This is a genomic window from Polymorphobacter sp. PAMC 29334 (genome assembly GCF_019431245.1).
In the GTDB taxonomy this organism is placed as follows: domain Bacteria; phylum Pseudomonadota; class Alphaproteobacteria; order Sphingomonadales; family Sphingomonadaceae; genus Polymorphobacter_B; species Polymorphobacter_B megasporae.
The window spans coordinates 2797114-2910530 of sequence record NZ_CP080243.1 but is presented as its reverse complement, the minus strand read 5'-3'; the positions used below and the strand labels follow the sequence as shown (position 1 = coordinate 2910530).

109 protein-coding genes, 3 tRNA genes and 1 pseudogene (2 of these 113 only partly in view) are annotated in these 113417 nt (G+C 66.9%); 66 read left to right on the top strand and 47 right to left on the bottom strand.

Translation table 11 applies throughout. The features are described 5' to 3' along the window. The 3 genes from KZX46_RS17545 to gor form a co-directional block, all read left to right on the top strand. Positions 1-742: the final stretch of a transferrin receptor-like dimerization domain-containing protein gene (locus KZX46_RS17545; RefSeq protein ID WP_226896029.1), read on the top strand. The gene continues 1499 nt to the left of window position 1, outside the view; 742 of the gene's 2241 nt are visible here — the last part of the coding sequence; the start codon falls outside the window, past its left edge; the stop codon is at positions 740-742. 8 nt (positions 743-750) lie between these two features. Next, entirely contained in the window at positions 751-1098 is a 348-nt protein-coding gene (locus KZX46_RS17540; RefSeq protein WP_219775044.1) for a tRNA-binding protein, read from the top strand. Between the two features lie 199 nt (positions 1099-1297). Further along, complete coding sequence (gor, locus tag KZX46_RS17535) at positions 1298-2641, top strand: glutathione-disulfide reductase (RefSeq protein ID WP_219775043.1); 1344 nt, start codon at positions 1298-1300, stop codon at positions 2639-2641. A 799-nt stretch (positions 2642-3440) separates the two neighbouring features. On the opposite strand, the gene KZX46_RS17530 is transcribed toward gor, so the two are convergent. Then, on the bottom strand, positions 3441-4448 hold the full coding sequence (locus tag KZX46_RS17530) for an NAD(P)H-quinone oxidoreductase (protein WP_219775042.1): 1008 nt from the start codon (positions 4446-4448) through the stop codon (positions 3441-3443). A gap of 44 nt (positions 4449-4492) precedes the next feature. Between KZX46_RS17530 and KZX46_RS17525 the strand changes: the two genes are divergently transcribed. Then, positions 4493-4687 (top strand): DUF1192 domain-containing protein, encoded by a 195-nt coding sequence (locus tag KZX46_RS17525; RefSeq protein WP_219775041.1) that lies wholly within the window; start codon positions 4493-4495, stop codon positions 4685-4687. On the opposite strand, the gene KZX46_RS17520 is transcribed toward KZX46_RS17525, so the two are convergent. Together KZX46_RS17520 and KZX46_RS17515 are read right to left on the bottom strand one after the other, a co-directional pair. Next, on the bottom strand, positions 4684-4890 hold the full coding sequence (locus KZX46_RS17520; protein WP_219775040.1) for a hypothetical protein: 207 nt from the start codon (positions 4888-4890) through the stop codon (positions 4684-4686). The genes KZX46_RS17525 and KZX46_RS17520 overlap by 4 nt on opposite strands. Beyond that, positions 4887-5288, bottom strand: coding sequence for a hypothetical protein (locus tag KZX46_RS17515; RefSeq protein ID WP_219775039.1), 402 nt, complete (start codon positions 5286-5288; stop codon positions 4887-4889). Before KZX46_RS17515 ends, KZX46_RS17520 begins: the two co-directional genes overlap by 4 nt. 95 nt (positions 5289-5383) lie before the next feature. Between KZX46_RS17515 and KZX46_RS17510 the strand changes: the two genes are divergently transcribed. The 6 genes from KZX46_RS17510 to KZX46_RS17485 all read left to right on the top strand — a co-directional run bounded on the left by KZX46_RS17510 (position 5384) and on the right by KZX46_RS17485 (position 11070). Further along, complete coding sequence (locus KZX46_RS17510) at positions 5384-6484, top strand: acyl-CoA dehydrogenase family protein (protein ID WP_219775038.1); 1101 nt, start codon at positions 5384-5386, stop codon at positions 6482-6484. 12 nt (positions 6485-6496) lie between these two features. Beyond that, positions 6497-7717 (top strand): acyl-CoA dehydrogenase family protein, encoded by a 1221-nt coding sequence (locus tag KZX46_RS17505; RefSeq protein WP_219775037.1) that lies wholly within the window; start codon positions 6497-6499, stop codon positions 7715-7717. Between the two features lie 546 nt (positions 7718-8263). Next, complete coding sequence (locus KZX46_RS17500; protein ID WP_219775036.1) at positions 8264-8404, top strand: hypothetical protein; 141 nt, start codon at positions 8264-8266, stop codon at positions 8402-8404. A 202-nt stretch (positions 8405-8606) separates the two neighbouring features. After that, a complete protein-coding gene (locus tag KZX46_RS17495; RefSeq protein WP_219775035.1) occupies positions 8607-9227 on the top strand; it encodes a PEPxxWA-CTERM sorting domain-containing protein in 621 nt (206 codons plus the stop codon). 176 nt (positions 9228-9403) lie between these two features. Beyond that, on the top strand, positions 9404-10567 hold the full coding sequence (locus KZX46_RS17490) for an isovaleryl-CoA dehydrogenase (RefSeq protein ID WP_219775034.1): 1164 nt from the start codon (positions 9404-9406) through the stop codon (positions 10565-10567). Then, the gene (locus KZX46_RS17485) at positions 10564-11070 is read left to right on the top strand and encodes a molybdenum cofactor guanylyltransferase (RefSeq protein ID WP_219775033.1); all 507 of its coding nucleotides are present in this window, start codon (positions 10564-10566) and stop codon (positions 11068-11070) included. The genes KZX46_RS17490 and KZX46_RS17485 overlap by 4 nt, the downstream gene beginning before the upstream one ends. A gap of 144 nt (positions 11071-11214) precedes the next feature. Here the strand turns inward: KZX46_RS17485 and KZX46_RS17480 are convergent, their stop codons facing one another. From KZX46_RS17480 to KZX46_RS17455, 6 genes are all read right to left on the bottom strand, one after another. Then, positions 11215-11832: a hypothetical protein gene (locus tag KZX46_RS17480; RefSeq protein WP_219775032.1), complete on the bottom strand. Its 618-nt coding sequence runs from the start codon at positions 11830-11832 to the stop codon at positions 11215-11217. Positions 11833-11844: 12 nt separating this feature from the next. Further along, positions 11845-13650: a DUF885 family protein gene (locus KZX46_RS17475; RefSeq protein ID WP_219775031.1), complete on the bottom strand. Its 1806-nt coding sequence runs from the start codon at positions 13648-13650 to the stop codon at positions 11845-11847. Positions 13651-13754: 104 nt separating this feature from the next. Next, positions 13755-15284, bottom strand: a complete 1530-nt coding sequence (locus KZX46_RS17470) for a hypothetical protein (RefSeq protein WP_219775030.1) — start codon at positions 15282-15284, stop codon at positions 13755-13757. 35 nt (positions 15285-15319) lie between these two features. After that, complete coding sequence (locus tag KZX46_RS23330; protein WP_216708048.1) at positions 15320-15988, bottom strand: phosphatase PAP2 family protein; 669 nt, start codon at positions 15986-15988, stop codon at positions 15320-15322. A 422-nt stretch (positions 15989-16410) separates the two neighbouring features. Next, a tRNA-Glu gene (locus KZX46_RS17460) sits at positions 16411-16485 on the bottom strand. 65 nt (positions 16486-16550) lie between these two features. Then, positions 16551-17927: a class II 3-deoxy-7-phosphoheptulonate synthase gene (locus tag KZX46_RS17455; protein ID WP_219775029.1), complete on the bottom strand. Its 1377-nt coding sequence runs from the start codon at positions 17925-17927 to the stop codon at positions 16551-16553. 349 nt (positions 17928-18276) lie between these two features. Between KZX46_RS17455 and KZX46_RS17450 the strand changes: the two genes are divergently transcribed. From KZX46_RS17450 to KZX46_RS17440, 3 genes are all read left to right on the top strand, one after another. Then, a complete protein-coding gene (locus KZX46_RS17450) occupies positions 18277-20559 on the top strand; it encodes a TonB-dependent siderophore receptor (protein WP_219775028.1) in 2283 nt (760 codons plus the stop codon). Positions 20560-20672: 113 nt separating this feature from the next. Then, positions 20673-21356, top strand: coding sequence for a Fe2+-dependent dioxygenase (locus KZX46_RS17445; protein ID WP_219775027.1), 684 nt, complete (start codon positions 20673-20675; stop codon positions 21354-21356). Positions 21357-21664: 308 nt separating this feature from the next. Continuing rightward, the gene (locus tag KZX46_RS17440) at positions 21665-22717 is read left to right on the top strand and encodes a nitronate monooxygenase family protein (protein WP_219775026.1); all 1053 of its coding nucleotides are present in this window, start codon (positions 21665-21667) and stop codon (positions 22715-22717) included. A 65-nt stretch (positions 22718-22782) separates the two neighbouring features. Here KZX46_RS17440 and kynU read toward each other — a convergent pair whose 3' ends face one another. Next, positions 22783-24000: a kynureninase gene (gene kynU / locus KZX46_RS17435; protein WP_219775025.1), complete on the bottom strand. Its 1218-nt coding sequence runs from the start codon at positions 23998-24000 to the stop codon at positions 22783-22785. A 117-nt stretch (positions 24001-24117) separates the two neighbouring features. Here kynU and KZX46_RS17430 point away from each other — a divergent pair, with 117 nt between their 5' ends. The 6 genes from KZX46_RS17430 to queA all read left to right on the top strand — a co-directional run bounded on the left by KZX46_RS17430 (position 24118) and on the right by queA (position 28331). Further along, positions 24118-24807: a DUF1013 domain-containing protein gene (locus tag KZX46_RS17430; RefSeq protein ID WP_226896028.1), complete on the top strand. Its 690-nt coding sequence runs from the start codon at positions 24118-24120 to the stop codon at positions 24805-24807. A 90-nt stretch (positions 24808-24897) separates the two neighbouring features. After that, positions 24898-25125, top strand: a complete 228-nt coding sequence (locus KZX46_RS17425) for an exodeoxyribonuclease VII small subunit (protein ID WP_370647470.1) — start codon at positions 24898-24900, stop codon at positions 25123-25125. A gap of 7 nt (positions 25126-25132) precedes the next feature. Further along, positions 25133-26029: a polyprenyl synthetase family protein gene (locus KZX46_RS17420; RefSeq protein ID WP_216708186.1), complete on the top strand. Its 897-nt coding sequence runs from the start codon at positions 25133-25135 to the stop codon at positions 26027-26029. Between the two features lie 3 nt (positions 26030-26032). Continuing rightward, positions 26033-26530 (top strand): pantetheine-phosphate adenylyltransferase, encoded by a 498-nt coding sequence (coaD, locus tag KZX46_RS17415; RefSeq protein WP_219775024.1) that lies wholly within the window; start codon positions 26033-26035, stop codon positions 26528-26530. A 65-nt stretch (positions 26531-26595) separates the two neighbouring features. Continuing rightward, positions 26596-27294, top strand: coding sequence for a peptidylprolyl isomerase (locus tag KZX46_RS17410; RefSeq protein ID WP_226896027.1), 699 nt, complete (start codon positions 26596-26598; stop codon positions 27292-27294). Positions 27295-27308: 14 nt separating this feature from the next. Next, entirely contained in the window at positions 27309-28331 is a 1023-nt protein-coding gene (gene queA, locus KZX46_RS17405; protein WP_219775022.1) for a tRNA preQ1(34) S-adenosylmethionine ribosyltransferase-isomerase QueA, read from the top strand. A gap of 163 nt (positions 28332-28494) precedes the next feature. Here queA and KZX46_RS17400 read toward each other — a convergent pair whose 3' ends face one another. From KZX46_RS17400 to KZX46_RS17375, 6 genes are all read right to left on the bottom strand, one after another. Then, positions 28495-28974 carry a DUF4142 domain-containing protein gene (locus KZX46_RS17400; RefSeq protein WP_219775021.1) on the bottom strand — a complete coding sequence of 160 codons (480 nt, stop codon included), beginning with the start codon at positions 28972-28974 and terminating at the stop codon, positions 28495-28497. 104 nt (positions 28975-29078) lie between these two features. Continuing rightward, on the bottom strand, positions 29079-30431 hold the full coding sequence (locus KZX46_RS17395; protein WP_219775020.1) for a DUF2254 domain-containing protein: 1353 nt from the start codon (positions 30429-30431) through the stop codon (positions 29079-29081). A gap of 67 nt (positions 30432-30498) precedes the next feature. After that, complete coding sequence (locus KZX46_RS17390; protein ID WP_219775019.1) at positions 30499-32784, bottom strand: ATP-dependent helicase; 2286 nt, start codon at positions 32782-32784, stop codon at positions 30499-30501. A 94-nt stretch (positions 32785-32878) separates the two neighbouring features. Beyond that, on the bottom strand, positions 32879-33187 hold the full coding sequence (locus KZX46_RS17385) for a hypothetical protein (protein ID WP_219775018.1): 309 nt from the start codon (positions 33185-33187) through the stop codon (positions 32879-32881). Between the two features lie 57 nt (positions 33188-33244). Further along, positions 33245-33787, bottom strand: coding sequence for a 16S rRNA (guanine(966)-N(2))-methyltransferase RsmD (rsmD, locus tag KZX46_RS17380; RefSeq protein ID WP_219775017.1), 543 nt, complete (start codon positions 33785-33787; stop codon positions 33245-33247). Beyond that, the gene (locus KZX46_RS17375; protein WP_226896026.1) at positions 33784-34848 is read right to left on the bottom strand and encodes a pseudouridine synthase; all 1065 of its coding nucleotides are present in this window, start codon (positions 34846-34848) and stop codon (positions 33784-33786) included. The genes rsmD and KZX46_RS17375 overlap by 4 nt, the downstream gene beginning before the upstream one ends. Before the next feature lie 174 nt (positions 34849-35022). Here KZX46_RS17375 and KZX46_RS17370 point away from each other — a divergent pair. The 4 genes from KZX46_RS17370 (at position 35023) to KZX46_RS17355 (ending at position 40439) form a co-directional block, all read left to right on the top strand. Next, positions 35023-35107: transfer RNA gene (locus tag KZX46_RS17370), tRNA-Leu, on the top strand. Between the two features lie 181 nt (positions 35108-35288). Continuing rightward, on the top strand, positions 35289-36878 hold the full coding sequence (locus KZX46_RS17365; protein ID WP_304610422.1) for an FAD-dependent oxidoreductase: 1590 nt from the start codon (positions 35289-35291) through the stop codon (positions 36876-36878). A 302-nt stretch (positions 36879-37180) separates the two neighbouring features. Continuing rightward, on the top strand, positions 37181-39856 hold the full coding sequence (locus KZX46_RS17360; protein WP_226896025.1) for a TonB-dependent siderophore receptor: 2676 nt from the start codon (positions 37181-37183) through the stop codon (positions 39854-39856). A 76-nt stretch (positions 39857-39932) separates the two neighbouring features. Beyond that, positions 39933-40439 (top strand): RidA family protein, encoded by a 507-nt coding sequence (locus KZX46_RS17355; protein ID WP_216708032.1) that lies wholly within the window; start codon positions 39933-39935, stop codon positions 40437-40439. A gap of 4 nt (positions 40440-40443) precedes the next feature. Here the strand turns inward: KZX46_RS17355 and KZX46_RS17350 are convergent, their stop codons facing one another. Beyond that, complete coding sequence (locus KZX46_RS17350; protein WP_226896024.1) at positions 40444-41169, bottom strand: uracil-DNA glycosylase; 726 nt, start codon at positions 41167-41169, stop codon at positions 40444-40446. On the opposite strand from KZX46_RS17350, the gene folK reads away from it, so the two are divergent. Then, positions 41168-41683, top strand: coding sequence for a 2-amino-4-hydroxy-6-hydroxymethyldihydropteridine diphosphokinase (gene folK, locus KZX46_RS17345; protein WP_219775016.1), 516 nt, complete (start codon positions 41168-41170; stop codon positions 41681-41683). The genes KZX46_RS17350 and folK overlap by 2 nt on opposite strands. After that, positions 41674-41749: transfer RNA gene (locus tag KZX46_RS17340), tRNA-Lys, on the top strand. The genes folK and KZX46_RS17340 overlap by 10 nt, the downstream gene beginning before the upstream one ends. Before the next feature lie 154 nt (positions 41750-41903). On the opposite strand, the gene KZX46_RS17335 is transcribed toward KZX46_RS17340, so the two are convergent. Beyond that, positions 41904-42494, bottom strand: coding sequence for a Dps family protein (locus KZX46_RS17335; RefSeq protein WP_226896023.1), 591 nt, complete (start codon positions 42492-42494; stop codon positions 41904-41906). Positions 42495-42615: 121 nt separating this feature from the next. On the opposite strand from KZX46_RS17335, the gene KZX46_RS17330 reads away from it, so the two are divergent. Then, positions 42616-43131, top strand: coding sequence for a 2'-5' RNA ligase family protein (locus tag KZX46_RS17330; protein ID WP_219775015.1), 516 nt, complete (start codon positions 42616-42618; stop codon positions 43129-43131). 16 nt (positions 43132-43147) lie between these two features. On the opposite strand, the gene KZX46_RS17325 is transcribed toward KZX46_RS17330, so the two are convergent. After that, a complete protein-coding gene (locus KZX46_RS17325) occupies positions 43148-43327 on the bottom strand; it encodes a hypothetical protein (protein WP_216708181.1) in 180 nt (59 codons plus the stop codon). 70 nt (positions 43328-43397) lie between these two features. Between KZX46_RS17325 and KZX46_RS17320 the strand changes: the two genes are divergently transcribed. From KZX46_RS17320 to recN, 4 genes are all read left to right on the top strand, one after another. Continuing rightward, on the top strand, positions 43398-43724 hold the full coding sequence (locus tag KZX46_RS17320) for a DUF3297 family protein (RefSeq protein ID WP_370647469.1): 327 nt from the start codon (positions 43398-43400) through the stop codon (positions 43722-43724). A gap of 22 nt (positions 43725-43746) precedes the next feature. Further along, positions 43747-44697 carry an alpha/beta fold hydrolase gene (locus KZX46_RS17315; RefSeq protein ID WP_219775014.1) on the top strand — a complete coding sequence of 317 codons (951 nt, stop codon included), beginning with the start codon at positions 43747-43749 and terminating at the stop codon, positions 44695-44697. A 10-nt stretch (positions 44698-44707) separates the two neighbouring features. Next, the gene (locus tag KZX46_RS17310) at positions 44708-45484 is read left to right on the top strand and encodes an outer membrane protein assembly factor BamD (RefSeq protein WP_216708026.1); all 777 of its coding nucleotides are present in this window, start codon (positions 44708-44710) and stop codon (positions 45482-45484) included. A gap of 99 nt (positions 45485-45583) precedes the next feature. Beyond that, positions 45584-47236 carry a DNA repair protein RecN gene (gene recN / locus KZX46_RS17305; protein WP_219775013.1) on the top strand — a complete coding sequence of 551 codons (1653 nt, stop codon included), beginning with the start codon at positions 45584-45586 and terminating at the stop codon, positions 47234-47236. A 9-nt stretch (positions 47237-47245) separates the two neighbouring features. Here the strand turns inward: recN and KZX46_RS17300 are convergent, their stop codons facing one another. Further along, positions 47246-48124: an AraC family transcriptional regulator gene (locus KZX46_RS17300; RefSeq protein ID WP_219775012.1), complete on the bottom strand. Its 879-nt coding sequence runs from the start codon at positions 48122-48124 to the stop codon at positions 47246-47248. Positions 48125-48221: 97 nt separating this feature from the next. Between KZX46_RS17300 and ligA the strand changes: the two genes are divergently transcribed. Then, positions 48222-50324 (top strand): NAD-dependent DNA ligase LigA, encoded by a 2103-nt coding sequence (gene ligA, locus KZX46_RS17295; protein WP_370647558.1) that lies wholly within the window; start codon positions 48222-48224, stop codon positions 50322-50324. An 87-nt stretch (positions 50325-50411) separates the two neighbouring features. Here the strand turns inward: ligA and KZX46_RS17290 are convergent, their stop codons facing one another. Next, a complete protein-coding gene (locus tag KZX46_RS17290; protein ID WP_219775010.1) occupies positions 50412-51332 on the bottom strand; it encodes a 50S ribosomal protein L11 methyltransferase in 921 nt (306 codons plus the stop codon). A 162-nt stretch (positions 51333-51494) separates the two neighbouring features. Then, a complete protein-coding gene (locus tag KZX46_RS17285; RefSeq protein WP_219775009.1) occupies positions 51495-52244 on the bottom strand; it encodes an SDR family NAD(P)-dependent oxidoreductase in 750 nt (249 codons plus the stop codon). Positions 52245-52371: 127 nt separating this feature from the next. Here KZX46_RS17285 and KZX46_RS17280 point away from each other — a divergent pair, with 127 nt between their 5' ends. From KZX46_RS17280 to sdhA, 7 genes are all read left to right on the top strand, one after another. Beyond that, positions 52372-52566 (top strand): hypothetical protein, encoded by a 195-nt coding sequence (locus KZX46_RS17280; protein WP_219775008.1) that lies wholly within the window; start codon positions 52372-52374, stop codon positions 52564-52566. Positions 52567-52759: 193 nt separating this feature from the next. Further along, positions 52760-53962: an acyl-CoA dehydrogenase family protein gene (locus tag KZX46_RS17275; RefSeq protein ID WP_219775007.1), complete on the top strand. Its 1203-nt coding sequence runs from the start codon at positions 52760-52762 to the stop codon at positions 53960-53962. Beyond that, positions 53959-54927 carry a phosphotransferase family protein gene (locus tag KZX46_RS17270; RefSeq protein WP_219775006.1) on the top strand — a complete coding sequence of 323 codons (969 nt, stop codon included), beginning with the start codon at positions 53959-53961 and terminating at the stop codon, positions 54925-54927. The genes KZX46_RS17275 and KZX46_RS17270 overlap by 4 nt, the downstream gene beginning before the upstream one ends. Next, entirely contained in the window at positions 54927-55412 is a 486-nt protein-coding gene (locus KZX46_RS17265) for a DUF6285 domain-containing protein (protein WP_219775005.1), read from the top strand. Before KZX46_RS17270 ends, KZX46_RS17265 begins: the two co-directional genes overlap by 1 nt. 62 nt (positions 55413-55474) lie before the next feature. After that, on the top strand, positions 55475-55894 hold the full coding sequence (gene sdhC, locus KZX46_RS17260; protein ID WP_216708017.1) for a succinate dehydrogenase, cytochrome b556 subunit: 420 nt from the start codon (positions 55475-55477) through the stop codon (positions 55892-55894). Between the two features lie 2 nt (positions 55895-55896). Next, the gene (gene sdhD, locus KZX46_RS17255; protein WP_219775004.1) at positions 55897-56277 is read left to right on the top strand and encodes a succinate dehydrogenase, hydrophobic membrane anchor protein; all 381 of its coding nucleotides are present in this window, start codon (positions 55897-55899) and stop codon (positions 56275-56277) included. A 3-nt stretch (positions 56278-56280) separates the two neighbouring features. Next, entirely contained in the window at positions 56281-58068 is a 1788-nt protein-coding gene (gene sdhA, locus KZX46_RS17250) for a succinate dehydrogenase flavoprotein subunit (RefSeq protein WP_219775003.1), read from the top strand. Between the two features lie 18 nt (positions 58069-58086). Here sdhA and KZX46_RS17245 read toward each other — a convergent pair whose 3' ends face one another. From KZX46_RS17245 to KZX46_RS23000, 3 genes are all read right to left on the bottom strand, one after another. Next, positions 58087-58830, bottom strand: a complete 744-nt coding sequence (locus tag KZX46_RS17245; protein ID WP_219775002.1) for an SDR family NAD(P)-dependent oxidoreductase — start codon at positions 58828-58830, stop codon at positions 58087-58089. Positions 58831-58945: 115 nt separating this feature from the next. Next, the gene (brnA, locus tag KZX46_RS23525) at positions 58946-59125 is read right to left on the bottom strand and encodes a type II toxin-antitoxin system BrnA family antitoxin (protein ID WP_369426592.1); all 180 of its coding nucleotides are present in this window, start codon (positions 59123-59125) and stop codon (positions 58946-58948) included. 34 nt (positions 59126-59159) lie between these two features. Further along, positions 59160-59393: a BrnT family toxin gene (locus KZX46_RS23000; protein ID WP_255615056.1), complete on the bottom strand. Its 234-nt coding sequence runs from the start codon at positions 59391-59393 to the stop codon at positions 59160-59162. 137 nt (positions 59394-59530) lie between these two features. Between KZX46_RS23000 and KZX46_RS17235 the strand changes: the two genes are divergently transcribed. The 11 genes from KZX46_RS17235 (at position 59531) to odhB (ending at position 72776) form a co-directional block, all read left to right on the top strand. Next, positions 59531-60316, top strand: coding sequence for a succinate dehydrogenase iron-sulfur subunit (locus KZX46_RS17235; RefSeq protein ID WP_219775000.1), 786 nt, complete (start codon positions 59531-59533; stop codon positions 60314-60316). 7 nt (positions 60317-60323) lie between these two features. Further along, the gene (locus tag KZX46_RS17230; RefSeq protein WP_219774999.1) at positions 60324-61070 is read left to right on the top strand and encodes a hypothetical protein; all 747 of its coding nucleotides are present in this window, start codon (positions 60324-60326) and stop codon (positions 61068-61070) included. A 54-nt stretch (positions 61071-61124) separates the two neighbouring features. Continuing rightward, the gene (locus KZX46_RS17225; RefSeq protein ID WP_216708011.1) at positions 61125-61580 is read left to right on the top strand and encodes a PaaI family thioesterase; all 456 of its coding nucleotides are present in this window, start codon (positions 61125-61127) and stop codon (positions 61578-61580) included. Next, entirely contained in the window at positions 61577-62704 is a 1128-nt protein-coding gene (gene zapE, locus KZX46_RS17220) for a cell division protein ZapE (RefSeq protein WP_226896021.1), read from the top strand. Before KZX46_RS17225 ends, zapE begins: the two co-directional genes overlap by 4 nt. A 34-nt stretch (positions 62705-62738) precedes the next feature. Next, positions 62739-63170 (top strand): lipocalin-like domain-containing protein, encoded by a 432-nt coding sequence (locus tag KZX46_RS17215; protein ID WP_219774998.1) that lies wholly within the window; start codon positions 62739-62741, stop codon positions 63168-63170. A gap of 54 nt (positions 63171-63224) precedes the next feature. Then, positions 63225-64187, top strand: coding sequence for a malate dehydrogenase (gene mdh / locus KZX46_RS17210; protein ID WP_219774997.1), 963 nt, complete (start codon positions 63225-63227; stop codon positions 64185-64187). 294 nt (positions 64188-64481) lie between these two features. Continuing rightward, the gene (locus tag KZX46_RS17205; RefSeq protein ID WP_219774996.1) at positions 64482-66305 is read left to right on the top strand and encodes a bifunctional diguanylate cyclase/phosphodiesterase; all 1824 of its coding nucleotides are present in this window, start codon (positions 64482-64484) and stop codon (positions 66303-66305) included. A gap of 74 nt (positions 66306-66379) precedes the next feature. Continuing rightward, on the top strand, positions 66380-67579 hold the full coding sequence (gene sucC / locus KZX46_RS17200) for an ADP-forming succinate--CoA ligase subunit beta (RefSeq protein ID WP_216708007.1): 1200 nt from the start codon (positions 66380-66382) through the stop codon (positions 67577-67579). 3 nt (positions 67580-67582) lie between these two features. Beyond that, entirely contained in the window at positions 67583-68458 is an 876-nt protein-coding gene (gene sucD, locus KZX46_RS17195; protein WP_216708006.1) for a succinate--CoA ligase subunit alpha, read from the top strand. An 80-nt stretch (positions 68459-68538) separates the two neighbouring features. Then, complete coding sequence (locus tag KZX46_RS17190; protein WP_219774995.1) at positions 68539-71391, top strand: 2-oxoglutarate dehydrogenase E1 component; 2853 nt, start codon at positions 68539-68541, stop codon at positions 71389-71391. 50 nt (positions 71392-71441) lie between these two features. After that, positions 71442-72776 (top strand): 2-oxoglutarate dehydrogenase complex dihydrolipoyllysine-residue succinyltransferase, encoded by a 1335-nt coding sequence (odhB, locus tag KZX46_RS17185; protein WP_219774994.1) that lies wholly within the window; start codon positions 71442-71444, stop codon positions 72774-72776. On the opposite strand, the gene KZX46_RS17180 is transcribed toward odhB, so the two are convergent. Further along, on the bottom strand, positions 72730-73713 hold the full coding sequence (locus KZX46_RS17180) for a mechanosensitive ion channel family protein (RefSeq protein ID WP_219774993.1): 984 nt from the start codon (positions 73711-73713) through the stop codon (positions 72730-72732). The genes odhB and KZX46_RS17180 overlap by 47 nt on opposite strands. A 101-nt stretch (positions 73714-73814) precedes the next feature. Here KZX46_RS17180 and lpdA point away from each other — a divergent pair, with 101 nt between their 5' ends. Continuing rightward, the gene (lpdA, locus tag KZX46_RS17175; RefSeq protein WP_219774992.1) at positions 73815-75209 is read left to right on the top strand and encodes a dihydrolipoyl dehydrogenase; all 1395 of its coding nucleotides are present in this window, start codon (positions 73815-73817) and stop codon (positions 75207-75209) included. Between the two features lie 9 nt (positions 75210-75218). Here the strand turns inward: lpdA and KZX46_RS17170 are convergent, their stop codons facing one another. Next, entirely contained in the window at positions 75219-76418 is a 1200-nt protein-coding gene (locus KZX46_RS17170) for a cation:proton antiporter (protein ID WP_226896020.1), read from the bottom strand. A 471-nt stretch (positions 76419-76889) separates the two neighbouring features. Here KZX46_RS17170 and KZX46_RS17165 point away from each other — a divergent pair, with 471 nt between their 5' ends. Continuing rightward, positions 76890-77516: a trimeric intracellular cation channel family protein gene (locus tag KZX46_RS17165; RefSeq protein ID WP_219774991.1), complete on the top strand. Its 627-nt coding sequence runs from the start codon at positions 76890-76892 to the stop codon at positions 77514-77516. Positions 77517-77693: 177 nt separating this feature from the next. Here the strand turns inward: KZX46_RS17165 and KZX46_RS17160 are convergent, their stop codons facing one another. Then, on the bottom strand, positions 77694-78977 hold the full coding sequence (locus tag KZX46_RS17160; protein ID WP_219774990.1) for a c-type cytochrome: 1284 nt from the start codon (positions 78975-78977) through the stop codon (positions 77694-77696). 100 nt (positions 78978-79077) lie between these two features. On the opposite strand from KZX46_RS17160, the gene fliD reads away from it, so the two are divergent. Together fliD and KZX46_RS17150 are read left to right on the top strand one after the other, a co-directional pair. Then, positions 79078-80535, top strand: a complete 1458-nt coding sequence (fliD, locus tag KZX46_RS17155; RefSeq protein WP_219774989.1) for a flagellar filament capping protein FliD — start codon at positions 79078-79080, stop codon at positions 80533-80535. A gap of 10 nt (positions 80536-80545) precedes the next feature. Next, positions 80546-80986, top strand: a complete 441-nt coding sequence (locus KZX46_RS17150) for a flagellar protein FliS (RefSeq protein ID WP_219774988.1) — start codon at positions 80546-80548, stop codon at positions 80984-80986. A gap of 2 nt (positions 80987-80988) precedes the next feature. Here KZX46_RS17150 and KZX46_RS22995 read toward each other — a convergent pair whose 3' ends face one another. Both KZX46_RS22995 and KZX46_RS23520 read right to left on the bottom strand, forming a co-directional pair. Then, complete coding sequence (locus tag KZX46_RS22995) at positions 80989-81336, bottom strand: helix-turn-helix domain-containing protein (protein ID WP_226896019.1); 348 nt, start codon at positions 81334-81336, stop codon at positions 80989-80991. A gap of 170 nt (positions 81337-81506) precedes the next feature. After that, a pseudogene (locus KZX46_RS23520) lies at positions 81507-82001 on the bottom strand (sigma-54 factor interaction domain-containing protein); the annotation flags it as partial. A gap of 208 nt (positions 82002-82209) precedes the next feature. Here KZX46_RS23520 and KZX46_RS17140 point away from each other — a divergent pair. Continuing rightward, on the top strand, positions 82210-83043 hold the full coding sequence (locus KZX46_RS17140; protein ID WP_219774986.1) for a MarR family winged helix-turn-helix transcriptional regulator: 834 nt from the start codon (positions 82210-82212) through the stop codon (positions 83041-83043). On the opposite strand, the gene KZX46_RS17135 is transcribed toward KZX46_RS17140, so the two are convergent. Next, positions 82958-83962 (bottom strand): alpha/beta fold hydrolase, encoded by a 1005-nt coding sequence (locus tag KZX46_RS17135; protein WP_370647467.1) that lies wholly within the window; start codon positions 83960-83962, stop codon positions 82958-82960. The genes KZX46_RS17140 and KZX46_RS17135 overlap by 86 nt on opposite strands. A gap of 26 nt (positions 83963-83988) precedes the next feature. Further along, positions 83989-85374, bottom strand: coding sequence for a cytochrome P450 (locus KZX46_RS17130; RefSeq protein WP_219774985.1), 1386 nt, complete (start codon positions 85372-85374; stop codon positions 83989-83991). Positions 85375-85764: 390 nt separating this feature from the next. Between KZX46_RS17130 and KZX46_RS17125 the strand changes: the two genes are divergently transcribed. Continuing rightward, complete coding sequence (locus tag KZX46_RS17125; protein WP_219774984.1) at positions 85765-87657, top strand: CocE/NonD family hydrolase; 1893 nt, start codon at positions 85765-85767, stop codon at positions 87655-87657. A gap of 83 nt (positions 87658-87740) precedes the next feature. On the opposite strand, the gene KZX46_RS17120 is transcribed toward KZX46_RS17125, so the two are convergent. The 5 genes from KZX46_RS17120 to KZX46_RS17100 form a co-directional block, all read right to left on the bottom strand. Then, on the bottom strand, positions 87741-88535 hold the full coding sequence (locus tag KZX46_RS17120; protein ID WP_219774983.1) for a PhzF family phenazine biosynthesis protein: 795 nt from the start codon (positions 88533-88535) through the stop codon (positions 87741-87743). Positions 88536-88538: 3 nt separating this feature from the next. Continuing rightward, positions 88539-89468 (bottom strand): cation diffusion facilitator family transporter, encoded by a 930-nt coding sequence (locus KZX46_RS17115; protein ID WP_219774982.1) that lies wholly within the window; start codon positions 89466-89468, stop codon positions 88539-88541. Next, entirely contained in the window at positions 89465-90043 is a 579-nt protein-coding gene (gene pdxH, locus KZX46_RS17110; protein WP_219774981.1) for a pyridoxamine 5'-phosphate oxidase, read from the bottom strand. Before pdxH ends, KZX46_RS17115 begins: the two co-directional genes overlap by 4 nt. Positions 90044-90096: 53 nt before the next feature. Further along, positions 90097-90933, bottom strand: coding sequence for a glycine zipper 2TM domain-containing protein (locus tag KZX46_RS17105; protein ID WP_219774980.1), 837 nt, complete (start codon positions 90931-90933; stop codon positions 90097-90099). A 159-nt stretch (positions 90934-91092) separates the two neighbouring features. After that, positions 91093-91734, bottom strand: a complete 642-nt coding sequence (locus KZX46_RS17100) for a PEPxxWA-CTERM sorting domain-containing protein (RefSeq protein ID WP_226896017.1) — start codon at positions 91732-91734, stop codon at positions 91093-91095. 340 nt (positions 91735-92074) lie between these two features. On the opposite strand from KZX46_RS17100, the gene KZX46_RS17095 reads away from it, so the two are divergent. From KZX46_RS17095 to KZX46_RS17075, 5 genes are all read left to right on the top strand, one after another. After that, positions 92075-93022 carry a DnaJ C-terminal domain-containing protein gene (locus tag KZX46_RS17095; RefSeq protein WP_219774979.1) on the top strand — a complete coding sequence of 316 codons (948 nt, stop codon included), beginning with the start codon at positions 92075-92077 and terminating at the stop codon, positions 93020-93022. A gap of 13 nt (positions 93023-93035) precedes the next feature. Continuing rightward, positions 93036-93950 carry a YihY/virulence factor BrkB family protein gene (locus KZX46_RS17090; RefSeq protein WP_219774978.1) on the top strand — a complete coding sequence of 305 codons (915 nt, stop codon included), beginning with the start codon at positions 93036-93038 and terminating at the stop codon, positions 93948-93950. Between the two features lie 12 nt (positions 93951-93962). Next, entirely contained in the window at positions 93963-94766 is an 804-nt protein-coding gene (gene fabI, locus KZX46_RS17085) for an enoyl-ACP reductase FabI (protein ID WP_219774977.1), read from the top strand. 81 nt (positions 94767-94847) lie between these two features. Further along, entirely contained in the window at positions 94848-95921 is a 1074-nt protein-coding gene (gene aroC / locus KZX46_RS17080; protein ID WP_219774976.1) for a chorismate synthase, read from the top strand. A gap of 52 nt (positions 95922-95973) precedes the next feature. Continuing rightward, positions 95974-96237 carry an NINE protein gene (locus KZX46_RS17075; RefSeq protein ID WP_219774975.1) on the top strand — a complete coding sequence of 88 codons (264 nt, stop codon included), beginning with the start codon at positions 95974-95976 and terminating at the stop codon, positions 96235-96237. On the opposite strand, the gene KZX46_RS17070 is transcribed toward KZX46_RS17075, so the two are convergent. The 5 genes from KZX46_RS17070 to KZX46_RS17050 all read right to left on the bottom strand — a co-directional run bounded on the left by KZX46_RS17070 (position 96234) and on the right by KZX46_RS17050 (position 102244). After that, positions 96234-97523, bottom strand: coding sequence for an adenylosuccinate synthase (locus tag KZX46_RS17070; protein WP_219774974.1), 1290 nt, complete (start codon positions 97521-97523; stop codon positions 96234-96236). The two genes, KZX46_RS17075 and KZX46_RS17070, sit on opposite strands and share 4 nt — an antisense overlap. Further along, on the bottom strand, positions 97516-98070 hold the full coding sequence (locus KZX46_RS17065; protein ID WP_219774973.1) for an NADPH-dependent FMN reductase: 555 nt from the start codon (positions 98068-98070) through the stop codon (positions 97516-97518). The genes KZX46_RS17070 and KZX46_RS17065 overlap by 8 nt, the downstream gene beginning before the upstream one ends. Further along, positions 98067-99203: an ATP phosphoribosyltransferase regulatory subunit gene (locus KZX46_RS17060; protein ID WP_219774972.1), complete on the bottom strand. Its 1137-nt coding sequence runs from the start codon at positions 99201-99203 to the stop codon at positions 98067-98069. The genes KZX46_RS17065 and KZX46_RS17060 overlap by 4 nt, the downstream gene beginning before the upstream one ends. 210 nt (positions 99204-99413) lie before the next feature. Then, positions 99414-100994 carry a phosphoglycerate dehydrogenase gene (gene serA, locus KZX46_RS17055; protein WP_219774971.1) on the bottom strand — a complete coding sequence of 527 codons (1581 nt, stop codon included), beginning with the start codon at positions 100992-100994 and terminating at the stop codon, positions 99414-99416. Between the two features lie 110 nt (positions 100995-101104). Then, a complete protein-coding gene (locus KZX46_RS17050; RefSeq protein ID WP_219774970.1) occupies positions 101105-102244 on the bottom strand; it encodes a phosphoserine transaminase in 1140 nt (379 codons plus the stop codon). 175 nt (positions 102245-102419) lie between these two features. Here KZX46_RS17050 and KZX46_RS17045 point away from each other — a divergent pair, with 175 nt between their 5' ends. Together KZX46_RS17045 and KZX46_RS17040 are read left to right on the top strand one after the other, a co-directional pair. Then, positions 102420-102914: a hypothetical protein gene (locus tag KZX46_RS17045; RefSeq protein WP_219774969.1), complete on the top strand. Its 495-nt coding sequence runs from the start codon at positions 102420-102422 to the stop codon at positions 102912-102914. Between the two features lie 78 nt (positions 102915-102992). After that, positions 102993-103850 (top strand): TIGR00730 family Rossman fold protein, encoded by an 858-nt coding sequence (locus KZX46_RS17040; protein ID WP_219774968.1) that lies wholly within the window; start codon positions 102993-102995, stop codon positions 103848-103850. A gap of 29 nt (positions 103851-103879) precedes the next feature. On the opposite strand, the gene KZX46_RS17035 is transcribed toward KZX46_RS17040, so the two are convergent. Next, positions 103880-104620 carry a cytochrome c family protein gene (locus KZX46_RS17035; RefSeq protein WP_226896016.1) on the bottom strand — a complete coding sequence of 247 codons (741 nt, stop codon included), beginning with the start codon at positions 104618-104620 and terminating at the stop codon, positions 103880-103882. 158 nt (positions 104621-104778) lie between these two features. On the opposite strand from KZX46_RS17035, the gene KZX46_RS17030 reads away from it, so the two are divergent. After that, the gene (locus tag KZX46_RS17030) at positions 104779-105687 is read left to right on the top strand and encodes a prephenate dehydratase (RefSeq protein WP_219774966.1); all 909 of its coding nucleotides are present in this window, start codon (positions 104779-104781) and stop codon (positions 105685-105687) included. 381 nt (positions 105688-106068) lie between these two features. On the opposite strand, the gene KZX46_RS17025 is transcribed toward KZX46_RS17030, so the two are convergent. Beyond that, positions 106069-106983 carry a PEPxxWA-CTERM sorting domain-containing protein gene (locus KZX46_RS17025; protein WP_226896015.1) on the bottom strand — a complete coding sequence of 305 codons (915 nt, stop codon included), beginning with the start codon at positions 106981-106983 and terminating at the stop codon, positions 106069-106071. Between the two features lie 218 nt (positions 106984-107201). Here KZX46_RS17025 and KZX46_RS17020 point away from each other — a divergent pair, with 218 nt between their 5' ends. Both KZX46_RS17020 and KZX46_RS17015 read left to right on the top strand, forming a co-directional pair. Beyond that, a complete protein-coding gene (locus KZX46_RS17020; RefSeq protein WP_219774965.1) occupies positions 107202-108125 on the top strand; it encodes a helix-turn-helix domain-containing protein in 924 nt (307 codons plus the stop codon). Positions 108126-108358: 233 nt separating this feature from the next. Beyond that, entirely contained in the window at positions 108359-110713 is a 2355-nt protein-coding gene (locus tag KZX46_RS17015; RefSeq protein ID WP_219774964.1) for a bifunctional diguanylate cyclase/phosphodiesterase, read from the top strand. Positions 110714-110720: 7 nt separating this feature from the next. Here the strand turns inward: KZX46_RS17015 and nudC are convergent, their stop codons facing one another. Next, positions 110721-111635, bottom strand: a complete 915-nt coding sequence (gene nudC, locus KZX46_RS17010; protein WP_219774963.1) for an NAD(+) diphosphatase — start codon at positions 111633-111635, stop codon at positions 110721-110723. Beyond that, positions 111632-112807, bottom strand: coding sequence for an A/G-specific adenine glycosylase (locus tag KZX46_RS17005; protein ID WP_219774962.1), 1176 nt, complete (start codon positions 112805-112807; stop codon positions 111632-111634). Before KZX46_RS17005 ends, nudC begins: the two co-directional genes overlap by 4 nt. A 25-nt stretch (positions 112808-112832) precedes the next feature. On the opposite strand from KZX46_RS17005, the gene KZX46_RS17000 reads away from it, so the two are divergent. Then, on the top strand, positions 112833-113333 hold the full coding sequence (locus tag KZX46_RS17000) for a DUF721 domain-containing protein (protein ID WP_219774961.1): 501 nt from the start codon (positions 112833-112835) through the stop codon (positions 113331-113333). On the opposite strand, the gene KZX46_RS16995 is transcribed toward KZX46_RS17000, so the two are convergent. After that, positions 113330-113417, bottom strand: partial view of a TDT family transporter gene (locus KZX46_RS16995; RefSeq protein ID WP_219774960.1) — the 3' end only. 1064 nt of this gene lie beyond the right edge of the window; 88 of the gene's 1152 nt are visible here — the last part of the coding sequence; its start codon lies beyond the right edge, outside the window; its stop codon occupies positions 113330-113332. The two genes, KZX46_RS17000 and KZX46_RS16995, sit on opposite strands and share 4 nt — an antisense overlap.

Sequence of the window (113417 nt, the reverse complement as noted above, 5' to 3'; positions counted from 1 at the left end):
TCTCGGCCTGCCGACGCTCGACATCGGCTTCGGCGGCGAAGGGATGGCGGGCGGCGTCTATCACTCGATCTACGACAGCTACGACCACTTCACCCGGTTCGACGACCCGGGCCTCAAGTATGGCGCGGTGATGTCGAGGACTGTCGGGCGGCTGGTCATGCGGATCGCCGACTCCGACACCCCGCCGGTGCGCTTCGCCGACTTCGCCGACACCGTCGCGCGCTACACGACCGAGGTGCACAAGCTCGCCGACGACCGGCGGACGAAGGACAACAGGCTCACGAAGCTGACCGGCGACAAGGCGTTCGCGCAGGCAAGCGACCCGCTCGATGCCGTCGCAGCGCCGACCACCGTAACGCCGACACCGTTCCTCGATCTCGCCGCGCTCGACAACGCGGTGGCGAAGCTGGGCATGAGCGCCAAGGCGTACGACGCGGCGTATGCGGCGAAGGGCGCGAGCCTCGCTCCAGCGACCCGGGCGAAGCTCAACGCGACGCTTCGCGACATCGACCAGTTGCTGCTCGACCCTAAGGGCTTGCCGGGGCGCAGCTGGTATCAGAACCTCGTCTACGCCCCAGGGCGCTTCACCGGCTATGGCGCGAAGACGCTGCCGGGGGTGCGCGAGGCGATCGAGGAACGCCGCTTCGCGGATGCCGCCGAGTACGCGAAACGGACGGGTGATGTGCTGATGGCATATGCCGCCCGGCTCGATGCGGCGACGGCGATCGTCAAGGGGAGCTAGGGGGCAGCATGGCACTTACCCCGCAGACCGACTTCGCGACCTTCATGCTCGCCGACATCCGCATCGGCACGGTCATCGCGGCGGAGGCGTTTCCCGAGGCGCGCAAGCCCGCGTTCAAGCTGGCGATCGACTTCGGGCCCGAGGTCGGGATCAAGCAGTCGAGCGCGCAGATTACTGTCCACTATACGCTCGACCAACTGCTCGGGCGGAAGGTCGCAGCGGTGGTCAACTTCCCCGCGCGCCAGATCGGGCCGTTCATGTCGGAGGTGCTGACGCTGGGGTTTCCGGATGCCGACGGCGCAGTGGTGCTGTTCGCTCCGGATCGCGACGTGCCGAACGGGTCACGACTGTTCTGACTTTCTCCTTCCCTCCCCTTTAGGGGAGGGGCCGGGGGTGGGGGAGTCGCCACGAGCCATCCGCCTGAGAAAGCCCCACCCCCGGGCCGGCGCAAGCGCGCCGTCTCTCGTCCCTCCCCTGAAGGGGAGGGAAGGCTCCGATCACTCTGATCGCCACTCTCCGTTTGCGTGCAGCCCCCCGGCACCTTACCTCCGCCCGATGACTACATACGACTATGATCTCTTCGTCATCGGCGCCGGTTCGGGGGGCGTTCGCGCCGCGCGGATTTCCTCCGGCCACGGCGCGCGCGTCGCCATCGCCGAGGAATATCGTGTCGGCGGGACCTGCGTCATCCGCGGCTGCGTGCCGAAAAAGCTGCTCGTCTATGGCTCGCACTTCGCCGAAGACTTGGTCGATGCCCGCCGCTTCGGCTGGACGATCGGCGAGAAGGGGTTCGACTGGCCGACGCTGCGCGACAACGTCATGGCCGAGGTCGACCGGATCAACGGCTCGTACACCGACACGCTGACGAGCCATAATGTCGAGCTGTATCACGATCACGCCGAGCTGCTCGACGCGCACACGATCAAGGTTGGCGACAAGACGGTTACCGCCGACAAGATCCTGATTGCCACCGGCGCGCGCCCGCTTGTTCCCGACCTGCCGGGGGCCGAACTCGGCATCACGTCGAACGAGATCTTCCATCTCGACCGCCTGCCGAAGTCGCTCGCGATCGCGGGCGGGGGCTATATCGCCAACGAATTCGCCGGGGTCTTCCACGAGCTTGGGGTCAAGGTGACGTTGGTCAACCGCGGTGACACGATCCTGCGCGGCTACGACGAAGCGCTGCGCGATCGCCTGCTCCAGATTTCGATGACGAAGGGCATCAAGTTCGTCTTCAACTGCAACGTCGAGCGCTTCGAGAAAATCGAGGGCGGCGGCGTCCGGGCGTTCGTCGGCGGCGACGACCCGATCGAGGCCGAGATGCTGCTGTGGGCAATCGGCCGCCGCCCAAACATCGAGGGGCTGGGGCTCGAGGCGGCGGGGGTCAGGCTCAACGACAAGGGCGCGATCGCGGTCGACGCGGCGAGCCACACCAATGTCGAGAATATCTGGGCGGTCGGCGACGTCACCGACCGGATCCAGCTGACGCCGGTCGCGATCCGCGAGGGCCATGCCTTCGCCGACACGGTGTTCGGCAACAAGCCGTGGACCGTCGACCATGAGACCGTGCCGAGCGCGGTGTTCTCGAACCCGCCGATCGCCAGCGTCGGCATGACCGAGGCGCAGGCGAAGACCAAGCTCGGCACCGTCAAGATCTTCACCAGCGACTTCCGCCCGATGCGCAACGTGCTGGCCGGACGCAACGAGCGGTCGCTGTACAAGCTCGTCGTCGACAGCGCGACCGACGTCGTGGTCGGCGCGCATATGATCGGGCCGGATGCACCGGAGATCTTGCAGGCGCTGGCGATCGCGGTGAAGGCGAAGCTGACGAAGGCGCAGTTCGACGATACTGTCGCGCTGCATCCGACGATGGCCGAAGAATTGGTGCTGATGCGGTAAGCGCTGGCGCGGCTGGCGAGAGCGCAGCCGGCCCCCGCGCCGGTTAGCAGCTGCCGGACTCGCGCCGAGCCGGCCGGCCTAGTGGCGGTCACAAGCCGCCGAACCCGCCCGACGGAGGACGCAGCCTGGCGCGGCCACCGCCAGACTTCTCCTCCCACGTGACGCCCGCAATATATTGCTGTCCTACACCGCCTCGCCTGCGGTAGCTTTTGCCGTCGCCACCGGGCGCCGCGTGTTCTTTCTCATTGCTGGACTTTGTGAGACGGTTCGCTTGGAAAGCGAGCTGCAAGAAGACACGCTTTAGTGTGAACTTATTTTGAACTTAGCGTTCGCTGGCGCTCGTGACCGGTCGCGGTACGGAGCGCTCGTGTCGCCGTCCCGCGACGCAAGCGCGATAACCCGGTCGTTCCGTGGACTTGTGTAACCTTCGATGCGACGCGGACGCGAAATAGCTGGTCGTTCCGTGGACTTGTGTAACCTTTGACGCGACGCGGACGCGAAATAGCTGGTCGTTCCGTGGACTTGTGTAACCTTCGACGCGCCGCGGACGCGAAATAGCTGATCGTTCTACGCGCCCGGTCTTCGCCGGCGTGGCGGGAGACGGGCGTAGGGGTAAGTCCACACCGTCGTGCGGCGTTGTCCCGGTCGTACAGCGCGCCAAATTGGCGATGGTGGCAGCGTCGTCGAAGCGCCGATCGCCGCCTGTTCTTTCTCATTGCCGGACCGTCATGCCGTCGCTCGGCGGTCGCGCTAACACTGTGGACTTCCAAGCCAAGCGCGCGGATTTTGATGGCTCCGGTCAGCCTTGCTCAGCGACCTGAAGCACGATCTTCCCGACATGATCCCCCGCCTCCATCCGCCGGTGCGCGTCGGCGGCATCGGCCAGCGCGAAGGTCTTGTCGCTGACCGCGCGGAGCTTGCCGGCCGCGAACAGCGGCCAGACCTCACGCTCCAGCGCCGCGGCGATCGCCGCCTTGAACGCAACCGGGCGGGCGCGGAGCATCGACCCGCTCAGCGTCAGGCGGCGGCGCATGACAAGGCCGAAATTGACCTCCGCCGTCGCGCCGCGCTGGAGCGCGATCGAGACGTGACGGCCGTCGTCGCCGAGGCACATCAGGTTGCGCGGGATATAATCGCCGCCGACCATGTCGAGGACGACGTCGACCCCCTTGCCGCCGGTGATGCCGGCGACCTTGTCGACGAAGTCGCTCGCCTTGTAGTCGATCGCGTGATCGGCGCCGAGGCCGCGCGCGGCGGCGCACTTGTCTGGCGACCCGGCGGTGACGATGACCTTCAACCCTCGCGCCTTCGCCAGCAGGATCGCGGTCGTGCCGATGCCGCTGGTGCCGCCGTGGATCAGGACGGTCTCGCCCGCCGCCGCGTGGCCGCGCTCGAACAGGTTGGACCAGACGGTGAAGTAGGTCTCTGGCAGCCCGGCGGCGGCGATATAGTCGAGGCCGTCGGGGATCGGCAGGCACTGGCCTGCCGGGGCGACGCAATATTCGGCGTAGCCACCGCCGATGACGAGTGCGCAGACCCGGTCGCCGACCGCCCAACGCCCGCCGGAGCCACCGACAGCAACGACTTCGCCCGCGATTTCGAGCCCCATGATTGTCGGCGCCGCGGGCGGCATCGGGTACAGGCCCTGCCGCTGGAGGACATCGGGGCGGTTGACCCCGGCGGCGTGGACGCGGACCAGAACCTCGCCGTCGCCCGGGACTGGGACCGGGCGGGTTACCGGCACCAACACCTCGGGGCCTCCCGGAGCCGAAGGGTCGATCGCGGTCATCGTCGTGGGAATGGTCATGCGCGCGATATTGACTCGGGCGGCCGCCGGGTCAACGTCGGCGGATGGACGAAGACCTCCCCCGCCCGAAGGACGACGTGCTCGCCGCACTGCTGGCGCAGGACCTCGACCGCCTGTCGGTCGGCGAGCTCGACGAGCGTATTGTCGCACTCGAAGCCGAGGTCGCCCGCACCCGCGTCAAGCGCGACGGCGCGTCGAAATTTCGCAGCGCCGCCGACTCGCTGTTCAAGCATGGCTAGGCCGTCAGCGCCGCGATCAGCCGGGCAAACATCGCGATGTTATCGGTCTGATGCGCGACGACCCCGGCGGTGATGTCCTGCGTCGTCCCATCGGGCATCTCGAGCAACGCCCGCACGCCGCCGGCGCCGAACAGCTCGATCTGCCGTGCCGCATCCTCCGATTGACGCTGGCACCAGTCGGCCAACTCGGCGTTCGGGGTCACGCAGCCGCCGCGACGATCTTGCGGGCCAGCCCATCGCCGCTGCCGAAGACGATCCACAACGGCGCGCCCGCCGCCGCACCGAGGACGGTCAGCACCGCGAGGCCGCCGCCGAACAGCGCAATCATCGCCGTCGCCCCGCCGACCGCGGCACGCTCAGGGTTGCTGCGCTCGTCCCACGCGTTGCGCTTGATCGCGTCGCCGAGGCGCTGGATCAGCGGCCATGCCGCCTTGCCGTCGACCGTCGCCATCAGGGCCGACCGCGCCTTGCCGAAACCGTCCTCCGAGTCGTCGCGGATCGCGAGCAGCCGGCTCGCCCATGCCGCAAGAGCGATACGCTGCTCAGGCGTCGCGCCCTCGGTCAGCTCGGTCGCCACGCGGTCTTCCATCGCTTCGCTCATCGGAGAGTCTCCTTCGTACCCTGTCTACCATGCCGCGGGGGTTGCGCGAGACTGACGTTAACGTAAGGTCGCGCCAAAGCCTCTGGGGAGATGGCATGGATTTCGACTTTTCCGATGATGCCAAGGCATTGCGCGAGCAGGCCCGCAAGTTCTTCGACGAGCGCGCTGGACCGGCAGTCGCCCGTGCCTCGATGAACGGCGACGCCACGTTTGACGCCCAGCTTTGGCAGGCGGTGGTCGACCTCGGCTGGACCGCGGCGCGGGTTCCCGAAGCGCATGGCGGAGTCGGCATGACGTCCGAAGCCGCCTGCGTTCTCGCTGAGGAGGCCGGGCGCAGCCTCGCGCCGATCCCGCTGGCGCAGGCGCTGGCGGCGACCGAGGCGTTGATCGCGCTCGGCACCCCCGAACAACAGGCGCGCTGGCTGCCAGGTATCGCCGACGGCTCGGTCGTCGCGGTTACCGGCTGGGCCGAGGGCGGCACCGCCTCCCCTGCCAAGGCATCGGCGAAGGTCGACGGCGGCGCGATCACCGGCACCAAGTCGCCGATCGCCGACCTCGCCGCCGCGACGATCGCGATCGTCAGCGCAGGCGGGCCCGACGGCCCCGCGCTCTACATCGTCGACCTCACGGGCGAAGGCGTCGGCATCGCCGCGGTCGACACGCTCGACCTCGTCCGCCGTCACGGCACCTTGACGCTGACCGGGGCCGCCGCCGACGCACTGGGGAGTGCGGCTGGCTACCATGATTGGCTCGACCGCGCCGCGATCCTCGGCAGCTTCGAGGCGATGGGAACCGCGACCGCGGCGATGGACATGGCGGTCGCCTATGCCAAGGAACGCACCGCCTTCGGCCAGAAGATCGGGCGTTATCAAGGCGTCAAGCACAAGTGCGCCGACATGTATATCAAGCTCGAACTCGCCCGCGCCCACGCCCTCCACGCGGCATGGGCGATGGAGGCGGGTGCCCCCGAACTCCGCCAGGCGGCAAGCGCGGCGCGGGTCGCGAGCCTCGACGCGCTCGCCTTCGCCGCCGAGGAGAATGTCCAGATCCACGGCGGCATCGGCTTCACGTGGGAGAGCGACTGCCAGTTCTACTACCGCCGCAACCGCGCACTCGTCGCGGCGCTCGGCAGCCGCAATTTCTGGGCCGACCGGCTGGTGCGCTCGCTCGAGCAGCGCAACGCGATCGCAGCGTAAGGGAGATCGACGATGGATTTCAACGACACCTCCGGCGACGCCGAGTACCGCGACAAGGTGCGCGCATGGCTCGCGACCGCCGCCGCCGACTATCGCGATCCGCCCGCTCGCCCCGTCAGCCGCGGTGAGAACGTCCCCGAATCGCGCAAGTGGCAGAAGGTCAAGCACGCCGCCGGCTACACCGGCATCACATGGCCCAAGGCGTTCGGCGGGCAGGGCCTGTCGCCGATGCACTCGATCATCTTCAACCAGGAGCAGTCGAAGTATCACGCCCCGACCGAGCTGTTCGCGATCGGCCTCGGCATGTGCATCCCGACCGTCTTCACCCACGGCTCGCCCGCGCTGATCGAACGCTACGTCGCCAAGGCGCTCGAGGGCGAGGAGGTCTGGTGCCAGCTGTTCTCCGAGCCGAGCGCCGGGTCCGACCTCGCCGGCATCCGCACCAAAGCGGTCCGTGACGGCGACGACTGGGTGATCGACGGGCAGAAGGTGTGGACGACCAACGCGCATCTGTCTGACTTCGGCATCATCGTCACCCGGACCGATCCGTCGGCGCCCAAGCACAAGGGGCTGACGATGTTCATCGTCGACATGCACGCCCCCGGGGTCGAGGCGCGGCCGTTGAAGCAGATGTCGGGCGGCAGCGACTTCAACGAGGTGTTTTTCACCGGCGTCCGGGTCAGCGACAGCCACCGCCTCGGCGCGGTCGGTGACGGCTGGAAGGTATCGCTCACGACACTGATGAACGAGCGCCTCGCGGTCGGCGGCAAGCCCGGCCACGCGCCCGGCTACCGCGACCTGATGGCGCTCGCCGCGCGGATCGAGACCGACATGGGTCCGGCGATCGAGGCCCGCGATGTCCGCCAGCGGATCGCGGCGACGTATATCGCCGACGAGGGCATCAAGCTGACGCAGATGCGCGCGCTTTCGGCGCTGTCGAAGGGCGAGGCCCCCGGGCCCGAACAGTCGATCAGCAAGGTCGTCGTCGCCAAGACGATGCAGGAGATGGCAGCGTTCGCGCTCGACCTGTCCGAGGCATCGGGCTTCACCACGGCAGGTGGCGAGCCCGGCATCCACAAGCTCCAGGGCAGCTACATGGCGTCGGCGGGCTTGCGGATCGCCGGCGGGACCGACGAGATCCTGCGCAACATCATCGCCGAGCGCGTCCTCGGCCTGCCCGGCGACATGCGGCCCGACAAGGACACCCCGTTCAACGAGATCCGCGCGGCTTAGGGGGAGAGCCGCCGCGTCCGGCGTGGAAGGTTACACAAATCCACGCAACGACCAGGTTTTCGTGCCCGCGCGACGTGGAAGGCTACACAAGTCCACGAAACGACCGGGTTTTCGCGAGCGGCTTCGTCGCAGAACAGGTGACGCCGGCCGACGCGACGCTCGGGTATTCTGCGCGCGTCACCATTGTCCTGCTTACCCTGCTGCAATTCTAGGTTTGTCACCCCGGCGCGGGCCGGGGCCCATGGTCGTGCAAGCACCCGACCTCGCGTTGCGGGGAGAGTTGGGCCCCGGCCTGCGTCGGGGTGACGGAAAGTTACAGAAGTCCACACAACGACCGGGTTTTTCACATCCGTGTCGTGCGGAAGGTTACACAAGTCCACACAACGACCGGGTTTTCGCCTGCATGACGCTAAAGTCCACGGTCTTGGCGCGACCGAGGGTCCGTAAGCTGATCCAGCGATGAGAAAGAACAGGTGCCGCTCGGCACTCCGACGACGCTGACACCATACCTGATCCAGAACCCTGTAGGACAGCGGCGATAACTCGATGACCTTCTCGATCGTCCTGCCCTCTGGCCCGAATCAATCGCCGGTCGAGGCGACGGGCCATCGTGCAGCCACCAAGGTCACGAATTTAGCGAGCGGCCTGCTCAACAACCGTCGGCCCGGTGTGGCGTGCTCACCGTAAGCTGCGATTTCCGTGCCATAATCCGGCGGCGCGGCCATCGGTCAACAAATCGTAAGGAACGATTTTATTCATTAAGAAATCGTCGGAATTCTTTACATATCGATAATGCAATATTTCCAAGTCATTGATATTGCACGTACCGGAAATTGGCACGGTCTCTGCATAGCGGGTGTCAGGCACGTAAGCCCCTTTGGAGAGAAGAATGAAGAGTCTGTTGCTTTTTGCGTCCGCAGTCGCGCTTGCCGGTTCGGCCCAAGCCCTCACGATCACCTCGTCGCCGCTCGACGTCGCTCCTGCAGCCGGCGAAACCGTCGTCTTCGATTTCAACGGCGGCGCGCCCGCAGCCGGCTACAGCTACACCGGCGGCATCATCTTCCCGAGCTCGGTGGCCAATGTTGCCGCCGCACCCGCCGGCGATGAGACCCCGTTCCTCGCGATCCAGGGTGGCGAGAGCGCAACCTTCACCTTCGCGCACGCGATCAAGTCGTTCAGCATCTACATCGGCTCGGTCGACTCGTATAACTCGCTCCAGTTCACCGGCCCCGGCTATGACTCGGGCAAGTTCTCGGCGTCGGTCCTCCCGGGCGGCGACAACGGCAACCAGACTGCCGGCGACACGAACCGTCGCTACTTCTTCAGCTTCGGTCCCGGCCAGAGCGTCAAGACCGTGACGCTGTCGAGCTCGCAGAACTCGTTCGAACTCGACAACATTGCCGTTGCGAATGTTCCCGAGCCCTCGACCTGGGTGATGCTCGTAGGCGGCTTCGGCCTCGTCGGCTTCGCGCGCCGCCGCAAGTCGGCCACGAAGACCGTCACCGCGTAAGCGATCGACGCTTTCCGGGCCTTTCGGGGCCCGAAATCGAAATGACTGCGCGCAACTCCGGTTGCGCGCAGTTTTTTTTGCCGCCGCTTGCCAAGGCTGCGTGACGACTTGGCTCTGTTCGCGGTCGGGCCGACAGTTTAACGGTCAGCGTTCGATCCTCACCGCATAGGCGCCCGATGACCCTGTCCACGCTCAACTTCGCCCATGGCGAGACCATCGACATGATCCGCGAGTCGGTTCGCGCCTTCGCCGCTGCCGAAATCGCGCCGCGCGCCGCCGCGATCGACACCGACAATGTTTTCCCGCGCGACCTGTGGCCGAAGCTCGGCGACCTCGGGCTCCACGGGATCACCGTCCCCGAGGCCGACGGCGGTGCCGGGCTCGGCTATCTAGCGCACGTCGTCGCGGTCGAGGAGATCAGCCGCGCGTCGGCGAGCGTCGGCCTGAGCTATGGCGCGCATTCGAACCTGTGCATCAACCAGATCGCGCGCTGGGGGACGGCCGAGCAGAAGACGAAATATCTGCCCAAGCTCATCTCGGGCGAGCATCTCGGCAGCCTCGCGATGTCCGAGAGCGGTTCGGGCTCCGACGTCGTGTCGATGCGACTGCGCGCGGAAAAGCGCAACGACCGCTACGTCCTCAACGGGTCGAAGTTCTGGATCACCAACGGCCCGGGCGCCGACACGCTCGTCGTCTACGGCAAGACCGATCCCGCTGCAGGCGCGCGCGGCATCACTGCCTTTCTGATCGAGCGCGGCATGGCGGGGTTCTCGACCGCGCAGAAGCTCGACAAGCTCGGGATGCGCGGGTCGGACACCTGCGAACTCGTCTTCGAGGATTGCGAAGTGCCGTTCGAAAACGTCCTCGGGATCGAAGGGCGCGGCGTCCAGGTGCTGATGTCGGGGCTCGACTACGAGCGCGTCGTTCTGGCAGGCGGTCCGCTCGGGATCATGCAGGCATGCCTCGACGTCGTTGTGCCGTACATCCATGAGCGCAAGCAGTTCGGCCAAGCGATCGGTGAATTCCAGCTGATGCAGGGAAAGATCGCCGACATGTACGTCGCGCTGTCGACCGCGCAGGCCTACACCTATGCCGTCGCGCAGGCGTGCGACCGGGGCGAGACGACGCGCAAGGATGCCGCCGGCTGCATCCTCTACGCCGCCGAAAAGGCGACTTGGATGGCGTTGGAGGCAATCCAGGCGCTCGGCGGCAACGGCTATATCAACGACTATTCGACCGGTCGCCTGCTCCGCGATGCCAAGCTGTACGAGATCGGCGCGGGAACGAGCGAGATCCGCCGCTATCTGATCGGGCGGGAATTGTTCGACGAGACCGCATGACCGGCGTTCTCGGCGCGATCCTTGCGGGGGGCGCATCGAGCCGGTTCGGCAGCGACAAGGCGATGGCCGAGTGGCGCGGCAAGCCGTTGATCGAGCATGTGATCACCCGCCTGCGGCCGCAGGTATCGGACCTCGTCGTGGTCGGGCGAGATTATCCCGGCGAGGTGTCGATCCCCGACCGCCCGGCCCCTGGGCTCGGTCCGCTCGGCGGGCTGTGCGCCGCGCTAAGACACGCCGCCGCCGGGGGATACGATGCGGTGCTGACGAGCGGGTGCGACCTGCCCGAGTTGCCGCTCGACCTCCGCGAGGCGCTGGGGGAGGGGCCTGCGTTTGTCCTCGGCCAACCTCTGCTTGCGCTGTGGCCGGTTGGATTGGCGGGGGTGATCGACCTCCACCTCGCCCACAGCGTTGACCGCTCGCTCCGCGGCTGGGTCGCTCTGACGGGAGCGAGAGGGGTCGACATCGGGCCGATCCGCAACGTCAACCGACCGGGGGATCTTTAGTCCTTATCCTCCCTTCCCCCTTGGCGGAGGGGCCGGGGGTGGGGCAGTCGCTGCGAGCGATCCGCCTGAAGAAGACCCCACCCCCGGGCCGGTGCAAGGGCACCGTCTCTCGCTCCTCCCCTGAAGGGGAGGGGTAGGTTCGACTCACATCGGCGGCACGACGCCCTTCAGTCCGACCGCGACCTGGTTCGTCGCGAGCTTGCCGTCGGGGGTCCGCATCGTGAACGCGAAGATATGCGCGCCGGGCACAAGCTGCGCGGCACTGCCCTCGACGAACGACACGATCGGTGTGTTCGCGGGCACGACGACTTCCTGCGTCCCGCCCTTGTAATCGACCGTCAACGTCCGCCCGCTGTGGTGGCGGATCGTGCCGACCTTGCCGACATTGCCGTTGGTCATCGTGCTCGTCGGACCCTGGTCCCACGCGCGGTGGCCCTCTCCGAGGCCGCGCATCGATTCGGCGAAAACGTGGACCTCGGTCGCTTCGAGGACGCCGTTCTTGCCCGGCTTGGCGGCGGTGCCGATGAAGCTGTTCGCCTTGATGTCGTCGAGGCCGATCTTGCTGAGCGCTGCAAACTTGGCTCCGGGAGCGAGGACGACGGTCAGCGGGGTGCCGTCGTTCGACTTGACGCTGAGTGCGCCGGTCGGATCGACCGCGGTGATCGTGCCGCGAACGACGATCGGCGCAGCAGGCTTCATCAGGTCGGCCGACGCGCCGGTGGCGAGCAGGGTAGCGGCCAACGCCGCGAACATCGTCTTCATCGTCTTGTCTCCTCAGGTCCGCTTGGTCGCGGCGATCCAGTCGTCGATCTTACTTTCGAGCACCGCCATCGGCAGCGCTCCCGACATCAGCACCTGCGCGTGAAACGCACGAATGTCGAATTTCGTACCAAGCTCGGCTTCGGCCTTGGTCCGCAGGCGGCGGATCGTCAACTGCCCGACCTTGTAGGCGAGCGCCTGTGACGGGATGGCAATATAGCGCTCGACCTCGGCGGTCGCGTCGGTCTTCCCCATCGCCGAATTGTCGAGCATGTATTTGATCGCCTGGTCGCGGGTCCAACCCTGGCTGTGGATGCCGGTATCGACCACTAGCCGCATCGCGCGCAGGATCTCGTCGTTGAGGTGGCCGTAATCCTGGTACGGGTCTTTGTAGAAGCCCATCTCATAGCCGAGGCTCTCCGAATACAGCGCCCAACCCTCGACATACGCGGTGTTGCCGCCGAAGCGCTGGAATGCCGGAAGCGACGTATTTTCCTGCGCGAGGCTGATCTGGAAGTGATGGCCGGGGATGCCCTCGTGGAGGAACAGCGTCTCGAAGCCCCAGGTGAAGCGCGACGGCAGGTCGTAGGCGTCGTAATAGAAGGTGCCGGGGCGCGAGCCGTCGGGGGTGCCGCCCTGATACGAACCGGCGGCCTCGGTCTTTTCCTTGTACGCCGGGACAGGGCGAATCTCGAGCGCCGACTTGGGGATCGTCGAGAACTCCGTGCCGACGACCGCCATCACGCGCTTGTCGATCGCGAGAAAGTCCTCGCGCATCGCCTCGCGGGTGGCGGGGGCGAAGCGCGGGTCGGTCCGCATGAAGTTGGCGAATTCAGCCAGCGTGCCCTTGAAGCCGGCGGCATCCTTGACCTTCTCCTCGGCCGCATGGATGCGATCGACCTCGCTCAGGCCGAGCGCGTGGATTGCCTCGGGGGTCATGTCGGTCGTCGTCGTCGACGCGACGAGATAGCGATAATACGCCGGCCCTCCCGGGATCGCACCGAGCCCGACCGTTGTCCGCGCCTTCGGCAAATAGACGTCGCGGATGAAGTCGCGGAGGCGGGTGTGTGCCGGAATCAGCTGGTCGCGAATGAACGCGGCATAGGCTGCGGTCAGGCGCGTCCGGTCGGCGGCGGGAATGCTGTCGGGGAACTTCTTGACCGGCTTGTAGAAGGTCGAGCCCTCGACCCCCTCGGCGTTGAGCGCATCGAGCTGGCCGACGACGTTCTGCATGACGAGCTTGGGGTTGGTCACGCCATCGGCGAGCCCCTGCTGCATCCGCCCGATCGAGCGATCGAGCAGGACGACGTAGCCGGCGAGCCGCTTGAGGTTGTTGTCATAGTCGGCAACGGTCTTGAACGGGGCCGCGCCTTCGCCCGACGACAGGTCGGGCATGAAGGTCTGGAAGCCCGAGAAATGGTCGATCGGGCGGTCGGTCGCTGTTCGCAGCAGCGCGGGATCATAGCCCTTGAGGTCGGTCGACCGCTGCCATTTGAAGACGTCGTAGCTGATCCGGTCGTTGGCGTTGAGCGCCTTGCGGTCGATCTTCGCCAGCGCCGCGAGCTCGTCGACGGCGGCCTGCTTCTCGGCGGCGTAATAAGCGTCGGTGATATAATCGCCGAACTCGTTGGCGTAGCGCGGGTCGCCGCGGACGAGCGCCTGGATCGGATTGCGCTTGAGCTGCCCCTCGTCGCTTTCGTGGAACAGCGCCTTGAGCTGCGCCGCGGGAGTTGTCGCCGTCGCCGCCGGGGAAGGCGTGGGCTGCGCGACCGCCGCGGTGCCGGAAAGAAGGGTGACGGCGAGCAGCGCTGCGCGGAGCATGAGCGAACTTTCAAGGATGAGGTGATGTAGTCAGCTAATATAGTCGCGTCCGCTCGCTCGACGCCAGCCCCGGCGACGCCGCCGCGAATTTGGCGCGCCGGTCGTCAGGCCAGGGTGGCTGTACCATCCCCGTGCCGCCGCTCGCGCCGCAGCCGCGTCAGCAGCAGCACCGCTCCCGCCGGGATCAGCCAGACGATCCGCGACTGGTAACGCGGGAACGGTCCCGACAGGATACCGCAGACCGCAGCGTTGAGGATCACCCCGGCGGCGAACATGATCGCCACCGCCAGCAGGCGGCGGTCGTCACCGCGCGCCGCCCCGGGCTGGGCCGTCATGCGTTGGCGGATGACGGTCGCGGCGAGCGCGAGTGCCGCCGCTGCCGCGATCAGCCACGCCCCGTGCCACGACCGCGATTGCGCCATGGTCAGGCGCGATGGGCAGCCTTTGAAGTTCTTGCCGCAGTCGGCGACGCGCTCGATGACCGGCGGCAGGTTGGTCTGCCGCCAGTATGGGTCGGTCAAGTAGAAATGCGGGTTGCGGATCGGGTCCTCGACAAAGATCAGGATAAGCTGTTGCCCCCAGTTCTTGAGCGAGGCGGCGAGCTGGGCACCCGGCGCATACGCTAGCGTGCCGAGGACGAAGCGCGGCTCCTGTTCTTCGAGTTCGACCCGCGTCTTATAGTCGGCGAGCATGAACACGCCGTTCTTGGGCAAGTCGGACCAGAGGACATCCTCCGAATTGCTCAGCGGCTTCGCCTTATACCCGCATAGGGTGTAGACATTCCCCTTCGCGCAGGCGTGGCGGAGGTACGTTCGCCCCGGCCCGTCGGCGAGCAGGCGGGCGGTGAGGAATGGCTGGTTGCGCAGCGGCTCGCCGGTCTCGAGCCGGACGACCGCGCCGTAAAGGCTGTTGGCGGCGAGGGCGACGACGATCGCGACCCCGACGCTGGTCAGCCGCCCTGCCGCCGCGCGCCGCCCGGCCTTGAGCCAGATCAGCATCAGCCCGCCGATCCCGAGCAAGGGGACCATGAACAGGATGTGCGAGGTGTGGACCGCGAGCGCGATCGTCAGCAGCGCCCCGACCGCGCGCCGCTCCCACCGCCCGAGCCGGTCGCCGTAGACAAGGATCAGCACCGCCGCGACGACGACGACACCGGCAAAGATGTCGGGCATCGCGAAGGCGGCGAAGAACGGCAGCGGCGAGACGACGGCGATGACCGTGATGGCGACGAGCGCACTCCATCGCGGCTCGGCGGGCAGCGCAGTACGCCACAGCAGCAGCACCAGCCAGCTCACCGCCGATGCCTGCGCCAGCGCGACGAGCCACAGCGTCCCGGCCGATTCGGTGACGTATAGAAACACGCTGTAGATCGCCGAGCGCGACGCCATCTGGGTCAGTCCCATGTGCCGGTCGATCTTGGCTTGCGCGACGTCGGCGTCGGACAGTTCGGGCGGCGGCGGCCCGAGCCCGATATCGGTCACCAGCTCCTTGCCGAGCGCGTAATAATCGTCGGTGTCGGTGAACACCGTTGGATGGCCATTGACCGCGACGACGGCAAGGATGAGCAGCGCGCCCGCGAGCACCGCGCTCCACCATTTGACGAGGACGATCGCGCGCCCGCTCGCTTTGGTCATCGAGGTCCAGTTCGGTTTGTCGTTACAGTCGAACGCTATACGGTGCTCCGCCGCTGCTGCAACGCTGTCCACGCGACAAGTGCGATCGCCGAGCCGAGCGCCCAGCCGGCGACGACATCGGTCGGCCAATGGACCCCGAGGTAAACCCGGCTGATTCCGATCGCGACGACGAGGACGACGCTTCCCGCCATGAGCAGCCGCCGCGCCGCCGGGCGCAATTCCCCGGCGGCGATAATCGCGGCAAGGGTGAAGTAGACCGCCGGGGCCATCATCGAATGGCCGCTGGGGAAGCTCGACGAGCTAATCAGGTCATACTGGGTGACGAACGTCGGCCGCTCGCGTCCAACGAAATGCTTGATCACCTCCGCTGCAACCTGCGCGACGACCGCGGTCGTGCCGAACACGAATGCCTGACGCCGGCGGTCATAGACGAGCAGGACCGCGACCGCCGCGAGCGTCACCAAGGTCAAGACGGTGAAGCCGCCGAGTGCGGTAACGTCGCGCGCCGTCTCGCGCAGCCATAGCGGCCCGATCGTCAAATTTGGATCGGCAGTCTGGCGGAAGGCGAGCAGGACGGCGCGGTCGAACGCGGCGGTATCGCCCTCGCCGACCTCCGAGCCGAGATGCGCGACGCCCCACAGCACCGCGCAGACCAGCGCGATGACGACAAGAATGCGCGGTTCGACGCGGCGGGTGGGAAGCACGATCGTCAGGGCCGGACCCCGCGGTTACCTGTCGCCATCGCCACCTCCGTCACCCGTGCGAGCTGTAACAACCGGCGTAGCGGGCGGTTCAATCTTGTGCGCGCAACCCACAACCTGACGGGGCCGCCCCGCCATGCCCCGGTCACATCGTCGAAAGGTCACACGAAGTTCACGGATTTGGACATCAATTTTCAGCGTCCGGGGAGCGCCTAAACGTTCGTCGAAAGGCAGCGACGGAAATTAGCCGCCGCAGCCGCGCCTCGCGGAATCCGAAATTTGCGCCACAATGAGAAAAAGCACGCCGTGCCGCCCGGTGGCGACTCAAGGAAGTGAGAATACAGGCTTAGCCATGGTGTAGGACAGCAGTTTGTGCTGCGCCAAGCGCCGACAACGTATGCCAGCACAATCGATCGGCGATGTGATGGTGACCCCTACGGGAATCGAACCCGTGCTTCAGCCGTGAGAGGGCCGCGTCCTAACCGCTAGACGAAGGGGCCGAGCGAGGCGCGTCAATACCGGCGCACGGGTCGCTTAGTCAAGCCGCCGCAGAGCAGATCGCGTATCAGGCAGCCGCCCGGTGATCGCGGTCGGCCTTCTCCGCCTTAAGGCAATCGGCGAGCAGGAAGGCGAGTTCGAGCGCCTGGCTGGCGTTGAGACGCGGGTCACATTGGGTCTCGTAGCGGTCGGCGAGGCCTTCGTCGGTGATCGCGATCGCGCCGCCGGTGCATTCGGTGACGTCCTGCCCGGTCATCTCGACGTGGATGCCGCCGGCGTGGGTGCCCTCGGCGCGGTGGACCGCGAAGAAGCTGCGGACCTCGCGCAGGATCAGGTCGAACGGCCGCGTCTTGTAGCCCCCCGCCGCCTTGACGGTGTTGCCGTGCATCGGGTCGCACGACCAGACGACCGAGCGGCCCTCGCGGGCAATCGCGCGGACCAGCCGGGGCAGCGCGCCCTCGACCTGGTCGGCGCCGAAGCGCGCGATCAGCGTCAGCCGCCCGGGGACGTTGCCCGGATTGAGCGTGTCGGTCAGGCGGAGCAGGTCGTCGACGGTGATCGACGGCCCGACCTTGAGCCCGATCGGGTTGCCGACGCCGCGGAGGAACTCGACGTGCGCCGACCCGGCGAAGCGCGTGCGGTCGCCGATCCACAACATGTGCGCCGAGGTGTCGTACCAGTCGCCGGTCAGGCTGTCCTGCCGCGTCAGCGCCTGTTCGTAGCCGAGCAGCAGCGCCTCGTGGCTGGTGAAGAAGCTCGTCGCCTTCAATTGCGGCACGGTCTCGGGCGACAGGCCGCACGCCGCCATGAAGTCGAGCGCCTCGCCGATCCGTTCGGCCAGCGCCTGGTATTGCTCGCTCCACAGCGAGCGCCCGCCGAAGTCGAGGTTCCACTGGTGAACTTGATGGAGGCTCGCATAGCCGCCGCTGGCAAACGCGCGGAGCAGGTTGAGCGTCGCCGCCGACTGCATATAGCCGCGCATCATCCGCGCCGGATCGGGGGTCCGCGATGCCGCAGTGAAGTCGAGCCCGTTGATGTTGTCGCCCCGGTAGCTCGGCAGCGCGACGCCATCGATCGTCTCGAAATCGCCCGAGCGCGGCTTGGCGAACTGCCCCGCCATCCGCCCGACCTTCACCACCGGCAGCTTCGACGCGAAGGTCAGGACGACCGCCATCTGGAGCAGGACGCGGAAGGTGTCGCGGATGTTGTTCGGGTGGAAATCGGCGAAGCTTTCGGCGCAGTCGCCGCCTTGCATCAGGAACGCCTTGCCCGCTGCAACGTCGGCCAATTGCGCCGTCAGGTCGCGTGCCTCGCCGGCAAACACCAGCGGCGGATACGTCCGCAGCTCGGCCTCGGTCGCGGCAAGCACCGCGGCGTCGGGGTAAACGGGAAGCTGCCGCGCCTCGCGGTCGCGCCAGCTATCGGGGGTCCAGGTCGTCGTCATGGGAGCTTCCATGCGGACCTTCGACGCGCCTGACAAGCCGATGCGTCACGGATCGGTTTCGTCGCGGCAATCGGAAGTTGACGAAGTTGACGCCATGTCGAGCCAGAATCTACCCCCGGCGAACCGGATCGGCTGTTTTTCGTCGTCGAGAAATGAGGGTCGGTCGTCATCACGCGTGGAAAATACGCGCACCGACGGGGTGTAGGACAGCAATTTTTGACCGTCGTCGTGTTCCTGCGGACCATACGATCGAATGCCGGTGCGAACCCGTATTGATTTTCATTCGCAACAAGCTTGCGATTGAGAATGACTCGCAGTATCGAGCGATCTCACTCATCGGGGAAATCCATTGTCGAACACCAGAATGCCGCTGTCGCTGCGGTCGCCCGCGCTCGTACCGTTCACCGCCGCGTTGCTGCTTGGCGGGGCCGCGAACGCTGCTGCTGCCGACGCCGTCGATGCCGATGCAGCGGGCGGGAGCAGCGACATCGTCGTCACCGGCTTCCGCGCTCCGGGCACGAACCCCTATGCCGACGCCGCGGCGCCGTACAAGGTCGACCGGTCGGCGTCGTCGAAGCTGACCGAGGCGATCGCCGACACGCCGAAGTCGATCACGATCATCCCGAAGGAGGTCATCCAGGATCTCGGCGCACTCAGCTTCCGCGACCTTGCGCGGACCCAGCCGGGCGTCACGCTCGGCACGGGTGAGGGCGGCAACGCGTTCGGCGACCGTATCTTCATCCGCGGCTTCGACGCCCGCAACGACGTCTATATCGACGGCCTCCGCGATCCCGGCGTGTCGAGCCGCGAGGTCTTTGCGATCGAGCAGGTCGAGATCGTCAAGGGCCCGTCGTCGACCTATGGCGGGCGCGGCACCACCGGCGGCGCGGTCAGCCTGATCAGCAAGGCGCCGCAGATGAACAACTTCGTCGAGGGCGAGATCACCGGCGGCACCGACGCGACGCGGCGCTTCACCGCCGACGTCAACCGCAAGCTGTCGGAGACCGTCCAGGTTCGCGTCAACGGCATGTTCACCGATGCCGGGGTCGCCGGGCGTGACTATACCTACAGCCGCCGCTGGGGGGCCGCCGGGTCGCTCGCGTGGCAAGCGGCGCCGAACTTCGATGTCATCCTCGATTATTATCACCTGACCGCCGACGGCCTGCCCGACTGGGGAGTTCCGTTCGACGTCCGCACCCAACAGCCGTTCAACGTCAATCGCAACAACTTCTACGGCTTGCTCAAGCGCGATTTCACCCATTCGCTGACTGATATCGGCACCGCGCGGCTCGAATGGCGCCCGGCCGAGGGGATCAAGCTGACCAGCAAGACCCGCTACGGCGAGACGCTCAACCAATATATCGCCGGCGCTCCCGAGCGGCCGAACATCACCAGCCCCAATCCGGCGCTGTGGACGGTCCAGTCGAACGCGCAAAGCCGCAATGCTCGCGCCAAGACGTGGGCCAACGCCACCGAGGCGAGCGGCGAGTTCGATACCGGCAGCTTCCACCACAGCCTCGTCGGCGGCGTCGAGTTCGACCACGAGGACATCGTCAACCGCCTGTTCCTAAACGGCCGGTCGGAGACCGTCGGGACGATCATCGTGCCGCCGGTGGTCATCACGCAGAACCTGTTCAACCCCGATCCCCGCAACCCCGCTTATGTTCCCTTCCGCGCACTGTCCGGAGCGGTCGCCGATACGCTGGTGGTGTCGAAGGCAGCGTACCTGCTCGACACGATCGACCTGACCAACACGATCAAGCTCAGCGCCGGGGTCCGCTTCGACGACTATATCGTGTCGAGCAACTCGCTGTCGGCGACGCCGTTGACCGCGACTGCGCCGGCGCAGACCCGGACCCTGCTCCGCAACCACAGCAGCTTCGTCAACTGGAACGGCGGGCTGGTGTGGAAGCCGGTGCCCAAGGCGACGCTGTACGTCTCGGCGAGCTCGTCGTCGAACCCGAGCGGGGAGCAGACCGATGCCAGCGGAGTTGCTTATGGCGGGCTCGGCCCGACGACGAACAACCTCGATCCCGAGCGTAACTACAGCTACGAGGCGGGGGCGAAGTACCAGGCGGGCAAGGGCGGCCATGTCCTGCTGACCGCGGCGGTGTTCCGCACCGGCAAGACCAATGGCCGTGTCATCGACCCGTTGAGCGGCATCTCGCAGGTCCTCGCCGGCAAGCAGCGCGTCGACGGCTTCGAGCTCGGCGCGAGCGGCAACATCACCCCGCGCTGGGCGGTGTTCGGCGGCTACACCTACCTCGACGCCAAGGTGCTGGCGACGACGAACCCGGTCGTTGCCGGGGGTCCGTTCCCCAACGTCGCCAAGAACAGCTTCGCGATGCTGACGACGTACCGGCTGTTCGACAGCTTCACCGTCGGCGGGCAGGCGTTTTACAACAGCGCACGCTACGGCGGGACGACGATCGCCCAGACCGCGACGCTGCCGGGCTATTGGCGCTTCGACGCGACCGCCAAGGCGTCGGTCACGAGCAAGATCGAGGTCCAGCTCAACCTGCTCAACCTGACCAACAAGACGTACTACGACGCGATCTATCGCTCGGCCGCGCCGTTCGCCTACGAGGCTCCGGGACGGTCGTTGCTGGCGACGTTGCGCTTCAAGCTCTAACTGCGCCTCAAGCTGTAAGTGTCATCCCCGCGCAGGCGGGGACCCAAGGTCACTGCCGTCGGTGACTTTGGGTCCCCGCTTTCGCGGGGATGACAGCCACGGTAGGGTCCCCCATGCTCCTCGTCATTCCCGATGTCTTCTCCCCCGAGCAGGTCGCGGCGTGCGTCGCCGACCTCGACGCGGCGACATGGGGCGACGGGCGCATCACCGCCGGGCTGCAATCCGCCCCGGTCAAGGACAATGAGCAGCTGTCCGAGACGTCGCCGGTCGCGCGCAAATGGGGCGACCACGTCCTCGACGCGCTCGGCGCCAGCGACCTGTTCGTCGCCGCCGCGCTGCCGCTCCGCACCTTCCCGCCGCTGTTCAACCGCTATGCCGGCGGGCAGTCGTTCGGCACCCACATCGACAATGCGATCCGCCCGATCCGGGGGACAAGCGTCAAGCTCCGCACCGACCTGTCGGCGACCTTGTTCCTCAATGACCCCGACAGCTACGACGGCGGCGAGCTGATCGTCGAGGACGCCAGCGGCGGCCAGGTCATCAAGCTCCCCGCCGGCAGCATGGTCCTCTACCCTGCCTCGAGCCTCCACCGCGTCGAGCCGGTCACCCGCGGCGTCCGGCTGGCGAGCTTCTTTTGGGTCCAGTCGATGGTCCGCGACGACGGCGCGCGGGCGCTGCTGTTCGACCTCGACCGCACGATCCAGCGTCTCGCCGCCCGCGACGGGATCGGCGATGCCGAGGTGGTCAGCCTGACCGGCATCTACCACAACCTCGTCCGGCGCTGGGCGGACAGCTGAGAGCGTTAAGTTGACAGAGTTGACGTTTCCGTCGTTGCGAACGCGCGTTCCCGGGCGTCCGCAACGCCGGCTCTTCCCCCGCTTAAGTTGACAGAGTTGACGTTTTCGCAACGTCTGAAACGTTTTCGCTTGTCCGCGAAGGCGTCGACTTGCCGTAGGCCAGCGATGAGAAAGAACACGCGCCGCCCGGTGGCGACGGGGGAAGGCTAGTCCAGACGGCGGGGTGTAGGACAGCGGTTTGTTTGGGGCGTGCAACGGCTGCTTTCGCCCCAATTGCAGACATTCGTAGCCGAGCCCATAGGCTTCCAATGACCTTGCTCCAGCAACTCGGCATGGCCGTTCCTATCATACAAGCGCCCATGGCAGGGGTTTCCACGCCGAAATTGGCCGCAGCAATTTCAAATGCAGGTGGCCTCGGCTCAATCGGGATTGGTGCAGTCGATGCTCCTGCCGCTCGAAGCATGATCGATGCGACGCGCGCTCTTACCAAGCGCGCATTCAACGTGAACCTATTCGTTCATGCAACAGCGAAAGCGGACGCAGCGACCGAGACGCGGTGGCTCGAAGCGCTTCGCCCCCTGTTCCAGCGCTACGAGGCCACGCCACCCGACGCACTCAAGACGATTTACACCAGCTTTGCAGATGATGATAATATGCTGGCCATGCTCGTGGAGGCTGCGCCGCCCGTCATTAGCTTCCACTTTGGCGTCCCCTCATCAGACCGCATCAACGCGCTGAAGAACGTCGGCTGTTTGCTGCTTGCTTCCGCAACAAGCCCTGACGAGGCGCGGATCATCGAGGCTGCGGGGATCGACGTCGTCGTAGCGCAGGGCTGGGAGGCGGGTGGCCATCGGGGCGTCTTCGATCCCTTAGGGCTCGACGATCAGCTTGGAATGGCTGCACTGACAAGGCTGCTGGTGCGACAGGCCAGCATCCCCGTCGTCGCCGCAGGAGGTATCATGGACGGTCAAGGCATCCGCGCGACACTGAACCTGGGTGCCATAGCGGCGCAACTCGGCACGGCATTCATCGCTTGCCCAGAGAGCGCCGCAGATCAAGCGTATCGCGCCGCATTATCCACTATTGGTGCCAACCACACGATCATGACGCACGCGATCTCCGGTCGGCCTGCGCGTTGCATTGCAAACCAGTTCACGGAATGGGGCGCATCGGCCGAGGTTGCAGTTCCAGCATATCCGATTGCGTATGACGCTGGGAAAGCGCTGAACGCGGCGGCCAAGGCCAAGGGGGAGAACGGCTTCGGCGCACAATGGGCGGGCCAAGGCGCTCCTCTTCATCGAACTATGCCCGCTGCTGATCTGCTCGGATTACTTTGGCGGGAAGCGACAGCGGCTGCGTAAGTTCGGCGTCGCTTGACGTCTGCTTTCCACCCAAATCCCGACATCCAGCCCTCGACGCCCAACCCTCACGTCACCGCGCGCCGCACCGCAAACCTTTCCTCGCGCCACTCCCCGCTCGCCAGCACCCGCGACAGATATTCGACCGCGTCCCACACGTCGGCGTGCCGCACATACAGCGCCGGGAATCCCAGCCGGAGGACGTCGGGCGGGCGGAAGTCGCCGATGACGCCGCGGGCGATCAGGGCCTGGCAGAGTTCGTAGGCGTTGGGGTGGCTCAGGCTGACGTGCGCGCCGCGGTGGTCGCGCGGGCAGGCGATGCCGATTTCGGGGCAGCGTTGCTCGATCAGGTCGATCATCAGGTCGCCGAGCGCGCGCGACTTCGCTGCCGCCGCCGCCATGTCGATTCCGTCGAAGGTCGCGACGCCCGCGCCGAGCGCCGCCATGCCGAGCACGCCCGGTGTTCCCGACAGCACCTGCGCAATCCCGGCGGCGGGGCGATAGTCGCCCTCGAACGCGAACGGCGCGGCGTGGCCCATCCAGCCCGACAATGGCTGGCGCAGCCCGTCGTGGTGGCGGCGCGCGACATAGGCGAACGCGGGGGCTCCCGGTCCGCCGTTGAGGAACTTATACCCGCAGCCGACCGCCATGTCGGCCTGTGCCGCGTCCAGTTCGACCGCGATCGCGCCGGCGCTGTGGCTGAGGTCCCAGCACGCCAGCGCTCCGGCGGCGTGCGCGGCGGCGGTCAGTGCCGCCATGTCGTGGACCGCGCCGGTGCGGTAGTGCGTCTGGGTGAGCAGCAGCAGCGCGACCGTTTCGTCGAGCGCGACAGGAATGGCGTCGCGCTCGACCACGCGAAGCTCGATCCCGGTAAGTGCCGCAAGTCCCTGCAGGACATAGACATCGGTCGGGAAATTGCCCGCCTCGGTGACGATGACGCGGCGGCCGGGGCGGAGCGCGAGTGCGGCGGCGGCGAGCTTGAAGATGTTGACCGAGACCGAGTCGGTGACAATCACCTCGTCGCCCGCCGCGCCGACCAGCCGCGCGATCTTGGCACCGATCTTTGCCGGGGCGTCGATCCATTGCGCGTCGTTCCAGCTGCGGATCAGTCCCTCGCCCCATTCGCGCGTCACGGTGTCGGCGACGCGCGTGGCGGTGCGGCGGGGGAGGGCACCGAGCGAATTGCCGTCGAGGTAGATCAGCCCGTCGGGCAACGCGAACCGCGCGCGGGCGAAGGCGAGGCCGTCGGCGGCGTCGAGCGCGAGGCAATCGTTACGGGAAATCATTGCCGGGGGTCCAAGTCATTGGTTGATCGGGCGGGGTATCGCGCCTACATCAACTTGTCACATGGCCGCTCCGCAAGGGGCGGCCCTTTCTATATTAACTTGCAAGGTTTTCAGCCGATGAGCGCTCCGACGACACCCTTGATGGCGCACGCCACTGCCGCGTGGCTGGTCGACAATACGGCGCTGACCTTCGAACAGATCGCGATTTTCTGCGGGCTCCACATCCTTGAAATCCAGGCGATTGCCGACGATACCGCCGCCACCAAGCTGACCGGGCGCGACCCGATCCGTTCGGGCGAGCTGACCCAGGCCGAGATCGACCGGGTCGCCGCCGACCCGTCGCGCCGGCTGGTTCTCGAAAAGCAGCCCGAGCAGGAGCGCCGGACCAAGGGCCCGCGTTATACGCCGGTGTCGATGCGTCAGGACAAGCCCGACGGCATCGCGTGGATCGTCCGCAACCACCCCGAAGTCACCGATAACCAGATCAGCCGCCTGATCGGCACGACCAAGACGACGATCGCCGCGATCCGCGACAAGTCGCATTGGAACATCGCCAACATCACGCCGAAGGACCCGGTCACGCTCGGACTGTGCCCGCAGCGCGAACTCGACGTGCTCGTGCTGGCAGCGGCGAAGAAGGCCGGCGTCGACACCAACATCGACGAAGGCAAGATCGTCGAGGAGCGCGCCCAGCTGATCGAGCAGCTTCACGCCGAGCGCGTCGCCGCGGCGCACATCGCCGAGCATGGTCCGGCTCCCGAAGTTGGCACCGCTCAGCAGCAGGGCGACGCGCTGTTCCGCCGCTGATCGTACGAAACGCCGCAGCGCCGGGGCGATATGCTTGACCCCCAACGGCCGTCCGTCCACAACCGCGGCGTGATGGAACCAGTATCCGACGTGGCCGAGTTGAGTTTCGAGATCGCGCTCGCGCGGTTGGAGAAGATCGTCCATCGGCTCGAGGCGGGCGACGCGACGCTCGAGGAGTCGATCGACCTGTATACCGATGGACAGCGCTTGAAGAAACATTGCGAAGACAAGCTCGCCGGCGCGACCGCGCGGATCGAGGCGATCGTCGTCGGGGCCGATGGCCAGGCGGCGGGACTTAAGCCGTTCGATGCAGGCTGACCGGATCATGCGGCCGTCGAACAGCCTCAAGCCCGCGCTCGATGCGATCGGGACGGCGATGGACCAGCGCTTCGACCGGCTGCTGCCGATTCCCGGCGACGGCCGCGACCGGCTGTACATGGGCATGCGCCATGCCGCGATCGGTGGCGGCAAGCGGATGCGACCGTTGCTCGTCGTCGCGGCGTGTGACCTGTTCAATGTCGATCGTGAACGCGCGCTTCGCGTCGCGCTCGCGATCGAGTGCGTCCATTGCTACTCGCTGATCCACGACGACCTGCCGTGCATGGACGACGACGACCTGCGCCGCGGGAAGCCGACCGTCCATAAGGCGTTCGACGAGGCGACTGCGGTCCTCGCGGGCGATTCGCTCCACGCGCTGGCGTTCGAGATTCTCGCCGACCCCGCGACCCACGCCGATCCGTCTGCGCGTGCCGAGCTCGTCCTCGAGCTCGCCCGCGCGAGCGGCCCGTCGGGCATGGCCGGCGGGCAGATGATGGACCTCGCGGCGGCCGAGACCGACTTCGACCTTACCGCGACGACACGGCTTCAGCAGTTGAAGACCGGCGCACTGATCGGGTTCTGCCTCGAAGCCGGGGCGATCATGGCGCGCATCCCCGACGACCGGCGGACACCGCTCAGGGGCTATGCCCACGATCTCGGCCTCGCCTTCCAGATCGCCGACGACCTGCTCGACGTCGAGGGATCGTCGGACAAGACCGGCAAGGCGGTCCACAAGGACGCGGCGGCGGGCAAGTCGACCTTCGTCTCGCTGCTTGGCGTCGACCGCGCACGGACGCAGGCGGGAATGCTGATCGACCAGGCGATCGACCACCTCCACAGCTATGGCAGCGAGGCCGACCTCCTCCGCGCAATTGCTCGTTTCGCTATCGAACGCGACTTCTAGAGCGTGCGGATCGGCGTCTATCCCGGCACGTTCGACCCCGTCACGCTCGGGCACATGGACATCATCCGGCGTGGCGCAAAGCTCGTCGACAAGCTGATCATCGGCGTGTCGACCAACCCGTCGAAGTCGCCGATGTTCACCCTCGAAGAGCGCGTCGCGATGGTGACGCGCGAGACCGAAGACCTTGGCGACGCGGTCGGTGTGGTGTCGTTCGACGCGCTGCTGATGAAGTTCGCCGAGGCGCAGCACGCCCAGCTCATTATCCGCGGGCTGCGCGCGGTGTCGGACTTCGAATACGAATATCAGATGGCTGGAATGAACCAACAGCTCAATGCGCGGATCGAGACCGTCTTCCTGATGGCCGACGTTGCGCTTCAGCCGATCGCATCGAAGCTGGTCAAGGAAATCGCGATCTACGACGGCGACATCCGCAAGTTCGTCACGCCGCGGATCGCCGCCGACGTCGTGGCGCGTGTTGCCCAACTCGGGGCGCGGCGCTAGCTGCATCGTTCAGCGCCGCGCAAGCCGGCGATGTGTACGGCGGGAAACCTTTTTTGGGGATGACGATGCGCAAGGTACTGCTGGCTTTCGTGGCACTGACGATCGGGAGCCTCGCGTCGGCACAGACTGCGGCGCCGCCCGTCGCGCCGCCACTGACGCCCGAGAACACTCTCGTCCTCGACCTGTCGACCGGCGGGCGCGTGACGATCGCGATGCGCCCCGACGTCGCCCCGAAGCACGTCGAGCGAATCCGGACGCTCGTCCGCGAGCATTTCTACGATGGCACGATCTTCCACCGCGTCATCGACGGCTTCATGGCGCAGGGCGGCGATCCGACCGGCACCGGGACCGGCGGGTCGAAGCTGCCTAACCTCAAGGCCGAATTCAACGACCTGCCGCACGTCCGCGGCGCGGTGGCGATGGCGCGCGCGAGCGACAACGACAGCGCCAACAGCCAGTTCTACATCTGCCTCGCCCCCGCGTTGAAGCTCGACCGCAGCTACACCGTTTGGGGCCGGGTGACGTCGGGCATGGAATATGTCGACGCGATCGAAAAGGGCGAGCCGCCCGCGAACCCGTCGAAGATCGTCCATGCGTCGATCGGGTCGGACAATTATCCCGCCCCCGCGCCGTCGACGCCGATCCCGTCGAGCGCGACGCCGCTGGCTCCGGCTGCCGACACGCCGATGCCGGGGATGCCGCTGCCGACGAAAGCACTGCCGACCCTGCCGCCCGAAGCTCCGGCGAAGCCGCGGCACCCGTAACGCAGGACACCGTATTGCGCGTCGCCGACTTCGACTTCGATCTTCCCGCCGACCGGATCGCGCTGCGCCCCGTCGTGCCGCGCGATGCGGCGCGGCTGCTCGTCGTCACCCCCGACGGTCTGAGCGACCGCGGCATCGCCGACCTGCCGGGGCTGCTCCGCGCGGGCGACTGCCTCGTGTTCAACGATACCCGCGTCATCCCGGCACAACTCGCGGGGATGAAGCACGACGCCAAGATCCGCGTCACGCTCCACAAGCGCGAGGATCACCGCGTCTGGTGGAGCTTCGTCAAGAACGCCAAGCGCCTCAAGATCGGCGACCGCATCGACTTCGGCGGCGGGCTGTCAGGGCTCGTCGAGGCGCGCGGCGAGGATGGCTCGGTACGCTGGCGCTTCGACAGCGCGCTGCCGTTCGAGGAGGCGCTCGCTGCCGCCGGGCAGATGCCGCTTCCACCGTACATCTCGTCGAAGCGCGCGGTCGATGCGCAGGACCTCGACGACTACCAGACCGTCTATGCGACCAAGCCGGGAGCGGTCGCCGCCCCGACCGCCGGTCTGCACTTCACGCCCGATCTGCTCGCGGCGCTCGATGCGGCAGGCGTTACCCGCGAGACCGTTACCCTCCATGTCGGGGCGGGCACGTTCCTGCCGGTCAAGGCGGACGACACCGACGACCATGCGATGCACGCAGAGTGGGGAAGCATCGACGCCGCGACGGCCGCGCGGATCGTCGCGGCGCGCAATGCTGGGGGTCGGATCATCGCGGTCGGCACGACAAGCGCGCGGCTGCTCGAAAGCGCGTGGACGCCCGACGGGCTCGGCGCTTGGGCCGGCGACACCCGCATCTTCATCACGCCCGGTTTCCGCTTCGCGATGGTCGACGGGCTGCTGACCAACTTCCATCTGCCGAAGTCGACTTTGTTTATGCTTGTCAGTGCGTTGATGGGGCTCGAGACGATGCGGGCAGCGTATGCCCATGCTGTCGCCGAGGAATACCGGTTTTACTCGTATGGGGATGCGAGCCTGCTGCTGCCGTAGGCTAGTCCAGCTGGCTGCAGCTCTAAGATGAACATATCTCAGCGGCGCTGCTCTAATTACCCCTAATCCAGTCATGAGAAAGAACACGGTGCCGCCCGTTGGCCACTCGAGCGCGCACCGTATTCAATTCATCACGGTGTAGGACAGAAGATTCCGTCGCGTGTCAGCTCGAAAGCTTCTGCGCGGTTTGCAGATGCTTGCGCAGCGTCGGAAGGGTTGCCTTGGCCAGCTTGACCGTCGCGGGATCGTTGCGCGCGATTTCCTTTTCGTACGACGTGATATCGTCGTTGTGGTCCTTGACCATGTGGCTGGCGAATTCCTTGTCGAACGAATTGCCCGACAGGACCTTGAGCTTGAGATATTCGACGTCCGCCCCAGCGGTCATGCCGTCGGGGATCGACATCTTGAGCGGCTGGGCGATCGCGACGAGCTTTGCCTTATGCGCAGTGTGATCGGCATTGAGCATCTTGCCGTACGCCTTGATCGCTGCCGTCCCGCCCTTTTCCTCGGCCATCGCGCCAAGCTTGATCTCGGAGTTATCGCCCTTGATCGCGTCGTTGAGGAAATCCGTGGTCGGGGTTGCGACAGCGGCAGTGGCAAGCCCAAGAGCAGCGATCGTCAAGACAGTATTCAGGCGGCGCATGGCAAATCTCCAGTGAATATAGCCCATGTAACGGTAGCGGCTATGGGGAGTTCCGCCGTATCGGCGCAGTGACCGGGACGACTTGTCGCAGCAGCGCGCGGTCTTCAGCCTTTTGTCGCGCCGCCTGCGCTCACGGACTCGGGTCGTTCGAGCCGTGCCAGACATGCCGGCCCGTCGGCGATCATGGCGACGAGCCGAGCGTGCCGGCGGCGCAGCTCGTCGAGGTCGGCCGGCGTGGTCATATTGCGGACGCCGTCGCCGAGCGCGAGGTCGGCGTGGCGGCGCAACGTTGCCAGCCGCCCTGCGTCGCGCTCGCACCCGGCGACCGCGGTCAACACCTCGACGAACCGGATTAGGACCGACGTGCTGCTGGCGGCATTCTGTCGGATCATGTCGAGCATCGCGTTGGTCAGCCCGTCGTAGTCGACCGCCGGAACGACCAGCACGACCCGGCCGTCGCGGCTCCAGCGCCCGCTGTGAAGGTGCCGCGGGGCGAGCTCGCACAGCGCCGCGCCCATGCGGTCGAGCACGCTCATCGCCGTATTCGGATCGTTGATGCCCGGCGACAGCGCGCGGACCGCGACTTCGACCAACTGGCGGACGGCATATTCGAGGTCTTCGTCGCTGACCCGCTCCTTGGCGAGCGCGGTCGCGGCGCGGATTGCGTTACCGGCGCCTGCGATCGCCGGAGTGATCAACGCGATCACCGCCCCAGGGAAGACGCAGTCGCCGGGACGGACGAGCAGCTGGAGTGTCGTCGCGTTTTTGGCCGCCCAATCGGCGAGCCCGTCGGCATCGAGGTGCTTGAGATAGCCGCGGCGCGCATCGGGGACGGTGAATACGGCCTCGCCAAGCTGCGGTGCGCTGGTTCCTGGCTCGGGGTCGCGCATCGTCAGCCGTTTGATTGCCGCGGTCAGGTCGCCCGCGACGAGATCGATGACGGTGTCGACGTTGATCCGGCTCGCGGTGTGACCGACGAAATAGACGAGCGTGCCGACACAGACGAAGGCGAGCGCAATCCCGACGCTCATCGACAGGTGCGGGATGAATTCGCCCTCGCCGCTGGTGCGGACATTGCGCAGGACCATCAGCGCGTACGAGAAGGTGCCGAGGAAGACGCCGAGCGTCACCTGGTTGCCGCGGTCGCGGACGAAATTGCGCAGCAGCCGCGGACCCATTTGCCCCGCGGCGAGCGACAGCGACGCGATCGTGATCGAGAACACCGTCCCCGCGACCCCGATCGTCGACGACGCGACCGCGCCGAGCAAAGTCCGCGCACCGGTCGCGCCGCCGTTATAAAGCCAGCGATTGTCTAGCAGCAGCCCTGCGAGCAGACCGGCACGGTCGACCGCGACGAGACCCTCGGCAAGCCCGATCGCGGCGACGATCACGATCGCCGGAACGATCCAGAAGCTGTCGGCAACCGTGCTGGCGATGCGGCGCAGTCGCGCGATCACGTTGTTTCCGGCCGTTCGATCATCGCGGCGACGTATCCATCACAGCAGGTTAGGCCGGGTTGCCGCGTCAGACCAACTCAATAAAGCTGTCGAGCACACGCTTCCGCCCGGCTTTCTCGAACTCGATCTCCAGCTTGTTGCCCTCGATCGCGGCGACCGCGCCGTAGCCGAACTTGGAGTGGAACACGCGGGCGCCGACGGCGACGTCCTTGCGGCCGGGCTGGCCGACGCTGACCGCGCTGGCGCGGGCTTCGATCTGGAGGCCGCCGCGGCCGGGGACGCTCGCGCCGCCCATCGCCGTCGCGCGCGCCCAGCCGGGGCCGCGACCGGCCCCGCGGGTGACGTCGGCGAAGGGGTCGCCGCCGCCGAGTGCGGCGCGCCACAGGCTCGGGCCGCCGCTCATCGTGCTCGACACGTCGATATGGTCGTCGGGCAGGTCGCTAACGAAGCGTGACGGGATGCTCGACGTCCATTGGCCGTAGATGCGGCGGTTGGCGGCGTGGCTGATCGTGGCGGCGCGTTTCGCCCGGGTGATGCCGACATAGGCGAGGCGGCGTTCCTCCTCCAACGACGCGTTGCCGCCCTCGTCGAGCGAGCGCTGCGACGGGAAGACGCCTTCCTCCCAGCCGACGAGGAAGACGTGGTCGAATTCGAGGCCCTTCGCGGCGTGGAGGGTCATGATCGTGACGCGCTCCTCGTGATCGGCCTTGTCGTTCTCCATGACGAGGCTGACGTGTTCGAGGAACGCGGTCATCGATTCGAACTCGTCCATCGCGCGGGTAAGTTCCTGGAGGTTCTCCAGCCGCCCGTCAGCCTCCGACGTCCGCTGGTTCTGGTACATCGCGATATACCCCGATTCCTCGAGGACGATCCGCGCGAGTTCGGCGTGGGGCAGGGTGTCGACCTGGTCGCGCCACCGCTTGAGGTCGGTCATGAAATTGCTCAGCGACCGGCGTGCTGCGGGGGTCAGCTCATCGGTCTCGATCAGCGCGTTCGCCGCCGACGACAGCGGCTTGTTCGTCGCGCGGGCGTGGGCGTGGAGCGACTGCATCGCCTTGTCGCCGAGCCCGCGCTTGGGCGTGTTGACGATCCGTTCGAACGCCAGCCCGTCCGATGGCTGGACGACGACGCGGAGGTAGGCAATCGCGTCGCGGACCTCGGCGCGCTCATAGAAGCGGAAGCCGCCGACGATCTTGTACGGCAGGCCGGTGGTGATGAAGCGGTCCTCGAACTCGCGCGTCTGGAACTGGGCGCGGACGAGGATCGCCATGTCGTTCAACGACGCGCCCTCGCGCTGGAGGCGCTCGATCGCGTCGCCGGTCAGCCGCGCTTCCTCGGGTCCGTCCCAGACGCCGACGACCTTGACCTTGTGGCCCGAGTTGCGCTCGGTCCACAGAGTCTTGCCGAGGCGTCCCGAGTTCTTGGCGATCAGCCCGCCGGCGGCGCCGAGGATATGCGGGGTCGAGCGGTAATTCTGTTCGAGGCGGATGACGGTCGCGCCGGGAAAGTCGACCTCGAAGCGGAGGATGTTGGCGACCTCGGCACCGCGCCACGAATAGATCGACTGGTCGTCGTCGCCGACGCAGCAGATGTTGCGGCGGTCCTGCGCGAGCAGCCGCAGCCACAGATACTGGCTGACGTTGGTGTCCTGATATTCGTCGACGAGGACATATTTGAAGCGACGCTGATATTCCGCCAGCACATCGGGGTGGCCGAGGAAGATCGTCAGCATGTGGAGAAGCAGGTCGCCGAAGTCGCACGCGTTGAGCGCGACGAGACGCTCCTGGTAGCGCGTATACAGCGCGACCGACTTGTTGTCGTAGCCGCCTTCCTCGGTGGCGGGGACCTGCGCCGGGGTCCAGCCGCGGTTCTTCCAGCGGTCGATCAGCGACGCCAGCCCCTTCGCCGGCCAGCGCTTGTCGTCGACGTTCGCCTCGATCAGGACCTGCTTGAGCAGCCGCAACTGGTCGTCGGTGTCGAGGATCGAGAAGTTGCTCTCCAGCCCGACGAGCCCAGCGTTGCGTCGCAGCATGCGCGACGCAACCGAGTGGAAGGTGCCGAGGAACTGCATGCCTTCCGCGCTCCCCCCAAGCAGCAGCCCCATGCGATGCTGCATCTCGCGCGCCGCCTTGTTGGTGAAGGTCACCGCAAGGATTTCCGACGGCCACGCCCGGCGGGTGAAGATGATGTGCGCAAGGCGGCTGGTCAGCGCGCGGGTCTTGCCGGTCCCGGCGCCGGCGAGGAGGAGCACCGGGCCTTCGGTGGTCAGCACTGCCTCGCGCTGCGCCGCGTTGAGGCCGTCCATGTACGGCGGTTCGGGCGCAGGAGCGGGGGAGGCGGGCGAGGCGTGCATCGCTGAACACATAGGGAACGACGACGCGTTTGTCACGACGCGGCTTACCCGCGCGCGATGTTCGGACCGAAGCTTAAGCGATCAGGGCGGCGGATTAATTACCCTTCGCCTCACGCATCGCGCGCATCTTCTCGCGACCGGCCTTGAGCTCATCCATCGTCAGAAAACCGTCGTGGTCGGCATCCATCATCTCGAAGCCGCGTTCCTGGCGGCCGGCGGCGAGCCACTCGGCCTTGCTCACTTTGCCGTCGTGGTCGGTGTCCATCCCCGCGAACCGCGACACCATGCCTTCATGCTGGCCCGATGCGGGGGCAGTTTCCTGTGCCGCGACCGGCATGCCGACGACGACGGCGAGCGCGGCGACGAAGGTGGCGACGAACGCGACGAATAAGATGCGGCCCATGGCAGTAGCTCCTCGACTATGCCCGAAATACGCGCACCCCGGCGGCGATCCCCCGCGTCAGTCGGCGCGAAACAGATGGAGCCGCGCCTTGCCGTGCGCGCGGACGGTGTCGAGGGTGAAGCCCGGCGGTTCGAGCGCTTCGCCCTTCGCCGTCTCGACCGACACCCATGCGTGCGGTGCGACCCAGCCGTATTCGAGCAGCCGGGCCAGCGCGGGCAGAGCGTGGCCTTCGCCGTACGGTGGGTCGAGGAGGATCAGGTCGAACGCGGCAGGGGCACGGCCGATCGCCTGCACCGGCTGCTGCAGCACGGTCGTCGCGACGTCGGCACCACATTTCAGGATGTTGGCGCGCAGCGCGGTCACCGCCGCCTTGTCGTTCTCGACGAAGGTCGCGTGCGCCGCGCCGCGCGAAAGCGCCTCGAGCCCGAGTGCACCGGTCCCGGCGTACAGGTCGGCGACGCGCAGGCCGTCGAAGTCGCCGAGGCGGCTGGCGAGCATGGAGAATAGCGCCTCGCGCGCCCGCTCGCTCGTCGGCCGGGTCGCTTCGCCCGGCGGTGCGACCAGCGGCCGCCCGCGATATTGTCCCGCGATGATCCTCATTTGGCCTTCGACACCGATTTGCGCAGTTGGTCGATCGCCTGCGGGTTGACCTCCTCGACCGCGCGCGCGGGCAGGTCGCCCAATTCGAACGGGCCGTAGGCGACGCGGATCAGGCGCGAGACCTGGAGGCCGAGGAATTCGAGGACGCGGCGGATCTCGCGATTCTTGCCCTCGGTCAGCGTGATCGACAGCCAGAGGTTGCGCCCGGTCCGGCGCTCGATGTCGGCGTTGATCGGTCCGTAGCGCATGCCGTCGATCTCGATGCCCTCGATCAGGCCCTCGAGGATCGCCTGCGTCACCTCGCCGTACGCCCGGACGCGGTAGCGGCGCGCGACGGCGTTGACCGGCAGTTCGAGCTGGCGCTTGAGCGCGCCGTCGGTGGTCAGGAGCAGCAGCCCCTCGGTATTCATGTCGAGCCGTCCGACCGGAACGAGCCGCGGCAGTCCGGGGGGCAGCGCGTCGAAGATTGTCGGGCGCCCGCCCGGGTCGCGCACCGTCGTCAGGAAGCCTGCGGGCTTGTGGAAGCGGAACAGCCGTGTCGCCTCGATCGCCGCGACCGGGCGGCCGTCATACGTCACGCCGTCGAGCGACGAGATGATGTGCGCGGGGGTCGTCAGGACGGTGCCGTTGATCGCAACGCGCCCCTCGGCGATGAATCGCTCGATGTCGCGCCGTGATCCGACCCCGGCGCGCGCGAGCAGCTTGGCGATCCGCTGCGGCTCGATCTTGCCGGGGGCGGCCGCCGCTGCTTCGGCGCGCGCATTGCCGCGGTCGCGGCGGGGGGCGTTGTTGGCGCGCGATGGCTTGGCCACTTCATCGCGGGCGCGGGGGACCTTGACCGGACGCCCGCCGAACGGATTCGACGTGCTCCCCGCCTCGGGGCGCTTGAGCATCGGGCGCTCGGCCTGGTTGGCGCGGCGATTGGCCTCGCGCGGATTGGTCGACAGCGGATCGCCGCCGGCGGGCTCGCGGCGGCGGACGGGAGGCCGGGGACCGGCGGGAGGATCGAAGGGCGGACGGCCCGGAGGGCGGCCGCCGGTGCGGCGCGGGGGCTGTGACATGCGGCGTTCGTGGAACGAGAAGCGCGAATTGGCAAGGTGCGCGCGCTAACGCTCGACCAGCCCGCGAAGCGACCCTAGCAAATACAGCGCCTTGTCCCGAACGATTGCTATTCCCCCGACGCCCTTCTTTGCGCTACAAGCCCGTCCGCAGCGCGAGAACGATCGCGCGCCCACGCGGGTGTGGTGAAACTGGTAGACGCGCGGGACTCAAAATCCCGTTCCGCAAGGAGTGCCGGTTCGACCCCGGCCACCCGCACCAACAACATTTATGGGTGTTGCCGAGGCGCAAAAGTCGCGCCATCATGATCGTAACAAAATCGCCAAGCGGTTTCGCGGGGAAGAAATGGTGTCGGACCGCAAGGTCCCGCGGGTCGGGCTGACTTCGCCATGCCCGAGCGCCATCGGTTCCGGGGGCGATGGCCCCCAGCGCGGGGGTTTTGATGATCACACGACGCAATCTGTTGACGCGCCTCGGGATGCTGGGCGGGCTCGGCGCGACCTTCGGGGCAATGCAGGCGCTCGGGCTGAATGGCGCGGCGCGCGCGGCGACGATGCCCGGCCTGCCGTCGGTCGCCGGGCGGGGGCTCCACGTCGCGGTGCTGGGGGCGGGGATCAGCGGGCTCGTCGCGGCGTATGAGCTCGAACAGGCGGGCTATCTCGTGACCTTGCTCGAAGCCCGCGACCGCGTCGGCGGGCGGGCGTGGACAATCCGCGACGGGGATAAGATCGAGATGAACGGCGAGGCGACCCAGACCGCCAAATTCTCGAACGGCATCTACATGAACGCCGGGCCGGCGCGCATCCCGAGCTTCCACACCGGGCTGCTCGGCTATTGCGACAAGTTCGGCGTCCCGCTCGAGGTCGAGGTCAATTCGAGCCGCTCGGCGTATGTCATGGCCGCCGACGGGACGAAGATCCGCCAGCGCACCGCGGTCAACGACATGCGCGGCCATATCGCCGAACTGCTCGCGAAGGCGCTCAACCAGGGCTCGCTCGACCAGGCAATCAGCGCCGCCGACAAGGCCAAGCTGCTGCCGTTTCTCAAATTCTACGGCGATCTCGACGACAAGGGCGACTTCACCGGATCGGCGCGCTCGGGCTTCGCCAAGTTGCCGGGGGCAGGGGTGACGCTCGCCAGCCCGGGCACCGCGATGCCGCTCGATCAGTTGCTGGCGAACGAGCAACTGCCGATGACGCTGTTCGACGACGTGCTGTATATGCAGGCGACGATGGTCGAGCCGATCGGCGGGATGGACCGGATCCACGCCGGCTTCGATCGCAACCTCCGCAACCCCGCGATCCGCGGCGCCGAGGTGACCCGCATCCGCCACACGGCGAAGGGCGTCGACGTCGTCTACCGCGACAAGGCCAGCGGCGCAGTCCAGACCGTCCACGCCGACTATATGGTCTGCACGATCCCGTTCGCGGTGCTGAAGGACATCGACACCGACTTCACGCCTGCGACCAAGACCGCAATCGCCGGGGTGATCTACGACTATTCGAACAAGATCGCGTTCGAATCGCCGCGCTTCTGGGAGAAAGAGCAGATCTACGGCGGCATTTCGTTCGTCGGCGGCCCGACCAGCCTCGTCTGGTATCCGTCGGCTGGCCTCCACACGCCGCGCGGGATGCTGCTCGCGTGCTACGGCTCGGGGCCGATGGCGGCGGAGTTCGAGAAGCGGCCGATCGTCGAGCAGATCGAATTCGCCCGCGGCGTCGTCGACAAGCTTCACCCCGGACACGGCGGCGACCTCGTCAACGGCATCGCGGTCAACTGGCACAAAATTCCGTACAGTCTCGGCCCGTGGCCCGACTTCAGCGGCGGCAAGGGCGGCGTCGGGCTCGAAGCCGCGATCGACACACCCGGCTTCCGCCACCTGCTCGAACCCGACGGGCGGGTCTATTTCGCCAGCGCCGCGCTGAGCCAGACTCCCGGCTGGCAGGAGGGCGGGATCGCGTCGGCGTGGGCGCAGGTCGCGGCGCTGGCAAAGCGCGTCGCCGCCGACATGCCAGTGAGGAAGGCGGCGTGAGGGCATCCGGCTCGCATGTCGGGACGCTGTGCCCTTACGCGGGCAGCTGTTGCACTAATGTTACGGTGTCCGGATTTAACTTTGCCGAGGTCGATATCGGTTAATACGGACTTGTTGTCGTCGAGCCAATGCGTCAGCTTGATAACAGTTGCTCGGCACGCACTGGGGTTTGTCGAAACTTATCATTAGGTAGTCGGCTCGGCATTATTTGCTGAGTGCTTGGTTTTGCCCGGCAGTATGCGTGGCGAAGATCGCGCGTTGCTGGACAGGGGAGCCGTGTCTGTAATTCAGGGGGTTCATCGATGCTCAAGACTTCACAGTTGTCGCACACCGCACTCGCCGTCGCGATGCTCAGCGCCGTCGCCTTCGTTCCGACCGGTGCCATCGCGCAACAGGTCGCCGCTGCCGATACCGCCGCCGCAACGCCGGCGCAGGCCGACGAGATCATCGTCCTCGGCACCCGCCGCACCGACCGGACCCTGACGACGTCGGCATCGCCGGTCGATGTCATCAGTGCGAGCGAGCTCAAGACGCAGCCCGCAGCGAACATGCTCGAAGTCCTGAAGAACATCGTCCCGTCGTTCTTCGTCGGCCAGAATACGATTTCCGACGCGTCGAGTTTTGTCCGCGCGCCGTCGCTGCGCGGCCTGCCCGCCGACGAGATCCTCGTCATGCTCGACGGCAAGCGGTACAACCGCTCGGCACTCGTCCAGGTCTATTCGGGCGGCGACACCGGCCTGTCGTACGGCTCGCAGGGGTCCGACCTGTCGGCGATCCCGTCGATCGCGATCAAGCGCCTGCAGATCCTCCGCGAAGGCGCAACCGCGCAATACGGGTCGGACGCGATCGCCGGCGTTCTCAACTACGGCCTGCGCGACAACAAGACGGGCTTCGAGGCGATCGCCCGCTATGGCCAGTATTACGATCACGGTGACGGCAAATCGAAGCAGATCTCGGCGAACCTCGGCCTGTCGCTCGGCGAGCGCGGCTTCGTCAATCTGAGCGGTGAATATGACGACGACGGCCAGACCAGCCGCGGCGCAACCCGCCCGCTCGCGCTCGTCTTCGCCCAGCAGAACCCGAGCCTCGCATCGCAGCTGCCGAACTATCCCGGGCCGGTGCAGATCTGGGGCTCGTCGCCGAGCCATGGCTGGAAGGCGGTGATCAATTCGGGCTATGAGGTCACCGACAACAGCAAGCTGTACTTCTTCGGCAACGCCGCGCGGTCGAAGGCGAACGAGAGCTTCAACTACCGCTCGCCGATCAGCGGCACCGCTGTCGACGTGACCGGCGCGACGCAGTCGCTCGGGGCCAATGGCGCACTGTCGCGGGTGTTCTACTTGACGCCGTGCCCGGCCGGGAACGCGACGTGCCCGGCGGGCGGCTTCGTCTCGAACGGCAACACCTTTAGCGTCAAGTCGATTTACCCGGCGGGCTTCACCCCGCGCTTCGTCGGCACGACCGAAGAATTGATCGGCACCGTCGGCTACAAGGGGAAGACGCCGGGCGGTTTCACCTACGACTTCTCGGCGACGACGAGCCGCAACTCGCTCGACCTGTCGATGTATAATTCGATCAGCCCGACCTACGGCCCGGCATCGCAGACCGCGTTCAAGTTCGGCGACCTGATCCAGAAGGAAACCGACGCCAACATCGATCTCAGCCAGCCGGTCAACATCGGCCTGTACAGCCCGCTGACGATCTCGGCCGGTGCCGAATACCGCCGCGAGAGCTACACCGCGACACCCGGCGACCCGCAGTCGTACGGCGCCGGCCCCTACACGGCGTCGCAGAACCTGTATCTCAACAACGGGGGCGGCATCTATACGCCAAACGGTACCAGCGGCGGGTCGTCGCCGGGCGCGAGCGGCTATGGCGGCACCGATCCCGCCGCCGCCGGCTCGCACTCGCAGTCGAGCTACGGCATCTACGGCGACCTCGAGACCGACATCGTCAAGGCGCTCAGTGTCGGCATCGCCGGCCGGTACGAGCATTACAACACCTTCGGCGGCGCGTTCGTCTACAAGGCGAATGCGATCTACAAATTCTCCGACGCCTTCTCGCTCCGCGGAACAGTCGGCTCGGGCTTCCACGCCCCGTCGCCCGGCCAGTCGAACACCCAGATCCTGACGACCAACTTCATCGGCGGCAACCAGGTCCAGACCGGTACCTACCCGACGACGAGCCCGATCGCGCAATATTACGGGGCGAAGCAGCTGACGCCTGAAAAGTCGTATAACTACGGCGTGGGTTTCATCGCCACCCCGGTCCACAACCTGACGTTGACGGTCGATGCGTATAGCATCAAGGTCAAGAACCGCATCTTCATCACGCAGAACTTCACCGTGACACCCGCCGATATCATCGCCCAGCCGGCGTTGTTGTCGGTCGGAGCCGGCGGCGCGATCACATACTTCACCAATGGCCTCGACACCGTCACCAAGGGCATCGATTTCGTCGCAACGTACCGCGCGGCGCTCATCGAGCCGGGCGACCTCAACCTGACGCTGGCGTACAACTACAACACCAGTCGGGTATCGCGCGCCGACGCGAACGTCCTCAGTGCGAACCAGATCCTCGATATCTCGCACCTTGCGCCGAACCACCGCGCGACGCTGTCGGCGGCGTGGAGCCACGACAAGTTCTCGGTCAACGCCCGCGAGAACTTCTACGGCGACTGGATCGATTCGAACGACTATCCGGTCTTCAACTCCGCCGGAAAGCTGGTCGGCCAGAAGTTCGGGTCGAAGTTCACCACCGATCTCGACGTCGGCTACGACCTGACCAAGTATCTGACGCTGTCGGTCGGCGGCTCGAACATCTTCAATATCAAGCCCGACCGCATCGCCAACAGCCCCGCCAACACCGTCTACGCCGCGACCGGCTCGACCGCCGACGGCCAGATCTACCCGCGGAGCGGCGGTCCGTTCGGGATCAACGGCGGGCTCTGGTACGTCCGCGCCCGGGTTGCCTTCTAGGCCCGAAGCGCACAGCATCGGGCATGACGGGTGCGGGCCGGCGGCTCGCACCCGTTGCAACATGGGGGAGCCTGACATGATCCGGACGATGACAGCACTGCTGGGCGCCAGCCTGCTCGCGACGGCCGCCAACGCCGAGGCGATCAAGCATGCCAACACCCCCCCGGGATTGATCCTCGAGAGTGTGACGGTAACCCCGGGGACTGAGATGCTCTACCTTAGCGGGCAAGTCGCCTCGCCGGTCGACATGTCGAAGCCGATGTCGGCGATGGCGTCGATGAGCATGGCCGATTTCGGCGATACGAAGACCCAGACGATCAGCGTGCTGGGCAAGATCAAGAAGATCCTCGCGAGCCACGGCTACACGATGGCCGATATCATCAAGCTGACCGTGTTCGTCGCCGCCGCACCCGACATGGGCGGCAAGATGGACTTCGCGGGGATGAACGACGGGTTCAAGACCTTCTTCGGCACGTCCGAGAACCCCGGCACCGTCGCCCGCTCGACGGTCCAGGTCGCCGCGCTTGCGGGACCGGCGTTTCTCGTTGAGATCGAGGCGACTGCGGCGAAGCCTGCGAAGTAGGCGCTTACCGCGCCGCGACCGCCGCCGCGAAGGCGTCCTCGAACATCGGCGCCGTCAGCCGCCCGGTGTTCGTGTTGTAGCGCGAGCAGTGATAGCTATCGACGAGCGTGAACCCGGTGTGGAGCCGGTGGACCGCGGCGTGGGCGAACGGCACCTTGGGCAGCTTGCCGCCGAGCGCCTTGACCGCCGACTGGTGCGCGATCGTCCCGAGCGCCAGCACGACCTTCAGGTTCGGCAGCGCCGCGAGCTGGGCGCTCAGGAACTGGCGACAGGTGTGAATCTCTGCCGGAACCGGCTTGTTCTCGGGGGGCACGCAACGAACCGCATTGCTGATGAACACCCCGTCGAGCCGCAGCCCGTCATCGGCGCGCGCGTCGAACGTCCCGTGCGACAGGCCGAATTTGGCGAGCGTGGCATAGAGCAGCAGTCCGGCATGGTCGCCGGTGAACGGCCGCCCGGTCCGGTTCGCCCCGGTGACCCCCGGCGCCAGCCCGACGACGCACAGCCATGCCGCCGGGTCGCCCCAGCCAGGGACCGGCGCGTTGAACCAGTCGGGATGCGCGACGCGGTTGGCGGCGCGGTAATCGGCAAGGCGAGGGCACAGCTGGCAATCACGCGGCGGCTCGGCTTGAGCCGCAATGGCATGTGACGGCTCGGCTAGCGGCGACGCGGCGTAAAGTTCGGCGGGGTTGGGTTCCATGGCGGCGACCTGTAAAGCGCGAGCGGCCATGCCCGCAATCATCCACATCGCCCTCGGCAGCAATCGGCGGCACGGCCGTCACGGATTGCCGCAGGGCGTCGTCGCGGCGGCCATCGTCGCGCTGGCCGATGCAGGCCTAACCGTCGTCGCGCGGTCGGCGATCCGCACCACCAAGCCGCTCGGCCCAAGCAAGCGCGCCTTCGCGAACGCCGCGATCGCCGTCGAAACCAACGTTGCGGTCGACGACCTGCTAACCTTGCTCAAGCAAATCGAGCGCGACTTCGGCCGCCGCCGAGGCCGCCGCTGGGCCGAACGCGTCCTCGACCTCGACATTGTCACCGCCGGCGGCGCGGTCACACACGACTGGCGGCGAGCGCGGCAGGGGCTCATCGTCCCCCACCGCAGCCTCGCCGCCCGCGCCTTCGTCCTCGACCCGCTGGTCGATATCGCCCCTTTGTGGAGGCATCCGGTGCTGCACTTGACCGCACGCCAGTTGCGCGCGCGGCAACGCCGCCCTAAACCGCAACCCGCTGGGAGCCCTTAGCTCAATCGGTAGAGCAATTGACTTTTAATCAATAGGTCGCGGGTTCGAATCCCGCAGGGCTCACCAGCTTCATTTTTGCCGATTTCGGCCACGATTTTGGTTCTCACGATACCGTGCGTGGCCAGAACAGTGAGCGCCATCGGCCAGCGCATTTGCTCATCAATGAGCTAAGATCAAATGCTGAACTGGCGAGCCCCCGTGGGCTCGCCAGCAGATTCAGTTAGCGGTCCGAACGGACCAGCGTGGTTTCAGCCAGGTGCTCGGCGATGAACCAGACCTGGGGTTCGCCGGTGCGGATGATGTTCGACACCAGCAGGTCGTTCGTGCCGTCGTCGCCCGACTCGTCGGCGGCATCGGCACCCTCGTGCGCCTGGCGCAGGATGATCTCGTGCGCCTCGAGCAGCCGCGACAGCTGGGTCGGAACGTCCTCGCGGCCCTTCGGGGGGCGGGGGATCTTGGTCATCTCGGCGACGTCGGCGGCCATCGCGATGCTGATCCCGCCCAGCGCCATGATCCGCTCGGCGATCATGTCGACGAGCTCGGCCTGCGCTTCATAGTGCGTGTCGAGCAGGAGGTGGAGCTGGTAGAACGTCGCCCCCGACATCTGCCAGTGGTGCTTCTTATACATGTCGCGGAGCGTCATCGTGTCGGCGAGCATCTGGTTGAGCGTCTCGACCGACTGGGCGCGGGCATTACCCTCGAGCGCGATCGGCAGGTCCTTGAGCGTCCCGTACGGCTGGATCTCGCGGTACTCGACCTTGTACTGCGGCTGGGCTTCACTGCTGGGGGCGGGGCTGGGCTTCTTGGCCATGATGGACATCCTTCGTTTGGGGAGTGGCTGGCGATTAGCGACTTGAGTAGGAGGTAATCGTGACGAGCGAACGTTACGCCTTCCGCTGGGTTCCACTTGGTACAGACATTGCGGAGCTGCAATGACCGATTTCCGACCGTTGGTGATCACTGCGCGACCCGATGCCGCGATCCTCGCGCGATTCGAGGCGCTGCGCCGCGCGCATTTCCCGCCCGCACTCAATCGGGTGCCGGCGCATATCTCGTTGTTCCACCAGATTCCCGGGAGCGAATTCGACGCCGTCGTCGAGCGGCTCAAGGCCATGGCGCGCGAGCATCCGGCACCGCAGGTTGAGATCACTGGCTTGCGCTCGCTCGGCCGCGGGGTCGCTTATGTTCTGCGGTCGGCGGAGCTGTCGGCGCTCCACGACGACCTATCCGAGGCGTGGGAGCCGCTGTTGATCCCGCAGGACCGCCACCGCCTCGCCGCGCACGTCACGATCCAGAACAAGGTGACGCCGGAGGTGGCGCGGGCGACGCTGGCGGCGTTGTCCGAGGGGTTCGAGCCGTGGCGTTTCGATGTCGTCGGGATCGACGTGTGGCGGTATCTCGACGGGCCGTGGGAGCATCTGAAGACAGTCGGGCTGCGCCCGGCCTGAGCGGAGCGCGGCAGGGCTAACGCAGCTTCGCCAGCTTGAGCGAATCTTCCTTCGCCCGCGCCTTGACCGACTCCTCGCTCCGGGTCAGCGCCTTGGCGATCGCGCGGACCGACATCCCCTTCTCGGAAAAGCGATGGAGCTTGGCGACCTCTTCCGAAGTCCATGCCTGCTTGTGACGAACGAAATCCTCGGCCATGCGGTGATAGTAGCGCAGGCCGGTCCAACTGGCTATCACGCGCAATCATTCGATCCGAAGGCCCGCCACCATGACCGACGAAACCATCGAGACCACGACCGGCACCGAAACGCCGAACGCCGCTTCGGCGAAGCCGGACGCCGCGACCCCCGAAGCTGCGATCGTCGATACCCCGCCCGACCGCCTGTCGAACAACCCGAACAGCCCGCATTACGAGCCCGCGATGCTCGAGCGCGGCATCGGCATCCGCTTCAAGGGCGTCGAGCGGACCAATGTCGACGAGTATTGCGTTTCCGAAGGCTGGGTCCGGCTGACCGTCGCGGGCTCGAAGGACCGCTATGGCAATCCGATCACGATCAAGCAGCAGGGCGAGGTCGTCCCGTATTTCCGCTCCTAGGCCTGGGCGCCCGATCGCGCGGATGACGGCGCTGGGTTGCGCGGCGGCCCTCGCCGTTGCCCTGACCGTCACCGCCGCCGCACCCCTCGCCGACCCCGGGGTGCAACTCGCCCGCTTGCCTGACGGGCGACACCTCGCCTTCCGCTGCGCCGGGAGCGGCACCCCGACCGTTCTCCTCGAAGGCGGCTGGGCAGCGTCATCGCTCGCATGGAGCAAGGTCGAGCGGCTCGTCGCACCGGTCACCCGCGTCTGCAGCTACGATCGCGCCGGCCTTGGGCTCAGCGATGGCCGCCCGGCGCCGCGCGACGGCACCGCGATCGCCCGCGATCTCGACGAGGGGCTCCGCGCGCTCAAGATCGCCGGGCCGTTCGTCGTCGCCGGACATTCGGCGGGCGGGTTATACGTCCGCGTCTTCGCCGATCGCCGTCCGGGCGACGTCGTCGGCATGGTCCTCGTCGACCCAAGCGTCGAATACCAGGACAAGCGCCTCAGCGCGGTGTTCGGTCCGGGCGCGGGCAGCACCGCCGGGATCCGCAACCGCGCCGCCGCGTGCCTCGCCGCCGCCAAGGCGCATGCGCTGCCGTCGCCCGATCCCAAGCTCGTCAGATGCGCCGCCGCCACCCCGATCGCGACGTGGGAGACGCAGGTCGCCGAACTCGACAGCCTGTGGGGCGCAACGTCGGACGAGGTCGCAGGCGGTCGGTCGAGCTACGGCGCGCTGCCGCTGATCGTCCTCACCGCCGGCGACACCAACGCCGCGCTGCCCGACCCGTCGCGCCGCGTCGCCGACCGCGTCTGGGCCGGGCTGCATCAGGAACTCGCCGAACACTCGACGATCGGCGTGCGGCGCACAGTCGACCGGACCGGCCATCTGATCCCCAAGGACCGCCCCGATGCCGTCGCCGACGCGATTATCGAGGTCGTCAAAGCGGCGCGGGGAGAGCCGCTTGGCACCCCCCGGCCCATCGGCTAAGGACACGAACATGATCCAGTCCCGCGTGCTTCGTCTCGTCCTGCTGCCGTCGTTCGCCGTCGGGCTCGCGCTCAGCGGCTGTGCCTCGACCAAGGCGAAGAAAGACCGTCCGTACGTCGCGCGCGACGTCGACACGCTTTACACTGCGGCGCAGGAGACGCTCGCCCGTCGCCAGTACAAGCTCGCCGCCGCGCAGTTCGACGAGGTCGAGCGCCAGCATCCATACTCGGTCTGGGCGCGCCGGGCGCAGTTGATGTCGGCGTATAGCTATTACGTCAGCCAGGATTACAACGAGGCGATCCTGTCGGCGCAGCGCTTCATCTCGCTCCATCCTGGCAGCCGCGAGGCACCATATGCGTATTACGTCGTCGCGGTCAGCTATTACGAGCAGATCACGTCGGTCGACCGCGACCAGAAGATCACCCTGAAGGCGCTCGATGCACTGCAGGAACTGATCCGCCGCTACCCCAATTCGGAATACGCCGCCGATGCCCGGCTCAAGGTCGACCTGACGCGCGACCATCTCGCGGGCAAGGAGATGGAAGTCGGGCGTTATTATCAGGCGAACAAGCAGTTCATCGGCGCGGTCGACCGCTTCCGCACCGTAATCGACACCTACAATACCACGAGCCACACCCCCGAGGCGCTCGAGCGGCTCGTCGAATGCTACCTCGCGCTCGGCCTGCCCGAGGAAGCGAAAAAGGCCGCAGCGGTTCTCGGCTACAACTATCCCGGGACCAAGTGGTACAAGCACAGCTACACGCTGATGACCAAGAAGGTCGCCTGAGTTCCTATGGCGCGCTTCGGTGCCTGAGCGCACGCGGCGCGCTTCGGTGCCTAATGTGCGCTTGCGGCTCGGTGCCGACAGCGTTGGGATTTCGCGGCAATGTTAACCGCCATCGATATTCGCGACGTCGTCCTGATCGAAGCCTTGCGCCTCGACTTTGCCGCAGGACTGAGCGTCCTCACTGGTGAAACCGGGGCGGGCAAGTCGATCCTGCTCGACAGCCTCGGTCTCGCGCTCGGCGCGCGCGGTGATGCCGGCCTCGTTCGTTCGGGCGCCGCCTTCGCCAGCGTCACCGCGAGCTTCAGTGTCGGCGCGTCGCACCCCGCGCGCGCGCTGCTCGACGACAACGATCTCGATCATGAAGGCGACATCATCCTCCGGCGGCGGATCGCAGCCGACGGCGGCGGGCGCGCGTTCATCAACGATCAGCCGGTGTCGGTCGCCTTGCTCCGCGAACTCGGCACGCGATTGGTCGAGATTCACGGCCAGCATGATGATCGCGGCCTGCTCAATCCGCGTGGCCACCGCGACCTGCTCGATGCCTTTGGGGGATTGACCGTCGAGGTTAAATCCGTCGCCACCGACTATGCCGCGTGGCGTGCTGCCGAAGCCGCGCTCGAAGCGGCGAAGGTCGCGCTCGAGGCGGGGCAGCGTGACCGCGAGTGGCTCGACCATGCGCTGGCCGAATTGACCGCGCTGGCACCTCAGCCGGGGGAGGAGGCCGAACTCGCCGAGGCGCGGTCGTCGATGCAGAAGGGGGCGCGGCTCGCGGGTGATCTCGACGCGGTGACGACGCATCTTCTTGGGTCGGACGGTGGTCTCGCGAGCCTGCGGCAGGCGGCGCGGCGGCTCGACCGGCTCGCCCCCGAGCACCCGTTGCTGGCGAGTGCGCTCGAAAGCCTCGATCGCGCGGTGATCGAGGCGAGCGAGGCCGAGGACGCGCTCGCTGCCGCCGGTCTCGCGCTCAGTTTTGCTCCCGAGCAGCTCGACGCGACCGAGGCGCGGCTGTTCGAACTGCGCGCGCAGGCGCGCAAGCACCGCGTCGACCCCGACGCACTCCCCGCGCTCGCCGCCGACCTCGCCGCGCGCGCCGCCGCCATCGACGCGGGGGAATTGGGGCTGACCGGCCTGACGAAGACAACCGCGGCGGCGAAGGCTCAGTTCACCAAATCTGCTGGTGCACTGACTGCCGCCAGAACCGCCACCGCCGCCCGCCTCGACGCCGCGGTGACCGGCGAACTCGGCCCGCTCAAGCTCGACGCCGCGCGCTTTCGCACCGCGATCGCGGCGGCTTCCGAGGGGGCCGGCGGAGCCGATGCGGTTCAGTTCGAAATCTCGACCAACCCCGGCGCGCCGTTCGGGCCGCTGGTCAAGATCGCGTCGGGGGGCGAACTCTCGCGCTTCATCCTCGCATTGAAGGTCGCGCTCGCCGAAACCGGAACCGCGGGTACGATGATCTTCGACGAGATCGATCGCGGTGTCGGGGGAGCGGTCGCCAGCGCGATCGGCGACCGGCTCGCGCGGCTCGCCCAAACCACGCAGGTTCTCGTCGTTACGCACTCGCCGCAGGTCGCAGCGCGCGGCGAATATCAATGGCGGATTGCCAAATCGGTCAACGGCACCGTCACGCGAACCGGTGTCACGCCGCTCGACGCGGACGAACGCCGCGAGGAAATCGCCCGGATGCTGTCGGGGGCGGAAGTCACCGACGAAGCGCGGGCGCAGGCAACGCGACTGCTCGCGCTCGCCTGATCCCGGCGGTCACACCGCTACGGGAACATGAAAGTCGATCGTCGCCCCAGGCTTAGTCGGGGCGAATTTGCCGTCGTAACGCTCGAAGTCGGGGCTGTCTGCAACCGTCAGCCCCGATGCCGGGATCAACTCGCCCCACACCGCCGCCATCGCCGCCTTGACCTGCGGATGCACCGGGCCGCCGTTGAGGACGATGCGAAACACCGCGTAAGTCGCTGAAAGGATTGGCATGACGGCGAAGCCCTCGGGCACGGCCGCGTCGGCGACGATCTCGACGCCCGCCATATAATCGAAGCTGCCTTCGCTGCGGTCGGCCTCGGAGACGACGCCGAATGTCGCCCAGCTATCGATCTGGCCAGCAAACGGCAGCGCCCCGATCAGCCGCGACCAGAGGTGCGGAATCTCGGTCTTGGTCGACGCATCGAAGCGGCTCGACGGCCCCGCGACGAAGAAGGCGGGGATTGCAACGAGATCCGGCAGAAGGATGACAGCGGCGGCAACGTCGATGTCGGGCATTGTCATCGGATATTGTCCTTCGATTGGGGTGAGGGCGAAACCTTGGCGGAAGCGTCCGGGAGCGACCCCGAAGACGCGGCGAAAAGCGCGGGTGAACGCCTCCTGCGATTCGAATCCGCAGTCGAAGGCGAGGTCGATCAGCCGGACATCGGGGTCGTTGACGAGGCGCTGGCCGGCCCTGACCAGCCGCCGCCCGCGGACATGCGCCATCACGCTGCGGCCCATCCGCGCGGTGAACATCCGTGAGAAATGGTACGGCGACAGGCCCGACCGGCTAGCGATCGCGTCGAGCGTCAACGGCTCGTCGAGATGGCCTTCGATCCAGTCGACGAGGTCGATCATGCTCGGGCGGGGGGAGGGCGGCGTGTCCATGCCGGCTTTATGGCCGACCGCGCGCGGGTCTGTCCTGACCGGTCTTGCTCTCCCGCGCGGGCGAAGACGCTGCTAAAGTCGGTCGATGGCCGAAGATATCGCTCAACCCGCCGACCCCGCAGCCGAACTCGCGCGCCTCGCCATCGAGATCGCCGAGCACGCCGCGCGTTATCACCGCGACGACGCACCGACGATCAGCGATGCCGATTACGATGCAATGGTCCGGCGCAACGCCGAGCTCGAGGCGGCGTATCCAGACCTGAAGCGCGCCGATTCGCCGTCCGAAACCGTCGGGGCGGTGGCTGCGGCGGGGTTTGGCAAGGTCGTCCACTCCCGCCCGATGTTGAGCCTCGACAATGCGTTCGCCGATGATGAGGTGGTCGAGTTCATCGCACGGGTCCGACGGTTTCTCCGGCTTGGTGATGACGAAGCCGTCGCCGTAACCGCCGAGCCGAAGATCGACGGGCTGTCAGTGTCGCTCGTCTATCGCGACGGCGTACTGGTCAGCGGGGCGACGCGCGGCGACGGGGCGGTGGGCGAGGACGTTACCGCCAACCTCGCGACGGTCAGCGACGTTCCGCAGCGGCTGCCCGATGGGGCGCCGGCGATCGTCGAGGTGCGTGGTGAAATCTATATGTCGAAGGCCGACTTCCTCGCCTTGAACGCGGCGCAGGCGAGCGCGGGGCAGCGGCTGTTCGCCAATCCGCGCAACGCGGCGGCGGGGTCGCTGCGCCAGCTCGACGTCGCGGTGACGCGCGCGCGGCCTCTGCGCTTGTTCGCACATGGCTGGGGCGAGATGAGCACCGTCCCCGGCGACACCCAGGCGGGGGTGATGGCGGCGATCTCCGGCTGGGGCTTTCCGGTAAGCGATCGCCTTAAGGTCTGCGATACCGTCGACGACGCGCTAAGTGTCTATCGCAGCATCGAAATCGACCGTGCCGAGCTGCCGTACGACATCGACGGGGTGGTCTATAAGGTCGACCGGCTCGACTGGCAGGCGCGGCTCGGGCAGGTCGCGCGGTCGCCGCGCTGGGCGCTCGCGCATAAATTCCCCGCCGAGCGCGCGACGACGACGCTGCTCGCGATCGACATCCAGGTCGGGCGGACGGGGCAGTTGACCCCGGTCGCGCGGCTCGAACCTGTCGGCGTCGGCGGGGTGATCGTGACCAATGCGACGCTCCACAACGAGGACGAGATCGCGCGCAAGGACGTCCGCGTCGGCGATATCGTCGAGCTTCAGCGCGCCGGCGACGTCATCCCGCAGATCCTTGGCCCGGTGCCGAGCGACGCACCGCGCGGCGAAGCCTTTGTTTTCCCGAGCGTCTGCCCGGCGTGCGGCAGCCTTGCGGTGCGCGAGGCGGGGGAGGTCGCGCGGCGCTGCACCGGCGGGCTGATCTGCCCGGCGCAGCGGATCGAGCGCCTCCGGCACTTCGTCTCGCGGCGCGCGCTCGACATCGAGGGACTCGGGTCGGAGCGGATCGAGCTGTTCGTCGGCGAGGGGCTGATCACAACTCCGGCCGATATCTTCCGTCTCAGGGATCACCGCGATGCGCTCGTGGCGCGCAAGGGGTTCGAGGCGAAGTCGGTCGACAACCTGCTCGCGGGGATCGAGGCGCGGCGCGACGTGCCGCTCGACCGCCTCCTGTTCGGGCTCGGCATTCGCCACGTCGGCGAGGTCACCGCGCGCGATCTGGCGCGGGCTTTCGTGACATATCAGGGTTTTGCCGAGCGGGTCGCGGCGGCGGTCGACCATATGAAGGCGGCGCTGCCGGTGATCGGCGAGACCGACGACAAGTTCCGTAAACGGCGCGCCGGAGAGCTGGCGGCGCTGTTCGCGGTCGGCGGGGTCGGCCCCGAGATTGGCGAGGCGATCACCGACTTCTTCGCCGAGCCGCACAATCGCGATCTCGTCGCCGACCTGCTCGCGGCGATCACGGTCGCCGATCTGGTCCATGCGACCAAGGCGTCGCAGGTGTCGGGCAAGACCGTCGTGTTCACCGGCACGCTCGAAACGATGAGCCGCGACGAGGCACGGGCGCAGGCCGAGCGGCTGGGGGCGCGGGTCGCGGCTTCGGTCTCGGCGAAGACCGATCTGGTTATTGCTGGTCCCGGTGCGGGGTCTAAAGCAGCGAAAGCGGCGGCGCTCGGGATCACGGTGATCGACGAAGCGGCATGGCAGGAAATCGCCGGAGCGGTTTAATTCGGCCGGGCGTCGTCGCGCGCACATAGGCCCGCACAAGGCCGAACTTCGAACCGAACCGCGGTTGCGGCCGGACGCCCATCGGGCTCAGCCGCGTTCGAGCACCAATGTCGGCCATTCGCTGCGGTCGAGCCGGTCGACCAGCCGGAAACCGCGTGCGGTGTAGGCGGCGGCAACGCGGCGGGCCTGCGTCGTCAGCAGCCCGGCGAGGACGAGGATGCCGCCGGGGGCGAGCGTTGCCGCGACCGGGCCTGCCATCGCGACCAGCGGGCCAGCGAGGATATTCGCGGTGACAAGATTGAACCGCCCGCGCAGCCGGGGATGTTCGACTCCGGGCGCGGTGACGAGGTCGATCGCGCCGCGTCCGCGCGCCTGCCGGACGCCGTTCGCGGCGAGGTTGGCGCGGGCGACGATCGTCGCGACCGGGTCGATGTCGCTCGCGACGACGGTGGCGCGCGGCCAGCGCTTGGCGATCGCGATGGCGAGGACGCCGGTGCCGGTGCCGAGGTCGGCGGCGCGGGTAAAGCGGTGGGTCTTCGCCAGCGCATCGAGTGCGGCGAGACACCCGTGGGTGGTGAAATGCTGGCCGGTGCCGAACGCCAACCCCGCCTCGATGGCGATGCCGATGTCACTCGCGCGGACCGCGTCGGCGTGCGCGGCGGTATGGACGACGAAGCGCCCGGCGCGGACGGGGGGGAAGCCCGACTGGCTCAGCGTGACCCAGTCGGTGTCGGCGATCGGCTCGACCGTCGCGCTGCCCGGCGGCGCGGACGGGACGAGCGCATAGAGGCGGGCGATGTCGTCGTCGCTGGGCGTATCGGCGAAATAGGCGTCGAGGGTCCAGTCGTCGGGGCGCGATGGGTCGGGCTCGTCGGTGAGGAGGGTGGGGGGCCGTTCGCGGTCGGGGAAGGCGTCTTCCGCGAAGGGTATGGCCTCGGCTTCGGCGCGGGTCGCGGGGAGGCGGACGCGGTAGCCGCTGGGGCTGGCGGATGCTGAGGCGTTCAGCATTTAATATCCGCACAAAATTTGTGATTCGCGTGAAACTTGTCATTCCCGCGAACGCGGGGACCCAAGGTCACTACCGTCAGTGACGTTGGGTCCCCGCGTTCGCGGGGATGACAAGGAATAAGCGACCAGGCTGTAATGGGCCGCAGCGCAGCGACCGCCCCGCTACCGCACATAGCTCGCCCCGTTGACGTCGAGCACCGCCCCCGTCAGCGACGCGGGAGCGTCGAGGCTGAGCCAGCGGATCGTCTCGGCGACTTCGGCGGCGCTGGCGACGCGGCCGAGCGGGATGTCGGCGATCACCTTGTCGCCCTCGCGGCTGGCGAGGAACTCCTCGGCCATGCCGGTCATCGTGAACCCCGGGGCGACGACGAAGGCGACGATGCCGTCGGCGGCGTAGGCGCGGGCGATGCTGCGGGTCATCGCGACCATCCCGGCCTTGGCGGCGGCATAGTGCCAGTGCGCGGGGGAGTCGCCGCGGAAGGCAGCGCGGCTCGATACGTTGACGATGCGACCGGCGACTCCCGAGGTGTCGCGGGCCTTTTTATCCAAGCTGCCGCGCTCCTGGAAATGCAGCACCGCGCGGCGTGACAGGTCGGCGGCGGCCTGGAGGTTGATCCGCCACGAGCGCTCCCATGCGGTCTCCCACGCGGCGGCGTCGGCGAGCGGCGCGGCCTCGAAGACCCCGGCGTTGTTGACCAGCACGTCGATCCGCCCGCCGAGCCGGTCGAGCGCCGCGTCCCACAACCGGTCGCCCGCTCCGGGTTCGGCGAGGTCGGCCCCGATCGTTACCGTGTCGGGGCCGTCGCCGTCGCGGCTGCCGTGCCCGACCACCGTGGCGCCGGCGGCGATGAGGGCGGCGTGCGCGGCGGCCCCGATGCCGCGGGTGCTGCCGGTGAGGAGGATGTTGGTCATGGCTGCGGGTTAGCCGAGGCGGTGCGGCGCGGGAAGGGGTGTTCAAAGCTCCCACCCCTTCATGGTTTTGCAAACCCCGTTCCGTGCTAACGATGCGTCGCTGCCAACCTTGCAAGGCTCGTCGCTTATGTCGGAATCAGAGAGGCCGCTGCGCCAGCAGATGGCCGATGCGATGGAGGCGATCCGCCAGCAATTGGAGGTTCTGCGCGCGGGGCCGAGTATCGGCGAGGCGCTCGACAACCGCAGCGTGATCGCTGATCTCGAGGCTGAGTTCGTGGCGCTGAAAGAGGCTCGAGCGGCGATGGGTCCCGCGGACGGATGACGCGCGACCAGTCGTTCGGCGCATAGTCGTTGGGCCGCGCGACCGTTCGCGCCGGCTGCCGAGCCGATCGCAATCGAGCAGTCGCGATCGCGAGGGCCGACAGACCATTTGGCTGGAGTTCGCCTTCCCACACCCCCGGCGTTGCGTTCTGACCGCAGCGGCCTAACCTCGCCGGAAAACGGGGAGTGAGGCGATGGTTGCACCGAACTGGGTCGACATGCGCGCGCGGGTCAAGGCGTTCGTCGAGGATCGCGTCTATCCGGCGGAGGACGTGCTCGACAACGGGGCGCCCGACGCGGCGCGGGCGAAGCTCGCTGAGTTGATGGCGGCTGCCAAGGCCGAGGGGCTGTGGGCGCTCGGGCATCCGGTGGCGATCGGCGGGCAGGGGATGCCGTTGCTCGATTATGTAGATGTCAACGAGGTGATCGGGCGGAGCCAGCATGCGATGGTCGCGCTGGGGACGCACTCGTTGCAGGACGCGCTGATGCTCGACCGCTACGCTGCGCCGGAGTGGCGGGCAAAGTATCTGCTGCCGCTGGTCGCGGGGACGATCTTCCCGAGCTTCGCGATGACCGAGCCCGATGTCGCCTCGAGCGATCCGACGCAGCTCCAGACGACTGCGACGCTCGAGGGTGGCGAATGGCTCATCCGCGGGCGCAAGTGGTTCACCACCGGCGCGGCGGGGGCGGCGTATACGACGGTGATGTGCCGGACCGAAAGCGGCGACGCGGCCCCGCATGCGGCGTTCTCGATGATCGTCGTGCCAACCGATACGCCGGGCTACCGCATCGTCCGCGATACGCCGGTGCTCGGGCTGCACCACGGGCTGAACGGGCATTACGAGGTCGCCTACGACGACGTTCGCGTGCCGGCGGCGAATCTGCTCGGGCCGCGGGGGCAGGGGTTCGCGATTGCGCAGATGCGGCTCGGGCCGGGGCGCATCTTCCATTGCATGCGCTGGCTGGGGCAGGCGCAGCGCGCGTTCGACCTGATGTGCCGCCGGTTGAACGAGCGGTCGGCGGGGGGCGAAAAGCTCGCCGACAAGCAGTTGATGCAGCAGTTCGTCTTCGACAGCGCGGCCGAAATCCAGTCGGCACGGCTGCTGACGCTCGACGCGGCGGCGAAGATCGATGCCGGGTCGGACGCGCGGGTCGAGATCGGGCTGATCAAGGTCGTCGGCGCGAAGATGCTCCACAATGTCGTCGACCGCGCGGTGCAGGTGTTCGGCGCGAAGGGCCTGACGCCCGATACGCCGCTCCACATCATGTACCGGCATGCGCGGGAAGCGCGGATCTACGACGGGCCCGACGAGGTGCATATCACCAGCGTCGGGAAGCGGTTGCTGCGGGCGTATGCGGGAAACGGGCCGGGGATCGATTTCGGGGCGGCGGGGTGATCGCTGCGCTGGCGGCGCTGCTGAAACGAGCCGGGCATGACGCGACGGTCGAGCGCGTCACTCCTCTCTCGGGCGGCGCGTCGTCGGCGACGTTCGCGGTCGAGGCCCTTCGCAACGGCACCCCATGGCCGCTGATCTTCCAGCGCGGCGAGGGCCAGATCGGCATGGCGAAATCGGTGCAGGCCGAACTCCAGCGGATCTCAGGCGCACACGGCGTCCCCGTCGCCCCGGTCATCGCGATCGCCTCACCCGACGACAATCTCGGCGACGGTTTCTTCATGGCGCGGGTCGAGGGGGAAAGCCTCGCGTCGCGCTGGCTCAAAGGCGACGTCTTCGCGGCGGCGCGGGCGGCGATGACCGCGCAATGCGGCGCGGCGCTCGCGCGCATCCATGCGATCCCGCTCGACGCAGTCGCGCATTTGCCGCTCGCCCGGGGCACGGCGGCAGCACAGTGCGCGGCGATGTTCGCGCTGTACCGCAGCTTCGGCGTCGACGAACCGGCGTTCGACCTCGCCTTCGCATGGTTGGCCGAGCGGATCGGCGACGCCCCGGCGCGGGTGGTGTGTCACGGCGACTTCCGCAGCGGCAATTTCATCGTCGACGAGCGCGGGCTGGCGGCGGTGCTCGACTGGGAACTCGCGCATCTCGGCGACCATCACGCCGACCTCGGCTGGCTGTGCGTCAACGCGTGGCGCTTTGGGCAGTGGCAGCGCCCCGTTGGCGGCTTCGGCGAGCGGGCAGAGCTATACGCCGCGTACGAGGCCGCCGGGGGAGCCGCGGTCAACCCGGCGCGGGCGCATGTCTGGGAGGTCTATGGCACGCTGCGCTGGGGGATGTCGTGCCTCCAGCTCGCCGACGACCATCTGTCGGGGCGGGTGCGGTCGGTCGAGCGCGCGGCGATCGGGCGGCGGGTCACCGAGGTCGCCGCCGACCTGCTGTGGGTGATCGAACACGGGAGCATCTGATGGCGGGGCATCCGAGCACGCGCGAGCTGGTCGCGGCGGTCCGCGAGTTTATCGCGGGGCTCGAGATCGAGGGGCGCGAGGGGTTTCATGCGAAGGTCGCGGCGAATGCGCTGGCGATTGTCGAGCGGGAGCTCGTGGCGAGGCCGGATGTGGCGGAGGTGGCGGCGTTAGCCTCCATCAACCTGTCATCCCCGCGCACGCGGGGACCCAAGGTCACAACTGTCGCGACATTCGGTCCCCGTGTGCGCGGGGATGACAGGGAAGAGGGGGATGACAGGGAAGAGGGGGATGACGAGGGAGAAGGGGATGAGGCCGCCGCCCTCCGCTCCGCGATCTGTATTGCCCTCCGTGACGGCACCCTCACCCCCGCCACCCCCGGCCTCCTCGCCGCCCTCACCGCTGCGAACCTTGCCCGTCTCGCGGTCGACAACCCGCGCTATTCGACCTTCCTCCGCCGGACCGCCGCTGCCGCACCGCCGCGATGAACGGTTGCGCGCGCGCGCCAAGGGGTTAAACCGTCGCCAATCCAAAGACTCCCGAGGAACTAATGGCCTCAGCCACCCGCCCGCGCGCTCCCGGACCCAGCCGTCCGCTCTCCCCGCACCTGTCGATCTGGCGGTGGCGGGTCAACATGACGGTGTCGATCCTGCATCGCGCGACCGGCAACGCGATGGCGTTCGGCGCGGTCGTGCTGTTCCTGTGGTGGCTTGTCGCCGCCGCGACGGGCCCGGCGGCGTACGCGACCTTCTACGGTGTCGCGACCGGCTGGTTCGGCATCCTCGTCGGCGTCGGGCTGACGTGGGTCTTTTTCCAGCACATGATGAGCGGCATCCGCCACCTTGTGATGGACACCGGCGCGGCGCTCGAGGTCCACACCAGCCAGACCTTCGCGACCATGACGATCGTCGGCTCGCTCGTTCTGACCCTGCTGACCTGGGCCGCGATCTACTTCACCAAGGGCATCTGAGAATGGGAACGGGAACCGAGATCGGCCGGGTCCGCGGACTCGGCGCAGCAAAAAGCGGCGTCGGCCATTGGTGGCAGCAGCGGGTGACTGCGGTCGCCAACATCGCGCTGCTGCTGTGGTTCGTCATCAGCCTCGTGCGGATGCCGGGGCTCGATTACGCCAGCGTCGTGCTGTGGCTGCGGCAGCCTGTCGCTGCGATCCCGATGCTCCTTCTCATCGTGTCGGTCTTCTACCATTTTCGTCTTGGGGTGCAGGTCTTCATCGAGGACTATCTGCACAACGAAGGGACCAAGCTGCTCGCGCTGCTTGCCCTTAATTTCTACGCACTCGGGGGTGCGGCAGCGGCCGTGTTCGCGGTGCTGAAGATCGCGCTAGGAGCGTAGTTTATGGCCGAAGCGTATAAGATCATCGATCACACCTACGACGCGGTCGTGGTCGGCGCGGGTGGCTCGGGCCTCCGTGCGGCGATGGGTATCGCCGAGACCGGGCTCAAGGTCGCGTGCATCACCAAGGTGTTCCCGACGCGGTCGCACACCGTCGCCGCGCAGGGCGGCATCGCCGCGTCGCTCGGCAACATGGGGCCCGACCACTGGCAGTGGCACATGTACGATACCGTCAAGGGGTCGGACTGGCTCGGCGACCAGGACGCGATCGAATATCTGTGCCGTGAAGCCCCCAAGGCGGTCTACGAGCTCGAGCATTTTGGCGTGCCGTTCAGCCGTACCGAGGAAGGCAAGATCTATCAGCGCGCGTTCGGCGGCATGACGCAGAACATGGGCGACGGGCCTCCCGCGCAGCGCACCTGCGCCGCTGCCGACCGTACCGGCCACGCGATGCTCCACGCGCTGTATCAACAGAGCCTCAAGCACGACACCGACTTCTACATCGAATATTTCGCGATCGACCTCATCATGGTCGACGGCGAGTGCAAGGGCGTCATCGCGCTCAACATGGAAGACGGCAGCATCCACCGCTTCCGCTCGCACAGCGTCGTACTGGCGACCGGCGGCTATGGCCGCTGCTATTTCTCGGCGACGAGCGCGCACACCTCGACCGGCGACGGCGGCGGCATGGCGATCCGCGCTGGTGTGCCGATGCAGGACATGGAGTTCGTCCAGTTCCACCCGACCGGCATCTACGGCGCAGGCGTCCTCATCACCGAGGGCGCGCGCGGCGAGGGCGGCTACCTGACCAACGCGCAGGGCGAGCGCTTCATGGAGCGATATGCCCCGTCGGCGAAGGACCTCGCCAGCCGCGACGTCGTCAGCCGCTCGATGGCGATGGAAATCCGCGAAGGCCGCGGCGTCGGTGCCGAGGGCGATCACATCAACCTCCACCTCAACCACATCGACCCGGCGGTCCTCCACGAGCGCCTCCCCGGGATCAGCGAAACCGCGAAGATCTTCGCCGGGGTCGACGTCACCAAGGAGCCGATCCCGGTCACCCCGACGGTCCATTACAACATGGGCGGCATCCCGACGAACTATCACGGCGAAGTCGTCACGCTGAAGGACGGCGACCCGGACTCGGTCGTCCCCGGCCTGTTCGCAGTGGGGGAGGCGGCGTGCGTCTCGGTCCACGGTGCCAACCGCCTCGGCTCGAACAGCCTGATCGACCTCGTCGTCTTCGGCCGTGCCACCGCGCACCGCGTCGGCGCGACGATCAAGCCGTTCACCACGCACAGCCCGCTGCCCGAGGACAGCGCCGACTTCGCGCTCGGGCGCCTTGACGGCTACCGCTTCAGCAAGGGCGGATCGCCGACGGCGGCGGTGCGGCTGGCGATGCAGAAGACGATGCAGGCGAACGCCGGCGTGTTTCGCACGTCGGAGGTGCTCGAGGAAGGCCAGCGCAAGATCGACGCGGTCTATCAGCAGATGGCCGACATCGGCATCGCCGACCGCAGCATGGTGTTCAACACCGACCTGATCGAGACGCTTGAACTCGATAACATGATCGGCCAGGCAGTCCTGACGATGCACATGGCCGCATCACGCCACGAAAGCCGCGGCGCGCACATGCACGAGGACTTCCCCAAGCGCGACGACGACAGCTGGATGAAGCACTCGCTCGGCTGGTTCAGGGATGGCGGCGTGCGGCTCGATACCCGCCCGGTGCACAGCTACACGCTGAGTGATGAGATTGCGTACATCAAGCCGAAGGCGCGGGTTTACTAAACCCGCGCCCCAGCATCGTCAGATCGAGAAGCCGCCGTCGATGTCGATCGTCGTGCCGGTGATGTAGCTCGACTCGTCGCTGGCGAGAAACGCGGTCAGGTTGGCGACTTCTTCGGCGGTGCCGTAGCGCTTGAGCGGCGTCAGCGACGTCAGCAGCGTGGCGAAGTCGCCGGTTGCCGGGTTGAGATCGGTGTCGATCGGGCCGGGCTGGACGACGTTGACGAGGATGTTGCGCGGGGCGAGGTCGACCGCCCAGCCGCGGGCGAGGCCCGCGACCGCCGCCTTGGTCGCGCCATAGACCGCGACGCCGGGGAAGGGCGATGTGTGGCCGTTGACGCTGCCGATGATGATGATCCGGCCGCCGTCGCGCAGGTGCGGGAACGCCGCGGTCGTACCGAAATAGACGCCGTCGACATTGAGCCCGAACTGCTTGCGGTAGCTCGCGTCTTCGGTCGAGCCGAGCGGGGCGGGCTCGAAGGTGCCGGCATTGTGGATCAGGATGTCGATGCCGCCGAGCGTCGCCGCCGCCTGCTCGACCGCCGCCTTGACCGCGACCGGATCGCCGCCGTCGGCCTGGATCGCCTCGCCCTTGCGGCCCGATGCGGTGATCGCGGCGACCGTCGCGGCGGCGGCTTCGTGGTTGCCGGCGAAGGTGATGACGACATCGGCCCCGTCGGCAGCGAGCCGTTTCGCGATCGCCGCGCCGATGCCGCGCGATCCTCCCGTCACGAGGGCGGTCTTGCCGGCAAGCCGATCGGTCATGGTATTTCCTTCGTTGTGTCGCCGTATCGATGTAGCAATCACGTTGAAGCGAACAACCGCTGCGGTGGCGCAGATTAGCTTGGAGGTGCTAAAGAACCGGCGGCTTGCAACGGCGCTATTTAGCCGCCTCGAGCCGATCCGCGAGCCACATCTTGATCAGCGCCTGCCGCGTCACGCCGCGCTTTTTCGCCTCCCGATCGAGGCTGAAGACCATCCATGAGGGGAAATCGACGTTGACGCGCTTTGGGTCGAGGCCGGGGCGGCGGGTAGTGGTGAAGTCGAGATATTCGCTGATGTCTTCGCCGTCGTCGAACTTCCGGTCGAACTCTTCAACCGAGATAGAAGCGGGCTTCGTCGTCGCGGGCGCGTCTGACTGAGATGAGGCGGATGCGCTCGCCGCGGCGGGTGATGACCGCCGTCCAGCATTTCCCTGCGATTTGGCCGATGACGCGGCTTCGCTGTTCGTCGCCATGAAATGCACCTCCGGTTTCGACGCGGTTCTGGTCGTTCCAGATCGCCTGCGCCTCCTCGAAATCGATCCCGTGCTTCGCGGCGTTGGTCACGCTCTTCGCAGGATTATATTCGAACACGTCACGGTATAATATCTATACCCTTTCCGCACAAGCGGCGGTGCGACGAGATGCGGGTTGAGCCTCGCCGCGCAACCCCCTATGCCCGCCGGGCAAGACAGGACCGAAGCATGGCCGAATTTTCCCTTCCGACGAACTCGCGCATTCGCAACGACGGCAAGCGCTATCCCGCGCCCGCCGGGGCGACGCACACCAAGGCGTTCAAGATTTACCGCTGGAACCCCGACGACGGGGCCAATCCGCGCTACGACACGTATGAGCTCGACCTCGACACCACCGGGCCGATGGTCCTCGACGCGCTGATCCGGATCAAGGCCGAGATCGACCCGACGCTGACCTTCCGCCGCTCGTGCCGCGAGGGGATTTGCGGGTCGTGCTCGATGAACATCGATGGGACCAATACGCTCGCGTGCACCCAGGCGATCGAGGACATCAAGGGCGAGGTGCGGATCACGCCGCTGCCGCACATGGACGTCGTCAAGGACCTCGTCCCCGATTTCAAACACTTCTACGCGCAATATGCCTCGATCAAGCCGTGGCTCCAGACCGTTACGCCCGCCCCCGCTGACGGCGAGCGCATCCAGACGGTCGAGGACCGGTCGAAGATCGACGGGCTGTACGAATGCATCCTGTGCGCGTGCTGCTCGACCGCATGCCCGAGCTATTGGTGGAACAGCGACAAGTTCCTCGGGCCGGCGATCCTGTTGCAGGCGTACCGCTGGCTGGTCGATAGCCGCGACGAGATGACCGGCGAGCGGCTCGACGCCCTCGAGGACCCGTTCCGGCTGTACCGCTGCCACACGATCATGAACTGCGCCAACGTCTGCCCGAAGGGGTTGAACCCGGCGAAGGCGATCGCGGAGATCAAGAAAATGATGGTCGAGAGGGCCGTCTAGCCTGCGGATGGCGAGCGACGATGCCATCGACAAGGCGGCGCTGGACGCGGCCAAGGCGTCGTTAGCCAGTCTGGCGGCGACGCTGACCTTCCCCGTCGCGTCGCTGCTGCTCGTGCTCGTCGCCGTCACGCGGGCGACCACTATCGATGATACGATCAACGTCTTCGGCGTCGTCCTGTCGCGCTTGGCTGCCGTCACTCTCGTTACGGTCGCGCTGTTCGCCAGCTTCATCCATGCCGCGCGTCAAGTGATGACGCTGCGCCTGCTGCGGACGACGATCACCGAGGCGGCGCGGCCCGGCTTCGATACGCTGCTCGCCAATTCGCCGGGGATCATCAACCCGTTCGCCGCCGCGCTCGATCCGGCCATCATCGAGTCCACCCGGCTGGCATTCGGTCCCGAACCGCGCACGAAGAGCCTGTTCTATCGCTCGTTCATGCTCGACAACCCGATCAATATCCGGCTGATGCGCGGGCTCGACCGGCTCGTCATGGCGTGGCCGCGCGTCCAGGTCGGGGCGATCGTCGCGTCGCCGGTCGTCCTGATGTTCTCGCTGGTCGATCTTCCCGCCGTGCACACTTATGGTCTAGTCATCAACTTCGCGATCGCGTCGGCGGTGCTCATCCTCCAGCTGCAGATCCAGGCGCTGCTGATTGAGCTCGGGCGGCGGGTTGAAATCCGGTCGATCTGGTGGTCGGCTGGGCTGGTTTCGCTCATCCTCGCGGTCATGATCACCGTCTTCCGGTTCGCGTGATTGCCGCTGTGGCCGCCCTTGTTGCAACTGTCCCCCTCCGCTAACCACCGCCGCATGAGCGAAACAAATTACCCCGCCCCCGATGCCGATGGCTGGGTGCCGTGGATCGGCAAGCCCGATGGGCGCTTCCACGATCTCCTCGGCCAGATGTATTTCCGCGTCACCGCAAACGGTGTCGAGACCAAGATGGACACCGATCGCAGCCACTCGAACGGCCATGGTTTCCTCCACGGCGGCTTCCTGATGTCGTTCGTCGACATGGCGATGTTCGCGATCATTCGCCCGCGCTTTTCGAAGGGGGAGGGGGCAGTGACGTTGAGTTGCGCGACCGATTTCCTCACCGCCGGGATTGTCGGCGAGCCGATCGAGGCGCACGGCGAGGTGCTCAAGGAAACCGGCAAGATGTTCTTCGTCCGCGGGCTGGTAACGCAGGGCGGCGACAACGTCTGTTCGTTCACCGGGACGATGCGCAAGATCACCCGGCGTCCGGTCGTTCCGACGGCATCGTGACGGCCGTCCCCGCCGGCGCGCTGAACACCGCTTACCGGCAACTGGTTGCGGCGGGCGAACTCCAGCCTGATCCTGATCAGGCGGCGGCAGCGGAAAAGCTGTATCGCCTGCGGCGCGCGCTCGCGGTCGAGCCGAAGCACGGGCTGATCGGACGGCTGTTCGGGGCGAAGGCCGAGGCGTTGCGCGGCATCTATCTGTGGGGCGGGGTCGGGCGCGGCAAGTCGATGCTGATGGACCTGTTCTTCGCGCACGCGACGACCGAGCCGCGGCGGCGGGTCCACTTCCACGAGTTCATGATCGAGGTCCATGCCGCGATCCACACCCATCGCCAGCATTCGGGCGACGATCCGATCCCGGTGGTCGCGGCGGCGGTCGCGGCGAGCGCCAAGCTGTTGTGCTTCGACGAAATGCAGGTGCGCGATGTCGCCGACGCGGCGATCCTGTCGCGGCTGTTCACGGCATTGTTCGAAGCGGGGACGACGATCGTCGCGACGTCGAACCGGCCGCCGGCGGACCTGTATAAGGACGGCCTCAACCGCCAGCTGTTCTTGCCGTTCATCGCGCTGCTCGAGGAGCGGCTCGACATCGTGCCGTTGAATGGCCCGGTCGATTATCGCCTCGACCGGCTAGGCGGCGCACCTACCTACTACGTTCCGAACGGCCCCGAGGCGACCGCCGCGCTCAGCGCCGCCTTCTTCCGCCTGACCGACTTCCCCGTCGAGGACCGCGTCCGCGTTCCATCGGAAACGATCGCGGTGCCCGGCGGGCGGACATTGTTCGTCCCCAAGGCGATCAAGGGTGTCGCGGTCTTCTCGTTCACCCGCCTGTGCCGCGCGGCGCTCGGGGCGGCAGACTATCTCGCGGTGGCGCGGCGCTTCCATACGGTTATCCTCGTCGGCGTGCCGGTGATGGGGCCGGCGAACCGCAACGAGGCGGCGCGCTTCGTCACGTTGATCGACGAGTTGTACGAGCACCGCGTCAAGCTGCTCGTCGCCGCCGATGCGCCGCCGCAAGAGCTGTACCCGGCGGGCGACGGCGCGTTCGAATTCGAGCGGACGGTGTCGCGCTTGCAGGAGATGCAGTCGGCCGATTATCTTGCGCTGGGCCACGGCACCGAGGCCTGAACCAGCGCCCGACGGCGCGGTAGGGGAGGGGTAGATGACCGACGACGCCTTGATCGGAACCTGGCTGCTGCGCTCGCACCAGGTCGAGGACCGCAACACCGGCGCGCGGACGGAGCCGTTCGGCGCCGCCCCGTCGGGTGTGCTCATCGTCCTTGCCGACGGCCGCATGTCGGCGCTGATCGTGGGCCAAGCGGTTGGCGACGCGAGCGCGCCGCTCATCGCCTATTCGGGGCACTACCGTGTGCCGTCGCCCGGCAGCTTCGTCACCGCGGTCGATGTCGCGTCGATCGCGCCATGGGTCGGGACCGAGCAGGCGCGCAGCTACACCGTCGCCGGTGACCGGCTCGAATTGTCGACCGCCCCCGCACGGATGCCCGACAGCGACGGCATACCCGAAGCGCGCGTCGGCCGCATGGTCTGGGTCCGCGAGACGACGGCGGTTGCGAGTAACCAAGCGAGCGACTAAGCCGACGCCGTCTCCAGCGGCAGCGTCCGCGCCCCCTAGACCCGAGGATAAAACATGGCCCGCAACAAGATCGCGCTTATCGGCGCCGGCAACATCGGCGGGACGCTCGCGCACCTCGCCGCCGCCAAGGGCCTTGGCGATGTCGTCCTGTTCGACGTCGTCGAGGGCGTGCCACAGGGCAAGGCGCTCGACCTCGCGCAGTGCGGCCCGGTCGAGGGCTTCGACGCCGTCCTCAAAGGCACCAACGACTATGCCGATATCGCCGGCGCCGACGTCATCATCGTCACCGCCGGGATCGCCCGCAAGCCGGGGATGAGCCGCGACGACCTGCTCGGGATCAACCTCAAGGTGATGAAGGCGGTCGGCGAGGGCATCGCCGCCAATGCTCCCGGCGCGTTCGTTATCTGCATCACTAACCCGCTCGACGCTATGGTCTGGGCGCTGCGCGAATTCTCGAAGCTGCCGCACCACATGGTCGTCGGCATGGCGGGCGTCCTCGACTCGAGCCGCTTCCGCCACTTCCTCGCCGACGAATTCAAGGTCAGCGTCAAGGACGTCACCGCCTTCGTTCTCGGCGGTCATGGCGACACGATGGTCCCGGTGATCGAATATTCGACCGTCGCCGGCATTCCGATCCCGGCGCTGATCGAGATGGGCTGGTCGACCAAGGAGCGCATCGACGCGATCGTCGCACGCACCCGCGCTGGCGGCGGCGAGATCGTCGCTTTGCTCAAGACCGGCAGCGCCTACTACGCCCCCGCCACCAGCGGTATCGCGATGGCCGAGGCATATCTCTACGACCAGAAGCGCGTCATCCCGTGCGCGGTGAATTTGACCGGCCAGTACGGCGTCAACGACCTGTACGTCGGCGTGCCGTGCGTCATCGGCGCGGGCGGGGTCGAGAAGATCGTCGAGATCGCGCTCAATGACGAAGCAAAGGCGAACTTTGCCAAGTCGGTCGAGGCGGTAAAAGAGTTGCTGACTGCATGCCGGGCGATCGATAACTCGCTGAACTAGTCTAAACACCACATTTCGATAGTTATGGCGGCGTGCCTCGGCACGTCGCCTTTTTTTTGTCCGTTCGTGGTAGATAAAATATAAACAGCGTGAATGTTCAGCGGAATCAACGCTGAATGCCCGTGACAAGCATCCCTCCACCATTGAGTTTTGTACAGTATCGTATATCCAGTGTCTTGAATGGTACGATAGCTAGGTTCAAGGATTTGCGTGACCACCCCCAACAGCCGTTCGGCCGGGAGATGATTGCGAGTTTACAGGTTGCTTTACGTACCGCGTACGTTCGGAGGAATTGTGCCGCTTACTAGGTTGCAGGAAAAGGCGCGGCTCGCTGCACTGTACAAGTACGATGTCCTCGACACACCGGCTGAGGCGTCGTTCGACCGGATCAGTCGCGCTGCTGCCGAGATCTGTTCGACCCCGATGGCGTTGGTGAGCCTCGTCGACGACGATCGCCAATGGTTCAAATCGAATATTGGCGTTACGGTTTCGGAAACCCCGCGCGCAGTTTCATTTTGTACGCATACCGTGGATCGCGGCGAGCTTCTTGTTGTTCCGGATGCATCGGTCGACCCGTTGTTCTTCGACAGCCCATTCGTGGCTGGCGAGATGTCGTTACGCTTCTACGCGGGGGCACCGCTGACGACACCCGATGGACATTGTATTGGTGCGTTGTGTGTCCTTCATACGGAAAAGCGCGACGAAGGATTGTCGCCAATTCAGGCGCAGATGCTCGAAGCCCTCGCGGCGCAGGTCGTCGTCGAGCTCGAGCTGCGGCGCTGTGTGGCACAGCTCCAGTGGTCGGCGCATCACGATGCGCTGACCGGGCTCGGCAACCGGGTGTACTTCCACAAGCAGCTCGACGCGCTGCTGGCCAAGCAGATCGGGCGCGATCCGCCGGCCCGGGTTGCTCTCGCACTGCTCGACCTCGACCATTTCAAGCAGGTCAACGATGCTTATGGCCACGACGCCGGCGATGCCCTCCTCAAGGTCGTCGCGGCGCGGCTCGACGATTTTCTCATGCCTGACGAGATGGCAGCGCGGCTTGGCGGCGACGAATTCGTCCTGATCCTGCCCAACTGCGGCAGCGACTTCCTCGTCGAGCGGCGATTGGCCCAGCTGATCGAAAAGCTGCGCGAACCTTATGTGTTCGAGGGGCGCCAGCTCGATGTGTCCGCGAGCATCGGCGTCGCGTGCTCGCCGCGGGCGGGCCGGGACAGCAAGACCCTGCTCAAACACGCCGATATCGCGATGTACCGGGCGAAGGCGGCGGGACGGAGCGTTGTCTGGATGTATCGGCGCGCGCTCGGCGATGATGTCGAACGGCGGGTCGAGATCTTCAATGTCGTTCGCGCCGCGATCCGCAGCGGCGACATTTTCCCGTATTATCAGGCGCAATTCGATCTTGAGACCGGGGCCATCGTCGGCTGCGAGGCGCTGGCCCGGCTGCGCGACAGCACCGGCAAGATCCGCCTTCCCGCCGAGATCGAGGAAGCGTTCGACGATTTCGACCTCGGCGTCGGGATCGGTGTCTGCATTCTCCGGCGGGTCGTCAAGGACATCCGCGGCTGGATCGACCAGGGCATCGACGTCGGCCATGTCTCGATCAACGCGTCGGCCGCCGAATTGCGCCGGGTCGATTATGCCGACGCCATGCTCAACACCCTTGCGGAGGCGGGCGTGCCGCCGGCGTATCTCCAGGTCGAGGTCACCGAGAGCGTCTTCCTCGGGCGCGGGTCGGAGCGGGTCGAGGAGACGTTGAACGCGCTCAACGCCGCGGGAATCGCGATCGCACTCGACGACTTCGGCACCGGGTTCGCCTCGCTGTCGCATCTCAAGCGGTTTCCGGTCGATATCATCAAGATCGACCGCAGCTTCGTCTCGAGCGTCGAGGACAATGACGACGATGCGACGATCGTCGCGGCGGTGATCGGGCTCGCGCGCAACCTCGGGATGAAGATCGTCGCCGAAGGTGTCGAGACCGCCGGACAGGCAGCAATTCTTCGCGGCCTCGGCTGCCGCGTCGTCCAGGGGAACCACTTCAGCCGCCCGGTAACCGCGGACGCCTTGACCCGGATGCTGGAGGCGGACACCGCCGTCGACGCGGCGCGTAGTTAAGCTCCGCCTTGCGGTCGGCCGACGGGCATTCCATAGAGCGGTGCGTCTAGCATCTGCCGGGGAACACCGCGCCAATGAACATCCACGAATATCAGGCGAAGGAACTCCTCGCCAAATTCGGCGTCGCCATTCCGGCGGGCTATGCCGCGATGTCGGTCGACGAAGCGGTCGCGGCCGCCGGCAAGCTCCCCGGGCCGCTGTACGTCGTCAAGGCGCAGATCCACGCCGGCGGGCGCGGCAAGGGCAAGTTCAAGGAACTCGGTCCCGATGCCAAGGGCGGCGTCCGGCTGGCGAAGACGCTCGACGAGGTCCGCGCCGCGGCGAACGACATGTTCGAAAACACCCTGGTCACGATCCAGACCGGCGAGCACGGCAAGCAGGTCAACCGCCTGTACGTCACCGACGGCGTCGACATCGCCCGCGAATTGTATCTCGCGCTGCTCGTCGACCGCCAGTCGAGCGAGATCGCGCTGGTCGCCTCGACCGAGGGCGGCATGGACATCGAACACGTCGCCGAGCACACGCCGGAGCGCATTCACACCTTCATGGTCGACCCCGCCGCCGGCATCCAGCCGCACCACGGGCGCAGCGTCGCCTTCGCGCTCGGCCTGACCGGCGACCTCGGCAAGCAGTGCCAGAAGGTCGTCGCGCAGCTGTACGACATGTTCGTGTCGACCGACGCGGCGCAGGTCGAGATCAACCCGCTCGCAGTCACCGACGACGGGAAATTGCTCGTCCTCGACGCCAAGGTCGGCTTCGACGACAACGCGATGTTCCGCCACCCCGACGTCGCCGAACTCCGCGACTTCACCGAGGAGGACCCCGCCGAGGTCGAGGCGTCGAAGTACGACCTCAGCTACATCAAGCTCGACGGCACGATCGGCTGCATGGTCAACGGCGCCGGCCTCGCGATGGCGACGATGGACATCATCAAGCTCAACGGTGCCGAGCCGGCGAACTTCCTCGACGTCGGCGGCGGCGCGACGACCGAGAAAGTGACGGCGGCGTTCAAGATCATCCTGTCCGACCCGAACGTGAAGGGCATCCTCGTCAACATCTTCGGCGGGATCATGCGCTGCGATATCATCGCCGAGGGCATCATCGCCGCGGCGAAGGAAGTGAATTTGAGCGTGCCGCTGGTCGTCCGCCTCGAAGGCACCAACGTCGAGCTGGGCAAGAAAATTCTCGCGGAGAGCGGCCTGCCGATCATCAGCGGCGACAATCTCGGCGACGCAGCGGCGAAGATCGTCGCCGAAGTGAAGAAAGCGGCCTAACCCATGAGCATTCTCGTCAACGCCGCCACGCGCGTCATCTGCCAGGGCTTTACCGGCAAGCAGGGGACGTTCCACTCCGAGGCGGCGATCGCGTACGGCACCAAGATGGTCGGCGGCGTCGCCCCCGGTAAGGGCGGATCGACCCACCTCAACCTGCCGGTATTCGACACCGTGCTCGAGGCGAAGGAGCGGACCGACGCCGACGCCAGCGTGATCTACGTCCCGCCGCCGTTCGCCGCCGACGCGATCCTGGAGGCGATCGACGCCGAGATCGGGCTGATCGTCTGCATCACCGAGGGCATCCCGGTGCTCGACATGGTCAAGGTCAAGCGCGCGCTGTCGGGGTCGAAGTCGCGGCTGATCGGGCCGAACTGCCCCGGCGTGATGACGCCAGGCGAGTGCAAGATCGGCATTATGCCCGGCAATATCTTCATGAAGGGCTCGGTCGGCGTCGTCTCGCGTTCGGGAACGCTGACGTACGAGGCTGTCCACCAGACGACGGCTGTCGGGCTTGGCCAGACCAGCGCGGTTGGCATCGGCGGCGATCCGGTCAACGGCACTGACTTCATCGACGTCCTCGAACTCTACCTAGCGGACCCCGCGACGACGTCGATCATCATGATCGGCGAAATTGGGGGAGCTGCGGAAGAAGACGCCGCCGAGTTCATCCGCCTGAACAAGGTCAAGAAGCCGATGGTCGGCTTCATCGCCGGTCGCACGGCTCCTCCGGGCCGCCGCATGGGCCACGCCGGGGCGATCGTCGCGGGCGGCAAGGGCAAGGCCGAGGACAAGATCGAGGCGATGCGCGCCGCCGGGATCCGTGTCGCCGATTCACCCTCGGCGCTGGGCACGACGCTGATCGAGCTGCTGCGGGGTTGAAGCTCCGTCATGGCGGGGTGACATACGGTGACCCCGCCGTTATGACCCCTCGCGCGGGCGACAATCCGAGGACGTGACCAATGGACTATGAGGGCGGAATTCCCGCGGCCAGCGACATGGCCGGGCCGTCGTGGGCGCGCGCCGATTGGCCGCCGCAGCCGACCGATGCGCTGACACTGGCGCTCGATGCATCGGGGATCGACCTGCCGCCGAAGGCCGCGAAGCCCGCACCCGGCAAGCCGGCCGCCGCTGCGCCCGCCCCCGCACCGGCCGCACACGCACCGGCCCACGACGCCGCCGCGATCGAGCAGGCCGCGCAAGACTCGATCAGCGCGATGATGCTGATCCGCACCTATCGCGTGCGCGGCCATCTCGCGTCGAACCTCGATCCGCTCGGCCTGACCAAGCGCGACCTGCCCGCCGACCTGACGCCCGAATATCATGGCTTCAAGGAGGCCGACCTCGACCGCGAAATCTTCCTTGGTGGTGCTTTGGGCATGGAACGCGGCACCGTCCGCGAACTCGTCTCGATCCTGCGCGCGAATTATTGCGGCAACGTCGGCGTCGAGTACATGCACATCAACGACGTCGAGGAGCGCCGTTTCATCCAGGAGCGCATCGAAGGGCGCGACAAGGAAATCCAGTTCAGCGAGCTGGGCAAGAAGGCGATCCTCAACAAGCTGATCGAAGCCGAGCAGTTCGAGCGTTTCCTCGGCAAGAAATACGTCGGGACCAAGCGCTTCGGTCTCGACGGCGGTGAATCGATGATCCCGGCGATGGAGTCGATCATCAAGATCGGCGGCCAGAACGGCATCAAGGAGATCATCTTCGGCATGCCGCATCGCGGGCGGCTCAACATGCTCGGCAACGTCATGCAGAAGCCGTTCCGCGTGATCTTCCACGAATTCGGCGGCGGTTCGGCGAACCCCGACGACGTCGGCGGGTCGGGCGACGTCAAGTACCACCTCGGCACTTCGACCGACCGCGAGTTCGACGGCAACAAGGTCCACCTGTCGCTGACGCCGAACCCGTCGCACCTCGAAGCGGTCGACCCCGTCGTCCTCGGCAAGGTCCGCGCGATCCAGACGGTGCGCGGCGACGAAGACCACGGCGAAGTCCTCCCCGTCCTAATGCACGGCGACGCCGCATTCGCGGGCCAGGGGATCGTCGCCGAATGCTTCGGTTTTTCCGGCCTGACCGGCTACAACACCGGCGGCTGCATCCATTACGTCGTCAATAACCAGATCGGCTTCACCACCAGCCCGCAGTTCGCGCGCTCGTCGCCGTACCCGAGCGACGTCGCCAAGATCGTCCAGGCGCCGATCTTCCACGTCAATGGCGACGACCCCGAAGCGGTGACCTTCGCCACCAAGGTCGCGACCGAATTCCGCCAGCAATTCAAGCGCGACGTCGTCATCGACATGTGGTGCTACCGCCGCTTCGGCCACAACGAGTCCGACGAGCCGAGCTTTACCCAGCCGCTGATGTACGCCGCGATCGGCCACCACCCGCCGGTCAGCGAGCTCTACGCCAAGCGCCTGATCGCCGAAAACGTCGTCGACGAGGCATGGGTCGCCGACAACATCGCGCAGTTTACCAACCGCCTCGAAGGCGATTTCGCCGCCGCGACCGGGTACAAGGCGAACAAGGCCGAATGGTTCGAGGGTCGCTGGTCGGGCCTCGGCAAGCCGAAGGAAGAAGTCACCGGACGCCGCGCTGCCGAGACCGGTGTGGCCACCGACGACTTGCGCACCGTCGGCTCCGCGCTGGTGACCGTGCCGCCGGCGTTCACCGTCCACAAGACGCTCGCCCGCATTCTCGACGCCAAGGCTTCGACGATCACCACCGGCGAGGGGATCGATTGGGCGACCGCCGAGGCGCTGGCGTTCGGCACGCTGTTGCAGGACGGCTATGGCGTCCGCCTGTCGGGACAGGATTCGGGGCGCGGCACCTTTTCGCAGCGTCACTCGGTCTGGGTCGATCAGGTCGACGGCAGCAAGTACACGCCGTTGAAGTCGATCGACGCGAAGTTCGAGGTGCTCGACTCACCGCTCAGCGAGTTCGGCGTGCTCGGCTTCGAATACGGCTATTCGCTCGCCGACCCCAAGACGCTCGTGCTGTGGGAAGGCCAGTTCGGCGACTTCGTCAACGGCGCGCAGGTAATGATCGACCAGTTCATCGCCGCGGGCGAGGCGAAGTGGCTGCGCGCGACCGGGCTCGTCATGCTGCTGCCGCACGGCTTCGAGGGGCAGGGGCCCGAACATAGTTCGGCGCGGCTCGAACGTTTCCTCCAGCTTTGCGCCGAGGATAATATGCAGGTGGCGAACTGCACGACGCCGGCGAACTATTTCCACCTGCTGCGCCGCCAGATGATGCGCGATTTCCGCAAGCCGTTGGTCGTGATGACGCCGAAGTCGCTGCTGCGGTCGAAGCGCGCGGTATCGAGCCTCGCCGACATGGCGGCGGGATCGAGCTTCCACCGCTGCCTCGACGACATCAACCCGGTCCCCGACGCGCAGGTCCGGCGGCTCGTGCTGTGTTCGGGCAAGGTCTATTACGACCTGCTCGAAGCGCGCGAGAAGAACGCCCGCGACGACATCTACATCCTGCGTGTCGAACAACTCTACCCGTTCCCGGCCGACGTCGTCGCCGACTACGCCGCGCGCTTCACCGGCCTCGAGGAGGTCGTCTGGGCACAGGAGGAGCCGCGCAACGCCGGCGCATGGAGCTTCGTCGCACCGCTGATCGAGGCCGCGCTCGAAAAGCGCCCGGCTTACGCCGGACGCGCGGCGGCGGCTGCGACCGCGACCGGGCTGCTCAAGCGCCACAATGCCGAGCAGGCGAAGCTGATCGCCGAAGCGCTCGGCGCGACGCGGTCCGAAGTTACCGCGGCGATCCGCGGCGGGCTGAAGTCGGTCCAGGCGGCCGAGTGACGCCGCGCGGCCTCATATTCTCATTCGACGGCATTGTTTGGAACTAGATCATGGCAACCGACGTCACCATTCCCGCGCTGGGTGAATCGATCACCGAGGCGACCGTCGGCGAGTGGCTCAAGGCCCCCGGCGACGCGGTCGCCGCCGACGAACCGATCGTCAGCCTCGAAACCGACAAGGTCGCGGTCGAAGTGCCGTCGCCGGTCGCCGGCACGATGGGCGAGCAGCTGTTCAAGGTCGGCGACACCGTCAACGTCGGCGCGCTGATCGCACGCATCGAGAGCGGGGCAGGGGCTCCGGCACAGATGGCGGCCCCGACTCCGGCGGTCGTCGAGAACGTCAAGGCTGCGGCTGCAAAGGCCGAGCCGAGCAAGGCCGAGACGCCGAAGCCCGAAACCAAGGCAGATGCCCCCGCACCGACCGCCGAGCCACTGCCGTCGAAGACCGCGCCCGCCGAACCCGCGCTCGCACCGACCCCTGCATCGCATGACGAGCTTGAGGCTATCGCCCCCGCCGTCCGCCGCCTGCTCGGCGACTATAACCTCGACCCGGCGTCGATCACCGGCACCGGCCTCGACGGCCGCCTGACGAAGGGCGACGTTCTCGCCGCAATCGAGGCGGGGACGGCAAAGGTCATCGGTAAGCCCGCCGCCGCCGCTCCGGCTGGCCCCGCTGCTGCGCCCGAGCGCAAGGAGGAGCGCGTTCGCATGACCCGCCTCCGCCAGACGATCGCGCGGCGGTTGAAGGAAGCGCAGAACACCGCGGCGATGCTGACGACATTCAACGACGTCGACATGACCGCGGTGATGGCGGCGCGGACCAAGTACAAGGATCTGTTCGAAAAGAAGCACGGCGTCCGCCTCGGCTTCATGTCGTTCTTCGCCAAGGCGGTCGTCCTCGCGCTGCGCGACATCCCGTCGGTCAACGCCGCAATCGAGGGCGACGAGATCGTCTACCGCGACTACGCCGACCTCGGCATCGCGGTGTCGTCGCCGGGCGGGCTCGTCGTCCCGGTCCTCAAGGACGCTAACAAGCACAGCTTCGCCGATATCGAAAAGGCGATCGGCGACTTCGGCCGCCGCGCGCGCGACGGCAAGCTGACGATGGCCGACATGCAGGGCGGCACCTTCACGATCACCAACGGCGGCGTTTTCGGCTCGCTGATGTCGACCCCGATCCTTAACACCCCGCAGTCGGGTGTGCTCGGCATGCACCGGATCGAGGACCGCCCGGTCGTCCGCGACGGCCAGATCGTCATCCGCCCGATGATGTACCTCGCGCTCAGCTACGACCACCGCCTCGTCGACGGCCGCGAGGCGGTCACCTTCCTCGTCGCGGTCAAGGACGCGATCGAGGATCCGGCGCGTCTGCTGATCGATCTGTAGCGGCATCTCCGGCCGGCAGTATCCGGCGGCGCGGCTTCGGCGGGTTGGTGCCGGCGGGCCAGCCCTCGCGCTGCTTCGTCCGATCGCCGTCGGTTTCCTCGCTCTGGTCGTGGAGCAGGACAACCGTCGTCGGGAACGGCAGGTCGATGCCGTGCGCTGTCGCCGTCTTATGGATCGCGAGAATGACGCGGGCACGCGCGTGGACGACATCGGTCCGCTTCGAGCTGACCCACCAGCGGGCTTTGATGTTCACCGTCGACTCGGCGAGTTCCCACACCAGTGCGTCGGGCGCGGGGTCCGCCAGCACGCCCTCGACTGCGGCGATCGCCGCGACGAAGGTTGCCGCCGTCGCCTCGGGATCATCACCATAGCCGATCCCGATGAGATATTCGTCGCGGCGGTGCGGGAACGCCGTGTTGACGACGACCGGCGAAGTATAGACGTCGCTGTTCGGGATGATGACGCGGCGGCCGTCGTAGGTCTTGATCAGCGTCGCACGACTTTCGATGTGCTCGACCGTACCTTCGAACCCCTTGACGACGATCTGGTCGCCACGCCGATATGGGCGATTGACGAGTAGAAGCAGCCCGGCGAGCAAATTCTGTAAGATATCCTTGAAAGCAAAGCCGATCGCCACTGATCCGACGCCGAGCGTTGCGAACACCCCGCCGGGATTGACGCTCGGGAAGACGATCGCAGCCGCGAACAGCACTGCAATGATCTGAATTCCGCCCTTGGCCAAGCTACCGAGCAAATTGCCGAGATCATTGCGCCCGCGCGTCGCCGCGACGCGAGCGATCGCCGATTTGACGAGCCGAGAGACGAACCATGCGATCGCGAGGAAGACGATCGCCGCGACCATATTCGGTAGCAGCAGGAAAAACTCGGCGACAAAGCTGTTAACTTTGGCGGTGATCAGATCGATGGGGGCGCGCATCGTCGGCAAACTGGTCGCGGACGATGTTGGTTCCCCTCCGGGGTAGCGCGACGGGTCCCGACCGCCTATCTGCTGCGGTGCAGCGCCAGCGAGGGTACGACATGGCCGACGACTTCGACGTAGTGGTAATCGGCTCCGGCCCGGGCGGTTACGTCGCCGCGATCCGCGCCGCCCAGCTCGGCCTTAAGACCGCGTGCATCGAGAAGCGCGACCGGCTCGGCGGCACATGCCTCAACGTCGGCTGCATCCCGTCGAAGTCGCTCCTCCACGCATCCGAATATTACGATGAGGCGCGCGGCGGCCACCTCAAGAAGTTCGGCATCACCTTCCCGAGCGTGGAGATCGACGTGCCGACGTTGATGGGTGAGAAGGACAAGGCGGTCCGTGAGCTGACCGACGGCGTCGCCTTCCTGTTCAAGAAGAACAAGGTCGAGTGGATCAAGGGCGAGGGCAGCTTCACCGACGCGAAGACGCTCAAGGTCGGCGACCGCAGCATCACCGCGAAGAACTTCATCATCGCGACGGGGTCGGAAGTCCTGCTCCTTCCCGGCATGGTCCCCGACGGCGAGGTGCTGATCACCTCGACCGAGGCGCTCGCGCTGCCCAAGGTGCCCGAGCATCTGGTGATCATCGGCGGCGGCTATATCGGGCTCGAGATGGGCTCGGTGTGGCGGCGGCTTGGCGCGAAGGTCACCGTCGTCGAATACGCCGACCGTGTCGTCCCCGCGATGGACGCCGAGGTCGGGATCGCCTTCGCCAAGCTGCTGGCCAAGCAGGGCATGGTGCTGCGGACCGCGACCAAGGTTATCGAGGCGCGGCGCGACGGGGCGGGGGCGATCGTCGTCGTCGAACCGGCGAAGGGCGGCGCGCGCGAGGAGATCGCCGCTGATATCGTCCTGCTGTCGATCGGGCGGCGGCCGAACACCGATGGCCTCAACCTCGCGTCGACCGGGCTCAAGCTCGACGAGCGCGGGCGGGTGCCGATCAACCCCGACTTCTCGACGAGCGTCGCGGGCATCTGGGCGATCGGCGACGTCGTCCCCGGGCCGATGCTCGCGCACAAGGCCGAGGACGAGGGCATCGCCTGCGCTGAAAACATCGCCGGGCTCAACGGGCTGGTCAACCACGCGGTCATCCCGGCGGTGGTCTATACCCAGCCCGAAGTCGCCTCGGTCGGCCGGACCGAGGAGGAACTCAAGGCGGCGGGCGTCGAGTATAAATCCGGCAAGTTCCCGTTCAGCGCCAACAGCCGGGCGAAGGCGAACCGCGAGACCGACGGCTTCGTCAAGGTCCTCGCCGATGCTGCGACCGACCGCGTCCTCGGCGTTCACATCCTCGGCTCGATGGCTGGCGCGATGATCGCCGAGGCGGCGGCGGTGATGGAGTTCGGCGGGTCGTCGGAGGACATCGCCTACACCTGCCACGCCCACCCGACGCACTCCGAGGCGCTCAAGGAAGCGGCGATGGCGGTCCAGGGCAAGCCGATCCATATGTAGCTCGCCGGGTCACGGCGCGGCTGCCCGGAAATAGCGGGCGAGTCGCGGCGTGACGACCGGGATCGTCAGCATCGTGCTGCCGAGCGCCATCAGGAGCAGCGCGGTGAAGGTCGCGTTGGTGATGATTGCGCGGTCGAGCAGGATGTTGGCGAAGATGATCATGATCAGCGCCTTGGTCTGAAGCAGCCAGCCGATGATCGACGCCTCGCCGGGCCGCCATTTGAGCAGCCGTCCGGCGACGTGGACCCCGATCAGCTTGCCCACGACCGACGCCGCGAGCAGCAGCGCGGCCGCGGCGAAGACCGACACACCGCCGACGTTCCATTGCGTCTTCAGGCCGGTCGACAGGAAGAAGACCGGCATCACCGCAAGCAGCACGAAGTGGCGGAAGCGGTCGATCGCCTCGCGGTCGAACCACTTTGCATCGAGCACCGCGCCCGACAGGAATGCGCCGACCATGAAGTGCAACCCGGCCCAGTCGGCGGCGAATCCGCAGCCGGCGAGCCAGATCAAGCTGAGATACCAGCGGTCCCGCTCGGTCGACCGCGCCATGATCCAGCGGAACACAAGCGTCGCGACCGCGAAGCCGACGAAGAACCCCGCCTGCCGCCCGACCCGGTTCCAGTCGAGCAGGATCAGCGCGAGGACGCCCCAGATCGCGACGTCGTCGAGGCTCGCATAGCGCAGGACGCGCTGGCCGAATGGTGTCCGCAGGACGTCGAGCTTTTCCAGGAACAGCACGAGGATCGGCAACGCGGTGACCGCGCATGCCATGCCGATGCCGAGGACGACCTGCCACGTCGCCCCCGCCGGTCCGCGCCAGCCGGGAAACTGGAGCATCACGATCGCGGCGAGACTTCCCGCGATCAACGGCATGACGAGCGCGAGACCCGCCGTGGTCCCGGTCTCGCGGCGGCGCTGCCACGCCTCGCCGAGGTCGAGCTCGATTCCAGCAACCCAGACGAACATCATCACCGCCCATGCCGCGATGCCGTTCAATGAGCCGATCGTCGCGGGGGTGAAGATCGTCGCGTAATAAGCCGGGGCGGCGGTGCCGAGGACGCCGGGGCCGAGCAGGATGCCGCCGACGATCTGGACGACGACGAGCGGTGCCCAATAGTCGGTCCGGGCGAACCGCCAGACGAGGTACGGCGCGGTGAAGACGATCAGCAGCGCGAGGAGAAAGACCTCGGTTGGACTCATGTGCATCTAACGATCCCCCGATGGTAGCGGTAACGTGCAGCGTGCGCGGTGGGAAGGGGGGCGGGGTTTGGAACCGGGGACGCAAGGCTGCGAGGACGCGAGGACGCGAGGCTCAATCAGTGTCATCCCCGCGAAAGCGGGGACCCAAGGTCACGATTGTTGGCGACCTTGGGTCCCCGCTTTCGCGGGGATGACAGTAAATAAGCCTAGCGCCTCGCGCCCCGCGCCTGCGTGGTCGGCCTTGCTTCCGGTCTCGATCGACGCCGCCGTTTCAGGATCGAAGAAACCGCTGTCCTACACGCCCTGCGATCGTCAGACTCGTGGCATGGCGCTCATCCTCACCCTTCGGAACCTCGCAGACCCTTCAGGAGCCCGACGGGGAGCCGCGTTTCATTCCGACGTGGCGTCAACTTCATCAACTTTGGAATATTGTTGCGCGAAAGAAACGGTCCCGACTCGCGTCGGAGTAGAAGTGGCATGATCGCCGGGTTCGCCGACGTTACCCCCCTGATCGCCGTCCTCGACTATGCCGGGGTCGCGGTATTTGCCGCAACCGGCGCGCTCGCGGCGGCGCGGGCGAAGCAGACCATCGTGACGTTCGTCTTCTTCGCTGCGGTGACCGGGGTCGGCGGCGGCACGCTCCGCGACCTGCTGATCGGCGCACCTGTATTCTGGGTCCATCGCAGCGATTATCTCGGGGTGTGTATCGTTGCCGCCGCGCTCGTCTGGCTGCTCCAGGCCGATCGCTGGCGGTTGCGCACCTTGCTGTGGCTCGATGCGGCGGGGATGGCGGCGTATGCGGTGATCGGTGCGGCGAAGGGCGCGGCATACGGGGTGCCGCCGGTCGCGCAGGTGGCGATGGGCGTGCTCACCGCGAGCTTCGGCGGAATCATCCGCGACCTGCTGGCGAACGAGCCGTCGGTCCTGCTCAGCCGCGAGATCTATGTGTCGGCGGCGGCGCTGGGGGCGGTCGTCTATGTCGTCGGGACACAGGCCGGGGAGTCGACCTTCGCCGCTGGCGGCGCGGGCGTCATCGCCTGCTTCGGCGTGCGAGCCGCAGCGCTCGGTTTCGGCCTGACACTTCCCGGCTACCGTGACCGGTAAATTGGCGCTGTCCTACACCCATGCCGATGCTCATAGTCACAACGTCGAGTCGCCAACGGGCGAGGGAGTGCGCCTTCTCATCGTCAGTCGCCGCGGCGGTCATAACAGACGGCGAGAGCATATTTCGCTCATGCTCGCCGCGGCAATTTCCAAGATACATTTAATCTCTCGGTTATCTTAGCTGCCACGCTGGGGTTGGACGAGCTTGGCTTCGGCCTTGAGAACACTCGCGCCATACGGCGTTTGGGCGGCGTAATAGGCCGACACCGCGCCAATCTCGCGATCGGTCAGGTTCTTCGCTACACCGACCATCGGGTTGTACTTGCCCGAGTTTCCACGGCCGCCGGCACGGAACAGCTTGAGTTGGTTGATCAGATAATCCTCGTTCTGGCCATTGAGACGCGGGTAGGCGCGAACATCGGCGTCGGCCAAGGCGTGGCAGCCGCTGCACGCGCCGATCTTGCGGTCACGCAGGCCCTGAAGGGCAATCTGCTGGCCGTAGGCGACGTCGGCAGCAGGGACTTGGAACGTCGCCGCGGCGAGCGACTTCGCCTTGGGCTGGCTCGAATAATACGCCGCAACCTGCTGGATCTGCTGCGGTGAGAGCTGGTCGGCGACGGTCTGCATGTAGGCGCTGTGGCGCTTGCCGCTGGCGAACGAAGTCAGTGCGCTGGCGATATACTGCTGGCTGAGGATCGCGAGGTTGGGGAAGGCCCCGACCGCACGCCCGGTCCCCGCCGACCCGTGGCAGCGCGAGCAGGTTTCGATCACCGCGCCGGTCTGGCCGAACTGGTCGGGGCCGGTCGCCGGGAAGACATAATGGTTGATGTCGCCCTGCGGGATCGTAGAATTGTGGCTGACGTAGGGACGCAGGACCGGGTCGCTGCCGAAGTCGATCCGGGGAAGGTTGGTGTTGCCGCTGGCGCTCTCGCCGAGCGCAACGCGGCGGTAGATGTCGTACTTGAGGTCGGGCAATGTCTTGACGAAGGCGACCATCGACCAGATTTCGTCGTCCCGAAGCTGGGTCGGCCAGCCGGGCATCGCGCTATACTTGACGCCGTGCTTCAGGACCCAGAAAATCTCCTTGTCGTTCAAGTCCTTGATCTGGGCGGGCAAATACGGCGGGCGCGGGGTCATCGCGAGCGCGATCGGGTTCTGGCCGGTTCCCGGCGCGCCGTGGCAATTGGCGCAGACGTTGGCGTAATGCGCCGCCCCGAGTGCGACCCGGTTCGGGCTGTTGAGGTCGGCCGGCGGGGTCAGGTCGCTCGAATGGAACGAGACCGAGCGGCTGAAGACGAAGTGGAGGAACTTCGCCCACAGCTGCGGGTGCGGGGTCGTCGCGGCCAGGTTCGGGACGCCGGACAGGACGACGATCGTCGCGACAACCAGCGCGGTGAAGCCAGCGGCGATGAGCGGGCCGAGCCATTGCAGGAGCCGCCGGGGGAAGAGATCACGGAGCATCGGCGAAACCCTTTAATGGTCTCGCTCAAACTGATGCCCGCCAACCCGGTTCCGTAACAGACGCGGCTAAGCCTTGGGTGCGACAAGACGTTAACCTGACATGACCAGTATCCTCACCACGCTCGGGGTCGGATCGGGGCTCGACACGACCGCGCTGATCGACGCGCTGGTCAAGGCGCAGCACGATCCACGCGATACCGCGCTGACCACCCGGTCGACGGTCAACGACGCGCGCGTCTCGGGCGTGTCTCAAGTCAACTCGGGGCTGAGCGGGCTTATCACGGCGCTGTCGTCGCGGACCGTCGGCGGCGCGCTCGGGCCATTGCCGTCGAGCAGCGATCCGACGGTGGTCGCCGCGAGCGCGACCAGTGGCGCGACGCCGTCGCTCGACCCGATCGACATCGTCGTCAACGCCCTCGCCGCCGGGCAGACCCTCGTCGCCGCGACGGTCGCGTCACCCGCTGCGCCTGTCGGGCTCGGCACGCTGACGCTGACCTTCGGCACCGCGACGAGCGACGGGCAGGGCGGCTTCGGCTTTGCCGGGGGGTCCGCCGCGCCGATCACGGTCACGATCGACCCGACGAACAACAGCCTGACGGGGCTCCGCGACGCGATCAATGCCGCGCAGAAGGGCAACGCGACCGCGGTCGTCGCGAGCATCATCGCGGACTCGACCGGCGCCCGCCTCGTCCTCAAGGGCCCGGGAGGCGCGGCTTCGGCGTTCATTGTCGCCGACCCAGGGGCCAGCGCGGACGGCGTCGCCGATAACGGGCTCAATCGCTTCGTCTACACGCCGGCCGCCAGCACGATGACGGTCGCCGCGACCGCCCATGACGCCTCGCTTACCGTCGACGGGATCGCGATTACGCGCCCGACGAACCACTTCTCCGACCTGATCGACGGCGTGACGCTCGACCTCCGCAAGGCCTCGCCGGGGACGACGGTGACGATCGCCGCGACCCGCGATGGCGACGGCCTCAAGAGCGCGATCCGCGACCTTGTCGCGGCGCTGAACGCTGTCGGCGCGACCGCCAAGGCGCTGACCCACACCGCGACGACGTCCGATCCGGCGGGGGCATTGGTCGGCGACGCGACGATGCGGCGGTTCGAGCAGCAGCTCGCGGCATTGACCTCGAGCGTCACCGGCAGCGCTGTTGCCGGGGTGCCGTCGCTGCTCGCCGACCTCGGCATCACGACGGCGCGCGACGGGACGCTGAGCGTCGATGAGACGAGGCTTGGAGCCGCCGTCGCCGCTTTCCCCGATGCGGTCGAGAAGATCCTCGTCGGGTTGACTACCAACGGCGCGACCAAGGGGGCGCTGACCGCGCTTGCCGCCGACTTCGCCGCGGTGACCAAGACCGGCGATGCCTCGAACCGCTACGCCCGCGAGACGACCGCGATCGCATCCGACCGGGCCACCCTCGACGCGCGGATGACGACGTACCGGGCGACGCTGGTGACGCAATACGCCGCGATGGAGGCCGCCGTCGCCGCCTCCAAATCGACCCAGGCCTTTCTCGACGAGCAGATCAAGGCGTGGAACCAGACGACCAATTGAGGAGATGCCGATGCCGCTCGCCCATCATGCCTACGCCCCTCGCGCCACAGGGATGCCGAGCCCGGCGGCGGCGATCGCGCGGCGCTACCGCGACGCCGACCTCCGTGATCGGATTGCCGCCGCGACGCCACATGGGCTCGTCGCGATGCTCTACTCGGGCGGTCGCGAGGCGCTGACGGCGGCGGCGACTGCGACCACCATTGGGGACGCGGCGGCGCGGGTTGCGGCGACGACGCGGGCGCTGCGGATCCTCGATGCGCTCGACGCCGCGCTCGACCATGGCCGCGGCGGGACCATCGCGCGAGCGCTGGCGGATGCCTATGCGCAGGTTCGCGCGGTGACAGTTGCCGCGAGTAGCGAGCGCCGCGCCGACCTGTTCGCCGGCGCTTCGGAACAGCTTGGAGGGCTCGCGCGGGCGTGGGGGGCGATCGTCGTACCGGCTGCGCGATAAGGTCAGCAGTCCACCGGGCGCTCGATCTGGAGCCGCCGCATCTTCTCGATCAACGTCGTCCGGCGCAGGCCGAGTAGGCGTGCCGACCCCGCGATGCCGCCCGCAGTCCGGCCGAGCGCATCGCGGATATACGCCTGCTCGACCTCGTCGAGCACCGCCTTGAGGTCGATCGGCTCGCCGTCGCGCCACGGGCTACGATCGTGGCGCGACGGCATCGCGGGCGACCGGTCGAGCGTGTGCCCCTCGCCATGGAGGAGTGTCGCCGCGAGCGTCCGGTCGAGCAGCGCGCCGGGGTGGAGTGCAGTCGCCCGCGCGACGAAGTTCCGCAGCTCGCGGACGTTCCGCGCCACGGCTGAGCGGCGAGATAGTCGGTCGCGCTGGCGGTGAAGCCGACGCGGGGCCGCTCGCTGTGGCGGGCGAAGTGTTCGAGCAGCAGCGGGACGTCGCTCTCGCGCTCGGCGAGGCCGGGAAGGCGGATCTCGACGACTGCCAGCCGGTAGAACAGGTCCTCCCTGAAGCGCCCCGACGCGACCGCCTCGGCGAGATCGACGTTGGTCGCCGCGATCAGCCGGACGTCGACCGGGAAGGCGAGCATGCCGCCGACGCGCTCGACGAGGCGGGTTTCGAGGATTCGCAGCAGCTTGACCTGGAACTCGGCGGGCATGTCGCCAATCTCGTCGAGGAACAGCGTGCCGGTGTCGGCGAGCTCGAAGCGCCCGCGGCGCGCCTTGGCGGCACCAGTGAACGACCCGGCCTCGTGCCCGAAAATCTCGCTTTCGAGGAGGTCGCGGGGAATCGCGGCGCAGTTGATCGCGACGAACGGCCGGGCGGCGCGGCTGCTCCGCTGGTGAAGCAGTTGCGCGACGACCTCCTTGCCGCTCCCCGACGGGCCGGTGACAAGGATCGACACCGACGACGCGGCGAGCTGGTCGACGAGGGCGCGGACCTTGACGATCGCGGGGCTAGCCCCGACCAGTTCGGCGAGCTTGGTCGGCGGCGACGCAGGGGCTTTCATGGCGAAAAGTCCTGTTGGTGACGCAACACTCTGGAAAACCGCGCGACACTCGCCGCAGCAGAAAGCGGCTAGGCAGGAACCTATACCTGCAGGTATGGGTGCAAAGTCGTTTTGCATCCGAAATGGCGGAAAAGTGCGAACGTTTTCGGCAGCTTGGCGTGCGGCGAGTTTTAGTGGGGATTGACATATTTTGTTAACTGAAAAAGCTGTGGCGTTACGATTCGGCGATGTAACGACGCTGTGCGCTGTTTCTCCCGCATGGGCCGACCGCTACCGCGATGCACTTGCCGGGGAGGGGCTTGCGGTCGGCTTCGTCGCCGATGGCGCAGCATTGACGGCGACGCTTGCGGATCATTGGACGATCGATGTCGTCGTCCTCGATCTCGCCCTCGCGACTCCTGCGCTGGCAGCGCGGCTGAGTGCTTCGGGGCCACGCGTGCTTGCCTTCGGCAACCCGGAGCATGCGGGCTTGGCGCTCGCGAGCAACCTTGCAGACTTCATTGCCGAGGTGCCGGCTGCCGCCGACCTCGTTGCCGCGATCCGGGAAGCTGCCGCCGCGCCTACGGCCGCCGGCGTCGCCGATCGGTCGGACCAGAGTTCGGCGCGGCTCGGGGCGTTGGGAGCCGAAGCCGAGCGGGTCGCGGCGGCACTCGCGCGGCTGATCGCACCGACCGATGCGAGCGACCCGCCACCGGTCGATCCCGGAGCCATTCGCCAGATCGTCCGGGCGCGGCGGGCGCGCGACCGGTATTTCCCTGCCGACATCTTCGCCGACCCGGCGTGGGACATGCTGCTCGACCTGACCGCCGCGCGCGCCGAGGGGCAGCCGGTGTCGGTGTCGAGCCTGTGCATCGCCGCGTGCGTGCCGCCGACGACCGCGCTCCGCTGGATCCGGACGCTATGCGATGCCGGGCTTTTCGAGCGCGCCAGCGACCCGGGCGATGCGCGGCGGGCGTTCATCGCGCTGGCCGAGCCGACGGCGCGGGCGATGGCGCGCTATCTGGGGGTGTTTGTCCGGCCGGAGAATCAAGACCCGCGATGAAGGCGGCGACGTCGGCGGCCGAGCGGTCGGGGGTCTCCTCCATCGGCAGGTGGCCGATGCCGTCGTAGATGTTCGTCCGGCTGTGGGGCAGGTGCGCGGCGAAATAGGCGGCTGAAGCGACGGGGATGAAGCGGTCCTCACGGCCCCACAGGATCAGCACAGGGGCGTCGATGCGGGCGAGGTCGGCGGGGCTGACCGACGAATAGCCCTGCGCGAAGCGGTCGAGCGTCGCCGCGCGGTTGCCGGGGTAGCGCAACAGCTCCCAATAGCGGTCGATCATCGCCGGGGTCATCACCGCCTTGTTCGACACCGCCCCACCGAACGACGCGGCGATCAGCGAGCGCGGGGTGATGCTGCTGGCGATGTTGCGGATGACGGGGGCGCGGGCAATGCGGAGCGCGAGCGGGGTGTCGCGGGCGCCTTCGGGGTAAGGCGCGCCGCTGGCATCGACGAGGATCAGCCCGGCAATGCGGTCGGGATGATCGGCAGCATAGCGCGCAGCGACGCCCCCACCCATCGAGTTTCCGGCGAGCACAAACCGCGTCAGTCCGCGGTTTGCGACGACCGCCGCGAGCACCTTGGCATAGGCGGACTGGGTGTATTGGCCATCGGGCGCGGGACCGGTCAGGCCATGAGCGGGGAAGTCAAAGCTGATGATCCGGAAGCGGTCGTCGAGCCGCGCGACCCACGGCTCCCAGGTATGGAGCGAGGCGTTCGAGCCGTGGAGCAGGAGGAGTGGGACGCCGTCGCGCTTGCCCTCGTCGCGCAGGTGGACGGTCAAGCCGGGCAAGACCTCGACGAATTGCGAGGCGGGCGAGGCGTACTTCGCCCGGAGTGTCGCAACGGGGATGTCGGGAACGCGGAAGACCAGCCACGCGACCACCGCGACGGCGACGAGCGCCGCGACGATCCATGCCACGATCCGCAATCCCCGACGCGCCGCCACTAGAGCCGTTCGAGGCGGATCGGCAGGCCGTCCTTGGGCTTGGGGATCGGGAACATCTGAAAATCGCAGACATATTCCGGATCGACGACGACACGGTACTCGCTGAGCAGGGTGTAGAAGAACGACTTCATCTGCATGTAGGCGAAGTGCAGCCCGATGCACATGTGCGCGCCCCCGCCGAAGGGGACCCACGCGTATTTGTGGCGGCCCTTCGAGCGGTTGTGGCTGAAGCGCGACGGGTCGAAGGTCTCGGGGTCTTCCCAATATTCGGCCATGCGGTGGGTGTACATCGGGTTGACCCCGACGTGCGTCCCCCCGGGGATGGTGAAGCCGTTGAAGGTGAAGTCGCGGAGCGCGCGGCGCGGGACCGACGGCACCGGCGGGAGCAGCCGCAGCGCCTCCTTGAATGCCCATTCGGTCTGCTCGAGCTCGCCGAGGCGGTCGAACGGCAGCTCGGGCCCGGCGGTGGCGCGGACCGCCATGATTTCGGTCCGCAGCCGGTCCTGCCACTCGGGGTTCTTCGCCAGATAATAGATTGTCGAGGTCAGCGATGACGTCAGCGTGTCGTGCGCCGCCATCATCAGGAAGTTCATGTGGTCGATTATCTCTTGGTCGGTCAGGAGGTCGCCGGCGTCGTTGCGGGCGTTGCAAAACTGGGTGAAGAAGTCCGCGCCGGTCGCGCCGCGGCGCTTGGGGATCTCGCGGGCGAAGAACTTCGACATGAACTTGTGGCCCTTGACCCCGCGGCCCATCGCGGTGAACGGCAGGGGGACGCGGACGATGCCGATCGACGCCGCGACCATGTCGACGAACGCCTTGTTGATAGCGTCCGCCTCGGGGCCCCACGTGATGCCGAGGAACGAGGTCGCGGCGAGGTCGAGGGTCAACGCCTTGATCGCGGGGTAGAATTTGAACTCGGTTCCGGTCGGCCAGCCGGCGATGCCGCGCGCGATCCCGGTGTTGAGCGCGCCGAGATAGTGGCGCATCGGCTCGGGCTTGAACGCGACCGACAGCGTCTTGCGGTCGGCGCGGTGGTGGTCGAAGTCGAGCAGCATGAGCCCGCGCGGGAAGACGCGGCCGAGGATCGGGGTCCAGCCGAGCTCGGACGAGAAGTTCTTGTCTTTGTCGAACAGCACCAGCTCGTTGGCGTCGGGACCGATCAGCCCGACGTTCCAGCCCCCGAAGTTGTTGACGCGGTAGACCTTGCCGAAGTTGGCGACGTTGGCGGTGACCCCGGCGAGCGGGTCCTTGAGGAACTCGATCGTCCGGATCAGCGGCAGCGGATGCGGCTTGAGCCCAGGCAGATGCGACAGCTCGGCATAGGTCGGGAGGTGGAGGTCCTTGTCGGCGGGGACGAAGGTGCCGGACTTGACGGGGGCGTTCATCGGAGCGGCTCCTCGGGTTTTACGGAGTGATGATACGCAGCTTCACAGACCGACGCAACGGGATATGTGCTTTCTGGAAACAGTTTGGTTCGCCGGCTGTTGGGCGAGTGACGGTTTCCATAGGCGTACGCTTGATCGCTCGGATTGATCGAAGCGGTGTCACGCTGTCGTCGCCGACAAATTGATTATGCCAACGATCAGCGCGGCTAGATCCGTCGCGATCCGGGTCTAGCGCGCGCGGTGTAAAGAGCGCGTCGTGTCACCAGGATCATGGATAAGTGTCGATTAGCCGATCCCGCTATTCGTCGCGGCGGACAATCTTCGTCGGCGATCGCGGTTGCGTGAATGCTCTGGCCGCATCATCCTTGGCTCCTACATGCGGGGGACGATATGGTCGGAAAGCTGCTTGGCGGGATTGCAGGCTTGGCGTTGCTGGCGAGCGTTGCGACGGCGCAGAGTTACACCGAGCGCCCAGTGGCACCGACGATGGTGAACGAAGGAGCGAACTACGTCCGCCTGAGCGTCGACATCCCGATGCGCGACGGTATCACGCTTCACACAGTTATTCTGACGCCAAAGGGTGCAGCGAACGCCCCGATCTTGCTGACGCGCACGCCTTACGGTGCTGAAACCGGGACGATGAACACCAAGGCGGGCGATCTCGCGACCGCGCTCGAAGGTTATGACAACGCCTATGACGTAATTGCCGAAGGCGGTTACATCCGCGTCGTCCAAGACATTCGCGGGAAGTACGGTTCGAAGGGCGATTACGTCATGAACCGGCCGCTGGTCGGCAGCTCGCTTAACCCGACCAAGATCGACGATTCGACCGATTGCTATGATACGATCGACTGGCTGGTGAAGAATCTCAAGCAGTCGAACGGCAAGGTCGGCATCATGGGCATCAGTTACGACGGCTACGAACCGCTCGTCGCGCTGATCAATCCGCATCCAGCGCTCAAGGTTTCGGTGCCGATGAACCCGATGGTCGACGGTTGGCGCGGCGACGACTGGTTTCATAATGGCGCGTTCCGCCAAATGAACATGGAGTATATTTGGGAACAGGTCGCGACCACCGACAATTCGTCGCCATGGTTCCATAATTTCGCCGACCAGTATGACGAGTTTTTGGACGCGGGCAGCGCCGGCGAGCTCGGTCGCCGCCATGGCCTCGACCAGATCGCGACGTGGCAGAAATTCACCCAGCACCCGGCCTATGATGCCTTTTGGCAGGAGCAGGCGATGGACCGAATCCTCGCCAAGGTCCCGCTGAAGGTGCCGGTGATGCTGGTCAATTCGCTCTGGGATCAGGAAGACATCTACGGCGCGACGGCCGTGTATCGCGCGCTCAAGCCGAAGGATGCAGGCAACGACATGGTCTTTCTGTCGATGGGCCCGTGGTACCATGGTCAGGAGATCGAGAAGGCCAGCAAACTCGGCAATGTCGAGTGGGACCAGGATACCGGAAAATGGTGGCGGCATCATGTGCTCGCGCCGTTCCTCGCGCATTTCCTGAAGGGCACGCTGATGGACGTCGCACCGGTGACGGTGTTCCAGTCGGGCACGAACCAGTGGCAGCGATTGCAGCACTGGCCCGCCGCGCTGGCGACGACGCCGCTCTATCTCAAGCCTCGCGGCGGGCTCGGCTTCACTCGCGCCGACGGGCCGGTGGCGACCGAGGAGTATGTCAGCGACCCGGCGCATCCGGTCTCCTTCGTTTCACGCCCGGTCGCGCCGATCGGCTACGAGGGTGACCATTGGACCGCGTGGCTGACGAGCGACCAGCGTAATGCGGCGTCGCGACCGGACGTGCTGACCTTCACCAGCGCGGTGCTGAGCGCACCGGTCACGATCGCGGGAGCGCCCGAGGTGCACCTCAACGCGGAGACGAGCGGCACCGACAGCGACTGGGTCGTCAAGCTGATCGACGTTTATCCCGACCAGGTCGGCGGCGATCAGAAGATGGGCGGCTACGAGTTGGCGGTGTCGATGGACATCTTCCGCGGGCGGTACCGCGAAGGGTTGGACAAGCCAAAGGTGATCGCCGCCGATCACGCGCTGAGCTATACGTTCGACCTGCCCTCTGCCAATCACGTCTTCGCCGAGGGCCATCGCATCATGGTGCAGGTGCAGTCGAGCTGGTTCCCGCTCTACGACCGCAATCCGCAGAAGTTCGTGCCGAACATTTTTTTCGCGAAGCCCGGCGATTACCAGAAAGCAATCCAGCGTATTACGGTGGCGGGGCCGAACGAAAGCTTCATCGCTTTGCCCGTGGCGGAGTAGCGCAGCGCCTGTCTTGATGCCGACGGCTCAATCCCAAACTCTGCCTCAGGATCACGGCCTGTCCTGAGTAGCCCATCGCCGCGCTAAAGAATAAACGTCCCCTCGATCACCTCGACGCACGTCCCGCCGAGGATCACCCGGTCGCCGTCGAGGCGGCACGCAACGTGCCCGCCGCGTGGGCTTGCCTGGTACGCGGTGAAAGCGTTGCGGCCAAGGCGCTCGGCCCAGTAAGCGGCGATGACACAGTGCGCCGAGCCCGTGACGGGGTCTTCGTCGATCCCGGCGCTCGCGGCGAAGACGCGGCTGACGACGTCGGTCTTGGTCCCGGGCGCAGTCGCGATGACGAGCGTGTCGGCGATCGCGCGGAGGGCGGCAAAGTCGGGAGTCAGTGCGCGGACCGCCTCCTCGTTCTCGAGGACGAGGACCGAATAACCGTTGTCGCGCCACAGCGTTGCGACCGGCGAAACGCCCAGCGCCGATTCGATGTCAGGACGGCGCTCGCCCGGCGCGGCGCTCCATGACGGCAGGTCGAGCCGCAGCGCCGCACCGTCGCGGGCGACGGTAAGTACGCCCGCCTTGCAGGTCGCGAAGGTCACCGCCGAACGGCTGCGGTCGCGCATCAGCGCCCAATGCCCGCTCGCCAGCGTCGCGTGGCCGCACAGCGCGACTTCGACCGTCGGGGTGAACCAACGCAGGTCGTAGTCGGCGACGCCGTCGGTCCGCGGGGTCAGGAAGGCGGTCTCGGCGATGTTATTCTCCGCTGCGATCGCCTGGCAGATGGCGTCGTCGAGCGGGGCGTCGAGGATCATCACCGCCGCCGGGTTGCCGGCGAACGGGCGGTCGGCGAAGGCGTCGATCTGGTGGAACGGGATGCGCATCGGTCAGGCCCTCAACACTTGCGGCCGGTCGTAATGACCAAGCGGATCGATATGGATCATGATCTCTGCGCCGGGGAAGGTCGTGGCGACATCGGCCTCGATCTCGTCGACGATGTCGTGGGCGCAGCGGACGCTCATCTCGGGTGAGAGCCAGATGTGGAACTGAATGAAATCAACGACGCCGCTGCTGCGGGTGCGGAGCTCGTGGACGCCGTCGACCTGCGGGTGGCGCGCGACGACGCCGAGCAAAGTCTGGCGTTTCTCGTCGGGCCATTCGCGGTCCATCAGCATGTCGAGCGCGGCGCGGGCGGACGTGATTGCACCATAGGCAAGGTATAGCGCGATGCCGATGCCGAACACCGCGTCGGCACCGTGGAGCCCCGCGAACGCCTCGAGCGCGAACGCAGCGATGACCGCGAGGTTGAGCAGCAGGTCGGATTCGTAATGGACCTGGTCGGTGACGATCGCGATCGACTGGGTCATGCGGACGACGTGGCGCTGATAGGCGACGAGACACAAGGTCAGCGCGACCGCGACGACCGACACGCCGATGCCGACATCGGCGCGCTGCGGAGGAGTTCGCGTGCCGATCTCCATCGCCGCGCGCACACCGATTGCGACCGCTGAGCCGAGGATGACGAGGGTCTGCATCAGCGCGGCGATCGCCTCCGCCTTGCCGTGGCCGAAGCGATGGTCCTCGTCGGCAGGCTGGCCTGCGAGCCAGACGGCGTAAAGCGTGACACAGCTCGACAGCAGGTCGAGGCCGGTGTCGGCGAGCGAGCCGAGCATCGCGACCGACCCCGTTGCCGATGCCGCCCACGCCTTGAGAACGAGCAGGACGGTGGCCGACGACACCGAGGCGATCGCGGCGCGGCGGGTCAGTGTGGCGCGTGAAGGCGGGCTCGTGTTCGGAGAGGACGAGACCGTACTCATGGGTACAGCATCCCGGTCGTCCAGCCGCCGCCACTGCGCGTGTACAGCGTGCGTTCGTGATGGCGGAAGTCGACGTCCTGCCAAAATTCGATCTGCTGGGGAACGACGCGGAAGCCCGACCAGCGCGGCGGGCGGGGGACGGCGGTGCCGCCGTACTTAGCCGTAGCGTTGGCGAGTTTCTCGCGGAAGACCGCGCGGTCGGGCAGCGGGCGCGACTGGTCCGATGCCCATGCGCCAAGCTGTGAGTCGCGAGGGCGGGTGGCGAAATAGGCGTCGGCCTCGGCGTCGCCGACAAGTTCGGCGCGGCCGTCGACGCGGACCTGTCGCCGCAGCGACTTCCAGTGGAAATCGAGGTGGACCGCGGAGTTTGCCGCGATCTCGACGCCCTTGCGGCTGTCGAGGTTGGTGTAAAAGACGAAGCCACGCTCGTCCCACGCCTTCATCAAGACGACGCGGACCGATGGCCGTCCGTCGAGCGTCGCCGTCGCCAGCGCCATCGCGTTGGGGTCGTTGACCTCGGCCGCGGTCGCGGCGGCAAACCAGTCGGCGAAGATCGGGAAGGGGTCGTGCAACATCGCCGCGGGTGTAAGGCCCGCGGCGATGGGGAGCAACCGGTCAGGCGACCGGACTAGTTGCGATAGCCGGTCTGCGACTGCGCCTTTGTATCGCGGAGCCGCTGGCTCATCGCATCGAGGCGCGCCTGGATGTTCGCCTCGTTCTGCGGCGAAAGCTGGCCGTTATAGTGGCGCATCGACCGCTCGCTGCGGCGGATCGAGTCGAGATCGGCGCGCGCGCGATACGCCTGGTCGCGGTTCATCGTGCCGTCGGCAGCGAACCGGTCGATCCGCTGCGCAAGGCGGTCTTCACGGCTGCGGATGTCGCGCGGGCCCTCGTCGCCCTGGTATCCTTGCGCGCGCGGATCGCCCTGATAGCCCTGCGCGCGCGGGTCGTATGCCGGCTGCGGGGCCGAATAGCCAACCGCGCGCGGGTCGATATAGCTGCCGTCGGCGGCGTAATACGCTTGGTCGCGCGCGGGCACCCAATAGCCATTGCTATCGCGATAGCCACCATTTTGCGACGCGATGTAGCGTCCGTCGTTGTCGTAATAGCCGCTCGGCGCGCCGACGACCCAGGCACCATTGCGGTCGTAGTAACCAGTTGCGCTGTTGCCCTCGATGCGGTTGGCATGCCAGCGGCGGCTATTGTCGTAATAGCCGTAGGCACGCTCGCAGCCGCCGTCGTTTGACTTGGTCAGCTGATTGCCCGCGACGCCGCCGCCGACCGCGCCAAGGACGGCACCGAGCCCGCCGCCGGAGATCGCGCCGCCGAGGACCGCGCCGATGCCGGCACCCGCGACGGTGCCGATGACACGGTTGTCGCGGCGCTCCTGGCAAGTCTGCTGCGCGGTTGCGGACGTCGTGATCGTGGCGGCGGCGAGGCCGACAGCGAGGATGAAATTACGCATAGAAAATCCTTCGAAATGACGTTTGGTCGCCCCGTAACGATCAACAAGATTGCGAGGTTCCGGTATGGCTCTTTAGGCAGCCTGCGATGAACCCAGCCTCAACGCACACAAAAAAAGGGCCCCGGCGAACCGGGGCCCTTCGTTTAATCTTGAGCCAGGTTAGGCGGCGACGGCCGGTGTGGTCGCCCGACGGCGGCGGGCGGCAAAGCCGACCATGCCGAAGCCAACGATCATGAGCGCCCATGCAGCAGGCTCGGGGACTGCCGTGCCGGCAACGTCATCGAGCTCGAACGCCACTCCGGTCGAGGCGAAGCGCAGCCCAGTGATGACTTGGCCGCTGCCAGCGGTGAAATAGACCCGGCGGTTGGTTGAAGCAGCCGATTGGTCGCCGTTCGCCGGCGCGAACGCCGAGCCGCCATAGGAGCCGAGCGAAACGCCGCCGGCACCGAGGACATCGACCGTGTTGTACGCGTCGATCGATCCCCAGTAAAAGCTGATGGATTTCAATGCGCGCGCAGCGGTCAATGTCGCGTTATTCGGCGTCAGCGCCGATGAAACGTAGAGATACTGCGTCGTGTCGCCAGCCGGCGCAGCCGCGAACGACGTCGTTCCCGTCGCGTACCCATAACCGCCCGACAGTGCGTAGCCGGTCGGAAGCGTCGTTGAGTTGAAGTCGACCAGCATCGTCTCGCCCATCGCCGGACCGGAATCAGGCGAGCCGAACGCCGATGTGACAGTCATCGCGTGACCCGCCGCTGCCAAAGCCATGAACGCCGCGGCTGCCGCAAATTTAATAATCATATTAGCGAACCCTTTCGACAAAATCCCCAAGGCCGACCCAAAAATGCCAGTCCAGCATAATCGAATGATTACGCATAGATTAATATTAGCAAGACTCGTGCCAATTTCTCGAATTAAGCCTTGTCAGCGGCTTGAGCAATCAATACGGTCCCGGAATGTAAACAAATCCGACACTTTTATGAATATTTGATTGCATCATGCAATGTCGCAGCAGTCCGCCGCGCACAAACCGACGTTTCGCTTACTGTAATTGAGGTTGGTGACGGGACGATCCGCTAAGGCGAACGCCCGGCCGCACCAACATACTGGACAGCGCGCCGCCACTGTGGTGACGGGGATCATGGCAAAAGACCTTTATTTGACGCTCGGTGTCGCGCGCGGGGCAAGCGCCGCCGACATTAAAAAAGCTTATCGCAAGCTCGCCAAGGCGAACCACCCCGACACTCATGCGGGTGATGCGGCGGCGCTGGCGAGGTTCAAGGACGTCTCGGCAGCGTACACGATCCTGTCGGATGCGGGCGAGCGCGCCAAGTATGACCGCGGCGAGATCGATGCCGATGGCCAGCCGAAAGCACCGCCGGGGTATGGTGGGTTTGCCGGCGGCGGCGGCGGGTTCGGTGGCGGCGACGGCTTCGGCCCGCAACCGGGAGGCGGAACACGCTTCGACTTCGGCGGCGATCCCGGTGACATTTTTTCCGAGCTGTTCGGACGCAGCGGTGGCCCGTTTGGCAGCGATCCGCGAATGCGCGCTGCCCCGGTCAAGGGCGCCGACGTGTCGTACCGCCTGAACGTCCCGTTCGAGGATGCGGCGCTGCTCAAGCCGCAGCGGATCGCACTGAAGAACGGCAAGACACTCGACCTCAAGCTGACTCCGGGGCTCGAAAGCGGCAAGCAGGTGCGGATGGCGGGGCAGGGCGATCCCGGTCCAGGCGGCGCGGGCGATGCGCTGGTGACGATCGATATCATGCCGCATCGCTTCTTCACGCGCGACGGTGCCGACATCCGCCTCGACCTGCCGGTGCGTCTGGGCGAGGCGGTGCTCGGTGCGAAGGTCCGGGTGCCGACGCCCGAAGGCCCGGTCATGCTCGGCGTCCCCGCCGGAACGACGTCGGGGCGCACCTTGCGTCTGCGCGGGCGCGGCTTCTCCAAGGCGGACGGCAGCCGGGGCGACCTGCTTGCGACACTGATGGTCGATTTGCCCGCCGACGACGCGGAGCTTCGCAGCTTTGCCGAGCGTTGGGAGGGCGACGCGACCCGTAATCCGCGGAGCGCGCTCGGGATCGACTGAGGGGCACACCGACATGCACGTTCCGGCGGCCCTAGCCCGTTTTCTCGCAACGCGCCCATGCCAGATTGTCACGCGGGTTGTCAGTGGTACCTGGATCGACGGCTTCGTCCTCGCCGGGAACCTCGCCTATCTATCGCTCCTGACTCTATTTCCGTTCTTCATCGTGGTTGCGACGATTGCCGGGGCATTCGGACGGACGGAGGATGGCATTCACGCGGTCAACGCCTTCATGCGAACCGTCCCGCCCGATGTCGGCAAGCTGATCGCCGCGCCGGTCCGCGCGGTGTTGACGGCGCGGTCGGGCAAGGGACTTGTGACGCTCGGTATTCTCGTGACCTTGTGGACGGTGTCAGGTTTTATCGAGACGATACGCGAGATCATCCGCAAGGCTTACGGCACCAACAGCACGCGCCCGGTCTGGGAATACCGCGTCGGCGCGATCGCCCTAATCGTCGGCGCGGTTTTCCTGATGGTCATCGCCTTCATCGTCCAGGTCGTGATGACCGGGATCGAGCAGTTCATCGTCCAGCTCCTGCCATTCAAAGAGAACCTCATCAGTCTCGTCGGGCTTGGACGGATCGCGCCTGCGCTTGCGCTGTTCGGCTCGCTCTGGGGGCTGTTCTATGCGCTCACCCCGCGCAAATTTCGCGATGCCGGCGCACCGGTGTGGCCAGGCGCGCTGCTCATTGCAGTGGTGTGGATTGGCACGACGATGCTGCTGCCGGTCGTTCTGTCGAGTTTTGGCAGCTATGACCGCACCTATGGCAGTCTTGCCGGGGTGATCGTCGCCTTGCTGTTCTTCTATATAATCGGATTCGGGGTGGTCATCGGCGCACAGCTCAACGCAGCGCTGGCGATTGTGCCGAAACTGGGCCAGAAAGCGGCGACGATCGAACCGGGCCAAGGCGTCGACTGCGCCAAGAGTTAACAAGGACCATAAATGGCAGGACTGATGGCCGGAAAGCGCGGCCTGATCATGGGGGTGGCGAACGACCGGAGCCTCGCGTGGGGCATCGCCCAGGCGGTTGCAGCGCAGGGCGGCGAGATCGCCTTCAGCTTTCAGGGGGAGGCCCTCGAAAAGCGCGTTCGCCCCTTGGCGGCGTCGCTCGGCAGCGACCTGCTTATCGAATGCGATGTTGCCGAACCCGAGAGCATCGATGCGTGCTTCGCGACACTCGCCGAGCGCTGGCCGACGATCGACTATCTCGTCCACGCGATCGGCTTTTCGGACAAGAACGAGCTCCGCGGCCGCTATGTCGATACCAGCGCCGAGAACTTCGCGACGACGATGAATATCAGCGTGTTCAGCTTCACCGCAGTCGCCCAGCGCGCGTTGGCGATGATGCCCGACGGCGGGTCGATGCTCACGCTGAGCTATTACGGCGCCGAGAAGGTCATCCCGCATTATAACGTCATGGGCGTCGCGAAGGCGGCGCTCGAGACGAGTGTGCGCTACCTCGCGATGGACCTCGGACCCGACAAGGTGCGGGTCAACGCGATCAGCGCCGGTCCGATCAAGACATTGGCGGCGAGCGGGATCGGCGATTTCCGCTACATCCTCAAGTGGAACGAATATAACTCGCCGCTCCGCCGCAACGTGACGATCGACGACGTCGGCGGGGCGGGCGTGTACCTGCTGAGTGACCTCGCGAGCGGGGTGACGGGCGAGGTCCATCACGTCGACGCAGGGTACAACGTGATCGGGATGAAGGCCGAGGACGCGCCGGATATCAGCGTTGCCTGATACCCCTTTCCCACTTGGAGAGAGAAAGAAGCCCGCGCCCGCTTGGGTGTGGGGAGGTGAAGGTAACACGGTAGAACCTTCATGACCTTCAACACCTTTGGCCACAGCTTCCGCTTCACCACCTGGGGCGAATCGCATGGCCCCGCGATCGGCGCGGTCGTCGACGGCTGCCCCCCCGGCCTATTGCTGTGCGAGACCGACGTCCAGCCGTGGCTCGACAAGCGCCGCCCCGGCACATCGCGCTTCACGACGCAGCGGCAGGAGCCCGATCAGGTCCGCATCCTTTCGGGCGTTTATGAGGGGCGCACCACCGGCACCCCGATCCACCTGATGATCGACAACGTCGACCAGCGGTCGAAGGACTATGGTGACATCGCGCAGGCGTATCGCCCCGGCCACGCCGATTATGCCTATGACGCCAAGTACAGCCTCCGCGATCCGCGTGGTGGCGGGCGGTCGTCGGCGCGTGAGACCGCGAGCCGGGTCGCGGCGGGGGCGGTCGCGCGGCTGGTCATCCCCGAGGTCTCCATTCGCGCGTATCTCGTTGAGCTCGGCGGCGACGCGATCGACCGCGCCGCGTTCGACGATGCCGAGATCGACCGCAACCCGTTCTTCTGCCCCGATCCTGCCGCTGCTGCGCGGTGGGAGACGCTCCTCGATGCCGCGCGCAAGTCGGGGTCGTCGCTCGGCGCGATCGTCGAATGCTGCGCGAGTGGTGTTCCAGCAGGGTGGGGAAGCCCCGTCTACGCCAAGCTCGACAGTCAACTAGCCGCCGCGATGATGAGCATCAACGCGGTCAAGGGCGTCGAGATCGGCGACGGCTTCGGCGTCGCACGGCTCCGCGGCGAAGAGAATGCCGATGCCATGCGCCCCGGCAACGACGGGCGGCCGGTGTTCGGCTCAAACCACGCGGGCGGCACGGCGGGCGGAATCTCGACCGGGCAACCGGTCGTCATTCGCATCGCGCTCAAGCCGACATCGTCGATTCTGACGCCCGTCGATACGATTACGTCGGCAGGCGACGCGACCGCGATCGTCACAAAGGGCCGCCACGACCCGTGCGTCGGCATCCGCGCCGCCCCCGTTGCCGAGGCGATGATGGCACTCGTTCTCGCCGACGCGAGACTGATGCACCGCGGTCAGACGGGCTTTTAATCTTAACTCGTGGCGACTATCTTAGTCGGGTAACACACCCGGGAGGAACACTATGGCGATCGATCGCCACCGCACGAACGAGGTCGGGCCGCCGGTCGCGTCGACGCTGGTCACCTATGTCGTCTGGTTCTTCTTTGGGAACATTGGCGGTCACCGTTTCCTGACCGGGCGTGTCTTCAGCGGCGCAGTCATGCTCGTGCTTCACGTTCTCGGATGGTTGACGTGGTGGTTCGGCCTCGGCTTTTTGATCTGGGGCTTCGTCGGCCTGTGGTGGTTGCTCGACGCGTTCCTGATCCCGGGGTGGCTCCGCGATTAGTCGACGAACGGGTCGCGCACGAGGATCGTATCCTCGCGCTCGGGTGATGTGCTGACCAGAGCGACCGGGCAGTTGGTCAGTTCCTCGATGCGGCGAATGTACTTGATCGCCTGTGCCGGAAGTTCGCCCCAGCTGCGCGCGCCCATCGTAGATTCGCTCCAGCCGTCGAAGCGCTCATAGATCGGGACAACCTCCGCCTGATCCGCCGCGTGCGCGGGGAAATGGTCGAGCGTCTTCCCGTCGAGCGTGTAACCGGTGCAGATCATCAGGTCGTCCAAACCGTCGAGGACGTCGAGCTTGGTCAGTGCCATGCCGTGGACGCCGCTGACCTGGACTGCTTGCCGGACGAGCACCGCATCGAACCAGCCGCAGCGGCGCTTGCGCCCGGTCACGGTGCCGAATTCGCGCCCGCGCTCGCCGAGGCGCTGACCGATCGCGTCGTCGAGTTCGGTCGGGAAGGGGCCGCCGCCGACGCGCGTCGTGTACGCCTTGACGATGCCGAGGACGTAGTTGATCGCTCCCGGGCCCATGCCGCTGCCGCTCGCGGCGGTCCCGGCGACGACGTTCGACGAGGTGACGAACGGGTATGTGCCGTGGTCGACGTCGAGCAACACGCCCTGCGCGCCCTCGAACAGGATGCGTTTGCCAGCGCGGCGGGCGTCGCCGAGGCTCGCCCACACCGGCGCGGCGAACGGCAGGACGAACGGCGCGATTTCCTCGAGCGAGGCGACAAGCGCCTCGCGGTCGACCGGGGGGATGCCGAAGCCGACGCGCAGCGCATTATGGTGCGCGAGCAGCCGGTCGAGCTGCGGTCCCATCTTGTCGAGGTGGCCGAGGTCGCAGACCCGGAGCGCGCGGCGTCCGGCCTTGTCCTCGTACGCCGGGCCGATGCCGCGCCGCGTCGTGCCGATCTTGCCCGCGCCGCTCGCGTCCTCGCGGAGGCCGTCGAGCTCGCTGTGGAGCGGCAGGATCAGCGGGCACAGCTCGCTGACCTGAAGGTTGGCGGGGGTGATCTCGACGCCTTGGCCGCTCAATTTCTCGACCTCGGCCTTGAAGTGCCACGGGTCGAACACGACGCCGTTGCCGATCACCGACAGCGCGCCGCGAACGATGCCACTCGGCAGCAGGCTGAGCTTGTAGACCTCGTTGCCGACGACGAGCGTGTGCCCGGCGTTGTGGCCGCCTTGGAAGCGGACGACGACATCGGCGCGCGCCGACAGCCAGTCGACGATCTTGCCCTTACCCTCGTCGCCCCACTGCGCCCCGATAACGACGACATTAGCCATGGGGGGCAGTCCTTCCGATCCAGGTGGTGAACGCAGCCATGATCTTGACCAGGAATTCGTGCGACGCGGGCACGACGCTGCCATCGTCGGCGAACAATTTGGCGACGTTGCCGAGGTAAGCCTCAGGCTGCTGCATCGTCGGCATGTCGAGGAAGACGAGCGATTGGCGGAGATGATGGTTCGCGCCGAAGCCGCCCAACGCGCCGGGGGTGCAGCTGATGACCGCCGCCGGTTTGCCGCTCCACACGCTCTTGCCATACGGCCGCGACCCGACGTCGAGCGCGTTCTTAAGCACGCCGGGCACCGAGCGATTATATTCGGGAGTGACGAACAGAACCGCGCCATATCCGGCCATCGCGGTGCGAAATTCAGTGTAGGCGGCGGGCGGCGCGCCGTCGTCGTCGAAGTCCTGATTGTAGATCGGCAGCGCGCCGATTTCAACGATCGTGCAGTCGAGGTCGGGCGCGAGGTCGATCATCGCCTGCGCCAGCTTGCTGCTGAACGAGGCGCGGCGAAGGCTGCCGACGAGTACGGCGACTTTGGTCATGCGTGTCCTTCCAAAGGTTCGGCAGTGTCGCCGGTCCAGCGGTGCGTGCAGCCGGCGGGAGTATCGCCATCGAGCGCCGCGACGGTGATCCAGCCTTCGCGGCGCAGGCGGTCGCCGACGGATGCAGGCGTGCCAAGGGAGAGCATGATACGGTCGCGCGCGACGATCCCCAATCCGGCATCGACGAGGCCGTCGACATAGAGCGAGAAGCCGACGGCGGGCTCGCGCGCGCCGTCGGGATGGACGATGCTATACGCGCCGCCGCGACCGATCTCGCCGCGAACGCCATCGGCGAACAGCGTGAAGCCGATCCAGCGCTGATACTCGAAGCCGTGGCGCTCGGTCGGGTCGAGCGTTACCGCAACGCCCTCCCCGTTCCCGGCGGCGAGCGCGGCGACGACGTCGGCGACATCGGCGAGGCGGTCCGCAAGGGCCGGGGGCAGGTCGAGGCGGCCGAGCGCGGCGAGAGCGGCGGCAGCGGGACCGGCGGCGGCGATCAGCGGCTGGTAGAGTGACGCGCCCCCGGCAGCCAGGCCCGCGCTGTCTTTGGCGTCGAGCAGGTCCTCGACCGTAGCGAGATCGGCGATCGGGGCGGGCCCTGCCCATGCGGCGGCGAGGTCGGCGACGAAGCTCGGCAGCGTCAGGTCGACGGTCAGTCCGGTGACTCCGGCGCGGGTCAGCGCGGCGACCGCGAGCGTCAGCACCTCGACGACAGCGGCGACGCTGTCGCGCCCGATAAGTTCGGCGCCGACCTGGAGCATCTCGCGCTCGGGGCGCAACTGGCTGCCCTTCACCCGCAAAACCGCGCCGCCATACGCGAGGCGGAGCGGGCGGGGAATGTGGGCGAGGCGCGTCGCGGCGATCCGGCCGACCTGCCCGGTCATGTCGGGGCGCAGCGCGAGCGTGTGCCGCGACACAGGGTCGGTGAAGCGCAAGAGTTCCTGCCGTCCGGTCACGCCCAAGCGCCCCGCGAGGCTTTCCTCGAACTCGACGAGCGGCGGCTGGACGCGTTCGTAGCCGTGGCTGGCGACGTGATCGAGCAGACCGCGCATGAGGTGTTCGGCGGCAGCAGCCTGCGGGGGGAGCCGGTCACGGAGGCCTTCGGGGAGGAGCCCAGCGGTGATGTCGGTCATTGGAGCGTCACAATACAAACCAGCTTTCAACGAGCAGGACGAACATTGCCGCTGCAATACCCGACCAGATCACAACATCGATCCAAAAGTTAGTCGGGCTCGTGTCGCGTCGGAAGGCGAAAGGGCCCAAAGTCCGACCCATACCTACATCAAGACATGCTTTGGAGCCTGCCGCGATTAGGATGATCAAGCCCCATATCTGACCGCCACTCATCCGAAGTTGAGCGCCTTTACCTGTTTGACGCCCGGCAGGGCCTTGATCTCCGACAGCACTGCCGCCGGAATCACCTCGTCGACCGACAACAGCAGCACTGCCTCGGCCCGTGAATCACGCCGTCCGAGGTGGAACGTCCCGATGTTGACCCCCGCAGTACCGAGGGTGCTGCCGAGCCGCCCGATGAACCCCGGCTTGTCCTCGTTGACGATGAACAGCATCGGGCCGTGGAGGTCGGCCTCGACCTTGATGCCGATGATCTCGACGAGCCGCGGCGCGCGGTTGCCGAACAACGTCCCAGCGACCGAGCGCTCGCCGTCGGGGGTCCGCACCGTGACGCGGACGAGCGTGTGGTAGTCGGTCTCGCGCTCGTGGCGGACCTCGGCGACGTCGATGTCGCGTTCGCGGGCGAGGAACGGCGCGTTGACCATGTTGACCGTGTCCGAATGGACCCGCATCAGCCCGGCGAGGACGGCGGCGGTGATCGGCTTGATGTTGAGCTCGGCCGCCGCGCCCTCGACCTCGACCGTCACGCCCGAGATGCCGTCGCTGACGAGCTGCCCGGTCAAGGTACCGAGCCGGTCGGCAAGCGCCATGTATGGGCGCAGCCGCGGTGCTTCCTCCGCCGACAGCGACGGGACATTGAGCGCGTTGGTGACGCCGCCCGACATCAGGAAGTCGGACATCTGCTCGGCGACCTGGATCGCGACGTTGACCTGCGCCTCGTCGGTCGACGCGCCGAGGTGCGGGGTCGAGATGAAGTTCGGCGTGCCGAACAACGGCGATGCCTTCGCCGGTTCAGTGGCGAAGACGTCGAGCGCCGCGCCGCCGATATGCCCTGAATCGAGCCCGGCCTTAAGCGCGACCTCATCGATCAGCCCGCCGCGCGCACAGTTGATGATGCGGACGCCCGGCTTGGTCTTCGCCAGCGCCTCCGCCGACAGGATGTTCCGCGTCGAGTCGGTCAGCGGGGTGTGGAGCGTGATGATGTCGGCGCGCGCGAGCAGGTCGTCGAGCGTGACCTTCTCGATGCCGAGGTCCTGCGCGCGCTCGGGCGTCAGGAACGGGTCGAAGGCGATGACCTTCATCCGCAAACCGAGCGCGCGGTCGGCGACGATCGAGCCGATATTGCCCGCGCCGATCAGCCCGAGTGTCTTCGCGGTCAGCTCGACCCCCATGAAGCGGTTCTTCTCCCACTTGCCCGCCTGCGTCGACGCGTCGGCCTCGGGCAGCTGGCGGGCGAGCGCGAACATCAGCGCGATCGCGTGCTCGGCGGTGGTGATCGAATTGCCGAACGGGGTGTTCATCACGACGACGCCCTTGGCGCTTGCGGCAGGGATGTCGATGTTGTCGACGCCGATCCCGGCGCGGCCGATGACCTTGAGGTTGGTCGCGGCGGCGAAGACGTCCTTCGTCGCCTTGGTCGTCGAGCGGACGGCGATGCCGTCGTAATTGCCGATGATCTTGATCAGTTCGTCTTTCGACAGGCCGGTGATTTCGTCGAAGTCGACCCCGCGCGCGCGGAAGATTTCGGCGGCCTTAGGGGACATTTCGTCGGCGATGAGGACTTTGGGCATCGGGTACATCCTAAATTCTAAGTGTCATCCCCGCGAACGCGGGGACCCAAAGTCACCAAGGTTTGTGACCTTGGGTCCCCGCGTTCGCGGGGATGACAATATATTGGGGGTTAGGCCGCGACGGCCTGCTGGGTGACCTGCGCGTGCGCCCAGTCGAGCCACGGCCCGAGCGCGACGATGTCGGCGGTTTCCACCGTTCCGCCGCACCAGATGCGCAAGCCCGGGGGGGCGTCGCGGTAGCCGCCGATGTCGAAGGCAACGCCCTCTTTCTCGAGCAGCGACGCTATCGCCTTCGGCACGTCGGGCGACGCGCCCGGCAGCGACAGGCAGACGCTGGTGTTCGACCGCGTTCCGGGCTCGGTCGCGAGGTGCGCGACCCACGGCGTCGCCTCGACCCAGCGGTCGAGCGCGGCGGCGTTGGCGTCGGCGCGGGCGTAGAGTTCCTGCAGGCCGCCGATCGATTTCGCCCACGTCAGCGCGTCGATGTAATCCTCGACCGCAAGCATCGACGGGGTGTTGATCGTCTCGCCCTCGAAGATGCTGGCAATGAGCTTGCCCTTGCTGGTCAGGCGGAAGATCTTCGGCAGCGGCCACGCCGGGACGTACGACTCGAGCCGCTCGACCGCGCGCGGGCCGAGGATCAGGACACCATGTCCGCCTTCGCCGCCGAGGACTTTCTGCCAGCTATAGGTGACGACATCGAGCTTCGCCCACGGCAGCTCCTGCGCGAACACCGCGCTCGTCGCGTCGCACAGCATCAGCCCTTCGCGGTCGTCGCGAATCCAGTCGCCGTTCGGCACGCGAACGCCCGACGTCGTGCCGTTCCACGTGAAGCAGACGTCGTGCGATTGCGGTACGCGGGTGAGGTCGGGGAGCTCGCCGTACGCCGCGTTGACGACGGTGCAGTCGGCAAGCTTGAGCTGCTTGACCGCGTCGGTCACCCAGCCTTCGCCGAAGCTTTCCCACGCCGCCATCGTCACCGGGCGCTGCCCAAGCATCGACCACATCGCCATTTCGAAGGCGCCGGTGTCGGACGCGGGGACGATGCCGATGAGGTGGGTGTCGGGAACCTGCAGGACCTCGCGGGTCATGTCGATCGCGAGCTTGAGGCGCGCCTTGCCGAGCTTCGACCGGTGCGAGCGGCCGAGCACGTCGGTTTTGAGTTGGTCGGGGGTCCAGCCGGGACGCTTGGCGCAGGGGCCGGACGAGAAAAAGGCGCGCGCCGGGGGCACGTTTGGTCGGTCGATCATGGTCTCTCCTCACAGAGAGCTCGCGCCGCGTTGGGACGGCGTGGCCCGTCGCCGTGAGTAAAGGAGCCTCCGTTCCAGTCAAGCCAATTGCGTCGGCCGACGCGGGCAAGCCAATTGCACGAGACGCGAATCGACACGATACGGTTTTCCGGCTCGACTATCGAAAGGCTATTCCATGCGACCATCACGTCTGACCATCGCGGTGCTGCTCGCGGCCACCCCGCTCGCCGCGCAGACGACGCCGGGCGACGACCGCAGCGTCGCGACGATCGCCGGGTCGCCGCTCCATGACTTCGGCATCAAGAAGACGAAGGTGTCGCCGGTCCTCGTCCGCGCCGCGGCGCATCCGTACACGACCGACGGGCTCAGGACGTGCAAGGACATCGGCGCGGCAGTGCTCGAATTGAACACCGCGCTCGGCCGCGACGTCGACGCGCCGACCGACGGCAAGAAGCCGAGCGAGGCGACCGAGCTGTCGATGGACGCGGGGCAGGACACGATCAACAGCCTGATCCCCGGGCGCTTCATCATCCGCCGCCTGTCGGGGGCAGCGAACGCCCAGCGCAAGGCGCGCGCGGTCGTGTATGCCGCGTCGGTCCGGCGTGGTTTCCTCAAGGGCTATGGCGACGCGAAGGGGTGCAAATGGCCCGCCGCGCCGCGGGTCAAGTGAAGCGACAAGGCGGACACGGGGGCGACAATCGGCGGGGAAGCGCGTAAGCCGCGCCGCCGTGCCCTGCGAGACCTTGTTATGACCCCATTGCCAGCCAAACCCGCGCGCCTGTTCCCGACTGCGCGTGCCGAAGCCGCGGTTGCCAACAAGCCGACGTCGACCGCGCAGACCGAACATCCGGCGTACCGCCTCGCGTTCCAGGACGATGAATTCCTGCTGCGCGACGAGGCGCGGCCGGTCCGCCTCCAGCTCGAATTGATGAAGGCCGAGATCGCGCTCGCCGAAGCGCGGATCGCGTCGACCTTCGTATTCTACGGTTCGGCGCGGATTCCGTCCCCAGAGGACGCGGCGGCGCTCGTCGCGGCGTCCGAGCCGGGCGACGACCGGCGGATTGCCGAGAGCCTCGCGGCGAAGTCGCATTATTACACCGTCGCGCGCGAACTGGCGCGGCTGGCGTCGTCGGTCGGCGAGGATGCGGCGGGCAAGCAGTTCGTCGTCTGCTCGGGCGGCGGGCCGTCGATCATGGAGGCAGCGAACCGGGGGGCCGCCGACGTCGGCGCGATCTCGGTCGGATTGAACATCGTCCTGCCGTTCGAGCAGGTGCCGAATCCGTATGTCACCCCGGGGCTGTCGTTCCAGTTCCACTATTTCGCGCTGCGGAAGATGCACTTCCTGATGCGCGCGCGGGCGGTGGCGGCGTTCCCGGGCGGCTTTGGGACGTTCGACGAACTGTTCGAACTGCTGACATTGGTCCAGACCGGCAAGGTCCCGGCGCTGCCGATCTTCCTGTTCGGGCGCGACTTCTGGAGCCGGGTGGTCGACTTCGACGCGCTCGCCGACGAGGGCACGATCGCGCGGAGCGACCTCGACCTGTTCCACATCGTCGAGACGGCCGACGAGGCGTGGGCGATCGTGAAGGCCCACTACAGCCTCTAGCCCCTCTCCCGCGCGGGGAGAGGGAGGGATCAGCTGGGCGTCGAGCCGGGGGTCGGCACGGTCTTCGACGTGCCCTGCTGCTTCTCCGCGCCGGTGCTGCCCGGCGCGATGTCGGGGGCCTTGCCCGCCTGCGGTGCGGGCTTGTCGGCGGTCGGGGTTGCGGCGGGTGCGCCAGCAGCGGCAGGCGCACCAGCCGTAGCGGGGGCCGCTGCCGGGGCGGCAGCCTCGGCCGGAACCGGCGGGATCGGCAGCGGGTGGTCGCTCTTGCTGTTGAGATAGGCGATGACCGCAGCGCGCTCCTCGGGCTTGGCGATCCCGGCGAATGCCATCTTGGTGCCCGGAACGAAAGCCTTGGGGTTGGTCAGCCACGTGTTGAGCTCGTCCCAGTCCCACTTCTGGCCGCTCGTCTTCTGCATGGCGTCCGAATAGGAGAAGCCGGGCATGTGATCGTGCGGGCCGCCGACGACACCATATAGGTTCGGGCCGATCCCCGCCGCGCCGCCCTTTTCGGCGTTGTGGCAGGCGCCGCACTTCTTGAAGACATCGGCGCCCTTGTCGACGCTCGCCGACGCGAGATAGAATTCGATCGGCTTGTCGGCGACGGGCGCGGGACCCGCGGTGGCGACTTCCTCGACGCCTTCGACGATGTAGCCGGGCTTGGCGAGCTTGGCCGGGTGGAAGACCTCACCGGTGAACAGGACCAATGCCAGGACCGTCATCGCAGCGGCGAGCGTCCAGCCCGCGATCTTGTTCCACTCGAAACTGTCCACGATGTTCTCCGGAAAGCGGGACGTACACTCGCCCCGGCAAAGCGGGCGGACCATAGTTGCGACGTCCCGCGCTCGCAAGCCATGTATCGTCGCACTGCAGCATGGGGGGCATTCCGGCGGCATTGTAACCTCAGGTTACATTTCGTACCCCACCGCCGATGACCAGCTACCCCGCTCCTGCCGCCGCGCTCGTCGCCGCGATGACCGCCGCCGCAGCCGTCGACCCGTCGCGCGCCATCGCGTTCCAGGGCGCGCCGGGAGCATATTCGCACCAGGCGGTCCGCGAGGCGTTCCCCGACGCGCTGCCGCTGCCGTGCTTCAGCTTCGACGACGCGATCGAGGCGGTCCAGTCGGGACGGGCAGGGCGCGCGGTGATCCCGATCGAGAACTCGCTTCACGGCCGCGTCGCCGACATCCACTTCCTGCTGCCCGAATCCGGGCTGGCGATCGTCGGCGAGCATTTCGTCCGCGTGCGCCACTGTTTGCTCGGCGTGCGCGGGGCGGTGCGCGAGGACGTGCGCGTCGCGATCAGCCACGAACAGGCGCTCGGCCAGGTTCGCCGTCGCCTCGCCGACTGGGGCATCGCCGCCGAACGCTATGCCGACACCGCCGGGGCCGCTGCGCTCGTCGCCGAGGCCGGCGATCCGGCGCGGGCAGCGGTCGCGTCGCGCCTTGCCGCCGAGCTTTACGACCTCGACGTCCTCGCCGAGAACATCGAGGATGCTGCCCACAACACGACACGCTTCGTCGTCCTGTCGCGTGAGGCGAAACCGCCGGCGCCGGGCTACGCGCTGATGACCAGCCTGTTGTTCGAAGTCCGCTCGGTCCCGGCGGCGCTGTTCAAGGCCTTGGGCGGGTTCGCCACCAACGGCGTCAACCTGACCAAGCTCGAAAGCTACCTCAAGGGCGGGGCGTTCTCGGCGGCAGAATTCTACGCCGATATCGAGGGCACCCCCGACGACCCCGGCGTCGCCCGTGCGCTCGACGAACTGCGCTTCCACACCAACTGGGTCCGCATCCTCGGCACCTACCCGCAAGCGCGCAGCCGCGAGCTGCCCGGCGGCTGATCGAGTCGCGCCACGAAAAGTGTCAAGCCAGCTTGACGAAGTTGATGAAGTTGACGCCACGCCGGATCGAAACTCACCCCCTCCGCAGCCGCCCGGGCGACGCTGGCGGCTGGCGAGGGGGCGGGGGGCGGTCATCGGGCGGAGGCTGGCAAATCGAGGACGTGTAGGACAGCGTTTTCTGTCGAGCACGCCGGGTGGAAGCTTTGTGATCGCTTTGCACCCCCTCCCGGCCGTCCGGTCTCTCCGTACGCGCTCTGAAACCGGCCATTCGAACCGCGACGCGCTCGCGGATCGCACAGGGGTCGTAGCCAAGGTGGCCACGCTGACGGCTCGCGGCCCGCAGAGACGATCGGCGTGGTCCGCGCGCCGACGTAAAAAGGCTCAGGCGACCTGCGGGACCCGCCGCCGCAGCGCGCTGCCGACGAAGCCAAAGCCCGCGATTATCATCGTCCACGCCGCTGGCTCGGGGACCCCGGCGACCGGCAGAATGTCAACTATCCTGGCGTGGATCGTCACGGGAGTGAACGTGTCACCCGTCTGGGCGTCGCCGAACAAATATCGCGACGTGTCGAGGAGGGCGGTGCTGTAATAGTCGCCTGTGGCCAATCCGGCAGTTTCGAACCCGAATCCGATGTTGGAATTGCGGCCACCCGCGATGTCGAAAGGCGTCTGCGGCAGGTTGAGCCTGAAGTCCAAAGCGAAATCGCCGTCGTACCTCGGGGCAAAAAACCCGCCGTTGAGCGTCTCGCCATCGACCGGCGCGCTGATGTTAGCGATGTTGAGCAGGGCCGCGTTCGAGCTGTCGGTCAAGACATTGCCGAAATCGAGGATATAGGCACCGTTCTTGAATATCAGTTTGGCACCGCTGATGGCCGATAGTGTCCATGTCTGCGGCGCTGGATGAACGACTTGAGTTACCGTCACCGTATTTGGATCAATTCGAAAATTGTAGAAGTCATCGGCAACGTTGGGCAGATTACGGAGCCCGTACTTAATCACATCAGTGCCATTTAAACCGCCGATATCGAAATTGAGCGACGCAACTATAGCTGCCGTCAATTGTGACGATTTTGATTCGTTGAAAGCGAACGAGAAATCATAGGAAATGGTTGGCAATGTTATGATATATCCGGTGCCTGCCACACTCAACTGGGTGGCCTGTGCCGCTCCCGCGCCGAAACCGGCGATCAATATCACCGCGCTCAATCGCAGATATTTCATTTTGGCACCTGTATATTGATTTCGATCGGGCTTAAGTCTTGTCGACATACAATCCCGGCGGGCGGTGCGCCCCATGCTTTTCCTTACAAAAACAAATAACTTATGCGATACGAAATCTGCGTCGAGCCGCACCTGGAGTGTTTTCCAGTCAGATGGCTTTAGCTGACGCCTAAGAAACCACGGTAAATCAAAGAACTGGAGTGCTCGTTCGATTCCAACTGAACGAAATGCACTCTAGGCTCGGCGGTATGAGTTGATCTACAAGATGGCCCTCCTATGTCGCCGCATCGCCTTTGATCGCCAGCGGCAGCCACGCGCCGGGTATCCGCGCGGCGGATTTCGGCCTCCCCGCCGGCACCGCGATGCGCATCGAGCGCGCCGCCGACGCCTTGCGCCCCGTATTGTCGAGCTACACCGTTCTCGACTCTGACGAAGCTTTATGGTCGGGCGCGAGCAATTGGCTGCTACCGGGCTGGGCGAAGATCTGGATCGGCCTCGCGGCGAACTCGCTCGATGTTAAAGTCGGCAGTCGGCACTATCCGCAGCTCGGACCGGCGATGTTGTTCGGCGTCACGAGCCGGGCGATGCCGGCCACAACGTACGGCGGTGTCAGCATCGTCATCGACGTCGGCCCGCTCGCTTGGGCGCGGTTGTTCGCACTGTCGGCCGAGTCGCTGCGTGATCGCATCACGCCGCTGGCTGTCTTGGTGCCGCCAGGGTGGAGCGAAGACCTCGTTGCGCGCATCGCGCGATCCGACCGGGGTGCAGACATCAAGTTCGTGATCGACGATTTCTTCCACGAGCGCCTTCCACCACCCCACAAGAGCGAGGCGACGCTCGCGCGGATCATCGCCTTGCTCGGCGACGAGGCCACGCACGACCTGTCGAAGGCGGCGGTCCAAGTCGGCATCGACGATCGTTTGCTGCGCCAACTGGCCAAGCGGTATTTCGGCTTTCCGCCCAAGCTGCTGTCGATGCGTACGCGCTTCCTCCGCGCCTTGACGGAGCTACTCGTCGATCAGGGTGAGCCGGACTTCGCCGCGACCCCGAAGGGCTATCATGATAACTCGCACTTCATCCGCGATGCCAACCGCTTCCTCGGTATGACGCCACGCCGGTTTCTGGCGCTAGATCTGCCTGTCACCCGTGCTGCGGCGCGCGCGCGTGCGCTGGTGATGGGGGCGGCGACGTCGTCGCTCGACAGCGTGATCGAATAGCATGGCAGCGCATAACGTTCGGATGTCAGCTTTTTGATCGATTGGCGCCGGTACCGGACCGACCGTTCACTACACCGTCCCGGACGCTCGCTTTTCGCCGGCAAACATTCAGTGCCCCCTCAATTGCCATGCTGACGATCGGGTAAGCCGCGAGCGCCGTCTGTTTCCGGCACTAAGCCTTTGCCTCGTCGTGCCGTTTCAACCTGCAACAAAGATGCAAGGGGCGGTCCACGATGTCGGCGATGTTCAGGCCGCCGACGGCGGTGGTCAAGGCGATCGGCTGGGCCGAGGTGTTCGGTTTCGGTCACGGCAGCGACCCGTTCTGGGCGAGCGTCCGCGCGGCGCAGCTCGCGCTGGTCGGGCGCTATGTGCCGTTCAACGTCGCCTGCGTCGCGGTCAACCTCGCCGCGCTTGGTATCGTCCTGCGCCGGACCGGCGACCCGGCAGTGCTGGCATGCTTCGCCGCGGCGCTGATCGGACTGATGGCGGTGTGGCTGGCGGGCTGGATCGAGCAGCGCGAAGGCCCGGTGCCGATTGCCGCTAGTCGTACCGACGTTGCCGCGTTCGGCGCCAAGATCCTCGCGTTCGGCGCGCTGTGGGCGTTGTTCATGGTCTACATCGTCCCGCGCGCGGCGGCTCCCGAGCAGATCTATCTGTCGCTGCTGTCGGTCGCAGTGATGGGCATGTGCGGCTTCGCGACGTCGGTGCTGCCGCTGCCGAGCGCGCTGCTGGTGACGCTGGTTGCGGGCAGCGCGATCTTCGGCGTCCCCGGCGGCACAGCGGCGTGGCCGGTCCAGCTCGGCATCGCGACCTTCGCCGTCGCGATCGTCCGCGGGGTGATGGTGACGAGCTTCTCGATGATGGCGCGGATGCGGACCGAGGCCGAGCACGCCGAGCAGGAGGCGGTGATCGGCATGCTGCTCAGCGAGTTCGAGGCGAACGGCAGCGACTGGCTGTTCGAGCTCGACGGCGACTTGCGGCTGACGCACGTCTCGCCACGCTTCGCCCTCGTCGCGCAGCGCCCGCGCGAGGCGATGCTCGGGCAGGACCTGCTGCCGATGCTCGGCTGCAGCCGGCGCGGGGCCGAGGCGCGGCAGGCGATCCGCCTGCTCGGCGAGCATTTCGCGCATGCCCGGCCGTTTCGCGATATCGTCGCGCCGGTCAAGGTCGGCGGCGAGACGCGGTGGTGGCAGTTGTCGGGCACGCCGAAGCACGATGCGCGCGGGCGTTTCGCCGGTTATCGCGGGGTCGGGTCGGACATCACCGACATCCGGCTGAGCCACGACCGCATCGCGCATCTCGCGCGGTTCGACCCGCTGACCGGCCTCGCCAACCGTTCGTTGCTGCGCGAGCGGCTCGACGAGGCGCTGGTCCGCTCGACCCGGACGCGGACCGGTTGCGCGTTGCTGTTCGTCGACCTCGACCGGTTCAAGTCGGTCAACGACACGCTCGGGCATCTCGCCGGCGACCGGATGCTGCGCGAGGTCGCGGCGCGGCTGCGGCAGGCGATGGGGGCGGAGGCGCATATCGGACGGCTCGGCGGCGACGAATTCGCGGTTGTCCTGCCCGAGAGCTCGACCACGAGCGCCGAAGCCGCATCGCGCGCGATCGTCGCGGTGCTGTCGCAGCCGTTCGATGTCGACGGCGTGCCCGTGACGATCGGCGCGAGTGTCGGCTTTGCGATTGGACCCGCCGACGGCGCGACGGTCGATGTGTTGCTGCGTTCGGCCGACCTCGCGCTGTACGAGGTCAAGGGATCGGGGCGCGGCGCCGCGTGCAAATTCACCCCCGCGATCAAGGACAAGGCCGACGAGCGCCGGGCGATCGAGGCCGACCTGCGCGGCGCGCTCGCAGGCGGACAGTTCCGGCTCGCCTACCAGCCCGTCGTCGACGCCGCCGACGAGGGCATTGTCGGCTTCGAGGCGCTGCTCCGCTGGCACCATCCGACGCTCGGGTTGATCCCCCCGGCGAAATTCATCCCGATCGCCGAGGAGACCGGGCTGATCGTCGAGATCGGCGCATGGGTCCTGCGCGAGGCGTGCGCGCAGGCGCGCGAATGGCCCGGACATGTCCGCGTCGCGGTCAACCTGTCGCCGGTCCAGTTCGACGATCCGCGCCTCGTCGAGCGCGTCGCCGCCGCGCTCGCCGATTTCGGCATCGCCCCCGACCGGCTCGAACTCGAGATCACCGAGAGCTTGTTCATGAACGAACGCGCGGCGACGGTGGCGATGCTCGCGGCGTTGAAAGCGCTCGGCATTCGCTTCGCGCTCGACGACTTCGGCACCGGCTATTCGTCGCTCGGCTATCTCCAGAAAGTCGCGTTCAGCCGGATCAAGATCGACCGCAGTTTCGTCATGCACGCGACCGAACCGGCGAGCGAGGCAGTCGCGATCATCCAGGCGATCGTCGCGCTGGCGACGAGCCTCGGGATGGAGACGACGGCGGAAGGGGCGGAGACGCGCGCGGAGTTCGATGTCTGCCGTGAGCTCGGCTGCCTGCAGGTGCAGGGGTATTTGACGGGGCGACCGATGGGGGCGGCGGAGGCGACCGCGCTGGTTACGCCGGTGTTGTTGACGGCGGTGGCGTAGGGGAGGGCTATTCGTCCACCCACGTCCGCAACAGCGTATGCGCGATCGCCAGCGGGGGCGGCGCGAGCCAAGGCCCGACCCCGTCGAGCGCGGCGCGGACTTCGCCTTTCGTCACCCACTTCGCCTCCTCGATCTCGTCGTCGTCGAGGTTGAGTTCGCGGGTCGTCGCCTTGGCGAAGGCACCGACCATAAGGTTCGACGGGAACGGCCATGGCTGGCTGGCGATGTATCGGACGCGGGCGACGCCGATCCCGGCCTCCTCGAACAATTCGCGCGCGACGGCTTCCTCGAGGGTTTCACCCGGCTCGACGAACCCCGCGAGCGCCGAGAAGAAGCGTTTGGGGAAGCGCGGCTGGCGGCCGACGAGCGCGTGCGGCTGCCCAAGTTCGGGGATGTCGAGGATCGCGAGCATGATCACCACCGGGTCGGTCCGCGGAAAATGATGCGCGCCGCAAACGTCGCACAGTCGCTCGTACCCCGCCTTGAATACCCGCGTCGGGCTCGCGCAGTTGGCGCAGAATTTGTGGCGCGCGTGCCAGTCGAGCAGCGACCGCGCCTGCGCGAAGATCGCCGCGTCGCCGGGGTTAGGGCTTGCTGCGAGCTCGGCGCCGAACGCGCGCGGGTCGCCGAGCGGGCCGAGATGCCCCCCCGGCGCGGCAACGGCGAAGCGCGGGGCGCCGTCGTCGAGGCCGAGGAATACCGTCGTCGCGTCGGCCGGAACCGCGTCGCGCTCGAGCCACATCAGTCCGCCGCCTTCGGGCAGCACCGGGCGCAAATCGTCGAGGATGAGCCAGCGGGCGGCGCGGTTCGACCGCGCCATGATCATCGCGCCCTCGTCCTTGCGCATCGCGTCGGCGCGGTCGAGTGGCGAGCCACTGAACCCGACGCGCGGGGTGGTCGGGCCGGCGAAGGGGTCGGTCATGCAGTGGTCTCCAGGGCGAGCGACGGCGACTGAACAGCATCGGCGCGCGCGCGCAAGACGGCTTCCGCACAACGGGCGAAAAGCGTCGGGAGTCCCGCGGCGGCGATCGTCGCGACTGGATGCCAGATGCCGTTGGTGTCCGGACGGGTGGAGGGGTAGGTGACGACGACGGTCAGCCGCAGTTCGAAGTGGGTGAAGACGTGGCGGACGACTCCGATCACGGATTTGCCGATGACAGTTTCATCAACAGCTTCATTGGTGTCATCCCCGCGAAAGCGGGGACCCAAGGTCACCAAGGGTCGTGACATTGGGTCCCCGCTTTCGCGGGGATGACATGGTATCTTTGGCGGACACTCGCTCCACTCGCCCGTCGGCAAGCCGAGCATTCCGCCGAGCAACCCCGACCCCGGCCGCCGTTCGAGCAGCACCGCGCCGTCATGCTCGATCCAGTAAGCGATCCCGTACCGAACCGGCTTCGCAACCTTCGGCGGCTTAATTGGGAACCGCGTCGGCTCGCCCTCAGCGAACGCAACGCACCCCTCCGACAGCGGACACCGCCCGCACGCCGGCGCGCGCGGGGTGCAGATCGTCGCACCGAGGTCCATCATCGCCTGCGCATGATCCCCCGCCCGCGTCTCCGGGGTCAGCCGGTCCGCCAGCGCGTACAGCTCGCGCTTCGCCTTCAGCAGCGGCGCCGCTACCGCGAACAACCGCGACACGACGCGTTCGACATTGCCATCGACGACCACCGCGCGCTGGTCGAACGCGATCGCGGCGATCGCGGCAGCGGTATATCCGCCCACCCCCGGCAGCGCGCGCAGCCCCGCCTCGTCATCGGGCCAGCCGCCGCGCGCGACGACAGCGCGGGCGCAAGCGAGCAGGTTGCGCGCCCGGGCATAATAGCCGAGCCCCGCCCATTCGCGCATGACGTCGGCATCGTCCGCCGCCGCGAGCGCCGCGACGCTAGGCCACACCGCGAGAAACTTCGCGTAATACGGTGCGACCGCCGCCGTCGTCGTCTGCTGGAGCATAATTTCCGACAGCCACACCCGATACGGCGTCGGCGGCGGCGTCCCCGGCGGGCTGCGCCACGGCAGCGCGCGGGCGTTGGCATCGTACCACGCGAGCAGCTTCGCTGACACCGGAGTGGCGCAATCTTCGTCGACTGGCATCGCCCGCCTATGGCATAGCGAGCGCATGGCCGAAACCGAATCGACACCGCCGCGGAAGGGCCGGTCCGCGCGCGCGGTCAGCGAACTCGTCCCCAAGGTCGGCGGCGCCGCGTTCCGCCGCTTCGGCTTCATGCAGAACGAGGTTGTCGCGCGCTGGGCCGAGATCGTCGGCGAGCAATATGCGCGCTACTCGACCCCCGAATCGATCGCCTTCCCGGTCGGCAAGAAGAGCGGCGGGACGCTCAAGGTCTGCGTCACCGGGGCGTTCGCGCCGATGCTCAAGCACGTCGAGCCGCAGGTCATCGAACGGGTCAACCGCTACTTCGGTTACGCCGCCGTGTCGCGCGTCGCGCTGCGCCACGGCGACCTGCCCGCGACGGTCCGGCGCGCGACGGTCACCGAGCACCCGCTGTCGGCGGAAACGACGACCACCTTGCGCGACATCGCCGATCCCGACCTCCGCGCCAGCCTCGAATCGCTGGCGCGCGCTCTGTCGTCGACGCGCGGGATCCCCAAGATCAGCTAGTCGACCTTGGCGATGCACGGCGAGACGAACAAATGGCCCTTCCAGCCGCCGTCGATCGTCCGCGCGGCGACGAGCACCCACAAT

Bases quoted from the DNA above. Each gene is read 5' to 3' on its own strand.
- KZX46_RS17540 (WP_219775044.1), top strand. From the start codon at position 751: ATGGCACTTACCCCGCAGACCGACTTCGCGACCTTCATGCTCGCCGAC.
- gor (WP_219775043.1), top strand. From the start codon at position 1,298: ATGACTACATACGACTATGATCTCTTCGTCATCGGCGCCGGTTCGGGG.
- KZX46_RS17530 (WP_219775042.1), bottom strand. From the start codon at position 4,448: ATGACCATTCCCACGACGATGACCGCGATCGACCCTTCGGCTCCGGGA.
- KZX46_RS17525 (WP_219775041.1), top strand. From the start codon at position 4,493: ATGGACGAAGACCTCCCCCGCCCGAAGGACGACGTGCTCGCCGCACTG.
- KZX46_RS17515 (WP_219775039.1), bottom strand. From the start codon at position 5,288: ATGAGCGAAGCGATGGAAGACCGCGTGGCGACCGAGCTGACCGAGGGC.
- KZX46_RS17510 (WP_219775038.1), top strand. From the start codon at position 5,384: ATGGATTTCGACTTTTCCGATGATGCCAAGGCATTGCGCGAGCAGGCC.
- KZX46_RS17505 (WP_219775037.1), top strand. From the start codon at position 6,497: ATGGATTTCAACGACACCTCCGGCGACGCCGAGTACCGCGACAAGGTG.
- KZX46_RS17500 (WP_219775036.1), top strand. From the start codon at position 8,264: ATGACCTTCTCGATCGTCCTGCCCTCTGGCCCGAATCAATCGCCGGTC.
- KZX46_RS17495 (WP_219775035.1), top strand. From the start codon at position 8,607: ATGAAGAGTCTGTTGCTTTTTGCGTCCGCAGTCGCGCTTGCCGGTTCG.
- KZX46_RS17490 (WP_219775034.1), top strand. From the start codon at position 9,404: ATGACCCTGTCCACGCTCAACTTCGCCCATGGCGAGACCATCGACATG.
- KZX46_RS17485 (WP_219775033.1), top strand. From the start codon at position 10,564: ATGACCGGCGTTCTCGGCGCGATCCTTGCGGGGGGCGCATCGAGCCGG.
- KZX46_RS17480 (WP_219775032.1), bottom strand. From the start codon at position 11,832: ATGAAGACGATGTTCGCGGCGTTGGCCGCTACCCTGCTCGCCACCGGC.
- KZX46_RS17475 (WP_219775031.1), bottom strand. From the start codon at position 13,650: ATGCTCCGCGCAGCGCTGCTCGCCGTCACCCTTCTTTCCGGCACCGCG.
- KZX46_RS17470 (WP_219775030.1), bottom strand. From the start codon at position 15,284: ATGACCAAAGCGAGCGGGCGCGCGATCGTCCTCGTCAAATGGTGGAGC.
- KZX46_RS17455 (WP_219775029.1), bottom strand. From the start codon at position 17,927: ATGACGACGACCTGGACCCCCGATAGCTGGCGCGACCGCGAGGCGCGG.
- KZX46_RS17445 (WP_219775027.1), top strand. From the start codon at position 20,673: ATGCTCCTCGTCATTCCCGATGTCTTCTCCCCCGAGCAGGTCGCGGCG.
- KZX46_RS17440 (WP_219775026.1), top strand. From the start codon at position 21,665: ATGACCTTGCTCCAGCAACTCGGCATGGCCGTTCCTATCATACAAGCG.
- kynU (WP_219775025.1), bottom strand. From the start codon at position 24,000: ATGATTTCCCGTAACGATTGCCTCGCGCTCGACGCCGCCGACGGCCTC.
- KZX46_RS17430 (WP_226896028.1), top strand. From the start codon at position 24,118: ATGAGCGCTCCGACGACACCCTTGATGGCGCACGCCACTGCCGCGTGG.
- KZX46_RS17420 (WP_216708186.1), top strand. From the start codon at position 25,133: ATGCGGCCGTCGAACAGCCTCAAGCCCGCGCTCGATGCGATCGGGACG.
- KZX46_RS17410 (WP_226896027.1), top strand. From the start codon at position 26,596: ATGCGCAAGGTACTGCTGGCTTTCGTGGCACTGACGATCGGGAGCCTC.
- KZX46_RS17400 (WP_219775021.1), bottom strand. From the start codon at position 28,974: ATGCGCCGCCTGAATACTGTCTTGACGATCGCTGCTCTTGGGCTTGCC.
- KZX46_RS17390 (WP_219775019.1), bottom strand. From the start codon at position 32,784: ATGCACGCCTCGCCCGCCTCCCCCGCTCCTGCGCCCGAACCGCCGTAC.
- KZX46_RS17385 (WP_219775018.1), bottom strand. From the start codon at position 33,187: ATGGGCCGCATCTTATTCGTCGCGTTCGTCGCCACCTTCGTCGCCGCG.
- rsmD (WP_219775017.1), bottom strand. From the start codon at position 33,787: ATGAGGATCATCGCGGGACAATATCGCGGGCGGCCGCTGGTCGCACCG.
- KZX46_RS17375 (WP_226896026.1), bottom strand. From the start codon at position 34,848: ATGTCACAGCCCCCGCGCCGCACCGGCGGCCGCCCTCCGGGCCGTCCG.
- KZX46_RS17365 (WP_304610422.1), top strand. From the start codon at position 35,289: ATGATCACACGACGCAATCTGTTGACGCGCCTCGGGATGCTGGGCGGG.
- KZX46_RS17360 (WP_226896025.1), top strand. From the start codon at position 37,181: ATGCTCAAGACTTCACAGTTGTCGCACACCGCACTCGCCGTCGCGATG.
- KZX46_RS17355 (WP_216708032.1), top strand. From the start codon at position 39,933: ATGATCCGGACGATGACAGCACTGCTGGGCGCCAGCCTGCTCGCGACG.
- folK (WP_219775016.1), top strand. From the start codon at position 41,168: ATGCCCGCAATCATCCACATCGCCCTCGGCAGCAATCGGCGGCACGGC.
- KZX46_RS17350 (WP_226896024.1), bottom strand. From the start codon at position 41,169: ATGGCCGCTCGCGCTTTACAGGTCGCCGCCATGGAACCCAACCCCGCC.
- KZX46_RS17335 (WP_226896023.1), bottom strand. From the start codon at position 42,494: ATGGCCAAGAAGCCCAGCCCCGCCCCCAGCAGTGAAGCCCAGCCGCAG.
- KZX46_RS17330 (WP_219775015.1), top strand. From the start codon at position 42,616: ATGACCGATTTCCGACCGTTGGTGATCACTGCGCGACCCGATGCCGCG.
- KZX46_RS17325 (WP_216708181.1), bottom strand. From the start codon at position 43,327: ATGGCCGAGGATTTCGTTCGTCACAAGCAGGCATGGACTTCGGAAGAG.
- KZX46_RS17320 (WP_370647469.1), top strand. From the start codon at position 43,398: ATGACCGACGAAACCATCGAGACCACGACCGGCACCGAAACGCCGAAC.
- KZX46_RS17315 (WP_219775014.1), top strand. From the start codon at position 43,747: ATGACGGCGCTGGGTTGCGCGGCGGCCCTCGCCGTTGCCCTGACCGTC.
- KZX46_RS17310 (WP_216708026.1), top strand. From the start codon at position 44,708: ATGATCCAGTCCCGCGTGCTTCGTCTCGTCCTGCTGCCGTCGTTCGCC.
- recN (WP_219775013.1), top strand. From the start codon at position 45,584: ATGTTAACCGCCATCGATATTCGCGACGTCGTCCTGATCGAAGCCTTG.
- KZX46_RS17300 (WP_219775012.1), bottom strand. From the start codon at position 48,124: ATGGACACGCCGCCCTCCCCCCGCCCGAGCATGATCGACCTCGTCGAC.
- KZX46_RS17290 (WP_219775010.1), bottom strand. From the start codon at position 51,332: ATGCTGAACGCCTCAGCATCCGCCAGCCCCAGCGGCTACCGCGTCCGC.
- KZX46_RS17285 (WP_219775009.1), bottom strand. From the start codon at position 52,244: ATGACCAACATCCTCCTCACCGGCAGCACCCGCGGCATCGGGGCCGCC.
- KZX46_RS17280 (WP_219775008.1), top strand. From the start codon at position 52,372: ATGTCGGAATCAGAGAGGCCGCTGCGCCAGCAGATGGCCGATGCGATG.
- KZX46_RS17275 (WP_219775007.1), top strand. From the start codon at position 52,760: ATGGTTGCACCGAACTGGGTCGACATGCGCGCGCGGGTCAAGGCGTTC.
- KZX46_RS17265 (WP_219775005.1), top strand. From the start codon at position 54,927: ATGGCGGGGCATCCGAGCACGCGCGAGCTGGTCGCGGCGGTCCGCGAG.
- sdhC (WP_216708017.1), top strand. From the start codon at position 55,475: ATGGCCTCAGCCACCCGCCCGCGCGCTCCCGGACCCAGCCGTCCGCTC.
- sdhD (WP_219775004.1), top strand. From the start codon at position 55,897: ATGGGAACGGGAACCGAGATCGGCCGGGTCCGCGGACTCGGCGCAGCA.
- sdhA (WP_219775003.1), top strand. From the start codon at position 56,281: ATGGCCGAAGCGTATAAGATCATCGATCACACCTACGACGCGGTCGTG.
- KZX46_RS17245 (WP_219775002.1), bottom strand. From the start codon at position 58,830: ATGACCGATCGGCTTGCCGGCAAGACCGCCCTCGTGACGGGAGGATCG.
- KZX46_RS17235 (WP_219775000.1), top strand. From the start codon at position 59,531: ATGGCCGAATTTTCCCTTCCGACGAACTCGCGCATTCGCAACGACGGC.
- KZX46_RS17230 (WP_219774999.1), top strand. From the start codon at position 60,324: ATGGCGAGCGACGATGCCATCGACAAGGCGGCGCTGGACGCGGCCAAG.
- KZX46_RS17225 (WP_216708011.1), top strand. From the start codon at position 61,125: ATGAGCGAAACAAATTACCCCGCCCCCGATGCCGATGGCTGGGTGCCG.
- KZX46_RS17215 (WP_219774998.1), top strand. From the start codon at position 62,739: ATGACCGACGACGCCTTGATCGGAACCTGGCTGCTGCGCTCGCACCAG.
- mdh (WP_219774997.1), top strand. From the start codon at position 63,225: ATGGCCCGCAACAAGATCGCGCTTATCGGCGCCGGCAACATCGGCGGG.
- sucC (WP_216708007.1), top strand. From the start codon at position 66,380: ATGAACATCCACGAATATCAGGCGAAGGAACTCCTCGCCAAATTCGGC.
- sucD (WP_216708006.1), top strand. From the start codon at position 67,583: ATGAGCATTCTCGTCAACGCCGCCACGCGCGTCATCTGCCAGGGCTTT.
- KZX46_RS17190 (WP_219774995.1), top strand. From the start codon at position 68,539: ATGGACTATGAGGGCGGAATTCCCGCGGCCAGCGACATGGCCGGGCCG.
- odhB (WP_219774994.1), top strand. From the start codon at position 71,442: ATGGCAACCGACGTCACCATTCCCGCGCTGGGTGAATCGATCACCGAG.
- KZX46_RS17180 (WP_219774993.1), bottom strand. From the start codon at position 73,713: ATGCGCGCCCCCATCGATCTGATCACCGCCAAAGTTAACAGCTTTGTC.
- lpdA (WP_219774992.1), top strand. From the start codon at position 73,815: ATGGCCGACGACTTCGACGTAGTGGTAATCGGCTCCGGCCCGGGCGGT.
- KZX46_RS17170 (WP_226896020.1), bottom strand. From the start codon at position 76,418: ATGCACATGAGTCCAACCGAGGTCTTTCTCCTCGCGCTGCTGATCGTC.
- KZX46_RS17165 (WP_219774991.1), top strand. From the start codon at position 76,890: ATGATCGCCGGGTTCGCCGACGTTACCCCCCTGATCGCCGTCCTCGAC.
- KZX46_RS17160 (WP_219774990.1), bottom strand. From the start codon at position 78,977: ATGCTCCGTGATCTCTTCCCCCGGCGGCTCCTGCAATGGCTCGGCCCG.
- fliD (WP_219774989.1), top strand. From the start codon at position 79,078: ATGACCAGTATCCTCACCACGCTCGGGGTCGGATCGGGGCTCGACACG.
- KZX46_RS17150 (WP_219774988.1), top strand. From the start codon at position 80,546: ATGCCGCTCGCCCATCATGCCTACGCCCCTCGCGCCACAGGGATGCCG.
- KZX46_RS17130 (WP_219774985.1), bottom strand. From the start codon at position 85,374: ATGAACGCCCCCGTCAAGTCCGGCACCTTCGTCCCCGCCGACAAGGAC.
- KZX46_RS17125 (WP_219774984.1), top strand. From the start codon at position 85,765: ATGGTCGGAAAGCTGCTTGGCGGGATTGCAGGCTTGGCGTTGCTGGCG.
- KZX46_RS17120 (WP_219774983.1), bottom strand. From the start codon at position 88,535: ATGCGCATCCCGTTCCACCAGATCGACGCCTTCGCCGACCGCCCGTTC.
- KZX46_RS17115 (WP_219774982.1), bottom strand. From the start codon at position 89,468: ATGAGTACGGTCTCGTCCTCTCCGAACACGAGCCCGCCTTCACGCGCC.
- pdxH (WP_219774981.1), bottom strand. From the start codon at position 90,043: ATGTTGCACGACCCCTTCCCGATCTTCGCCGACTGGTTTGCCGCCGCG.
- KZX46_RS17105 (WP_219774980.1), bottom strand. From the start codon at position 90,933: ATGCGTAATTTCATCCTCGCTGTCGGCCTCGCCGCCGCCACGATCACG.
- KZX46_RS17100 (WP_226896017.1), bottom strand. From the start codon at position 91,734: ATGATTATTAAATTTGCGGCAGCCGCGGCGTTCATGGCTTTGGCAGCG.
- KZX46_RS17095 (WP_219774979.1), top strand. From the start codon at position 92,075: ATGGCAAAAGACCTTTATTTGACGCTCGGTGTCGCGCGCGGGGCAAGC.
- KZX46_RS17090 (WP_219774978.1), top strand. From the start codon at position 93,036: ATGCACGTTCCGGCGGCCCTAGCCCGTTTTCTCGCAACGCGCCCATGC.
- fabI (WP_219774977.1), top strand. From the start codon at position 93,963: ATGGCAGGACTGATGGCCGGAAAGCGCGGCCTGATCATGGGGGTGGCG.
- aroC (WP_219774976.1), top strand. From the start codon at position 94,848: ATGACCTTCAACACCTTTGGCCACAGCTTCCGCTTCACCACCTGGGGC.
- KZX46_RS17075 (WP_219774975.1), top strand. From the start codon at position 95,974: ATGGCGATCGATCGCCACCGCACGAACGAGGTCGGGCCGCCGGTCGCG.
- KZX46_RS17070 (WP_219774974.1), bottom strand. From the start codon at position 97,523: ATGGCTAATGTCGTCGTTATCGGGGCGCAGTGGGGCGACGAGGGTAAG.
- KZX46_RS17065 (WP_219774973.1), bottom strand. From the start codon at position 98,070: ATGACCAAAGTCGCCGTACTCGTCGGCAGCCTTCGCCGCGCCTCGTTC.
- KZX46_RS17060 (WP_219774972.1), bottom strand. From the start codon at position 99,203: ATGACCGACATCACCGCTGGGCTCCTCCCCGAAGGCCTCCGTGACCGG.
- serA (WP_219774971.1), bottom strand. From the start codon at position 100,994: ATGCCCAAAGTCCTCATCGCCGACGAAATGTCCCCTAAGGCCGCCGAA.
- KZX46_RS17050 (WP_219774970.1), bottom strand. From the start codon at position 102,244: ATGATCGACCGACCAAACGTGCCCCCGGCGCGCGCCTTTTTCTCGTCC.
- KZX46_RS17045 (WP_219774969.1), top strand. From the start codon at position 102,420: ATGCGACCATCACGTCTGACCATCGCGGTGCTGCTCGCGGCCACCCCG.
- KZX46_RS17040 (WP_219774968.1), top strand. From the start codon at position 102,993: ATGACCCCATTGCCAGCCAAACCCGCGCGCCTGTTCCCGACTGCGCGT.
- KZX46_RS17030 (WP_219774966.1), top strand. From the start codon at position 104,779: ATGACCAGCTACCCCGCTCCTGCCGCCGCGCTCGTCGCCGCGATGACC.
- KZX46_RS17025 (WP_226896015.1), bottom strand. From the start codon at position 106,983: ATGGGGCGCACCGCCCGCCGGGATTGTATGTCGACAAGACTTAAGCCC.
- KZX46_RS17015 (WP_219774964.1), top strand. From the start codon at position 108,359: ATGTCGGCGATGTTCAGGCCGCCGACGGCGGTGGTCAAGGCGATCGGC.
- nudC (WP_219774963.1), bottom strand. From the start codon at position 111,635: ATGACCGACCCCTTCGCCGGCCCGACCACCCCGCGCGTCGGGTTCAGT.
- KZX46_RS17005 (WP_219774962.1), bottom strand. From the start codon at position 112,807: ATGCCAGTCGACGAAGATTGCGCCACTCCGGTGTCAGCGAAGCTGCTC.
- KZX46_RS17000 (WP_219774961.1), top strand. From the start codon at position 112,833: ATGGCCGAAACCGAATCGACACCGCCGCGGAAGGGCCGGTCCGCGCGC.